This is a genomic window from Streptomyces sp. NPDC001222 (assembly GCF_042896945.1).
Taxonomy (GTDB): Bacteria; Actinomycetota; Actinomycetes; order Streptomycetales; family Streptomycetaceae; genus Streptomyces; species Streptomyces gibsoniae.
This window is the reverse complement of record NZ_JBIAXT010000033.1, coordinates 1-102,976: the sequence shown is the minus strand read 5'-3', so window position 1 is coordinate 102,976 and position 102,976 is coordinate 1. Positions and strand designations below refer to the sequence as shown.

Below are 102,976 nucleotides of genomic sequence, written 5' to 3'. Positions count from 1 at the left end.
GTCGAACCGGTGCCGGCGTCCCGCGCCCTCCCCGAGCCGGACGGCCCGGACCATGACCGGGTGAACGGCTACGACGACGTGACGTGAGCCGGCGAGCGCAGTCCGTGACACCGTGACGACGGCTGTGGGCCCCACCGATTCCTCGGTGGGGCCCACAGCCGTCGTCACGAGTGCCCGGGCCGTGCGGGCCGCCGCCTCCGCCGATCCGTGCCGGCGCGCGCCGCCGCTCACCACGGGGCGGCCAAGAGTGACCGTCCCCGCACCCATCGTTCCGATCCGGATAATGATCGTCGTGTTGTCAGTGGTGCCCGGTACGCTCGAAAGCACGATGACAGAGGACCTCTCACCGGCCGAGCGGTATGCGGCAGCACGCAGGCGCGCTGCCGAGCAGGCCACCGCGCTCGCCTCCTTCCGCGAGATGTACGACTTCGGCCTCGATCCCTTCCAGATAGAGGCCTGCCAGGCGCTCGAAGCGGGCAAGGGCGTACTGGTGGCGGCCCCCACCGGCTCCGGCAAGACGATCGTCGGCGAGTTCGCCGTCCACCTGGCCCTGAGCCAGGGCAAGAAGTGCTTCTACACGACACCCATCAAGGCCCTGTCGAACCAGAAGTACTCCGACCTGTGCCGCCGTTACGGCACGGAGAAGGTCGGCCTCCTGACGGGCGACAACAGCGTCAACTCCGACGCCCCGGTGGTCGTGATGACGACCGAGGTCCTGCGGAACATGCTGTACGCGGGCTCCCAGACCCTCCTCGGGCTCGGTTATGTGGTCATGGACGAGGTGCACTACCTCTCCGACCGCTTCCGCGGCGCCGTCTGGGAGGAAGTGATCATCCACCTGCCCGAGTCGGTGACCCTGGTGTCGCTGTCGGCGACCGTCTCCAACGCCGAGGAGTTCGGCGACTGGCTCGACACGGTCCGCGGCGACACCGAAGTGATCGTCTCCGAGCACCGGCCTGTGCCCCTGTTCCAGCATGTGCTGGCCGGCCGCCGGATGTACGACCTGTTCGAGGAGGGCGAGGGCCACAAGAAGGCCGTCAACCCCGACCTCATGCGGCTGGCCAGGATGGAGGCCACCCGCCCGTCGTACCAGGACCGCAGACGCGGCCGGTCCATGCGCGAGGCCGATCGAGAGCGGGAGCGCAGACAGCGCTCCCGGGTGTGGACACCGGGTCGCCCCGAGGTGATCGAGCGGCTCGACGCCGAGGGCCTGCTGCCCGCGATCACCTTCATCTTCAGCCGGGCCGCCTGCCAGGCCGCCGTCGAGCAGTGCCTGTACGCGGGCCTCCGGCTCAACGACGAGGAGGCCCGGGAGCAGGTGCGGGCGCTCGTCGAGGAGCGCACGGCCTCCATCCCCTCCGAGGACCTCCATGTGCTCGGGTACTACGAGTGGCTGGAGGGCCTGGAGCGCGGTATCGCCGCCCACCACGCGGGCATGCTGCCGACGTTCAAGGAAGTCGTCGAGGAACTGTTCGTCCGCGGCCTGGTGAAGGCCGTGTTCGCCACCGAGACCCTCGCGCTCGGCATCAACATGCCCGCCCGCTCGGTGGTGCTGGAGAAGCTCGTCAAGTGGAACGGCGAGCAGCACGCCGACATCACCCCCGGGGAGTACACCCAGCTCACCGGCCGCGCCGGCCGCCGCGGCATCGACATCGAGGGCCACGCCGTCGTGCTGTGGCAGCGTGGGTTGAGCCCCGAGCACCTCGCGGGCCTGGCGGGCACCCGGACCTATCCGCTGCGCTCCAGCTTCAAGCCGTCGTACAACATGGCCGTGAACCTGGTGGAGCAGTTCGGCCGGCACCGCTCCCGTGAGCTGCTGGAGACGTCCTTCGCGCAGTTCCAGGCCGACAAGTCGGTCGTCGGTATCTCCCGCCAGGTGCAGCGCAACGAGGAGGGGCTGGCCGGTTACCAGGAGGCCATGACCTGCCACCTCGGCGACTTCGACGAGTACGCGCGGCTGCGCCGCGAACTCAAGGACCGCGAGACGGAGCTGGCCCGCCACGGCGCGGCCCAGCGGCGCGCCGAGGCCGCCGTGGCCCTGGAGAAGCTCAAGCCCGGTGACGTGATCCATGTGCCGACCGGGAAGTACGCGGGCCTGGCCCTGGTGCTGGACCCCGGACTGCCAGCCGGCCGCGCGGGCGGACACCGCGGTCTGGAGTACCACGACGGCCCCCGCCCCCTGGTCCTCACCGTCGAACGGCAGGTCAAGCGGCTGGCGTCGATGGACTTCCCGGTGCCCGTGGAGGCGCTGGAGCGGATGCGCATCCCGAAGTCGTTCAACCCCCGCTCGCCGCAGTCCCGTCGCGACCTGGCCTCCGCCCTGCGCACCAAGGCCGGGCACATCCCGCCGGAGCGGCAGCGCAAGAAGCGCTCCGTGGCCGCCGACGACCGCGAGATCGCCCGGCTGCGCACCGCCCTGCGCGCCCACCCGTGCCATGGGTGCAACGACCGGGAGGACCACGCCCGTTGGGCGGAGCGCTACCACCGTCTGATGCGTGACACCTCCCAGCTGGAGCGCCGTATCGAGGGCCGGACGAACACCATCGCCCGCACCTTCGACCGCATCGTCGCCCTGCTCACGGAGCTGGACTACCTGCGCGGTGACGAGGTGACCGAACACGGCAAGCGCCTCGCGCGGCTGTACGGCGAGCTGGACCTGCTGGCCAGCGAGTGCCTGCGCGAGGGCGTCTGGGAGGGGCTCGCCCCGGCCGAACTTGCCGCATGTGTCTCGGCGTTGGTGTACGAGGCCCGGGTGGCGGACGACGCGATGGCGCCGAAGCTGCCGTCGGGCAAGGCCAAGGCCGCGCTCGGTGAGATGGTGCGCATCTGGGGCCGGCTGGACGGTCTGGAGGAGGAGTTCCGCATCAACCAGACCGAGGGCGTGGGCCAGCGCGAGCCGGACCTGGGCTTCGCCTGGGCCGCCTATATGTGGGCGAGCGGCAAGGGGCTGGACGAGGTCCTGCGCGAGGCCGAGATGCCGGCCGGTGACTTCGTGCGCTGGTGCAAGCAGGTCATCGACGTCCTTGGCCAGATCGCGGCGGCGGCTCCCGTCGAGGGCTCCACGGTGGTGCGGAACGCGCGCAAGGCGGTCGACGCCCTGCTGCGCGGTGTCGTCGCCTACTCGTCGGTGGGCTGACCCGCCGTACCCGGCCGTCAGTGGATTCCGGACCGTCTCCGCGAGTCGGTCCGGATGGCCACGGGTCCTCCCTCGCGTCAAGTACGACGGAGGAATTTCACCCACCTGGGCTAACCGTTCCCGACACCCGTTCGCCGTCACACATCGTGTGCGAGCGGAGGCTCAGCGTGCAAAAGGAGTCGAGCGTACTCCTGCCCTCAGAGGCATTTCAGGTGCTTCTTGAATATGACATCGCGATGATCCGGTCGGACTAAGCTCGCCCGCAGCGCACCGAGTTGAGGCGTATTCGTGCGCTTGTTCCCCAACATGCCGAAGATCCGTCGATGCCGGATTCCGTTCCGGTGTGGACCCCTTCTGCCCGGCGAGCGCGTGTGCCGAGCAGCCTCCCGATCCAGCCGATTCGTCTCAGAGGGCATACATGGTGAGTGTTCCATCGCCTCCCGGTGGCCGCGAACTTCCCTACACACCCGTGCTGTTGGTGCCCGCCATACTGATGGCCGCGGCCACCGGGACCGCCGTCGCACTGGTGACGGCTCCGGCCAGGTCCGCCGTCGGCTGGCTCGGTGCCGCGGCCACGGTTCTGGTGAGCGCCGTCGCGGTCCTGGCGGCACGCCGGGACCGCGCCCTGCGTTCGCTGCGCGCCGACTTCGTCCAGCGGACCGCGTATCTCGAACAACGCATCGCCTCCCAGGACGACGACCTCGAGTTCTTCCGTACCGAGATCGTGCCCAGGGCGCTCGAGACGGTCCGGGGCGGCATCTCGCCCGCGGAGGTGATCCGTACCGTCGTCGACGAGAACCCTCACTTCCGCGGACTGCCGGAGCCACAACGGCAGTTGCTGCGTACCGTGCTCCAGATCGTCGACCGTGAGATCGCTCGGCGCGACTCAGCGTTGCGCGCTTTCGTCAACATCGCCCGCCGTGTCCAGGCCCTCGTCCACCAGCAGGCCAAGGAACTCAGGGAGATGGAGGAGGACCACGGCCGCAACCCCGAGGTCTTCGACGACCTGCTGCGCATCGACCACGGCACCGCACTGATCGGCCGCCTCGCCGACTCCATCGCCGTCATCGGCGGCGGCCGGCCCGGCCGTCAGTGGCCCCAGCCCGTGCCGCTCTACAGCGTGCTGCGCGGCGCGATGTCCCGCATCCTCGAGTACACCCGCATCGAGCTGCACTCCATCGCCAAGGTCAACATCAAGGGCACCTCGGTCGAGCCGATCATCCACGCCGCGGCCGAACTCCTCGACAACGCCACCCGCTACTCCCCGCCCCAGACCAAGGTGCACGTCACCGCCACCGAGGTGCAGACGGGGATCGCCGTCGAGATCGAGGACGGAGGGATCAGTCTCAGCGAGGAGAACCGTGCGAAGGTCGAGCGGATGCTCGCCGAGGCCCAGGCCGGCGTGGACGTCCAGGAGATCGGCGAGGCGCCGCGCCTCGGCATCGCGGTCGTCGGGCGTCTGTCGACGATGTTCAACATGCATGTCTCGCTGCGGCAGTCGGCCTACGGCGGCGTCCGCGCCATCCTCGTCATCCCGAACGACATGCTCACCACCGACCCCGCCCCCGGGTTCGCCCACGGTATCGGCGCCACCTCCGTGCCGACCCTGGACAACGACGGGGTCAAGGGGCCCGAGCGCACGAACAAGAAACGCCGTCCGACCACCGGGCCGCGCATCCCCGAGCAGTTCACCATGGAGGACGACCTCCCCGTGGTGACCGAGTGGACCCCGAACGGTCTGCCGCAGCGCCGTAGCCGGGTGAAGACCCCGCTCAGTCAGCGCATGGCCGAGGCGGCCGCGGCGGAGGTCGCTGCCCAGGCCGTCGAGGCCGCGACGCACGCGCCGTGGAGCCCCGAGCCCGAACCGGAGAAGGAGGAGCCCGCGCCCGGACTGTGGGTGGAGGCGTTCATGAACGGGCTCAAGAAGGCCCCGGACCCGAACGCCTTCTCCGCCGGGCCCCCGGCCGACGATCCGCACGCATTCATCAGCCACGACGAGCCGACACCTGCCCGGGCCGACGACGAGGGGGACCACAAGTGATCCAGCAGCGAGGCAATTTCGACTGGTTGCTGAAGGAACTCGCCGACGGCGTACCGGGCATCCACCAGGTCGTGGTGCTCTCCGCCGACGGTCTGCGCATCGCCCGCTACGGCGGCGACCCGGACGCGGCCGACCGCGTCGCCGCGGCCTGCGCCGGACTGCAGAGCCTGGCCGGAGCGGTCGCGGCCGAGATCCCGGACAGCGACGGCCGGATGCGCATGGTCATCATCGAGATCGACGGCGGCTACTTCTACATGATGGCGGCCGGACCCAACGCCTATCTCGCGGTCCTCGCCGACACGGTCGCGGAGGCCGGCCTGATGAGCAACCGCATGCGCGATCTCGTCCTCCGTATCGGCTCCCATCTGACCAGTCCGCCACGGCGCAACGGGCAGACCGTATGACTCCTCCGCGACGCCGCCGGCGTCAGCCCAGGCAACAGCCCCCGCCGGAGCCCGTCGCGGCAGGCGGCCCGAAGGGGGGCGAACAGTACGAGGGCGAGCCCGGGGAGGGCGAGCGCAAGGGGGGTGAGCAGAAGCACCCCGAGCGGTTGTACATCCTCACCGGAGCGGCCGCCGGGGGCGAGCGGGCCCCGATCGACCTCGTCTCTCTCATCGTGACCAGCGCCGACCCGCCGCCCACCGCCACGCCCGAGCAGTCGGCGCTGCTGCGGCTGTGCCGGGCCCCTCTGTCCGTGGCCGAGATCTCGGCCTATCTCAGCCTGCCGTTCAGTGTGGTGACGGTCCTGCTGACCGATCTGCTGGCGGCCGAACTGGTCCAGGCACGCGCTCCGATCGTCCGCCAGGCGGTGCCCGACCGATCCCTCCTCGAAGCGGTGATGCATGGACTTCAAAAGCTCTGACAGCGTCCCCGGCCCACGGGCCGAGGACCACCTGCCGCACACCACACAGGCCGCGGTGAAGATCGTGATCGTGGGCGGCTTCGGGGTCGGCAAGACCACCATGGTCGGTTCCGTCAGCGAGATCAGGCCGCTGACGACCGAGGAGACCATGACGCAGGCAGGTATCGGGGTCGACGACAACTACGGCTCCGACACCAAGACGGCCACCACCGTGGCCATGGACTTCGGCCGGATCGGCATCACCGAGCAGCTGGTGCTGTATCTGTTCGGCACCCCGGGCCAGGAGCGGTTCTGGTTTCTGTGGAACGGCCTGTTCGAGGGAGCGCTCGGTGCGGTCGTCCTGCTCGACACCCGCCGGCTCGAGGTCAGCTTCGACGTCATCGGCCGTCTGGAGGAGCGGGGCGTGCCGTTCGTGGTCGCCGTCAACTCCTTTCCGGACGCGCCCCGTTACCCCGTCGAGGAACTGCGCGGGGCGCTCGACCTGCCCAAAGAGATCCCGATCATGGAGTGCGACGTACGGCGCCGGGCCTCCAGCCGTGAGGTCCTGATGACGCTGATGCGCTTCCTGCACTCCCTGGCGCTGACCCACGCGCCCGCCTGACCGGGGCGCGTCTTCGCCGTACCCGTCCCTGCTTCGTGCACGGCGTCGGACGCCCGGCTCCCACCCCGACGTCCGTTCCCCGTCCCGCATTTTCGACGTGCGTTCCCTTTTCCACGCCTCGTGACCCCCGACGTTTCGGAGCGATCATCGTGACGCCAGAATTCCACTCCCTCACCGACCGGGACCCCGCCGCCGACGCCCCCGTGCCGCCGCCCGGCTGTCCGGCCCACCCCCTCGGACCCGGCGGAGTGCGCCGGCTGTACGGGCCCGAGGCGGAGGACCTGGGAGCCCTGTACGAGAAACTCCGTGCCGAGCACGGCGCCGTGGCCCCGGTGCTGATCCACGACGACGTGCCGATGTGGGTGGTGCTCGGCCACAGCGAGAACCTGCACATGGTGCGCTCGCCCTCGCAGTTCACCCGGGACAGCCGTACCTGGGAGCTGCTGAGGTCCGGCCGGGTCAAGCCTGACCACCCGCTCACCCCGCACTTCGCCTGGCAGCCCATCTGCTCCTACGCCGAGGGCGACGAGCATCTGCGGCTGCGCGGCGCGGTCACCGGCGCGATGTCGACCATCGACTACCGCGGCTTGCGCCGGTACATCAACCGGGCGACGCAGAGCCTTGTGAACCGCTTCTGCGAGGAGGGCCGGGCCGATCTGGTCGGCCAGTTCGCCGACCATCTGCCGATGGCGGTGATGTGCGAGGTCCTCGGCATGGCCGACGAGTACGGCGACCGGATCGTGCACGCCGCGCGCGACATGCTCAAGGGCACCGAGACCGCGATCGCCAGCAACCAGTACATCGTGGACGCCCTGACCCGGCTCACCACCCGGCGCCGTACCCAGCCCGAGGAGGACTTCACCACCCACCTCGTCAACCACCCGGCACGGCTGACCGACGACGAGATCCGCGAGCATCTGCGGCTGGTCCTGATCGCCGCCTACGAGGCGACGGCCAACCTCATCGCCAACGTGCTGCGTGTGATCCTCACCGACCCGCGCTTCAGGGCCCAGCTCAACGGCGGGCAGATGACGGTCCCGGAGGCGGTCGAGCAGTCCCTGTGGGACGAACCGCCGTTCAGCGGCATCCTCGGCTACTTCGCCAAGCAGGACACCGAGTTGGGTGGCCAGCGCATCCGCAAGGGCGACGGCCTGCTCTTCGGTATCGCGCCGGGCAACCTCGACCCGCGCGTACGGCCCGACCTGTCCGCAAGTATGCAGGGCAACCGCTCCCATCTCGCCTTCGGCGGCGGCCCGCACGAGTGCCCGGGCCAGGACATCGGCCGCGCCATCGCCGACACCGGGATCGACGCGCTGCTGATGCGGCTGCCGGACATCCGGCTGGACTGCGCGGAGGAGGAGCTGCGCTGGACGGCGTCCATCGCGTCCCGGCACCTGGCGGAGCTGCCGGTGAGGTTCGAGCCGAGGCCGCCGCAGGACGTGACACAACGGCCGGCCCTGCGCCCGCTGCCCGCCCAGCGCCCCGGCTGGCTGATCACGACCGACGGGCCGAAGGCCACGGAACCGGCGGCGGGCTGGCCGCTCCCGCCGGAATCGGCCGCGCGCACGGCTCCGACGGCGCAGGCCGGGCCCCCGCAGCCGGGCACGGAGCCGCGCCGCCGTCCCGGTCTGTGGCAGCGGGTGCTGCGCTGGTGGCGGGGGGACTGAGTCGCTACCGGGCCCAGTCCTCGTACGCCGACCAGGCCTCGAGCACCCGCCCGCTGACGAAACGGTGGGCCTGCCCCGTGACCGGATCGGTGAACTCGAGGACCCGCGCCAGCAGTTGGAGCGGGCGCCGGAAGTCACCGGCCCGCCGGGGGCCGGTCACCACCGGGTACAGCGGATCGCCGAGGATCGGCAGCCCCGACGCGGCCATGTGCACCCGGAGCTGATGGGTCTGCCCGGTGGCGGGGAGCAGCCGGTAGCGTCCGCGGCCCGCCCGGTGGTCCAGCAGCTCGATCCGGCTGACGGCGTTGGGCTCGCCGGGCACCTCGCGGGCCGCGAGGACCCCGCGCTCCTTCACGATGCGGCTGTGCACCGTGCGCGGCAGGGGCACCGCGGGGTCGTACGGGGCGACGGCCTCGTACTCCTTCGTGACCTGTCGGTCGCGGAACAGCGACTGGTAGGCACCGCGCTCCTCGGGGCGCACGGTGAACAGCACCAGGCCCGCGGTGAGCAGGTCCAGCCGGTGCGCGGCGCTCAGCGTCGGAATGCCGAGGTCGCGCCGGAGCCGGGCGAGGGCGGTCTCGGTGACATGACTGCCGCGCGGGGTGGTGGCGAGGAAGTGCGGCTTGTCGGCGACGACGATGTGCTCGTCGCGGTGGACCACCTCGACCGGGAACGGCACACGTACCTCGGCCGGCAGATCACGGTGGAACCACACATACATGCCGGGCACATAGGCCGCGTCGCGTGCGACGGCCCGGCCGTCCGCGCCGACGATCAGCCCCGCCTCGATCATCCCGTCGACGACCCCGTCCCCGGCCGCGAGCCGTGCGACGAGATGGTCCCGCACGGTGGCCCACTCCTGCCCGAACGGCAGGCGCACCCGCACCGGATCGACCCCGTCGCGCTGGGGGAGGGGAGGGGGCGGGATCCGGGTCTTGCGTCGCATCACGGCCAAGCGTACGAGGTGCCGAGGCAGCCCCGGGCACGAGACGGAGCAGGCGCTGGGCCGCGGGCGCGGTGCCGGGAGGGGCGAAATCCACTGGGCCCCGCCCCGGCCCGCTGACAGGATGACGCGCATGCCCTATCTCGTCGGAGACGTCCTGCCTCCCGGAACCCTTGCCCACGTCCCCCAGCCGACCCTCACCGGTGACGGCCTGGTGCTGCGGCCCTGGTCGGCCGCGGACGCGCCGTCGGCGTACCAGGCGTTCCAGGACCCGGCCATGCGCCGGTGGCATCTGTACGCCGCCGACTCCGAGGACGAGGTCCGCGGCTGGATCGACGAGTGGGTGCGGTCCTGGAAGGGTGAGCGCAACGCCCAGTGGGCGGTGGCGGATGCCGGCAGCGATCGACTGCTCGGCCGTATGGCACTGCGCAACATGGAGCTCGCCGACGGGGTGGCCGAGGTGGCGTACTGGACGGTCCCGGCCGCTCGCGGCCGGGGTGTGACCTCGCGCGCGTTGACCGCGCTCACCCGCTGGGCCTTCGACGTCATCGGCTTCCACCGCCTCGAGCTGACCCACGCTCTCGGCAACGAGGCGTCCTGCCGGGTGGCGACGAGGACGGGCTTCGCCCTGGAGGGCACCAAGCGCAGTGCCCTGCTCCATCCGGACGGCTGGCACGACATGCATCTGCACGCCCGGGTACGGGATGACGCGGCCCAGGAGGGCCGGCAGGCCTAGGTGCCCGCGTTCGTGAGGGCCGCCGCCCGGCAGGGGAGCCGGGCGGCGGCCCGCTTTCGGTATGCGGGATGTGCGGCGCCGTGTCGGCAGACGGGCCCAAGCCCACTTGCGTGGACTCCCTCATTCGCGATATGTCGTGTGTATTGCGCCAGGCGGTGAGTCGCGATATGTTCGGCCACGGATATTCGAAAGCGAGGTGGCAATCCCATGGCGACAAAGCGCCGGAAGCTCGGCAATCCGCTCGCACTCGCGGTCATGGTGCTGCTCACCGAGCGGCCGATGCACCCGTACGAGATCGCCCAGACGCTGCGCCGCCGTGGCAAGGACAGCAGTCTGAAGATCAACTACGGCTCGCTGTACACCGTCGTCCAGAATCTGCAGAAGCACGGTTTCGTCGAGGTCGCCGAGGTGCAGCGGCAGGGCAACCGTCCCGAGCGCACGCTCTACGGCATCACCGACGCCGGCCGGGTGGAGGCCACCGAGTGGCTGTCGGACCTGCTGGCCGTCCCGGTGGCGGAGTTCCCCATCTTCGAGGCGGCGCTGTCGCTGATGGGCGTGCTCCACCCCGACGAGGTGGCCCGTCTGCTCGCGGAGCGGCTGGGCGGCCTGGATGTGCGGGCGGCGGGCCTGCGGGGCGTGCTGGACAAGCTCCAGGAGACGCTGCCCCGGCTCTTTCTGATCGAGAGCGAGTACGAGCTCCACATGGTCGAGGCGGAGGCGGCGTGGGTGCGCGGCTTCCTCGCGGAGCTCCAGGCCGGCACGTTTCCCGGCGTACGGGAGTGGCGGACCTTTCACGACACGGGAGAGATCCCGGAGGCGTACCGGAAGGCGGAGGGCGGCGACGTGAACGGACCGTAGCCGCCGTGGCGGCAAAGACCCCGGCCGGGCTGTTGCAGCAGCCCCGCCGGGGTCTCGAACCCCGAGCTGAATCCGCCGTGAGGCACATCCAGGCGATCGAGGTGCGGCACACCCAGGATAGCCCGGCGCTCCTCACGCGGATCAGTCGTTCTTCCGCGCACAGCGGATCCCGATCACCCCGCTCATGCAGCTCATGAGGAGAGCAGCCGTCATGAACACCCGTGCGCCCGCAGTGCAGGCGCGTCAGCTCGTCAAGACCTATCCCGGTGACGTCACCGCGTTGAACGGCCTGGACGTCACCGTCGAACGCGGCACCGTGTTCGGGCTTCTGGGCCCGAACGGCGCCGGCAAGTCGACCACCGTCAAGATCCTCACCACCCTGGCCCGCCCCGACTCGGGTTCGGCCACCGTCGCCGGGCACGATGTGCTGCGCCACCCGGACCGGGTCCGCAGGGCGATCGGGGTGGTGGCGCAGAACTCGGGGGCCGACCCCGTCGCCACCGGCCGCGAGAACCTCGAACTCCAGGGCCGCCTCTACGGGGTGAGGGGCCGTCGGCTCACCGCGCGGGTGGACGAACTCCTGGACCGCTTCACCCTCACCGAGGCCTCCCGGCGTCAGGTCAAGGGGTACTCCGGCGGTATGCGACGCCGCCTCGACGTCGCTCTCGGGCTCGTGCACCGCCCGGACGTGCTCTTCCTCGACGAACCCACCACCGGTCTCGACCCGGAGGCACGCACCGCGATGTGGGACGAGATCGCCCGTCTCGCCGGTGACGAGGGCCTGACCATCCTGCTCACCACGCACTATCTGGAGGAGGCCGACCGGCTCGCCGACCGCATCGCGATCGTCGACCGCGGCCGGGTCGTGGTCGAGGGCACTCCTGACGCCCTCAAGGGCGAACTGCGCGGCGACGCCGTCCATGTGGAGCTGCGCGAGCCCCTCGACGACGGTGCCCGGGCAGCGCTGCGGGGCGCCCTCGGGGCGGTCCCGGGCGTGCACGAGGTCCTGTTCGCCGGGCGCCGCGTCAGCGTCCGCGCCGATGACGGAGCGGCCGCCGTGCCCGCGCTGCTCGGCGCGTTGGAGCGGGCCGGGTCGGGTGTGGCCTCCGTGACCGTCGCCCGTCCCTCGCTCGACGACGTCTATCTCCGCTACGCGGGCCGCCGTTACTCCGAGGCGGAGGACCCCGGCGCCGACGCCCTCGTCCTCGCGGGAGGTGCCCGATGAGTGCCGTGCTCTCCGAGACCTGGTACATGACCAGGCGTCAGCTGATGGTCTTCGCCCGCCAGCCCGCGTACGCGGTCATCACCCTGATCCAGCCGGTGATCTGGCTGTTCCTCTTCGGCAGCCTGTTCAAGAAGGTCGTCGAACTCGGCGGCTTCGGCACCACCTCGTATCTGGACTACCTCGTCCCGGGCGTGGTGGTGATGAGCGCCCTCAGCTCCAACATGTGGGCGGGCATGGGCACTCTGGAGGAGATCCAGCGGGGCACGCTCAACCGCTTTCTGACCACGCCGGTCAGCCGGGCCGCGCTGATGAACGGGAACGTCGTCAACAACGGCCTGATCACGGCCCTGCAGTCGGTCGTCATCGTGCTGCTCGGCCTGCTCGGCGGGGCGGACTACCCGGGCGGCATCGCCGGTGTCGCCGTGCTCGTCGTCGCCTCGGTGCTGCTCGGCACCGTCTTCGGGGCGCTGTCCAACGCGCTCGGCATGCTGGTGCGGGAGCGGGAGTCGATCATCGGGATCAACACCTTCCTGCTGCTCCCGCTGACCTTCCTGTCCTCCGCCTTCATGGCGCCGTCGCAGATGCCCTCGTGGATCCGGCACATCGCCGAGTTCAACCCGCTCGACTGGGCGATGGTCGCGGGCCGTTCGGCGATGTCCGCGCACCCCGACTGGGGCGATGTGCTCGGCCGCGGCGGGGCGCTGCTGGGGCTCGCGATCGCGGCGGTGTGGCTGTCGATCAGGACGTTCCGGTCCTACCAGCGGTCGGTCTGATCCCCCGGCCGGTCTGATCGCCGTACGCGAAGGGGCGGCACCGCGCCGGTGCCGCCCCTGTCCGTCTTCCGCGTTCTTCAGCGTTCTTCCGCGGTCCTCACGCGGCGGAGGCGTTCTCCTGCTCCGCCTCGATGCGGGCGTTCCACTCCCGCTTGGACGCCTGCCAGCCGTCCTCGTTGTGGCCGAGGCGCCAGTAGCCGGAGATGGAGAGGTCCTCGCGCGGGATCTGGTGCTCGACGCGCAGCAGCCGGCGGAGCTCCTTCACCCAGCCGGCCTCGCCGTGGACGAACGCGTGCAGCCGGCCCTCGGGGAACCGGAGCGCCCGTACGGCCTCGACCAGGGCCGCGCCGACCGGGCGGTCGCCGCGGTGCAGCCAGACGACCCGCACATCGGAGTCGATCTTCTGCTCCTCCTCGGGGCCCGCGACCTCCACGAAGGCGTATGCCTCGGCGCCCTCGGGCAGTGCCTCCAGGGCGGCCGCGATCGCCGGCAGCGCGCTCTCGTCCCCGGCGAGCAGATGCCAGTCGGCGCTCGCGTCCGGGGCGTAGGCGCCGCCGGGACCCATGAACCGCACGGTCTCGCCCGGTCGCGCGCGCAGCGCCCAGGGGCCGGCCAGGCCCTCGTCGCCGTGGATGACGAAGTCCAGGGTCAGTTCGCGGTGCTCGGGGTCCCAGCCGCGCACCGTGTACGTCCGTGTCACCGGCCACTGCTCGCGCGGGAACTCCTCGCGGATGCGCTGCATGTCGAAGGGCTCGGGATAGGTGACGCCCTCGGCCGGGAAGAGCAGCTTCACATAGTGGTCCGTGCAACTGTCCGCGGCGAACTCGGCGAGCCCCTCGCCGCCCAGCACCACTCGCTGCATATGCGGAGTCAGCCGCTCCGTGCGGGTGACCTGCGCCGCGTGGACCTTGCGTGCTCTCCCTGCCGGGCGCTCTGCCATGACGGCCTCCCCATTCAGTGCTTAGGCTTACCTAAGTTAGCACCTCATCGCGGTCAACACCTCTTCCATGGAAGGGCGGCGTGCGCGTTTCGGGGAAGTGGCGGGGAAGGGGGACGGGCGCGCCGTTTCGGAGCCGGTGCTCAGGTGCCGAGCGTGGTGAGCAGTCGCTGCAGTGAGCTGCCCAGACCCCAGCGGGCCGCCAGTCCGTCCAGGGCCGCGGGGTGGCGCGGCGCGTGCGGCAGGGCCGTGTCGACCTCCGGCAGGGGGACGTCGCCGGCGACCCGTACGACCTGCGGGGCGACCGCCACGTACGGCCGTGCCTCGTCCAGGCGCTTGCGCTGGGCCGGGGTGAGTCCGGACTTCGGGTCGTCCACGGCGGCCATGATCGCCGCCAGGTCCCCGAACTGCGCGAGCAGTTTGGCGGCGGTCTTCTCGCCGATGCCCGGCACCCCCGGCAGCCCGTCGCTCGGGTCGCCGCGCAACAGCGCCAGATCCGCGTAACCGGGGCCGTCGACGCCGTACTTCTCGCGCAGGACCGCCTCGTCGGTGAGCTGGAGCGTGCCGACGCCCTTGAGCGGATACAGCACGCGCACCCCACGTGCGTCGTCGACCAGCTGGTACAGATCGCGGTCGCCGGTCACGATGTCGACGGGGCCCTCGGCGCGGGCCGTGAACGTGCCGATCACGTCGTCCGCCTCGTACGCCGCGACGCCCACGCGCGCGATGCCCAGCGCGTCCAGCACCTCCTCGATGACCGGCACCTGCGGGGAGAGCGTGTCCGGCACCTCCTCCTCGTCCGGGCCCACCGTGTGCTCCTCGGCCACCCGGTGCGCCTTGTAGGACGGGATCAGCTCGACCCGCCAATGCGGGCGCCAGTCCGCGTCCATACAGGCGACCAGGTCGTCCGGGCGGTGGTCCCTGACCAGGCGGTCGATGAAGTCGAGCAGCCCGCGCACGGCGTTCACGGGTGTGCCGTCCGGGGCCTTCACGGACTCCGGGACGCCGAAGTAGGCGCGGAAGTAGAGCGAGGCGGTGTCGAGGAGCATCAGGCGTCGGGTCACCTTCCGCATCATGCCGTACGGCACCGACAGCGGTCCGAAGGCTCCCGAGGGGCCCGTCCGGGGGCCCGTCCGGGGTCGGTCTTCGGTGGTGGACCCGGCTTCCGTAGGTGGACCCGGCTTCCGTACAGGTGTACGGTCCGATCCGTACGGACGTACGAGCGGGATCCGGACAACCCGATCGGCTCCAGGGAGCCGCCGCACCGTCTCCCGGCCGCCCCGCGGGTGCCGTCCGCCGCACCGGTACCGCCGGTCCCGCCCGCGCTGCTCGGGCCCCGCGGACGGCTCGGGGACCCCCGACCGGCGGGATGGCCCGTCCCGGCCTCCGGAACCCGGCCGACCGCCCTGTACCTCACCTGTGTGGAGCACTCACGGAGGCTCCCGCAGCGCCTCTGATCAGCACTTTCGTCTGATTCAGGGGTGGCGTGCGCGGGGCGGCGGAATGGCTCGCCCGGTGGCGCGAACCGGGACCCTCACCACTCTTGTATGTGACACCGATGTGACGGGCGCATGAAACGGTTTGCCGAACATGCGTAGGGTGCAGACAACTCAACAGAAGCAGTGCACCGATGAATCATCGGGCCCGGCGGCGCGTCTGCCCCGCAGGGCGGACGGACCGACGAGCGAGGGAGGGAGCCGGAGCGATGGGCGACCACAAAGAACAGCCCCTTCGGGTGGGCGCTGCCGTCCGACGGCGGCGCCGGGCGCTGGAGCTCACCCTCGCCGTCGTGGCCCGGCGCAGTGGCCTGTCCGTCCCCTTCCTGAGCCAGGTGGAGAACGAGCGGGCACGCCCCAGCCGCCCCTCCCTGGAGCGGATCGCCGACGCGCTCGGCACCACCGCCGTCGAACTGCTCGCCGCCGCCGACCCGGCGTGCAGCGTGGACGTCCTGCGCGCCGTCGACGAGACCGTCGAGCCCGGCCGGGCGCTGGTGCGCCCGCTGGTGCGCGGCCACCATCAGCTGCATGCGATGGAGTTCATCGGGGACCACGACGAGGGCCGTGAATTCCAGCACCGCAACGACGAGTTGATGTACGTCGTCGAGGGCGCCGTCGAGGTGGAGGCGGAGGGCCGGGCGCACCGCCTCGGGCGCGGCGACACCCTGTATCTGAGCGGGGGAGTGCGCCACCGCTGGCGGGCGACAGTGCCGGACACCCGGGTGATCGTCGTCGCGGTCTCCGACCATGTCGAGGCGGTAGAGGACCCCGCCCGCCGACGCCGCTGACCCCGCCGGGTCCGAGGAGGCCTCGATGCGTGTTGTCTCGCTCGTCCCGTCGCTGACCGAGGCCGTGACCGCCTCCGTGCCCGGCGTGCTGGTCGGGGCGACCGACTGGTGCAGCCACCCCCGGGACCTCGATGTCGTCCGGATCGGCGGCACCAAGAACCCGAAGGTCGAGCGGATCGTCCGACTCGCCCCCGACCTGGTGCTCGCCAACGAGGAGGAGAACCGCGAACCGGATCTCGCCGTCCTGCGCGAGGCGGGACTGACGGTCCTCGTCACCGAGGTGCGGGACGTGCCGGGGGCCTTCCGCGAGCTGGAGCGGGTCGTTGCCGCGTGTGGGGCGCCCGCCCGGCCGCGCTGGCTGGAGGAGGCCCGCGCCGCCTGGGCGCGGCTGCCGGTGCCGCAGGGCCGCACGACCGCCGTGGTGCCCGTGTGGCGGCGGCCCTGGATGGTGCTGGGCCGGGACACCTTCGCCGGGGACGTGCTGGCCCGGCTCGGCGTGGACAACGTGTACGCGGCGCACCCGGAGCGCTATCCGCGGATCCCCCTGGAGGAACTGCACACGGCGGCCCCCTCGCTCGTGGTCCTGCCCGACGAGCCGTACCGCTTCACGGCCGAGGACGGCCCGGAGGCCTTCCCGGGGACGCCGTGCGCACTGGTCGACGGACGCCACCTCACCTGGTACGGCCCCTCCCTGGCCGAGGCACCGCGCGTCGTCAGCGAGGCGCTGCGAGCAGCTCTCCGCTGACGACTCCCCGGCCCGTGCGGCAGGCGGCGACGGCCCAGGCGGCGACGAGCAGCACATACAGCCCGGTCGCGAGCGCGTCGAGGGCGGTGAGCCCGGTGCGCCGGGCCAGCGCCTCCGCGCCGGTGACACAGGTGCCGACCGGGAACGTGAACGCCCACCACGTCATCGTGAACCCCATGCCCCGCCGCCGTGCGCGCACCGTCAGGGCGCCGGCGAGCGCCAGCCACAGCAGGGCGAAGCCCAGCACCGGAACGCCGTAGAGCAGGGCGAGGACGTCGAATCCGCGGGCGTACGGCGCCGGTACGACCCCCGCCGCGGCGCCTGCGAACGCGCCGGTGGCGGTGACGGACTGGCCGAGCGGACCGAGGACCAGGAACAGGGCCGGCGTCTGTGCGAGCGGCAGCGGGCCCCTGACGATCAGCCGGGCGAGGATGAGCGGCAGCAGCACGAGGGTGGCCAGGAGGCTCAGTCCGAACATCGCCAGACAGCCCAGCAGCAGTGTCTCCCGCCCCTGACCGGCGGGCAGATGCGGGATCAGCAGCGGTCCCTGGGCCGCGGAGACCATGGGGGCGACCAGACACAGCAGCCACACCGGGCCGGCCTGGTCCGGTTCGATGCGGTGCCGGGCGACCATCAGATACGGCACGGCCACGGCGACCACCAGCCCCGCGGCGCTGCCGGCGATGAAGAGCACGGTGTCCAGGGCGACGGCCGGGCCCGGCCCGATCCAGTCCCGGCCCACCACCATGGCACCGCCGCCGACGGCGAGCAGGGCCATGGCGAGACAGCCGTAGAACGGGGCCGTCGCGGGGTCTAGGAGATGGGCGCGAGCCTGGTCGCGGTGGTGGATCCAGTGCAGGGCGCGGGCGCCGAGGAGGAGCACGAGCAGGACCGGCGCGAGCGCCCAGACGGCCGCGCAGGCGGTCCGCAGCCCCGGTGTCTGCACGGCATCGGGGAGTCCCGCGCCGGCCGTCGCCACGATCGCCGTGCCCATGACGGACGCGTACCAGTTCGGGCCGAGGTGGCGGACGGCTGCGGCGCGCCTTCGGGGGGCGCCGGGGAGGACCAGGGGCGGGGCGGCGGTGACCATGACCGCACCATCTCCCGGGACCACCCCGCCGACCAGGGGCGATGTCTCTATGAGGGCATAAGCTGTCCTTATGAGCATGACGGACGACGAGGGGATCCCGGTGGCCGGTCTGGCCCGCCGGGTGCCGGACCTGGGGGCCTTGGAGCTGCTGCTCGCCGTCGCCCGGCTGGGAAGCCTGGGGCGTGCGGCGCGGGAGCTGGGGATCACCCAGCCCGCGGCCAGCAGCCGGGTCCGGTCGATGGAACGGCAACTGGGCGTGGCCCTCGTGGACCGCTCGCCGCGCGGCTCACGGCTCACGGACGCGGGGGCTCTGGTCACCGACTGGGCCCGGCGGATCGTGGAGGCGGCGGAGGCGTTCGACGCGGGGGCGCAGGCACTGCGGGGCCGCCGGGACTCCCGGCTGCGGGTGGCCGCGAGCATGACGATCGCGGAGTATCTGCTGCCCGGCTGGCTGATCGCGCTGCGGGCGCAACGCCCGGACACGGCGGTGTCGCTGCTGGCCGGGAACTCGGCGGCGGTCGCCGAGCGCCTGCTCGCGGACGAGGCGGACCTGGGTTTCGTGGAGGGCCTCACCGTGCCGACGGGCCTGGACGCCGCCGTCGTCGCCCACGACCGCCTCATCGTGGTGACGGCACCGGGTCACCCCTGGGCGCGCCGTCGTGCGCCCCTGTCCGCGGGGGAACTGGCCTCGACCCAGCTGATCCTCCGGGAGGAGGGCTCGGGCACCCGTCAGGTCCTCCAGGCGGCCCTGGGCGGCCTGGCCCGCCCCCTGCTCGAACTGTCCTCGACGACGGCGGTCAAGGCGTCCGCGGTCAGCGGGGCGGGCCCGGCGGTGCTGAGCGAACTCGCCGTCGGGGAGGAACTCTCGGCCCGCCGCCTGGTGAGCGTCCCGGTGGAGGGCGTACGACTGGACCGGGCGCTGCGGGCCGTCTGGCGCACGGGCCACCGGCCGACCGGCCCGGGGCGGGACCTGCTGGGGCTGACGCGCGGGTAGGGGTCCGTCAGGGGGTCGACGCGGCCCGTACCAGCGCCTTCATCACCCGTACGTCCTCGCCCATCTCCGGATGCCACTGGACGCCCAGCACCCAGTCGCCCCCCGGCCGTTCCACCGCCTCGACCGTGCCGTCCTCGGCGTGGGCCGAGGCCAGCAGCCCCGCCCCGAGCCGGTCCACCGCCTGATGGTGGTACGTCGGCACGGACACCGGCTCCGGCGCCACCTCCGCGTACCGGGTGCCCGGCACCGGCTTGACCGTGTGCTGTCCGAACACTCCCACCTCCGCGGCGTCATGCCCGTCGATGTGCTGCACGAGCGTGCCGCCCAGGACGACGTTCAGCAGCTGCATCCCGCGGCAGATGCCGAGCAGGGGAGTGCCGGCGGCCAACGCCGCCTCGATCAGGGCGAGTTCCCATGCGTCCCGCTCGGGCGCCGGCCTGCCGGTCCGGGGGGAGCGCTCGGCGCCGTAGCGGGACGGGTCGACGTCCGGGCCGCCCGCGATCACCACACCGTCCAGCCGGGCCACCGTCGCCGCCGCGTGCGCCGGATCGTCCGGCGGCAGCATCGCGGCCAGTCCGCCGGCCCGCTGGACCAGCAGCGGATAGCCCGCGGGCAGCAGCGCCGCGTCCAGCTCCCACCGGCCCCAGCGGGTGCGGGCCTCCAGATAGGTGCTGACGCCGATCAGCGGTCGTCCGGTCACATCGGCCTCCCCTGACTCCAATGGAGTGAACTCATACCTTTACCCGGCACCGGGATGTGTGTCCCGTACGAGGTCCGCTCACGCCAGGAACCCACGCAGCAGCGCCGCCGTCCCGGCGCAGTGCTCCCGCATCATCTCCCGCGCGCCGTCCGCGTCCCCGTCGAGCACCGCGTCCACCAGTGCCTCGTGCTGGCGCTGCGAGTGCTCCAGGTTCCGCACCAGCAGCGGGATGCAGTCCAGCAGGTCGTTGACCGTCGCCCGGACGGCCGCGTACTGCGCCGTCAGCGACGGTGAGCCGCACAGTTCGGCCAGGGTCAGATGCAGCAGCGTGTCCCGCCGCCGGTACTCCGCGAGCGGGGCGTCCTGGGTGCGCGCCAGCGCCTCCCGCAGCCGCGCGCCCTGCTCCGGGGTGAGACCGTGGGCCGCGCACAGGCCCGCCGCCCCCACCTCCAGCACCTCGCGGAACCGCAGCACGTCCTCGATGTCGGTGCCCACGACCCGCCGGCGCAGTTCGTCCTCGCCGCCCGCGTCGGCGCGGGCCCGCACGAACGTGCCGCCGTAGCGCCCGCGCCGCGACTCCACCAGGCCCTGGTCCTGGAGCACCTTCAGCACCTCGCGCAGCGTCACCCGGCTGATCCCCAGGCGCTCCGCCAACTCCCGCTCGGCGGGCAGCCGTTCGCCTCCGGGGACCAGTCCGAGGCGGACGATCTGGAGGATCTGCTCCAGCGCCTCCTCGAAGCCGTTGCCCGCCCGCACGGGCCGCAGCACCGGGGTCAGCCGGTCCCGCGGCCCGGCGCCGGACTCCGTCCGCGACATCGTGCCGCGCCCCCTTCCCAAGAAATGGTTCTCGGAAATACCTTATGACTCTCGGCGGACCGAAGGAGACCTTGCGTGGCACACCGCACACCCCCGCTCGGCGTCGAGGAACTCCACGCCCTCGTCGCGGGCGGCGAGATCGACACCGTCGTCCTCGCCTTCCCCGACATGCAAGGGCGTCTCCAGGGCAAGCGGTTCGCCGCCCGCTTCTTCCTCGACGAGGTACTGGAGCACGGCACCGAGGGCTGCAACTACCTCCTCGCCGTCGACACCGAGATGAACACGGTCGACGGCTACGAGATGTCGTCCTGGGACCGCGGCTACGGCGACTTCGCCCTCCACCCGGACCTCGGCACCCTGCGCTGGGTGCCCTGGCACGAGGGCACGGCCCTGATCGTCGCCGACCTCGCCTGGAGCGACGGATCCCCCGTGGCCGCGGCGCCCCGCCGGATCCTGCGCCACCAGCTGGAGCGCCTCGCCGCCCTGGGACTCACCGCCCAGGTGGGCACCGAGCTGGAGTTCATCGTCTTCAAGGACACCTACGAGCAGGCCTGGGACGCGAACTACCGCGCGCTGACCCCGGCCAACCAGTACAACATCGACTACTCCGTGCTGGGCACGGGCCGTATCGAGCCCCTGCTGCGCCGTATCCGCAACGAGATGGCGGCCGCCGGCCTCGTCGTCGAGTCCGCCAAGGGCGAGTGCAACCCCGGCCAGCACGAGATCGCGTTCCGCTACGACGAGGCCCTGGTCACCTGCGACCAGCACGCGATCTACAAGACCGGCGCCAAGGAGATCGCGGCCCAGGAGGGCGTCTCGCTCACCTTCATCGCGAAATACAACGAGCGGGAGGGCAACTCCTGCCACATCCACCTCTCGCTCACGGACGAGGACGGGCGCACCGTCATGCCCGGCGGCCCGGACGACCCCGGCGGGATGTCGCAGGTGATGCGGCACTTCCTCGCGGGACAGCTCGCCGCCCTGCGCGAGTTCTCGCTCCTGTACGCGCCGGGCATCAACTCCTACAAACGGTTCCAGCCCGGATCCTTCGCTCCGACCGCGGTCGCCTGGGGGCACGACAACCGCACCTGCGCCCTCCGGGTGGTCGGGCACGGCCGTTCGCTGCGCTTCGAGAACCGGGTGCCCGGAGGCGACGTCAACCCGCACCTCGCCGTCGCCGGGATGGTCGCGGCCGGGCTGTACGGCATCGAGCAGCAACTGGAGCTCCCCGATCCCTGCCCCGGCAACGCCTACAGCGCCGAGTACGAGCACATCCCCACCACGCTGCGCGAGGCCGCCGAGCTCTGGGAGAACAGCGCAATCGCCAAGGCCGCCTTCGGCGACGAGGTGGTCGCGCACTACCACAACATGGCCCGCGTCGAGCTGGCCGCCTTCGACGCCGCGGTGACCGACTGGGAGCTGCGCCGCTCCTTCGAACGCATGTGAGAGGTCCTTTCGTGCCGAACGAGCATGAGCTGCAGGTACTCAACCCGGCCACCGAGGAGGTCGTCGCCACCGTCCTCGCCGCCACCGCGGCCGACGTGGACGCCGCCGTCGTACGCGCCGCGCGGGCGCAGTCCCGTTGGGCGGCGCTGCCGCCCGGCGACCGGGCCCGGCTGCTGCGCCGGTTCGCCGTGACCGTCGACGAGCACCTCGAAGAACTCGCGTGGCTGGAGGTCCGCGAGGCGGGACACACGATCGGCAACGCCCGCTGGGAGGCGGGCAACGTCCGTGATCTGCTCGACTACGCGGCCGGGGGCGTGGAGCGGCTCACCGGACGGCAGATCCCGGTCCCGGGCGGGCTGGACGTCACGATCCTCGAACCGCTCGGCGTGGTGGGCGTCATCGCGCCCTGGAACTTCCCCCTGCCGATCGCGGCCTGGGGCACCGCCCCGGCGCTCGCGGCCGGCAACGCGGTGCTGCTCAAACCCGCCGAGACGACACCGCTCACGGCCCTGCGCCTGGCCGAACTGGCCCTTGCGGCAGGCCTGCCGGACGGACTGTTCCAGGTGCTGCCCGGCCACGGTCCCGTCGCGGGGGCCGCACTCGTCGAGCACCCGGGCGTTGCGAAGATCGTCTTCACCGGGTCGACGACCGTGGGCAGACAGGTGCTCGCCAAGGGCTCCGCCCTCCTCAAGCGCGTCACCCTCGAACTCGGCGGCAAGAGCCCCAACATCGTCTTCGCCGACGCCGACCTCGACACCGCCGCGAACGCCGCCCCCATGTCGTTCCTCGACAACTCCGGCCAGGACTGCTGCGCCCGCACCCGCATCCTCGTCCAGCGCTCCGCCTACGACCGCTTCCTCGACCTGCTCGCCCCCGCGATCGAAGCGGTCGTGGTCGGCGACCCGGCCGAGGAGAGCACCCAGATGGGCCCGCTGATCTCCCGGACCCAGCTGGAACGGGTCCGCGGCTATGTCGACGCCGACGCCCCCGGCATCCGCGGCAAGGCTCCCGAAGGCCCCGGATTCTGGTTCCCGCCCACCGTCCTCACCGGTGTCGAACCGCACGCGCGCGTGGCCGTCGAGGAGGTCTTCGGGCCGGTCGCCGTCGTGCTCCCCTTCGAGGACGAGGCCGACGCGATCCGCCTCGCCAACGACACCCCGTACGGACTCTCCGGCTCCATCTGGACCCGGGACGTCGGCCGCGCGCTGCGGGTCTCCGGGGCCGTCCGCGCGGGCAACCTGTCCGTCAACTCCCACTCCAGCGTCCGCTACTGGACCCCCTTCGGCGGCTTCAAGCAGTCGGGGATCGGCCGTGAACTCGGTCCGGACGCCCTGACCGCCTTCACCGAGACCAAGAACGTCTTCATCAGCACGGAGGGCTCCGCACAGTGACCTCGCAGACATCCGACATCATCTGCCGCCGCCTGGCCGGCCGGACCGCCGTCGTCACCGGGGCCGGCAGCGGCATCGGCCTCGCCACCGCGCGCCGGCTCGCCGCCGAGGGCGCCCACGTCGTCTGCGGCGACATCGACGAGACCCGCGGCAAGGCCGCCGCCGACGAGGTCGACGGGCTGTTCGTGAAGGTCGACGTCACCGACGCCGACCAGGTCGAAGCGCTCTTCAAGGCCGCCCACGACACCTACGGCAGCGTCGACATCGCCTTCAACAACGCCGGCATCTCACCGCCCGACGACGACTCCATCCTGGAGACCGGCCTGGAGGCCTGGAAGCGGGTCCAGGAGGTCAACCTGACCTCCGTCTATCTGTGCTGCAAGGCCGCGATCCCCCACATGCGCCGCCAGGGCAAGGGGTCCATCATCAACACGGCGTCGTTCGTCGCGCGCATGGGCGCGGCCACCTCGCAGATCTCATACACCGCCTCCAAGGGCGGCGTGCTCGCCATGTCCCGGGAGCTGGGCGTGCAGTTCGCCCGCGAGGGCATCCGGGTCAACGCGCTGTGCCCCGGGCCGGTCAACACCCCGCTGCTGCAGGAGCTGTTCGCCAAGGATCCCGAGCGCGCGGCGCGCCGCCTGGTGCACATCCCTGTCGGGCGGTTCGCCGAGGCCGAGGAGATCGCCGCGGCCGTCGCGTTCCTCGCCAGCGACGACTCCTCCTTCGTCAACGCCACCGACTTCCTGGTGGACGGCGGCATCTCGGGCGCGTACGTCACGCCGCTGTGAGGAGGGGGCGGGTCGGCTCGCGGCCGTCGTCCTGGCGGCCGCGGACCCTCACGGCCGGGCGGTCCTCACAGGAAGGTGTGTCCCTCGCCCCGGTAGGTCGGCGCGGTCGCGGTGACCTCCTCGCCCTCCACCAGATGCAGCACGTCGAAGCGCTCGCACAGCTCGCCCGCCTTGGCGTGCCGGAACCACACCTTGTCGCCGATCAGCAGGTCGTCGGCGGGCGCGCCCAGCAGCGGCGTCTGCACCTCGCCCGGACCCTCCTGGGGGTCGTAGACGAGTCCCTCGGGCAGATACGGGACGGGCAGCCGGTCGGGTCCCGCCGCTCCCGAGGCCGGGTAGCCGCCGCCCAGCACGGTCACCACGCCCACCCCCGGCCGGCGTACGACCGGCTGGGCGAACAGCGCGGCCGGCCGGCCGTGGAAGGAGGTGTAGTTGTCGAACAGCCGCGGCACATACAGCCCCGAGCCCGCCGCTATCTCGGTCACCGCGTCCTCGGCGGCCGTGTACTGCACACTGCCTGTTCCGCCGCCGTTGACGAACTCCAGGTCCGGCGCCACGGCCCGGACGGCACGCACCACCTCGGCACGCCGACCGGCCAGCTCCCTGCGCGCCGTGGCCTGCATCAGCCGGACGGCCCGGGAGCGCACCGGCCGCCCCGCCACCGCGTCACCGACGCCGGCGACATGGCCCTCGTAGGCCATGAGGCCCACCAGCCGGAAGCCGGGGGTGCGCGTGACCACCCGGGCCATCTCGGCGACCTGGGCGGCCGAGTGCAGCGGCGAGCGCCGCGCACCGACCCGCACCCGCCCGCCGAGCAGCTTCAGTGAGGTGTCCAACTCCAGGCAGACACGCACCACTTCGGTGCCGCCCTCGCGGGCGTCGTCGATGAGTCGCAGCTGGGCCGGGTCGTCGATCATCACCGTGACGGAGGCGGCGAGCTTGGGGTCGCTCGTCAGCTCGGCGAAGCTCCTGCGGTCGGCCGACGGATAGGCGAGCAGTACGTCGTCGAAGCCGGACCGGGCCAGCCACAGGGACTCGGCGAGCGTGAAGGACATGATGCCCGCGAAGCCCTCCCGAGCCAGGACCCGTTCGAGCAGGGCACGGCAGCGCACGGACTTGCTGGCGACCCGGATCGGCTTGCCGCCGGCCCTGCGGCGAAGATCGTCGGCGTTCGCGTCGAACGCCTCCAGGTCCACGATCGCGACAGGCGCGTCGAGATGGGCGGTGGCCCGGTCGTAGCGGGCCCGGTCTGCGGCGCGGGCAGTCATGAACGAAGCCTGCCAGACGCGAATTCCGCAGGGTAGGGGGACGATCCGGGCAGATGCCCCGGTGCGGGCGTCTGGTTCCCGTTCGAAGGGCATCAGCCCGTAGAGTGACGCGCACGCGATGAGCGACGGGCGTTGCCCAGCCGTATGTGTCGGGGGATGGGTGTCCGGCCACGCGGGTATGCCTGCCCAGGGACGGGCGGCGCGTCCGCATCGCGCGTACGGACCGCTCCCGACGGGCGGTCGAACTCCCTGGGAGACCGGGGCGGCCCGGCCACAACGAAACGGGGGGGTGCATGAGCACGGAAGCGCGTCGCGCCTCCATCCCTCCGCGCCCCCCGCATCCGCCCCGCCCGGCGAGCCCGCCGGGCACGGCGTCCACGCCGCCCGCTCAGCAGGGACCGCCCGTGCCGGGGCCGCGCGACCGCGCCGAGGTCCCGCCGCGCCCGGAGCAGCCGCCCGTGCCGGGCACCGCACCAGCCTCCGCCCGCCCGGCCACGCCGCCCCGGCCGAGCGGACCGCCGCAGAGGATCCCGGCACCCCAGGAGCGGCCCGCCACGCGCACGACTCCGCCCCGCCCCGCCGGTCACCCATCGGCCTCCGCGCCGTCGGCCCCGGCGAACGGGGCGTCGCCGTGGACGGACGCGCCCGCCTCCTTCGAACGGGCCGGTGCGAACGGTGCGCCGGGCGGGTCCGCCCCCGTCGACACGCCCACCCGCCCCGGCGCTGCCACGCGGCCCTTCCGGATCGGCGCGACCGGCTCGCGGCCCTCGGCCCCGGCTTCCGGCGGTACGGCGCCCCGGTCGTCGGCCCCGGCTTCCGGCGGTACGGCGCCCCGGTCGTCGGCCCCGGCTTCCGGCGGTACGGCGCCCCGATCGTCCGGCGTTACGGCAGTCCCGGCTTCCGGCGGTACGGCGCCCCGGTCGTCCGGTGCTACGGCAGCCCCGGCTTCCGGCGGTACGGCGCCCCGGTCGTCCGGTGCTACGGCAGCCCCGGCTTCCGGCGGTACGGCGCCCCGGCCCTCGGCCCCGGCGCCCGGCGGTACGACGGCCCCGGCGTCCGGCGCCCCCGGCGGAGCGCCGGACGCGTACGCGCGCGGTGCCGCCGCCCACCCCCGGTCCGCGCGGCTCGACCGGCAGGCCCGGCCCGGCACCCCGCCCCCGCCGGTGCCTTCCTCGCGCTTCCCGGACGCGCCGCCCACCGTGGGCGTGTCCCTGCCGGGCGCCGGGACGGCCCCCGCGTCGCCGCTGCCCGCCGAGGGCATCGTCGAGACCACCGCGCGCCTGGGGTCCGGCCCCGACACGGCCCGCCGCGTCGTCCCGACGCGCCCCGTCGTCACCTTCGCCGAACCCGACATCCGCGACGCCGACACCGCGCGCCCGCGGCTGCTCGGCATCCTGGTGGGCCCCCGCACCGCCGGGGCCGCCGTCTGCCTGGTCCTCGGTCTCGGACTCATCGGCGGTGCCGTGACCGGCAGTTGGCTCGTCGGCGACGGTTCCGGAGAGGGCGCGCAAGGGGCGTACGCCGTCGCCGGAAGTCTCTGGCACGACGCGCCCGTCGACCAGCTCTTCCCGCCCACCGTGCACGGCCCGGGCGCCGGCCCCGGCGGCGCCGACCGCACCTGGACACGCGTCGCCGTCGCCCCCGACGGCGGCTGCGCGGACGCCTTCGACCCGCTGCTGCGCAAGGCCCTCGCCCCCGCCGGCTGTCTTCGGCTGCTGCGCGCCACCTACACGGACGCGACCCGCAGCGAGGTCACCACCGTCGGCCTGCTGTTCACCCGGGCCGACTCCGCCGCCATGACCGCCCTCGCCCGCCGCTTCAAGAACGAGGGCCTCGACCGGCGCACCGACCTCATGCCCCGCCCCTACGCCGCCGAGGGCACCGTCGCGGCGGGCTTCGGCGACGACCAGCGCGCCTCCTGGACGATCTCGATCCGCACGGACCTGCCCGTCGTCGTCTACGGCGTCTCCGGCTTCGCCGACGGCCGTACCGTCACCGAACCGCAGCCCGCCGTGGACGCCATGAAGGCCGGCGCGACCACGGCCCCGGCCCAGGCGGGTCTCGGCTATGAGGCGACGGGCCTCGCCGACCGCATCGCCGCCGCCCTCCACAAGAGCGTCACCGCGGCCACGGAGAAGCCGTCATGAACCCCGCCACGAGCCCCCGTACCACCGCCGAAGGCGTCGTCACGACCCGCCGCAGGACCGGTGCCCGCCTTCTGACCGTCCTGCTCGCCGGCTCCGTGGCCCTGCTGCCGTCGACCGTCGCGTACGCCGACAGCATCCGAGCCCAGGAGTGGGCCCTGGACTCCCTGCACGCCCAGGAGGTCTGGCAGACGACCAAGGGCAGGGGCATCACCGTCGCCGTCCTCGACACCGGTGTGGACGCGACCCATCCCGACCTCGCGGGCAACGTGCTCCCCGGCAAGGACATGGTGGGTTTCGGCGCCCAGCGCGGCGACCGGCCCTGGGCGCGGCACGGTACCGCCATGGCGGGCCTCATCGCCGGGCACGGCCATGGCATCGGCGACTCCGACGGCGTCATGGGCATCGCCCCCGAGGCGAAGATCCTTCCGGTCCGCGTCATCCTCGAGGACGGCGATCCGGCCCGTACGAAGGCCCGCAACACCCGGGGCAACGCCCTCGCCGAGGGCATCCGCTGGGCCGCCGACCACGGCGCCGACGTCATCAACCTCTCCCTCGGCGACGACTCCGACTCCGCGCACCCCGAAGCGGCCGAGGACGAGGCGGTGCAGTACGCCCTGAAGAAGGGCGTCGTCGTCGTGGCCTCGGCCGGCAACGGCGGCGACAAGGGCGACCACATCTCGTATCCCGCGGCCTACCCGGGCGTCATCGCCGCGACCGCCGTCGACCGCAACGACACCCGTGCCTCCTTCTCCACCCGCCGCTGGTACGCCACGGTCAGCGCCCCCGGTGTCGACGTCGTCATAGCCGACCCCGACCGCAAGTACTACGAGGGCTGGGGCACGAGCGCGGCCTCCGCCTTCGTCTCGGGCGTCGTCGCGCTGATCAAGGCGGGCCGGCCGGCCCTGACCCCGGCCCAGATCAAGCGGCTCCTGGAGCAGACGGCCCGCGACGCCCCCACCGGCGGCCGGGACGACGCCCGCGGCTTCGGCCTCGTGGATCCCGCGGCGGCCGTCAGGGCGGCGGCAAGGCTCAAGCCCGGGGACCCCGGGGCGCCCGGGTACGCCACCAGGTACTTCGGCCCCGGTCCCGACTCGGCCGGCGGCGGCACGGACTCCCCGGACTGGGCGGTCCCACTGGCGGGCGGACTGGGCGTGGCACTGCTGGCGGCGGCGGTGGTGCTGTGGCGTGGCCGTTCCCGAACACGCCCCCAGGGACTCTGACAGCGGGCCGCCCCGGCGTTCAGGCCGGGTCGTCCGCGAACGCGGAGACCGCTGCCTGCGCGGCCGCCTCCACCAGCGAGATGCCCTTTTCCTTGGTGGAGTTGCCGTTCGACAGCGCCGCCACCAGATAGTCGTGCCCGTCGGCCGTGACCCGCCCGATGCTGTTGATGATCCACAGCCCGGTCGTGCTGCGCGGCAGCCAGCCGTTCTTCAGCGCCCACCGTGTGCCGTCCGCGGCGGCCGACACACCCCACTGCTGGTCCGCGGCGATATGGCCCATGAGCCCCTGGAGATACGTCCGCGACGCCGCACTCAGCTTCGAGTCGTCCCCGAACACCTGCTGGAGCAGGGTGAGCTGATCGGCCGCCGTGGTCCGGGTCAGCCCCCACAGCGCACCGTCACCGCCCGCGGTGTCCGTCAGCCCGAAACGCTTGTTCGCGGTGTCGAGCCCGTCCGCCTGCCCGATCGCCGTCCACAGCGCCGACGCGGAGTCGTTGTCGCTGTCCTCGATCATGGCGGTGGCGTACGTCCGCTCCTGCCCGGTCAGCCGCCGGTCCGCGTCCTGCGCCTGGAGCAGCAACGTCGCCAGGATGTCGACCTTCACGATGCTGGCCGTCTCGAAGGCGGTGTCGCCGCCGTACGCGGCGCTCTCACCGGACTCCGTCTCCAGCACCGTCACGGCGACGTCCGCGGCGCCCTCGACGGGCAGGGCGTTCATGGCCTTCGCCAACAGCGCGTCGCGGTCCGCCGAGGGCTTCGCCGCAGGTTCCACCGATGCCTCCTGGGTCGCCGAGGCCGACGCCCGGGGCGTCGCCGACGACTGCGACGATACGGCGCCCGCGGCGGCGTGCGCCTGCGCCCTCACATACGCGGTCGCGCCGACCGTACCGGCGGCCAGCACGACCGACGCCAGCGCCGTCCAGATGAGCGGGCGGCGTCGCGAGGGGCGGGCACGGCGGCGACGGGGGGCTCTGTGGGACTCCATGGCCGCGATGCTCGGGGCCGGTGCTGTGCGGGCCGTTGGACGGAGGTGAGATCCGTGTCAGCGGGCCCTGAGAAACCCGTGAGACGCGTGGAACCGGTGTCCGCGGTACGCCAGGGGCGGCACCGGACCGGCCGGGACCCCCCGATAGGGTCGGTGACCGTGGCGAACAAGAACATTCCCGACTCCGGCTTCTCCGACGACGACGGTGCGGCCGACCCCCGGCTCAGCGCGGCGCTGGCCGCGTGGGCGGAGGACCGCGCGGCCGTGGGGCCGGTCCTGGAGGCGCTGAAGGGGGCACGGCTCCTCGTCCCCGTCGTCGCGGTGCTCGGGGAGGTGGAGGAGGACGAGAACGGCCTGCGCCGCGAGAAGACCAGCGACATGGCCGTACCGACGCTCCGGGCCGGTGGCCGTACGGCGCTGCCCGCGTTCACGTCCACGGACGCGCTGGCGCGCTGGGACCCCGCCGCCCGGCCCGTCGCCGTACCGCTGCACCGGGCCCTGCAGGCGGCGGCGCACGAGCAGGCCGACACGATCGTGCTGGACATGTCCGGGCCGGTGGCATTCGAGCTGACGGGCCCCGCGCTGCTGGCGCTCGCCGAGGGACGCACCAGTGTCGACCCGCTCGCGGACCCCGCGGTGCGCGAGGCGGTGCGTGCCGCCGTCGCCGCGGAGCCGTCGGTGGTACGCGCCCATCTCGGTCCCGGCGAGGCCGACGGGACCGTGGCGCTCGTCCTCGACGCGTCGGTGCCTCCGGCCGAGGCCGCGCGCGCCGTGGCGGGCCGGCTGGCGGCCGACGAGACACTGAGGGCCCGCCTGGTGCGTGGTCTCGACCTGGCACTGCTGCCGGCCGGGGTGACGCCTCCGGGCGAGCCCTTGTACGTACGAGGATGAATCAGCCGCGACGGCGGGTCCGGATCAGCCGTGACGACGGCGTCGGGGCCGGCCGTGACGGCGGGTCCCGGATCAGCCGTGACGACGGCGTCGGGGCCGGCCGTGACGGCGGGTCCGGATCAGCCGTGACGACGGCGTCCGGGCCGGCCGTGACCGACGGCCCGGACCCGCCGCAGACCGCGCCAGATCCGCTGTAGACCGCTCCGGATCAGCCGTAGACCGGCCCGGTGTACTTCTCGCCCGGACCCTGGCCCGGCTCGTCCGGGACGATCGATGCCTCGCGGAACGCCAGCTGGAGCGACTTCAGGCCGTCGCGCAGCGGAGCCGCGTGGAAGGAGCTGATCTCCGTCGCGCTCGCGTCGAGCAGACCGGCGAGGGCGGTGACCAGCTTGCGGGCCTCGTCCAGGTCCTTGTACTTGTCGCCCTCCTCGGTCAGTCCGAGCTTCACGGCGGCGGCGCTCATCAGGTTGACGGCGACGGTCACGATCACCTCGACGGCGGGGACCTCCGCGATGTCGCGGGCCATGGCGTCGAAGTCGGGACTGTCGGCGGCAGCCGGAGAACCTGCGGAGGCCTGGGGCTCCTCGGGAGAGGTGTCACTCATGCCTCACACGATAGGCCCCGGCGCGCGGCCTCCCGCGCGCGGGAGGCCCGGTGGCCGGGGCCGCGGATGCCCGGTGCACGCCGGTTCGCACCTCTCCCGGGGAGCTGCTAGCCTTGTGTGACGACCGGCCGAGCACGGCTGTGCCCGGCCCACAAGTGGAGGCTCCGATCTCCCACCTGACCGCCCCTCGGGGCGGCGGGTCACCGGTCAGGCGGCCACCACCGTTCCGTACGGACGGTGGAGTCGCCCGATAGTGCGCCCCGCGGTCACCGCGGCGGTGCTCCGGAATGTTCGGAGTCCCGCCTGTGTTCCGTCCGGGGCATTTTTCATGTGCCGCGACGGTTGGTCCTTATGTCAACCGGACATACGCGGCTGTCCGCCAGGCGGCCGTATGGTGCTACCGAGGAGGATCCATCAGCACCGAGCCCCGCATCAACGACCGGATTCGCGTTCCCGAGGTGCGACTTGTCGGTCCCAGTGGCGAGCAGGTCGGTATTGTGCCGCTTGCCAAGGCCCTGGAGCTTGCGCAGGAGTACGACCTGGACCTGGTCGAGGTCGCGGCGAACGCCCGTCCGCCTGTGTGCAAGCTCATGGACTACGGGAAGTTCAAGTACGAGTCGGCCATGAAGGCCCGTGAGGCGCGCAAGAACCAGGCGCACACGGTCATCAAGGAGATGAAGCTCCGGCCGAAGATCGACCCGCACGACTATGACACCAAGAAGGGTCATGTCGTCCGGTTCCTCAAGCAGGGCGACAAGGTCAAGATCACGATTATGTTCCGTGGTCGCGAGCAGTCCCGGCCTGAGTTGGGCTACCGGCTGCTGCAGCGCCTCGCGGAGGACGTCCAGGACCTCGGTTTCGTCGAGTCGAACCCGAAGCAGGACGGCCGCAACATGATCATGGTTCTCGGTCCGCACAAGAAGAAGACCGAGGCGATGGCCGAGGCTCGTCAGGCGCAGGAGGCCCGCAAGGCGGAGGCGAAGGCCAATCCCGGCCGCTCGCAGAACGCCGCTGATGCCGAGACCACTGAGGCCCCGGCCGAGGCTTCCGCCGAGGCGTGATCCCAGGGCTGAGGCCCCGGGGGAGCACCGGACGTACGGACGTACGGACCACCGCGAGGTGGACGTACGGACCCCGGAAAGCCCGGGACGGCAGTCCCAGGATGTAACCGATACAAGAGACGCTCCATCGTGCCCGGTTCTGCAGCCGGGCACCGGAGCGCCACCGACGAGGAGAGAACGGCGCTATGCCGAAGAACAAGTCGCACAGCGGTGCCAGCAAGCGCTTCAAGGTCACCGGCTCCGGCAAGGTGCTCCGTGAGCGCGCCGGCAAGCGCCACCTGCTCGAGCACAAGTCGTCCCGCCTGACGCGTCGCCTCACCGGCAACGCCGAGATGGCCCCGGCCGACGCCAAGAAGATCAAGAAGCTTCTCGGCAAGTGACGCGGCGGCGCTCCTGAGCGCCGAACGTCAACACCGGGACCCAATCGATTCCGGGCCGTGTGAGTTCCACCGCGGCCCCGCTACAAGGAGTTAACAAGTGGCACGCGTCAAGCGGGCAGTCAACGCCCACAAGAAGCGCCGGGCGATCCTCGAGCAGGCCTCCGGCTACCGCGGTCAGCGTTCGCGCCTGTACCGCAAGGCCAAGGAGCAGGTCACCCACTCGCTGGTCTACAACTACAACGACCGCAAGAAGCGCAAGGGCGACTTCCGTCAGCTGTGGATCCAGCGCATCAACGCCGCTGCCCGCGCCAACGGCATCACCTACAACCGCTTCATCCAGGGTCTGAAGGCGGCCAACGTCGAGGTCGACCGCAAGATCCTCGCGGAGCTGGCCGTCAACGACGCCAGCGCGTTCGCCACGCTCGTCGAGGTCGCCCAGAAGGCGCTGCCGGCGGACGTGAACGCCCCCAAGGCGGCCTGAACGCCGCGTCGGCCCAGCCGACGTGACTGAACGGACCCGCAGGCTGCACAAGCCTGCGGGTCCGACTGTGTTCGCCGACCGGCACCGCGCACACCGCGCGGCCGTCGGCGAACAGAGATTTCTGAACTCCCGAAGGTGACACACATGCCCTCCGCCGCCCCCGAGCCGATCTCTTCCCGCTCGCCCCGCGTCAGCGCGGCGCGACGGCTTGCCAAGCGGAACTTCCGGGGCAAGGATCGGCTGTTCCTCGCCGAGGGGCCGCAGGCGGTGCGCGAGGCCGCCGGGCACAGCACCGCCGCCGGGGCCACGCTCGTGGAGCTGTTCGCCACCCCGGACGCGGCCGACCGGTACGCCGACATCGTGGGGCAGGCCCGGGCCGTCGGCGCCCGAGTGCACCTGGCGGACGAGGACGTGATCGCGGACATCTCCACCACCGTCACCCCGCAGGGGCTGGTCGGCGTCTGCCGGTTCCTCGACACCCCCTTCGACGAGATCCTCGCCGGGCGTCCCCGGCTGGTCGCGGTCCTCGCCCATGTCCGCGACCCCGGCAACGCCGGGACCGTGCTGCGGTGCGCGGACGCCGCCGGGGCCGAAGCCGTCGTCCTCACCGACGCCTCCGTCGACCTCTACAACCCCAAGGCCGTCCGCGCCTCCGTCGGGTCGCTCTTCCACCTCCCGGTCGCCGTCGGCGTCCCCGTCGAACGCGCCGTGGCGGGCCTGAAGCAGGCCGGTGTGCGGATCCTGGCCGCCGACGGCGCCGGAGACCGCGACCTGGACGACGAACTGGACCAGGGCACCATGGGCACCCCCACCGCCTGGGTGTTCGGCAACGAGGCCTGGGGGCTGCCCGAGGAGACGCGCGCGCTCGCGGACGCGGTCGTACGGGTGCCGATCCACGGAAAGGCCGAGAGCCTGAACCTCGCGACCGCCGCCGCCGTATGTCTCTATGCCTCCGCCCGGGCACAGCGCGCCTACGGAGGGTGCCGTTCCGTCACCACCGGCTAGTAGGGTGGCGAGTTCGGGGGCCCTCCCCCCAGCTCTCGGCTCGAGCGAGGAGGCAGGTTTCCCCACGCCGGACGAGAGGTGAGGTACGGGGATGGGTGTCGGCACGAGCAGAGCTCCGGGAGCACGGGACGCGCACCGCGCGCCCGCGTCCCGGTGCGGTGATCTCGCCGAACTCGGCATCGACCCGGACGAACTCCCCGACGGACTCGTGGTCGCGGACGAACACGGCCACGTGATCTGCTTCAACGCCGCGGCCGCCCGCATCACCGCCGTCCCCGCCGCCGCGGCCCTCGGCAGACCTCTCGACCACGCGCTGCCCCTGGAGGATCTGGAGGGCCGCCGCTGGTGGCAGCTGACCGACCCCTACGGCGGGCTCGCGATCCGGGTCCGGCAGCCCGAGCGCAATCTGCTGCTGCCCGGCGGACGCGAGGTCCTCGTCGCGGCCCGGTATGTGCGCGCGTACCCCACCGGGCCGATCCGCCGGGTCGTCGTCTCCCTGCGCGACACCGAGGCGCGGCGCCGCACCGAGCGCAGCCACGCCGAGCTGATCGCGACCGTGGCTCATGAGCTGCGCTCGCCCCTCACCTCCGTCAAAGGCTTCACGGCCACCCTGCTCGCCAAGTGGGAACGCTTCACCGACGACCAGAAACGGCTGATGCTGGAGACCGTCGACGCCGACGCGAACCGGGTCACCCGGCTCATCGCCGAACTGCTCGACATCTCCCGTATCGACTCCGGACGGCTGGAGGTGCGCCGGCAGCCGGTCGACATGGGCGCGGCCGTCGGCCGGCACATCCAGGCCTATGTCGCCGCGGGCCAGCCCGCGGACCGTTTCCTGCTCCGTATCGAGCAGCCCCTGCCCGAGCTGTGGGCGGACCCCGACAAGATCGACCAGGTGCTCAGCAACCTCATCGAAAATGCCGTGCGCCACGGCGAGGGAACCGTCACCATCGACGTCACACCCGCGGTGTCACGCCGCGAAGAGGAAGACGAACAGAACACCGCCACGTCGGTCACCGTGAGCGACGAGGGTCCCGGCATCCCGGAGGAATCCATGAACCGCGTCTTCACCCGCTTCTGGCGGGGCAGCAAGCGCGGTGGCACGGGGCTCGGGCTCTATATCGTCAAGGGCATCGTCGAGGCCCACGGCGGCACCATCACGGTCGGCCGCGCCCGCGGCGGCGGCGCGGAGTTCCGATTTACCCTGCCCGTGGGGACCCCGGCGCACCTGCTGTAGGCGCCGCCCGAGCCCCCACGGGCGCATTCGCTTTCCCTGGCACCGTTAGACTCGACCTTTGGCACCTTTGCGTCCCGAAGACGGAGACGACTCATCCTTGAGGACGACTCATCATCCTTGAGTCGGTGACGGGGACCCTCAGCCAGCCAATCGGAAGCACGGGAAGAGATGTCGGCACCCAATAAGTCGTACGACCCTGTCGAGGTCGAGGCCTTGAAACCGGAAGAGATCGAGCGCATGCGGGACGAGGCGCTCGCCGCCTTCACCGCCGCGGACTCCCTCGCCGCGCTCCACGAGGCCAAGGTCGCCCACACCGGCCCCGCCTCGCCGTTGTCCCTGGCCAACCGCGAGATCGGCGCCCTGCCCCCGCACGCCAAGGCGGACGCCGGCAAGCGCGTCGGCATGGCGCGCGGCGCCGTGAACAAGGCGCTCGCGGCCCGCCAGACCGAGCTGGAGGCCGAGCGGGACGCCCGGGTCCTGGTCGAGGAGTCGGTGGACGTCACCCTGCCCTACGACCGTGTCCCGGCCGGTGCCCGCCACCCGCTGACCACACTCTCCGAGCGCATCGAGGACATCTTCGTGGCCATGGGCTACGAGGTCGCCGAGGGCCCGCAGGTCGAGGCGGAGTGGTTCAACTTCGACGCCCTCAACATCGGCCCGGACCACCCGGCCCGCGGCGAGCAGGACACGTTCTTCGTGCAGGGCCCCGACGGCGGCAGCGACTCCGGCGTCGTGCTGCGCACGCACACCTCGCCGGTCCAGATCCGCTCCATGCTGGAGCGCGAGCTGCCGGTCTACGTGATCTGCCCCGGCCGCGTCTACCGCACCGACGAGCTGGACGCCACGCACACGCCCGTCTTCCACCAGGTCGAGCTGCTCGCCGTGGACGAGGGCCTGACCATGGCCGACCTCAAGGGCACCCTGGACCACATGGTCCAGTCGCTGTTCGGCGAGGGCATGAAGACCCGGCTGCGGCCGAACTTCTTCCCGTTCACCGAGCCGAGCGCCGAGATGGACATGCTCTGCTACGTCTGCAAGGGCGAGTCCGTCGGCAACCCCGACCGGCCCTGCCGTACCTGCTCCTCCGAGGGATGGATCGAGCTGGGCGGCTGCGGCATGGTCAACCCGCGGGTGCTCACCGCCTGCGGGATCGACCCGGAGAAGTACAGCGGCTTCGCCTTCGGGTTCGGCATCGAGCGAATGCTGATGTTCCGCCACAACGTCGAAGACATGCGAGACATGGTCGAGGGTGACGTCCGGTTCACCCGGCCGTTCGGGATGGAGATCTGATGCGGATCCCGCTTTCTTGGCTGCGGGAGTACGTCGACCTGCCGGCGACGGAGACCGGTCGAGACGTCCAGGCCAAGCTCATTTCGGCAGGCCTCGAGGTCGAGACCGTCGAGCAGCTCGGCGCCGACCTCAAGGGGCCGCTCGTCGTCGGCCAGGTGCTGACCATCGAGGAGCTGGAGGGCTTCAAGAAGCCGATCCGCTTCTGCACCGTCGACGTCGGCGAGGCCAACGGCACCGGCCAGCCCCAGGAGATCGTCTGCGGCGCCCGCAACTTCTCCGTCGGTGACAAGGTCGTCGTCGTCCTGCCGGGCGCCGAGCTCCCCGGCGGCTTCGCGATCGCCGCGCGCAAGACGTACGGCAGGACCTCGCACGGCATGATCTGCTCCAGCGACGAGCTGGGCATGGGCGACGACGGCACCAAGGGCATCATCGTGCTGCCGCCGGAGACCGAGGTCGGCAAGGACGCCATCGAGCTGCTGGAGCTGGTGGACGAGGTCCTCGACATCGCCGTCACCGCCAACCGCGGCGACTGCCTGTCCATCCGCGGTGTCGCCCGCGAGGCCGCCATCGCCTACGGCGTGCCGCTGCGCGACCCGGCGCTGCTCGACGTCCCGGCCCCCAACGCGTTCGGCCCCTCGGTGAAGATCTCCGAGCCGCACGGCTGCGACCGCTTCATCGCCCGCACGGTGACCGGTCTCGACCCCCACGCGCGCTCCCCGATCTGGCTCCAGCGCCGGCTGCAGAAGGTCGGCATGCGCCCGATCTCGCTCGCCGTCGACCTCACCAACTACGTGATGATGGAGATCGGGCAGCCGCTGCACGCCTACGACCGCAAGCTGGTCCAGGGCACGATCGGCGTGCGCCGGGCCGAGGAGGGCGAGAAGTTCACGACCCTCGACGGTCAGACGCGCAAGTTGCACTCCGAGGACCTCGTGATCACCGACGACCGCGGGCCCATCGGCCTCGCGGGCGTCATGGGCGGCGCCAACACCGAGATCGCGGATCACTCGGCGGACCCGGAGAACGCGACCACCGAGATCGTCATCGAGGCCGCGCACTTCGACCAGATCTCCATCGCGCGCACCGCCCGCCGGCACAAGCTGTCCACCGAGGCGTCCCGCCGCTTCGAGCGCGGTGTCGACCCGCAGGCGGCCTCCGCGGCCGCCCAGCGCACGGCCGACCTGCTGGTGCTGCTCGCGGGCGGCACGGCCGACGCCGGTGTCACCGAGGTCATCGCGCCCTCCGCGCCGCACACCATCGCCATGCCCGCCGACCACCCGGACCGGGTCGCGGGTGTCGAGTACGGCCGTGAGATCGTCGTCCGCCGCCTCCAGGAGGTCGGCTGCGACGTGTACGGGCAGGACGAGCTGATCGTCACCGTCCCGTCCTGGCGACCCGACCTCACGGACCCCAACGACCTGGCCGAAGAGGTCATCCGTCTGGAGGGCTACGAGAACCTGCCCTCCACGCTGCCCAAGCTTCCCTCGGGCCGCGGGCTGACCCAGCGGCAGCGACTGCACCGCAGGGTGGGCCGGGTCCTCGCCGGTGAGGGCTACGTCGAGGCGCCGAACTACCCGTTCGTCAGCGAGCAGGTCTTCGACCAGTTCGGCCTGGAGGCCGACGACCCGGCCCGCCGGGTGGTCAAGCTGGTCAACCCGCTCAACGACGAGGAGCCCGCGCTCCGTACGACGCTGCTGCCGGGCCTGCTCGGCGCGCTGCGCCGCAACGACGGCCGCGGCAACCACGACCTGGCGCTGTTCGAGACCGGCCTCGTCTTCCTTCCCCGCGCCCAGGACCCCGCGGTGGAGCGGCCCGCCGCCGGACATCTGTCCGTCGACCGGCGTCCGACCGACGAGGAGATCGCCGGGCTGAACGCCGCGCTGCCCGAGCAGCCGCGCCACGTCGCGGTCGTCCTGGCGGGCGCCCGGGAACAGGCCGGCTGGTGGGGCAAGGGCCGCCCGGCCGACTGGGCCGACGCGGTCGAGGCGGCACGGACCGTCGCCCGCGAGGCCGGGGCCGAGCTGATCGTCCGCAAGGGCCAGTACGGTCCGTGGCACCCGGGCCGCTGCGCCGAGCTGGTGGTCGCCGTGGACGGCGCCGAGCGGGTCGTCGGCCACGCGGGTGAGCTGCACCCGCGCGTGGTGAAGACGCTGGGCCTGCCGGAGCGCACCTGTGCCATGGAGCTGGACCTGGACGTGCTGGAGCAGGTGGGCACCGGCACCCCGCAGGCGCCGCACATCGCCGGCTTCCCGGTCGCCACCCAGGACGTCGCCCTGGTCGTCAACAAGACGGTCGCGCACGCGCACGTCGAGGCCGCGCTGCGCGAGGGCGCCGGTGAACTGCTGGAGTCCATCCGGCTGTTCGACATCTACGAGAGCGAGCAGCTCGGCGAGGACAAGAAGTCGCTGGCGTACGCGCTGCGCTTCCGCGCCCCCGACCGCACCCTGACCGTCGACGAGGCCTCCGCGGCCCGTGACGCGGCGGTCGCGCTGGCGGCGGAGCGCACCGGGGCGGCGTTGCGGAGTTAGGGCGTGTTGCGAAAGTAGCGTCGTCCGCCCGAAGGGCGGGGCCCGCGGCGTCCGGTGCGGCGCAGCGCAAGGCGGAGGATCGTCCGCGTACTGGGTACGCGGACGATCCCGACAACGCGGCGAGGTGTCGTACCTGGGGGCACCTCCCAGCCGCCGGGCTGGGGGAGTCGCGGGCCAGACGGGACTTTCGAAACACGCCCCAGTACTCCCCGCAACGGGGCCGAGGGGAGCTGCGCGGCCGCGCAGCTCCCCTCTTCTGCTGACGGGGGCGTGCCCTCGTACCCCTTGGAGCCACCTCACTCATTAGGGTGGCAAGTCTCGATGATCCCGACCGGCCGTCGGTCCCGTCGACAGAATCGGACCGGCCCAGGGGCGTGAGGTGGGACTCCGCGGGCCGATTCTGCGCACTCGGGCTCTCATGGGGGGCCGGCATGATCCGTATCAAGGCTGGGCCCCCTCGCGGGCCGCGGCCGGGGGTAGCGTCCGGGGGCCGGTTGGGCACGGCCGTCGCCCGGGGAGTCGGGCACCGCGTCCGCAGGGGCCCACGCCGTCTGGGGCGGGCGTTCTCGGTGGGGCTGCCCACCGTGTGGGGCGCGACGGTGGTCACGTACAAACTCGCCTGTCCGCTCGCCCAGCAGCAGGCCCTCGGAGCGCGGATCGCGGGCAGTGCCGTGTTCCTGGGGGCCGGCGCGGGGCTGCTGCTGCACGTCCGGCACCTGTATCTGCGGGAGCTCAGACAGGCCCGCAAGGTCGCGGGCGCCGCCCAGAGCGTGCTGTTGCGCCCGCTGCCGCCATGGATCGACGGGCTCCGGGTGGCCGCCGCGCAGGTGTCCGCGGACCGCGGAGCCACCGTGGGCGGCGATCTGTACGAGGTGATCGCCACCGAGCACGGGGTGCGCATCGTGATGGGCGATGTGCGCGGACACGGACTCGCGGCCCTCGCCACCGCCGCCGCCGTCCTCGGCAGCTTCCGCGAGGCCGTGCACGACGAGTCCGAACTCGCCCCGGTGCTGCGCCGGCTGGACCGGGCGCTGGCCCGGCATCTGCGCGAGTGGGCCCGCGCGGAACACCCCTCGTCCGGCCGGGAGCCGCAGGGCCCGGTCGCGGAGGAGTTCGTGACCCTGCTGCTCCTGGAGATCGGCCGCGAGGGAGAGCTGCGCGTCCTCAACTGCGGCCATCCATGGCCGTATCTGCTCGACCGGGCCGGAGCCGTGCCCCTCAGCAGCGCCGAACCCCTGCCTCCGCTCGGGCCGTTCCCCCTGCCGGAGGATCTGTCCGCCATCGACTGCGGACGACTGGAGCCCGGACAGGCGCTGTTCCTCCACACCGACGGCGCCGAGGACGCCCGGGACCCCCAGGGGCGCTTCTTCCCCCTGGCCACCGCCCTGACGGAGGCCGTACGCGACGGCGTCGTACCCCAGCGAGTGCTGCGCAGCGTGTTCGCCGGGCTGCTCCGCCACACCGGCGCACGCCTCACCGACGACGTGGCCCTCCTCGTCGTGCGCAACGACCGCCGCGGGGACGCCCCGTCGGGGGCGCGGGGCACTGCGGGACACGCGACGACGGATCCGCACCCGACGAACCACGGTTAGCCGCCCGCCCGTTCCCGTGGGAGCGCCGACGCGCCGTCCGCCCCGCCACGGAGTGTCGGGCAAGCGGCGGGGCGGACGGCGCGGACTCGGGCCGCCGCACTGTACGAGGGGGAGCCGGCGGCCCGCCGGCCCCTTACGAGGGATTTCAGTCAACCGGCCGGAAACTCTCCGCAACAGCGTACGTACCGCCCGGATGCGCGTACTCCGTTCACACCCCGTGTGAACCCGGACGCACTACGCTGTCCGCACCGAGCCACCGGAGGGCACCTCATGCAGCCCAACACCCTGCTCGACGCGATCCTCGACGAGGCCGGGATCTCCCACGCGGGACTCGCCGCGCATGTCAACCAGGCGGGCCGGGCCCGCGGACTGGCACTCCGGTACGAACACACCGCCGTGGCACGGTGGTTGAAGGGCCAGCGGCCGCGCGGCCAGGTGCCCGATCTGATCTGCGAGGTGCTCGCCGCCCGGCTGCGCCGTCCCGTCACCCTCGACGACATCGGACTCGGCGTACCCGGCGAACCGGCCGCCCCGCACGGCTCGGGCCTCTCGGGCTTCGTCGAACGGGCCACCGCCCTGTGGCGCTCCGACGAGCAGCAGCGCCCGCACATACTCGACGCCCCCGCGGTCACCGGCACGCCCGCCGTGATGCCGGTGTGGGAGTGGGAGAACCCGCCCGAGGACGTGGACGTCTCGCGCGGCGGCCGGCACCGGGTCACCCCCGCCGACATCGAGATGCTGCGCGCCGCCCGGAGCCACTACGAGCAGATGTACCGCAAGGCGGGCGGTATAGCGACCCGCAGCCGGATCGTCGGCTTCCTCAACTCCGAGACCGCGCCGCTGCTGCGCGGCAGCTACACCGACGCGATGGGCCGTCAACTGCACCGCGCCACCGGCGGTCTGGTGGCGATCGCCGGTATCTGCGCCTATGACTCCGACGCGCTCGGCCTCGCCCAGCGCTACTTCCACCAGGCCCTGCGACTGGCGAAGGCCAGCGGGGACCGGGGGCTCGGCGCGTATGTGATAGCGCTGCTGGTCAACCAGTCCCTGTTCATGAAGGAGTACCGGCAGGCCGTCGCCTTCGCCGAGGCGGCGCTGCGCACCGCGGGCCGCCACATCACCCCGGCGCTCGCCTCCGACCTGTACGCGATGCAGGCGAAGGCATACGCACATCTCGGCGACGCGACGAGCGCCCTGGACTGCATCCGGCAGGCCGAGTCGGCCGCCGAACGCATCCGGCGCGGCCACGAACCGGACGAGACCGGCTATGTGCAGCCCGGTCTCGTCCATGTGCAGGTCGCGGAGGCACTGCTCAGCCTCGGTGATCTGACCGCGGCGGGGGAGCACGCCGCGGCCGCCGTCGACACGCCCGCGCACGACCGCGGCCGGGTGCACCGGCTCGCCATGCTCAGCCAGATCGAACTGCGGCAGGGCAACGCCGACAGAGCGGCGGCCACCGCGGTCGAGATGGCCGAGCGGGCCCGGGGGATGGAGTCCATGCGGCTGCGCGACAGACTGCGCGCGGTACGCGAGCACCTGGTGCGCAACGGCTCCGCGGGAACGGCCGAGGCAGCCGAACTCATCGACGGCGCACTCCGCGTACCGCTGTAGCCACCCCGTCGGCCTCTGCCGGAGCGCCGCGTGGGCCCCGTGGGGCTCCCGCCGGCGCGGACCCGTGTCCGCCGCTGCGCCGGGTATGCGCCGCTGTGAGCCTGCTGAGAAACCGCTCCTGCTGCGATATTGCCACTTACTCAGCGGAAGGTGGCAGAACCGTGCAGTGGACGAAACTGAACGAACAAACTGTGTATGCAAACCGCTGGTTCAGCGTCAATCTCGCCGATGTCGAGCTGCCGGACGGCCGGCACCTCGACCACTTCCTGATCCGGCTGCGGCCCGTCGCCGTGGCCACCGTCGTGAACGAGGCCAACGAGGTGCTGCTGTTGTGGCGGCACCGCTTCATCACCGACAGCTGGGGGTGGGAGCTCCCGGCCGGAGTCGTGGAGGACGGTGAGGACATCGCCGCCGCGGCGGCCCGCGAACTCGAGGAGGAGACCGGCTGGCGGCCGGGACCTCTGCGTCATCTCATGAGCGTCGAGCCCTCCAACGGACTCACCGACGCCCGGCACCACGTCTACTGGGCCGACGAGGGCGAGTACGTCGGACACCCCGTGGACGACTTCGAGTCGGACCGCCGGGAATGGGTCCCCTTGAAGCTCGTCCCCGACCTGGTCGCCCGGGGAGAGGTCCCGGCCGCCAACATGGCGGCCGCGTTACTGCTGCTGCACCACCTCAGGCTCGGACAGGACACACTGCCCTGAGCGGCATGAGGCCGGTCACAGCACTAGCGTCCCAGTGCCTGCCAGATCGCCACGACGAGGGCGCCCACCGCGGTGAGGGCGGCCACCGCGGGCAGCGGCCAGCGCGTGTGCTCCAGCGCGACCACCCTCAGGCTCAACTCGTCCAGATCCTTGGCGGTCTCCTCGGCACGATGACTGAGCAGCGTCAGCCCTCCCTCGACCCGCGCGTGCGCCACATCGAGGCGACGGCGTAACTCTGCGACTTCTCCATGGACCACGGGATGCTCGGGGTCGGCGGTCACGTGTCCGCTCCTTTCCGTAGTCGTCACATCCCTTGCATGCGCATGGAGAGTCAACTCGCCTGGTGGACGCGTGGGGAGAGTGTGCGAAAGGCATATGCGTGTCCCCGGCACACACGGTGTGTGAATAACACGGGCCCGGCACCGAAATCGGCACCGGGCCCGTCCGGCCCGGCCCGGACTCACGGTGTGTGACCAGGCGGGCGAAAAACCCTGGATCAGCTGTAGGTGTAGAAGCCGGAGCCCGTCTTGCGGCCCAGCCGGCCCGCCTCCACCATGCGCTGGAGCAGCGGGGGAGCGGCGTACAGGGGCTCCTTGTACTCCTCATACATCGAGTTGGCGATGGAGACGATGGTGTCCAGGCCGATGAGGTCGGAGAGCTTCAGCGGGCCCATCGGGTGGGCGCAGCCCATCTCCATGCCGTTGTCGATGTCCTCACGGCCCGCGATGCCCGACTCGAACATCCGGATGGCGGAGAGCAGATAGGGCACGAGCAGCGCGTTGACCACGAAACCGGAGCGGTCCTGGGCGCGGATCGCGTGCTTGCCGAGGGCCTTCTCCGCGAACAGCTGGGCCCGGCTGAGCGTGCCCTCCGAGGTGGTCAGCGCCGGGATCAGCTCGACGAGCTGCTGGACCGGTGCGGGGTTGAAGAAGTGTATGCCGACCACATGGTCCGGCCGCGAGGTGGCGACCGCGAGCTTGACCAGCGGGATCGAGGAGGTGTTGGAGGCGAGGATCGCGTCCGGGCGGGTCACCACCTGGTCGAGCACCTGGAAGATCTCCGTCTTCACCTGCTCGTTCTCGACGACGGCCTCGATCACGAGGTCGCGGTCGGCGAACTCTCCGAGATCGGTGGTGAAGGTGAGGCGGGCCTGCGTCGCGTCCCGCTCCTCCTCGGAGATCTTGCCGCGCTCGGCCGCCTTGGACAGGGAGTTGAGCAGGCGGGTCCGGCCGATCTCCAGGGCTTCGCCGGTGGTCTCGGCGACCTTCACGTCCAGTCCGGCGCGGGCGCACACCTCGGCGATGCCCGCTCCCATCTGGCCGCAGCCCACCACTCCGACGCGTTCGATGTCGGTCACATCGTCCCTTTCGCTGATCATCGGGCCTGAGGAGGGGGCCTGCGCACCACGCCGGCTCGCGCGATCACAGGACGCCCCCGGGCAGGCCCCCCGTGGTTCGGTGCCTGCTCTCGACTCTGCACGTTACCCCCGGCGTGCCGATGATCGATCGTCCGGGTCGGGGCCGCCTCCGGGGGATACGATCCAGGGCGGACGGAATCGGTACGTATGGGGACGAGTGCATGCGACGAGTGTCACGCAGGGCGTTCATGGTGGCCGCCTTGTCGACCCTGGTGACGGCGAGTGACGCCCACGCTCAGCCTGCCCGCGCGGCGGCCGTCACAGAGATGCGGGGGATGTGGCTGGCGACCGTGTTCGGCCGCGACTGGCCCTCCCGGGCGGGACTGCCGGCCACCGTGCAGCGCGCCGAGCTGCGCGCCTACCTCGACGCCGCGGTACGGCGCCGGCTGAACACCGTCTTCTTCCAGGTACGCCCCTCGGCCGACGCCCTGTGGCCGTCGCCCTACGAGCCGTGGTCCGAGTTCCTGACCGGCACCCAGGGGAAGAACCCGGGCTGGGACCCGCTCGGCACGGCGGTCGAGGAGGCGCACGCCCGGGGCCTCGAGCTGCACGCCTGGTTCAACCCGTACCGGGTGGCCTCCCACACCGATCTGACCCGGCTCGCCCCCGGGCACCCCGCCCGCCGGAACCCGGACTGGGTGGTGTCCTACGGCGGCAAGCTGTACTACAACCCCGGACTGCCGCAGGTGCGCAGATTCGTCGAGGACGCGATCCTCGACGCCGTACGCCGCTATCCGGTGGACGGCGTCCACTTCGACGACTACTTCTACCCGTACCCCGTCCGGGGCGCGGTCTTCGACGACGACGCGGCGTACGCGGCCCACGGCGCCGGGTTCGCCGGCCGGGCCGCCTGGCGGCGCCACAACATCGACCTCCTGGTGCAGGAGACCGCGGCGCGCGTCCACGCGCTGCGGCCCGCCGCCCGCTTCGGCATCAGCCCCTTCGGGGTGTGGCGCAACGCCGACACCGACCCCCGCGGCTCGGCCACCCGGGCGGGGGTGCAGACGTACGACGACCTGTACGCGGACACCCGCACATGGGTGAGGTCCGGCTGGCTGGACTACATCTGCCCGCAGATCTACTGGAACATCGGCTTCCACGCCGCCGACTACGCGACGCTCGTGCCCTGGTGGGCGGACGTGACCCGGGGCACGCGCGTGCAGCTGTACGTGGGTGAGGCGCTCTACAAGGCAGCGGACCCGACGCAACCGGAAGCCTGGCAGGACCCGGCGGAACTCTCGCGCCACCTCAGACTCGCCAAGTGGTACCCGCAGGTGCGCGGTCATGTGTTCTTCGCCGCCAAAGAGGTGAGGACGGACCCGGCCGGGGCGATGGCGCAGGTCGTCGCCGACCACTACGGGCAACCCGCGAAGCCCCCGCGCTGAGTCCGTGCCGGGGTCGCCGTGCCCGGACGGCCGTGCGCGGCACGAGGGCGGGACCCACTCCGATCCGGGCCCCGCCGTCCGGTCTCGCCCTAGTGTCCGATCTGCTGACCCATCTCCTTGTGGCGTATCTCGGTGTCGGGTCCGGGAGAGCACACGCCCTCGTGCCCGTCCTGGAAGCGGACGCGATACGGCGGGTTGCCGTCCGAGCCCATCACTTCCACGATCTCGCCGACCTTGTCGTGCTGCCCGACGATCCTGCCGTGCTGCACCAGCTTGTCGCCCACAGTCGCGCGCATCTGGGGGGCCTCCTCGTCACATGCGGGAGTATCGGTCCGTGGCCGTCTCGTACGGCCGGTGGCGCCGGTCGACCCGGTCCGCGCGCCCCAACCCGGTCAGGCCCGCGTCCGCTGGGTGACCGCGATACACACCAGCACCGCGGCGGCCGTCAGTGGAGCGGCCGGGGTGAGATGCTCGCCGAGGAGCAGTACCGACCACACCAGTGTGAGCAGCGGCTGTGCCAGCTGCAACTGGCTGGCACGGGGGATTCCGATGGCCGCCATGCCCCGGTACCAGACGACCAGGCCCAGGAACTGGGAGCCGGCCGCCACCCACAGCACCCCCGTCACAGCGTGCGCGGTGAGGTGGACGGGCTCGTGGGAGAGGGCCAGGAGAGCGCCCGGCACGCTGAGCGGGAGACACATCACCAGCGCCCAGCCGATCACCTGCCAGCCGGGCATGACCCGGGCCAGCCGGCCGCCCTCGGTGTAGCCCGCGGCGCAGATCAGCAGAGCCCCGAAGAGATAGGCGTCCGCGCCGGTCAGCGCGCCGCCGCTCTGCTGCACGGTGAACGCGATGACGGCTGCGGCGCCGGCCAGGGCGGCGAGCCAGAAGGTACGGGAGGGCCGGGCGCCGACGCGCAGCGCGGAGAAGACGGCGGTCGTGAGCGGGAGCAGCCCGACGACCACCGCGGCGTGCGCGGTCGTCGAGGTGCGCAGGGCGAGGGTGGTCAGCAGCGGGAAGCCGAGCACGACCCCGGCCGCGACCACGACGAGCCCCGCCCGGTGCGGCCGCGCGGGCAGCGGGACCCGCAACGCGAGCAGACAGCTGCCGGCGATCACGGCGGCCAGCGCGCTGCGCACCGCCACCAGCGACCAGGGCCCGAACCCCTCCAGCCCCCAGGCGGTGGCGGGGAACGTCAGGGAGAAGGCGACGACCCCGAGGGCGGCCTGCAGGGTGCCGCCGTAGTGCGGGGCCGGGCGGGTGGTGGTGCCGCCGTCGGGCTGCGCGGCCGCTATCGTCACGGTCTCGGTAGCGCTATCCTGTGCTCTCATGCAAGAGAGTAGCAGTGTTGAGGAACTGGCGGGCAGGCTGCGGTCCGAGGTGAAGCGCTACTCTCCAGGAGAGAAGCTGCCGTCCAGCCGGGCACTCGTCGAGCGGTTCCGGGTCAGCCCGGTGACCGTGTCCCGTGCGTTCGCGCAGCTGGCCGGCGAGGGGCTTGTGGTGACGCGGCCCGGGGCCGGCGCCTTTCGGGCCGAGCCGCGTGCGACGGCCCCGGAGGTGGGGGACACCGCCTGGCAGGAGGTCGCCCTCAGTGCGGAGGCCGCCGCCGAGCTCGTGCCACGGAGCGTCGACGCCTCCGGCGTGCTGGACTCCCTCGCCGCCCCGCCCGCCGGTGTCGTCGAGTTCAACGGCGGCTATCTGCACCCCACCCTGCAACCGGAGCGTGCCATGGGCGCGGCCCTGTCCCGGGCCGGGCGCCGCCCGGGGGTGTGGGCCCGGCCGCCGGTGGAGGGCGTGGCGGAGCTGCGCGAGTGGTTCGCGCGCGGGATCGGCGGCGCGATCAGCCCGGCCGACGTACTGATCACGGCAGGCGGTCAGTCCGCGCTGACCACCGCACTGAGGGCCTTGGCATCGCCCGGCGCCCCCGTGCTGGTCGAGTCGCCCACCTACCCCGGCATGCTGGCGATCGCCCGCGCGGCGGGTCTGCGGCCCGTGCCGGTGCCGGTCGACCCCGACGGGCTGAAACCGGCCCTGCTCGCGGACGCCTTCCGGGCGAGCGGCGCCCGCGTCGTCGTCTGTCAGCCGCTGTTCCAGAACCCGACCGGCGCCGTGCTCGCGCCGGAGCGCCGGCGCGAGGTGCTGCGCATCGCGCGCGAGGCCGGCGCGTTCGTCGTCGAGGACGACTTCGTACGACGACTGGCGCACGAGGACGCCGGTCCGCTGCCGCCCCCGCTGATCGCGGAGGATCCCGACGGGGTCGTCGTGCATGTCTCCTCGCTCACCAAGGCCACCTCGCCCAGCTTCAGGGTCAGCGCGCTGGCCGCACGCGGCCCGGTCCTGGAGCGGTTGCGCGCGATCCAGGTCGTGGACACCTTCTTCGTGCCACGCCCGCTGCAGGAGGCCGCGCTCGAACTCGTCGGCTCGCCCGCGTGGCCCCGCCATCTGCGCGCCGTCGCCGCCGAGTTGAAGCAGCGCCGGGACACGCTGACCGCCGCCCTCGGCCTGCATCTGCCGGAACTCGCCCTGCCGCACATCCCCTCCGGTGGATACCACCTGTGGACCCGTCTGCCCGACGGCACCGACGAGTCGGCCCTCGTCGCGGGCGCCCTGCGAGCGGGGGTCGCGGTCGCCCGGGGCCGCCCCTACTTCAGCGCCGAACCCCCCGCCGCCCACCTCCGGCTGAGCTTTGCGGCCGTCGCCGGGACCGGAGAGATCACGGAGGGCGTACGGCGCCTGCGCACCGCCTGCGACGAGGTGCTCGGGCCCCGGTAGCGACAGGCGCCGGCCCGGGCAGATCCATGGACGCGGGCCGGCGGACGAAACGGGACACCGGCCCGCAGACGCACCGCGCGGGGCCCGATCACGCGGACGATGCCCTTGGTATCTGCTGAGTAACGGGTCTTGACCTGCGCACTTGCGCGTCACACCATCGCCGTGTGCATGTTCGGGTCACGTTCGTCGCCGCCGCGCGCAGCTCCGCGCTGCTCGCGGAACGATTCGAGGACGACCGCCCGCTGGACCAGGCGGGCTGGGACGAGGTGCAACGGGCCGCCCGGGATCTGGTGCCGCTGGCGGCGGCCGAGCTGCGCTACTGCTCGCCCACGCCACGGAGCCGGGCGACCGGGGACGCGCTCGGGTACGCGCCGCTGGTGCAGCTCGCGCTGCGGGACTGCGACATGGGCCGCTGGCGCGGGTTCACGCTGGGGGAGGCGATGGCCCGGGAGCCCTCGGCGGTGGACGCGTGGCTCGCGGACCCCCGCTCCACACCGCACGGCGGCGAGTCGCTGCACGCGTTCATCTCCCGGGTGGGCGGCTGGCTGGAGACCCGTCCGGTGAACGACGGCAGCCGTGTCGTGGCCGTGGCGGAGCCGTCGGTGGTGCGGGCCGCCCTGGTCTATGCGCTGCGGGCGCAGCCGTCGGCGTACTGGAACATCGACGTCCGTCCGCTGTCGACGGTCACGCTCGCCGGACACGACGGGCGCTGGAACCTCCGACTGGAGCCGGAGGCCCGGTAGACCGGGCAGTTGTGCCCAGGGCTCAGCGCTCGCGCACGTAGTCGGTGGTCAGCACCAGGTCCTTCGCGGGACCGCCCACGCGCCACACCGTGCGCCAGTGGTCGGCGTCCCGGACGGTGAACTCGCCCCGGTACAGGTCCGCCGCGCACGGATGGTCGGCGACATGGCGGCCGGTGGTGAGATCGAGCTCGTGGAACGGGCGGCCGTCCACGAACCGCACCTGCGCCGTACCGGCGGAGTCCCCGGGCAGGAACCACAGCGTCCGCTCGGCGGGCCGCGGAGTGCCCCGCCAGACGAAAGTGCCCGACTCCTGGTGCAGCAGCCCGTCGCCGCCGTCCTCCAGCGGCGAGAACACCGTCGTCCCGCTGAAGCGGCCCTCCTCGCCGCTCGCGAGGTCGCGCACGACACGCTCGACGCTCCACCGCCCGGCGAGATGGGCGAGCACGTCCGGCACGGGCCAGAAGCTGGAATCCATGCCGTCGACCCTATGCCCGCGCCCGGGCGGGCCCGGAACCGCCCGCGCGTTCGGTGCATGACGACAGCCCAATGCTCCCGCACGCATTCGGAATCAATCACCTCACTTTCCGATGCGGATGCAACCGTTTCGAAGCACTGCCGGTCTAAGTCGGCGAATCGATGACGTACGGGGAGCGACATCCCCGGATGGGACGTCTTGCGTCCCCCATTCCCTGGGAGCCTGCCGAGAATGGTTTGCCCGACCCTGCCCATCGCCGGTTTTCCCTATGTGTCCCCGGTGCTTCCGGCAGCCGCCGAATCTCTCTCGGTCCGCTTCTTCCGGGAAAGCGCGGCCGGTTCCCGCCGTGGCAGAGACGTTTCTCAAGGAAACCCGCGCCGCCGTGTGAACAGGGAGAGGACGTGAATCCGACCACCCCTCCCGAGCCGGAGACCGAGGCGCCCGACGGGGCCGGCCGGCCACCCGTCCCCGCCCCGCGCCGGCCTGTCGAGCCGTCACCGGGCCGGCCGGACGACCGCCGTCGCCGCCTGCGGCTGCCCCGGCCGACCCGACCGGGGCCGGCCGCGGCCCTGCTCGCGGCGGTCATCACCGTCACGGTGTCCTGCGCCGCCGGCGTCGTCGCCCGGACCTTCCCCTTCGGTCCCCGCACCCGCAGCATCAACGACCTGGGCAACCAGTACGTGCCCTTCCACGCGCACCTGTGGGACCTGCTGCACGGAAGGGCCGACGGCGGACTGCTGGTCAACTGGCAGTCCGGCTTCGGCGCCAGCTTCCTGCCCGACCTCGGTACGTATCTCAGCAGCCCGTTCGCCCTGCTCGTGGCGGTGTTCCCACGGGACGAGATCGACCTCGCGGTCTATGTGATCACCGTGCTGAAGACGGCCGCGGCGGCCGCCGCCATGGCCGTGCTGCTGCTCGTCCTGCGCCCCGGCCGCTGGTGGGCGGCGGGACTGCTGGGCGCGTCCTACGCCCTGTGCGGGTGGAGCGTCACCGACGCCGCGTACAACCCCATGTGGCTCGACGGCCTCGTCGCCCTGCCGCTGCTGTGCCTGGTCGGCGAATGGGCGCTGAGCGGACGGCGCCGGGTGCTCGGGTGCCTGGTCGTGGCGCTCTCCTGGACCGCCAACTTCTACACCGCGTACATGGCGACCCTCGCCGCGGCCCTGGTACTGCTGCTCCGCCTCTGGCTCGCCCGGCCGCCGGGCCGGCAGGCGCTCGCGGCGGTGGCCCGGGCCTGTGCCACCGTCGCCCTCGGCATCGGTCTCGCGGCACCGCTGGTGACGGTCGTGTATTTTCGCCACCGGGCACGCCTATCCGGGCAGGACCAGCCAGTTCGTCCCGGTGGCGAGCCAGGACCTGCTGGCCCGCCTGCTGCCGACGACGTACAGCTTCAGCACACCGGCCGTGTACGTGGGCATCACCGCGCTGCTGCTCGCCCTCGCCCTGCCCTTCCACCGCGGGGTGCCCCGGCGGGTGCGCACGGGGTGGACGCTGCTGGTGGTCGCGGTGGCGCTGTCCCTGCAGTGGGGGCCGACCAGTCTGGTCTGGCACGCCTTCACCACCCCGCAGGGCAGCTCCTACCGGCAGGCCTTCGTCCTGTGCGCGCTGCTGGTGATCGCCGCGTGGCACACGCTCGCGTACGGCGTGCCCGCCCCGCGCGCGCTGGCCGCGGCGGTTGCGCTCCTGGCGCTGATCACCGCCGTCGCAGGCCGCAGCGCTCTGGTGCGTCCCTTCGCCTGGCCGGTGCTGCTGCTCGCCGCCGTGGGCGCCGTGGGCGGGCTGGCCCTGCTCGGCCTGACCGACCGCGGGCGTCTCGCCCGGGACGGGCGCCGCACCGCCCTGGCCGGGCTCGCCGTGGCGTTGCTCCTCGGCGGGCAGTTCGGCGAGACCACCGCCACCGCCGCCGTGGCCGCCCGGCTGCGGCTCGCGCACATGGACGACTACGCGCCCTGGGGCGCGCGGCAGCAACAGCAGGCGGACGCGATCGCGGAGGCCCACGGCTGGCCCCGGTACCGCACCGATCCGGGCCGGGAGCAGACCGTCGGCAACGATCCGCTGCTGGTGGGCGGTCAGGGCGCCCAGTACTACAGCAGCCTCACCTCCGACGTCCTCAGCCGTACGCTGACCGCCCTGGGAGACGGCTGGACCTCGCGGGGCCGGAATCTGCAGAGCCTGGACAACGCGGTCACGGACGCGATCTTCTCCGTGGGCGCGCGGGTGCACTCCCCGCCGGACCCCCACCAGAACTGGTTCCCGCAGGACGGCAGCGGGGTGAGCGTGTCGCGGCAGGACGTGCCGCCCCTGGTCACCGTACGGCCGTCCGCCGGGCGCCTGACGGCCTTCGGTCCGTCGCCGTACCGCAACCAGGAACTGCTGCTGGGCGCCCGGGTCTACGCCGTGCCCCGCCTGACGGTGCGCACCAGCGCCGGAAGGCCGCCGAGCCGCAGCGAGGACGCGCGGCCGGGCCTGCGCATCGGTGCCGTTCCCGATGCCGTGCGCAAGCCGGCCATCACCGCCGCCTGCCCGGCGGGCAGCGAGGTGTACCTGTGGGCGCCGCACTTCTCGGGCACCGCGCGGCTCGCGAGCGACTCCGTCACCGGCCCGACCGGGCGGTTCCGGTCCGACTACCCCGTCACCAAGATCGCCCCCATGCAGCGGCTGGGCAGGGTCCCGGCGTCCGGACGGCTGCGGATCGAGCTCTCCCCCGACCGGACGGGCGTCATCCCGGACGGGGCGGTCGGCTGCCTGGACACCGGCCGGCTGCACACCGCCGTCGGGCATCTGAAGGCCACCGGCGCCACCGACGTGACCGTCTCCGACGGCACCGTCCGGGCCCAGCTGCCCGTCGGCAGCACCGGCACCGCCGTCGTCGCGGCCCCCCGTATCGCGGGCTGGCGCTGCGCCACGGGCGATGTCTCCGCTGTGCCCGCGGGGCAGTACCTCGGGCTGATCGCCGTGCCGCTGGACGGCTCCTCGACCAGCCTGACCTGCACCTTCCATCCGCCCGGCCTGCGGCTGGGAGGGGCGGTCGGGGCCGCCTCGCTGCTGTCCCTGGTGCTGCTGTGCGTGATCACCGCCGTCCGCCGCCGGCGTGCCGCGGGCCGCCCGGCTCCACCCATGACCACTCGTCCGAGCGCATGACCGACGCTCATCGACCGTGCGTACACGCCGACCGCGTCCTCAAGGGGAGAACCATGCTCATCTCGATCGTCGCACCCTGCTACAACGAAGAAGAAGTCATCGGGCGATTCCACGACGAGGTCCAGAAGGTCGCGGACGAACTTCTTCCGCTCGGCCACGACATGGAGTTCGTGTACGTCGACGACGGCAGCCGTGACGGGACCCTCACGGCCCTGAAGCAGCTGGCCGCCCTCGACGCGCGGGTGCGGTACGTCTCCTTCAGCCGCAACTTCGGCAAGGAGGCGGCGCTGCTCGCCGGGCTGCGCCACGCCTCGGGGGACTCCGTGATCGTGATGGACGCGGATCTGCAGCACCCGCCGGAACTGATACCGCGCATGGTGGACCTGTGCGGACAGGGCTACGACCAGGTGATAGCCCGGCGCAGCAGGACCGGTGACCGGATCACCCGTACCGTCACGGCCCGCCTCTACTACCGGCTGGTCAACCGTCTCGTCGACGTGGAACTCATGGACGGCGTCGGCGACTTCCGGCTGCTGTCCCGGCGCACGGTGGACGCGGTCCTGTCCCTCAGCGAGTACAACCGCTTCTCCAAGGGCCTGTTCGCATGGGTCGGGTTCCCCGGCACCACCTTCGAGTACGACAACGCGGTGCGCGAGCACGGCCGCAGCTCTTGGTCCTTCCGGAGCCTGCTCAACTACGGGCTGGACGGCGTGCTGTCGTTCAACAACAGGCCGCTGCGCGCCGCGCTGTACCTGGGGCTCGGCCTGCTGCTGTTGGCGGGGGTGTACACGGCGTGGATCGTGGTCGCCGCGCTGGTCCACGGGGTGCAGACGCCCGGCTATGTCACGATCATCACCGCAGTCACCGCGCTCGCGGGCGTACAGATGATCATGCTCGGGGTCATCGGGGAGTACACCGGCCGGATCTACTACGAGGTCAAGAGGCGTCCGCACTTCCTGGTGCAGGCGACCAACGTGGAGCGCGCTGAGCGCTGCACGGCCCGCGACACGGCAAAGGACCTCATTCCCTGATGCGCCTCGCACCTACGCGTCCCGTGGCGAGACAGATTCTCACTTTTGCCGTGGTCGGCGTTGTCAACACCGCCACGTATTACGGGCTTTACCTTCTGTTCCTCCTCCGTTTGCCTTATCTTGCGGCGCACATTCTCGCGTTCGCCCTCAGCATGGTCGGTTCTTTTTTTCTCAATGCGCGCTTCACCTATCGGACGCGGCCCACCTGGCGGAAATTCCTACTGTTCCCTCTGACGAACGCGACCAATTTCCTGGTCACGACGGTGGGTGTGTATGTGATCGTCGACGTCCTCCGGGCCGGGAACACATTCGCCCCGCTGCTCGCCTCCGCCGCGGCGATTCCCGTCACCTTCGTCGTCTCCCGGACGATCATGCTCCCCCGGGACGGAGGTGCCCCGGTGCGGCCTCCGGTGCGGTGACGCGTCGCGGAGGTCACCATCGAGGGAGAGGTGCGATCTCCAGGATTGCATAAACGTGCAGCGATCCGTATAGTCATGCCATCCAGGAGGAGGTTCCATGACGGTACGTGCGGCGGTCGCCGGAGCGAGCGGATACGCGGGTGGGGAGCTGCTGCGTCTGCTCCTGGCACATCCCGAGGTCGAGATCGGCGCCCTGACCGGGAACTCCAACGTCGGACAGCGCCTGGGCGCGCTGCAACCGCATCTGCTGCCCCTGGCCGACCGTGTGCTCCAGGAGACCGCCCCCGAGGTGCTCGCCGGGCACGACGTGGTCTTCCTCGCCCTGCCCCACGGCCAGTCCGCCGCGGTCGCCGAGCAGCTCGGGGCGGAGGTGCTGGTGATCGACATGGGCGCGGACTTCCGGCTGGAGAACGCGGCCGACTGGGGGAGGTTCTACGGCACCCCGCACGCCGGCACCTGGCCCTACGGCCTTCCCGAACTTCCCGGTGACCGCGCCCGGCTCGCCGGGACCCGGCGCATCGCGGTGCCCGGCTGCTACCCGACCGCCGTCTCCCTCGCGCTCTTCCCCGCGTACGCCGCTGGCCTCGCCGAGAACGAGGCCGTGATCGTGGCCGCCTCGGGCACCTCCGGCGCCGGCAAGGCGCTCAAGCCGAACCTGCTGGGCAGCGAGGTCATGGGGTCGATGTCCCCGTACGGCGTCGGCGGCGTCCACCGGCACACCCCCGAGATGATCCAGAACCTCAGCGCGGCCGCCGGGGAGGCCGTCTCGGTCTCCTTCACCCCCACCCTCGCGCCCATGTCCCGCGGCATCCTGGCCACCTGCAACGCGAAGGCCCGGCCCGGTGTCACCGCCGAGTCCGTCCGCGCCGCCTACGAGAAGGCCTTCGCCGACGAGCCCTTCGTCCACCTGCTTCCCGAGGGACAGTGGCCCGCCACCGCGTCCGTCTGCGGTTCCAACGCCGTTCAGGTGCAGGTCGCGTACGACGCCGCTGCGCATCGCATCATCGCGATCAGCGCCATCGACAATCTGACCAAGGGCACCGCGGGCGGTGCCGTCCAGAGCATGAACATCGCCCTCGGGCTCGACGAGACCACGGGGCTTTCCACGATCGGAGTCGCACCGTGAGCGACGTACGTGCAGCCACCTGGCCGCAGACCGGGGGCGCCTCCCATGCCCTTGAGGCGCGGGGGGAGAAGGCCGCACCGCTGCACCGCACGGGCGGAGAAGCGAAAAAGGAGTCGCAGTGAGTGTCACGGCAGCAAAAGGGTTCACGGCGGCCGGGGTCGCCGCCGGGATCAAGGGGAACGGCAACCCGGACCTGGCCCTCGTGGTCAACAACGGGCCCCGCCACGCCGCCGCGGGCGTCTTCACCTCCAACCGTGTGAAGGCCGCGCCCGTGCTGTGGTCCGAGCAGGTCCTCAAGTCGGGCGAGGTCTCCGCGGTCGTCCTCAACTCCGGCGGTGCCAACGCCTGCACCGGTCCCAAGGGCTTCCAGGACACCCACGCGACCGCCGAGAAGGTCGCCGACGTCCTCGGCCGGGGCGCCATCGAGGTCGCCGTCTGCTCCACCGGGCTCATCGGTGTCCTGCTCCCCATGGACAAGCTGCTCCCGGGCATCGACACGGCCGCCGCCCAGCTGTCCGAGCACGGCGGCGAGAAGGCCGCCATCGCCATCAAGACCACCGACACGGTCCACAAGACCTCCGTGGCGAGCCGCGGGGGCTGGACCGTGGGCGGTATGGCCAAGGGCGCCGGCATGCTCGCGCCGGGCCTCGCCACCATGCTGGTCGTCCTCACCACGGACGCCGAAGCCGACCAGGAGACTCTGGACCGGGCCCTGCGCGCCGCCACCAAGGTCACCTTCGACCGGGTCGACTCCGACGGCTGCATGTCCACCAACGACACCGTCCTGCTGCTCTCCTCCGGGGCGTCCGGCATCACCCCGGAGTACGAGGAGTTCGCCGAGGCCGTCCGGGAGGTCTGCGCCGACCTGGGCCGTCAGCTCATCGGCGACGCCGAGGGCGCCAGCAAGGACATCAAGGTCGAGGTCGTGGGCGCCGCCACCGAGGAGGACGCCGTGGAGGTGGGCCGCTCCATCGCCCGCAACAACCTCCTCAAGTGCGCGATCCACGGCGAGGACCCCAACTGGGGCCGTGTCCTCTCGGCGATCGGCACCACCCGGGCCGCCTTCGAGCCCGACCAGCTCAACGTCGCCATCAACGGCGTCTGGGTCTGCAAGAACGGTTCCGTGGGCGAGGACCGCGAACTGGTCGACATGCGCTATCGCGAGGTGCACATCGTCGCCGACCTCGCCGCCGGCAGCGAGACCGCCACCATCTGGACCAACGACCTCACCGCCGACTACGTCCACGAGAACAGCGCCTACTCCTCATGAGCACCGGAAAGACGCGTAAGCACACCGCCCTGCCCAAGGCCAAGATCCTCATCGAGGCGCTGCCCTGGCTGACCCGTCACCACGGCAAGACCGTCGTCATCAAGTTCGGCGGGAACGCCATGGTGAACGACGAGCTCAAGGCCGCCTTCGCCCAGGACGTCGTCTTCCTGCGGCACGCCGGTCTCAAGCCCGTCGTCGTCCACGGCGGCGGCCCCCAGATCAGCGCGGCCCTCGACCGCCAGGGCATCCCCACCGAGTTCAAGGCGGGCCTGCGGGTCACCACCGAGGACGCCATGGACGTGGTGCGCATGGTGCTCGCCGGACAGGTACAGCGCGAGCTGGTCGGGCTGCTCAACCAGCACGGCCCGTTCGCCGTCGGCCTCACCGGCGAGGACGCGCACACCATCACCGCCACCAAACACCGGCCCGAGATCGACGGCCAGTTGATCGACATCGGGCGGGTCGGCCAGATCACCGCGATCGACACGGGCGCGATCGAGGCGCTGCTCGCCGACGGCCGAATCCCGGTTGTCTCGTCGATCGCCCGCAGTCAGGACGACGGACATGTCTACAACGTCAATGCTGATACGGCGGCTGCGGCACTCGCTGCGGCACTGGGCGCCGAAACCCTCATGGTCCTCACGGACGTCGAGGGACTCTACGAGGACTGGCCCCACTCCGACGAGGTGATCAGCCGCCTCACCGCCTCCCAGCTGGAGAAGCTGCTGCCGGAGCTGTCCTCCGGCATGGCCCCGAAGATGGAGGGCTGTCTGTTCGCCGTGCGCAACGGCGTCACCACCGCCCGCGTCCTCGACGGCCGGGTCCAGCACTCCATCCTGCTGGAGATCTTCACCGACGAGGGCATCGGCACGATGGTCGTGCCCGACGATTTCGCCCAGGGGAGCGCCGTATGACCGGTACGACCGATGCCACCGCCGACGTGGCGCACTCCGCCAACGAGGAGCTGACCCGGCGCTGGCGGGGCGCGCTCATGAACAACTACGGCACTCCCAGGCTGCCCCTGGTCCGCGGCGCGGGCACCCGGCTGTGGGACGCCGACGGCAAGGAGTACCTCGACTTCGTCGGCGGCATCGCGGTCAACGCGCTCGGCCACGCCCACCCCGCGGTCGTCGAGGCGGTCGGCCGGCAGATCGCCTCCCTCGGCCATGTCTCCAACCTGTTCATCGCCGAACCGCCCGTCGCCCTCGCCGAACGGCTGCTCCAGCTCTTCGGCCGGGACGGCAAGGTGTTCTTCTGCAACTCCGGCGCCGAGGCCAACGAGGGCGCCTTCAAGATCGGCCGGCTCACCGGGCGCACCCATATGGTCGCCACCCACGGCGGCTTCCACGGCCGCACCATGGGTGCCCTCGCGCTCACCGGCCAGCCCGGCAAGCAGGAGCCGTTCCGGCCGCTGCCCGGCGAGGTCACGCACGTCCCCTACGGCGACGCACAGGCGCTGGCCGCCGCGGTCACCGAGGACACCGCTCTCGTGATCATCGAGCCCGTCCAGGGTGAGAACGGGGTCGTCGTCCCGCCCGCCGGCTATCTCAAGGCGGCCCGGGCGATCACCGCGGCCACCGGGGCGCTGCTCGTGCTCGACGAGGTGCAGACCGGTATCGGCCGCACCGGCCACTGGTTCGAGTACCAGGCCCACGACGGCGTCCTGCCGGATGTGGTCACGCTCGCCAAGGGCCTCGGCGGCGGACTGCCGCTCGGCGCCACCGTCGCCTTCGGCCGCGCAGCCGAACTGCTTCAGCCGGGCCAGCACGGCACGACCTTCGGCGGCAACCCCGTCGCCTGCGCCGCCGGCCTCGCCGTTCTCGACACCATCGCGGCCGACGGTCTGCTGGAGAACGTCAAGCGGCAGAGCGAGCGACTGCGGAAGGGAATCGAGTCGCCGGGGCACCCGCTGATCGACCATGTCCGGGGTGCGGGCCTGCTCCTGGGTATCGTGCTCAGCGAGCCGCTCGCGCAGCAGGTGCAGCAGGCGGCTCAGGACGCCGGTCTCCTGGTGAACGCGCCCGCCCCGAACGTCGTACGGCTGATGCCGCCGCTGAACCTCGGCGACGACGAAGTGGCGGCGTTCCTCCGGGCGCTTCCCGGTGTCCTCGACGCAGTGAACGGGGACGGACGATCCGGAGAATGAGACGACGATGACCCAGGCGCAGGACCATGAGCACACGGGACCAGCCGTGCCGCAGACCCGCACCGCGCGCCACCGCCGGATCGTGGACATTCTCAACCGGCAGCCGGTGCGCTCCCAGAGCCAGTTGGCGAAACTTCTCGCCGACGACGGGCTGAACGTCACGCAGGCGACGCTCTCCCGGGACCTGGACGAGCTGAACGCGGTGAAGATCCGCAACACGGACGGCGATCTGATCTACGCGGTCCCGAGCGAGGGCGGCTTCCGTACCCCGCGCGCACCGCTGGGCGGTTCGGCCAAGGAGGAGCGGATGCGGCGCCTGTCCCAGGAGCTGCTGATCTCCGCGGAGGCGTCCGCGAATCTCGTGGTCCTGCGCACCCCGCCCGGTGCGGCACAGTTCCTGGCCTCGGCCATCGACCAGGCGGAACTGCACGACATCCTCGGCACCATCGCGGGTGACGACACCGTGCTGCTGATCAGCCGGGACCCGACCGGGGGCCAGGCGCTCGCGGACCACCTGCTGCGGCTGGCGCAAGCGGGGCACTGAGACATACGTCCCGCACACATGGGGAGGGCGCACCGACCGGTGCGCCCTCCCCATGTGCGGTCAGCCCAGCCGGGACGCCAGGCCGCCCGTGCACCGGACCTCGTCGCCCGCCGTGATCAGCAGTGCTTCCACGTCCGGCAGCGACTCCAGCCAGGCCAGCCCCTCCCGCGAGCCCATCGCGAACGCGGCCGTCGCCCAGCAGTCGGCCCAGGTCAGCCGGGGAGCCACCACGGTCACGGCGACCAGGTCGGTGACCGCCGAGCGGCCGGTGCGCGGGTCCACGATGTGCGCGCCGCGCTCCGCGGTCCCGGACGTGGCCACGGCCAGCTCGTCGGCATGGGCCGCGGAGACCACCGCGGCGAGCCCGCCGGGGCGCAGCGGATCCGACACCCCGACCCGCCAGGGGCGGTGCGGCCCGGGAACCCCGTGCAACTGGACGTCCCCGCCGCCGTTGACGCTCACTCCGCTCGCCCCGGTCGCGGACAGCAGCCGGGCCGCCCGTTCGACCGCCCAGCCCTTGACGATCCCGGTCGGGTCGGTCCGTCCCTCGTAGCGGGTGCTGAACCAGCCGTCGCTGAGCCGCTCCGCCTCGGCACCGAGCGCGAGCACCTCGGCGACCTCCGGGTCGCACTCCTCGACGGTCGTCTCACCACGGGCGAGCCGCGAGATCTGGCTGTTCTCCCGATAGGTGCTGAACACCTCGTCCACCCGGTGGAGTCCGGCGATCGCCTCCTCCAACGCGGTGCGCACGGCCTCGGGTTCGCCGCCGCGCACATCGAAGGAGACGACGGTGCCCATCACCTCCTCCGCGTGGCGCAGCGCGGGCGGAGCCCCGGCGGGACCGGTCACCTCTTCGGACACTCAGCCACCGGCCTTGTCCAGGGCCGACTGCAGAGACTGCTTGTACCCGGTGCTGGTGTACGTCGCGCCGGAGACCGCGTCGATGTTCGCACTCTGTGCGCTCACCGCCTCCTGGTTGAGCTTGGGGACGGACATCGCGGTCTTCTGGTCGCTGAGTCCGCCCTTGGGCGCCTGGACGGCCTCGGCCTTGGTGATCTTCCCGCCGCTGAGAGTGAGGCGCACCTGGACGTTGCCGTACTGGGTCTGGGCCACGTTACCCAGGACCGTACGCGCCTGGGCCGACGACCCCGCCGACCCGGAGCCGCCCGGCGAAACTTTGCCGCCCGCGGAGCCGGAGGAGGAGCCGCCCGATGCGGCCTTCGCCTTGTCGATCGCCGACTGCAGCGACTGCTTGTAGCCGCCGCTGGTGTAGGTGGCGCCGGAGACCGCGTCGATCTGCGCGCTCTGCGCGGCGACTGCCTCCTGGTTGAGCTTGGGGACGGACATGGCCGTCTTCTGGTCGCTGAGTCCGCCCTTGGGCGCCTGGACGGCCTCGGCCTTGGTGATCTTCCCGCCGCTCAGCGTCAGCCGCACCTGGACATCGCCGTACTGCGTCTTGGCCACGTCACCCGTGACGGACTGCGCGCCGGTCTGCTGTCCGCTGCCGCCCTGCGGCGCCTCCTGGGCCGCGGCCGTCCGCTGCGGCGCGACCCCGCCCGCCGCCTGGGCGGACGCCGGATCCGACGCCGGCTTCAGCGACAGCAGCAGGACGATCCCTGACACGGTGGCGGCGCCGGCGAGCACCGCACGCCGTATGGGGTGGCTCTTCCTCATCGCTCCCAAAGCTCCTGAGTCCCGTCGCTCACATCTCGAACGACTCGTGATGGATGCGGCGGGCGGGAACTCCCGCGCCGCGTACTGCTTCGTACACCTGCTGTGCGAATCCGGGCGGTCCGCACATGAAGACGTCGTGGCGGTCGATGTCCGGCAGCTTCCGGCGCAGGGTGTCCGCCGAGATGTCCGGACGCTCCCCCTCCGGGCTGTTGACCGCGTACATCAGCCGGGCGCCGCGCTCCTCGGCGATCTGGGCCAACTCGTCCCACAGAGCCAGGTCCTGAGTGGTGTTCGCCCGGTAGAGCAGGGTCAGATCGCCGGGCGCGCCGGGCAAGGTCTCGAACAGCGCCCGCATCGGCGTGATGCCGACACCGCCGGCCACCAGCAGCACCTTGCCGCGGCTGCGCCGGTCCGCCGTCAGCGCCCCGTAGGGGCCCTCCGCCCACACCCGGGTGCCGGGCGTGAGGTCGCGCAGCGCGGAGCTGTGGTCGCCGATGGCCTTCACCGTGATGCGCAGCATGTTGGGGCGGGGCGCCGCGGACAGCGAGTACGGGTGCGAGCTGAAGCGCATACCGGGCGCGAGGAAGCGCCAGCGGAAGAACTGCCCCGCCGTCGCGCCGATCCGGTGCAGCTTCCGGCCCGTCATCAGCACCGAGACGATGCCGGGCGTCTCCTCGATGACCGCCTCGACCCGCAGCCGGTGGCGCAGGTTCAGCCGCAGCGGGGTGAGGATGCGGTACCAGATCACCAGCGCGGTCACCGAGCCGTAGAGGGCGTACCAGGCGGTCCTGGCCTCGGGCTGGACGGCGAACTCGTTGCCGGTCGACAGCTGGTGCCAGAAGGACAGATACGTGGCCGCGTAGGTGAGCAGATGGACGTGGTACCAGAGGTCGTACGACATCCTGCGGCGGATCGGGCCCATCGAGATGAGCCCGATGAGGATCAACAGGCCCGTGCCGATGGTGGCCTTGCCCACGTCCGGCAGCTGGTTGATCGAGTCGATGGTCTGCTGCACGATCCCGCCCAGCCCCTTGCCGCTCTGCAGGGCGTAGCCCCACATGGTCAGGAAGAGGTGGGCGAGCACCAGACAGATGGTGTACCGGCCGGTCATGGCGTGCCAGCGGGCGACCCGGTCGGAGCCGACCCGCCGCTCCAGCGCGGGAACCCGCGCCATCTGGAGCACGACCAGGGCCATCAGATAGCCGGCGAGCAGGCCGGTGATCCGCCCCGCGTTGAGGATCCTGCTGTTGTTGTCGGCGATGGACGGGGTGTTCATCCACCACAGCCAGATGACGCCCGCCGCGCCCGCCCAGACCGCGACCAGCAGCGGGACGGCAGGGGAGCGGCGTGGGCGGATGGCGCGCATCGTCTGGCGCCGCGCGGCGCGGCCACCGGCGATCGTGGACACGGTGTCCTCCGTGATCCTCCGTGGGACGGGTGAGGCCAGTGGCCCCCTGGGCCCAGAGGTACGTGCGAGACCTGCCTGGCGTTCAAAGCCCTGCGGAGTCGAGGGCCGACTGCAGTGACTGGCGGTAACCCTCGCTGGTGTAACTGGCGCCGGAGACGGCGTCGATGTTCGCGCTCTGGGCGGCGAGGACCTCTCTCCGCAGCTGTGGCAGCGCATAGCTGTTGATCTCCTGGTCCCTGGGGTTGTCCTGGGGGTAGTCGACCGCCGTGACATCGGTGATCCGGCCGCCCGCCACCGTGACGCGGACCTGGACGGGTCCCCAGCGGGTCTGCACGGACTCCCCGGTGACGGTCTTGCTGCCGGTGGACCCGCCGGATCCACCGGAGCCACTCGCTCCACCGGAACCGGTCGTTCCGTCCGTTCCGCTCGACCCGCCCGATCCACCCGACGCGCTCGCCGCGCCCGACCCCGAGGGTGCGGGCGCGCCCACCTCCAGGGACGGTGCCGTGTGCGGTTTCAGCGACAGCAGCATGACCGCGCCGGTCACCGTGGCGGCGGTCGCCAGGACGATGCGCCGCAGCGGGCTGTTCCTCTTCAGCGGATGCATGACGCCCTCACAACTCGAACGACTCGTGATGGATACGGCGGTCCGGGACCCCCGCCGCGTGCAGCGCCTCGTACATGTCCTCGGCGAAGGCGGGCGGACCGCACAGGAAGACGTCGTGGTCGTCGAGTTCGGGCACCGAGGCGTGCAGCGTGCCGGGTGTCAGCCGCGGACGCGAGCCGTCCTCACCGTTGAGGGCGTACAGCACCCTGCCGCCCCGCCGGCGGGCGATGGCCTCCAGCTCGCCGCCCAGCGCCAGGTCCTCGGCCGAGCGCGCCCGGTACAGCAGCGTCACCTCGCCCGGCAACGTCTCGAACAGGGCACGCAGCGGGGTGATCCCGACGCCGCCCGCGATCAGCAGGGTCCTGCCGCTGGTCTGCCGGTCCGCGGTCAGCGATCCGTACGGGCCCTCCGCCCACACCCGGGTGCCGGGCCGCAGCAACGCGACCGAAGCGCTGTGGTCGCCGAGCGCCTTGACCGTGATCCGCAGCCGGGTGGTGCGGGGCGGCGCGGACAGGGAGTACGGCGTAGAGGTCCAGCGCAGACCGTCCGCGAGGAACCGCCAGCGGAAGAACTGCCCCGGCGCCGCGCCCAGCTCGTCCAGGCGCCGGCCCCCCACGACCACGGACCACACGCCCCGCGCCTCCTGGTGCACCTCCTCCACCCGCAGCCGGTGGCGCAGGTTCAGCCGCACGGGGGCGAGGACCCGGAACCACAGCACCAGGGCCGCGACCCCGAGGTACAGCGCGTACCAGACGCCCCGCGCGAGGGCGTTCCCGGCGAACTCCGCGCCCAGCGCCAGCTGGTGGCCGAAGGCGAGGAAGACGGCGGCGTAGGTCAGGAGGTGGACGTAGTACCAGAACTCGTGGCCGGTCCGGCGGCGGACCGCGCGCATCGACGTGATGCCGACGGCGAGGAGGACGACCGTCCCGAGGGTGGCCTTGATCATCTCCGGATAGTCGAGGACCACCGTGAGCGTCTCGTGCACGAGCGAGACCCGGTCCTGGGCGGCGTACCCGGCGATGATCAGGACGAGATGCGCGACCAGCAGACAGACCGTGTACCGCCCGGCCCGCGCATGCCAGCGGGCCACCCGGTCCGAGCCGATCCGCCGCTCCAGGAGCGGTACCCGGGCCATCAGCCCGACCAGGACCGCGCAGGCGTACCCGCACAGCAGCCCGGCGATCCGCCCGGCCCCGGTGAGCCAGCCGGCCGTGCCCACCACCGAGTCGGTGTGCTGCCACCACAGGGCGATCACACCGGCCGCCCCGGCCCACAGTGCGGCCAGCAGCCAGGGTGCCGGGGAGCGCCGGACGATCGGCGGCAGGGGCGGCGCCTGCAGCTGGTGCACCGTGGCCATGGCGGTTCCTTTCGGACGTCGAGGACGCAACTGTGCGGGCGGAACCTCTGAGGGCGCTCTGAGGAACATGAGGCGGGCCTGAAGGAGGAGCGGACGGCGGGGGCGGGCGCCCAGGTCGCGCGCGGCGGGGGTGTCGGTACTCACAGCGAACTCAGAGGTCCCGGCGGCGTCGGTCACGGCGGGGAGGAGGGATGCTGGTGAGTGCGATGAACACACCCCGATCCGGCCGCCCCGCCCTCTCCCGTCCCGACGGCACACCCGTGCGGGTGCTCGTCGTCGACGACGACCCGGACCTCGCCGAGGTGCTGTCCGGGGCCCTGCGCTACGAGGGCTGGGACGTGCGCACGGCCGGCGACGGGGCCACGGCCGTCGCCGAGGCCCGCGACCACATGCCCGACGCCGTCGTCCTGGACGTGATGCTGCCGGACACCGACGGCTTCGCGGTGCTGCGCTCCCTGCACGGCGTGCAGCCGGACGTCTGTGTGCTGTTCCTCACCGCGCGGGACGCCGTCGAGGACCGCATCGCCGGCATCACCGCCGGCGGTGACGACTATGTGACCAAGCCGTTCAGCCTGGAGGAGGTCGTCGCCCGGCTGCGCGGACTGCTGCGCCGGGCGGGCATGGCCCGGCAGCTGGAGGAGGGCCCCCGGCTGGTCGTCGGCGACCTGGTCATGGACGAGGAGGCCCGTGAGGTGACCCGGGCCGGTGAGCTGATCGAGCTGTCCCCGACGGAGTTCGAACTGCTGCGCTTCCTGATGCGCAATCCGCGGCGCGTGCTCAGCAAGGCGCAGATCCTGGACCGGGTGTGGTCGTACGACTTCGGCGGCCAGGCCCATGTCGTCGAGCTGTACATCTCCTATCTGCGCAAGAAGTTGGACGCGGGCCGCGAGCCCATGATCCACACCGTCCGTGGGGCCGGGTACGTACTCAAGCCGGTGGTCCGGTGAGGGCCTTGCGGGCGGCGGCGGTACGGCGGATGCGGCGCCTGCCCCGGCTGCGGACCCTGCGGGCCCGGCTCACCGCCGGGCTCGTCGTGCTGCTCGCGCTCAGCTGCGCCGCCGTCGGGGTGGCCGCCGTGGTGGAGCTGAACGGCTTTCTCACGGGGCGGCTGGACCAGCAGCTGCGCGATGTCGGCCCGCGGTTCCCGGCGAGCCTGGAACACGGCGTCAAACCGTCGGACCACGACGGCGACGAACACGGGGACACCCGCAAGCAGTCCGCCGGCACCTTCGGCGCCCGGCTGGTCGGCGTCACGGTCACCAACGCGGCGGTGGTGCGCCCCGGTGACCAGAGCACCGACCTGCGCGCCCCGCTGAGTGCCCGGGACGAGCACAGGCTCGCGGCGGTCCCCACGGACGGCCGGGGCCACAGCGTCCGGCTGTCGTCCCTCGGCAGCTACCGGGTGCTGGCGACGGCCGGCCGGGACGGCGACGTCCTGCTCACCGGGCTGCCGCTGGAACCGGTCGAGGCGGCGGTGCACCGGCTGGAGAGCGTCGCCGCGGTCGTCTTCGGCGTGGCCCTCGCGGTCACCGGTGTCGCGGGCGCCGTCTGGGTGCGCTGGTCCCTGCGGCCGCTCAGCCGGGTCGCCGACACCGCCGTGCGGGTCAGCGAGCTGCCGCTCGCCAGCGGCGAGGTCGCCCTGCCGCCGCGCGCCCCCGAGAGCCATCCGCGCAGCGAGGTGGGCCGGGTCGCCACCGCCTTCAACCGCATGCTCGGCCATGTCGAGGACGCGCTGACCAAGCGGCACGCGAGCGAGGAACGGCTGCGCAGTTTCGCCGCCGACGCCAGCCATGAGCTGCGTACGCCGGTCGCCTCGGTGCGCGGGCACGCCGAGCTGGCGCTGCTGCACCCGGGCCCGGTCCCGCCCGAGGTGCACCGTGCCCTGGAGCGGATCGCCGCCGAGTCGGCGCGCATGGGCGAGATGGTCGACGATCTGCTGCTGCTGGCCCGGCTGGACGCGGGCCGCCCGCTGGAGCGCCGTCCGGTGGACCTCACCCGCCTAGTCCTCGACGCGGTCACGGACGCACGGGCCGCGGGACCGGGCCACCGCTGGACGATGGAGCTGCCCGAGGAGCCGGTCACGGTGACCGGCGACACCCATCGGCTCCAGCAGGTGCTGGCCAATCTGCTGGCCAACGCGCGTCTGCACACCCCGGCCGGCACCGGGGTCCGCGTCTCGCTGGAGACCGAGGGCCGGGCGGCCGTCCTCGCGGTCCACGACGACGGCCCCGGCGTGCCCGACGAGATCCGCTCGGGCGTCTTCGAACGCTTCACCCGGGCCGATCACCGCCGTCGCCCCGACCACCGCGGCGGCGGCGCGGGGCTGGGCCTGTCGATCGTGGCGGCGGTGACGGAGGCGCACGGCGGCACGGTGGAGCTGGACAGCCGCCCCGGCGCGACGACGTTCACCGTGCGGCTGCCGGGCGGCGGCGTGGCCGAGGACGGTCGGGCCGGGGTCAGTAGCGGGTGAGCGCGGTGGCCCCGCCCGTCGTGCCGATCGCGATGTGCGGCGCCCGCGCGGGCGCCGCCCAGGCCAGGATCGTCCGCATCGCCGCCCCGGGTACCGACACACAGCCCTCCGTCGCCGCCTTGCCGTTGACGTGCAGGAAGATGCCGGCGCCGCGGTCGCGCACCGGGGCGTGGTAGTTGAAGCCGATGACCAGGGCGTGGGAGTACTGCGGGTCGTAGGCGATCAGATGCTCCGACTCCGAGGCCCGGCAGTCGGCCGGCAGGGGCTCCGTCCAGCGGTTGTAGGAGCGTGAGCCGCTGTCCTGGCACCACCAGGAGTCCTGGTGCACCCGGCGGTACGAGGTCTTCGTCCCCGGGGGTGCGGCCGCGATGCCGAACGCGTACGGCAGGTCGTACAGCCCCGTCGGAGTCGTGCTGGTGCCCTGTCTGCGCGAGTCGCCCGCCACCAGACCGCGCGCACCGAACCGCGCGGGTGCCGCGCCGGCCTTCACCCACTGCCCGCCCCGCCGGTCCCACCAGGTCACCGTGCCCGAGGTGGCGGCGGTCGTGGCCGCCTCCGCGGTGATCAGCTGGGTGCCGCCGCCGGTGTCCGCCATCCGCTGGGGCAGCGGGACCTCCCAGGCAGGGTGCGGTGCGGCACCGAGCAGGGAGAGGAGGGAGGCGGAGACAAGGGCGACGACACCGGAGCGCATGGCTCAGAACGTAGACGGCGGCAGCGGCAACGGCAGTCCCGGCAGGCCGTCGAGGCTGGTTTCGACGTGCTCTTTCCTTCGGAAGTACGTATCGAGGGAGGCGTCGTCCTCGCGCGCGAAACGCCTGGCGTGCAGATCGCGGTCCTCCTGGTAGGTCATGAAGGGGACGGCATAGCCACAGGTGTCCCGGACGAGCCCCGCCGTCACGACGATGATCGCGCGCAGACCGTGCGAGGTCGGGTCGATGTCGGGGAAGTGCGCGAGGAGGTCCCCGAAGCGCGGGTCGTCGCGGAAGACGGGTTCCCCGCGGCCGTGCACCCGCACGATGCCGGGCGGGCCCTGGAAGGCGCACCACATCAGGGTGATCCGGCCGTTCTCCCGCAGATGCGCGACGGTCTCGGCGTTGGACCCGGCGAAGTCGAGGTAGGCCACGGTGTGGTCGTCGAGGACGGCGAAGGACCCCTTGAGTCCCTTGGGGGAGAGGTTGACCGTGCCGTCGGCGCCCAGGGGAGCGGTGGCGGTGAAGAACAGGGGCTGTGCCTCGATGAACGACCGGAGTCTGCTGTCAATGCGTTCATAGGTCTTTCCCATGCCGCCGATTATCGGGAAAAACCTTTCGGCTGTCTAAGAAGTTGGTGCCTCCGGAGGACTCCTCGGAGGAGCCCGTGGCCGCCCCGGCCGGCGCGCGGGGCGGCCACGGTGCCTGTCACGTCACTTGGTGAGCGTGCAGGCGGCCAGGGAGTCCAGGCCCTGCGGCTTGGCAGCGGTCCGGCCGATGGCGGTGGCGATGCGGTTGACGGTCGAGGTGCGCTTGTCCTTGAGGGGGCCGAGGATCGCGTTCTGGACGAAGTTGGGGCCGCCCTGGCCGACGGTGTCGGCGAGTCGCTTGTCGGCCTCGGCGATCTGGGTGTTGAGGAGGTCGAGGTTGCGGTCGACCTCGGCCTGTGCGGACGCGGGGACGGCCGGGAGCTTGGACTTCACGTCCGGGCACGTGATCGTCCCGGCGGCGCTGCCGCCGCTCGCCGCGTTCCCGGCCGCGCTGTTCCCGCCGGATTTGGTCCCGCCGGCCTGCTGAGTGGCGGTCCCGCTCGCCTGCTGGGAGGCGGCGCCGGCCGCGGCGCCGTTGTTCGCCACGCCGCCGTTGCCGAGCGTGCAGGCGGCCAGGGAGTCCAGGCCCTGCGGCTTGGTGCCCTTCCGGCCGATGGCGATGGCGATGCGGTCGATCGTCGAGGTGCGCTTGTCCTTGAGGGGGCCGAGGATCGCGTTCTGGACGAAGTTGGGGCCGCCCTGGCCGACGGTGTCGGCGAGTCGCTTGTCGGCCTCGGCGATCTGGGTGTTGAGGAGGTCGAGGTTGCGGTCGACCTCGGCCTGTGCGGACGCGGGGACGGCCGGGAGCTTGGACTTCACGTCCGGGCACGTGATCGTCCCGGTGGCCGCCAGGGGCTTGGCGCTGTTGCTCTGGGACGTCTCCCCCGCGAGGGCGGAACCGGCGATCACCGCGCCGGACAACGCCACTGCGGCGGCGCCGCCGATGATCGCCACACGACGCTTGTTGTACTTCGGAAGAGCCCTGGACATGAAGATGCCTCACTCGGGGTCGGGACGACTGCCGTGACGGACACGGCGGTCGGGGGGTGGTCTGCTGTGACGAACGCGGCGCCTGCGTTCGGCGAGTGATACGGGAAAGCGGTTTCACGTGTTCAAGGAGTTTCGAAATCCCTTTTCGAATCCTCGCCACGACCCCGATGAGATTGACGAACCATGCAGAGGGCTGCATACTCATGCATATCAGCGAATGCACTGTGAGGGAGAAACCCGTGACCGAGCGCGTCGTACTCGCCTACTCCGGCGGTCTGGACACCTCCGTCGCCATCGGCTGGATCGCCGAGGAGACCGGCGCCGAGGTCATCGCCGTCGCCGTGGACGTCGGCCAGGGCGGGGAGGACCTGGACGTCATCCGCAAGCGCGCCCTCGCCTGCGGTGCCGTGGAGGCCGAGGTCGCCGACGCCAAGGACGAGTTCGCGGACGAGTACTGCCTCCCGGCGATCAAGGCCAACGCCCTCTACATGGACCGCTACCCGCTGGTCTCCGCCCTGTCCCGGCCGACGATCGTCAAGCACCTCGTCGCCGCCGCCAAGAAGCACGGCGCCACCACGGTCGCCCACGGTTGCACCGGCAAGGGCAACGACCAGGTCCGCTTCGAGGCCGGCATCGTCGCCCTCGCCCCCGACCTCAAGTGCATCGCGCCGGTCCGTGACTACGCGATGACCCGCGACAAGGCCATCGCCTTCTGCGAGGCCAAGGGCCTGCCGATCGCGACCACCAAGAAGTCCCCGTACTCCATCGACCAGAACGTCTTCGGCCGGGCCATCGAGACCGGCTTCCTGGAGGACATCTGGAACGCCCCGATCGAGGACATCTACGAGTACACCTCCAACCCGGCCGAGCCCCGCGACGCCGACGAGGTGATCATCACCTTCAAGGAGGGCGTCCCGGTCGCCGTCGACGGCAAGCCCGTCACCGTCCTGCAGGCGATCCAGCAGCTCAACGAGCGGGCCGGCGCCCAGGGCATCGGCCGGATCGACATGGTCGAGGACCGCCTCGTCGGCATCAAGTCCCGCGAGGTGTACGAGGCTCCGGGCGCGATCGCCCTGATCACCGCCCACCAGGAGCTGGAGAACGTCACCGTCGAGCGCGAACTCGCCCGCTACAAGCGGCAGGTCGAGCAGCGCTGGGGCGAACTGGTCTACGACGGCCAGTGGTTCTCGCCGCTCAAGCGCGCCCTGGACGGCTTCGTCGACGAGGCCAACCAGCATGTCTCCGGCGACGTCCGCATGACCCTGCACGGCGGCCGCGCGGTCGTCACCGGCCGGCGCTCCCAGGAGTCGCTGTACGACTTCGACCTCGCCACCTACGACACCGGCGACAGCTTCGACCAGTCCGCGGCCAAGGGCTTCATCGACATCTACAGCCTGTCGTCGAAGATCGCCGCCAAGCGGGACCTGGTGTAGGACGCAGGACCCCTCGCACGCCCGACAGACACGCATGAGCTGACAGTCGCCTCCTCACTCCCGGGTGGGGAGGCGGCGGCACATCCCCACCTTCCCGAGGAGTACAGCAGTGAGCAGCAACAGCGGTGACGTACGGCTCTGGGGCGGCCGCTTCGCCGACGGTCCCGCCGAGGCCCTGGCCAAGCTGTCCGCGTCCGTCCACTTCGACTGGCGGCTCGCGCCGTACGACATCGCCGGTTCCCGCGCCCACGCGCGCGTGCTGCACCGGGCGGGACTCCTCACCGACGACGAGCTCACCCGGATGCTCGCCGGACTGGACCGGCTGGAGGCCGACGTGGCGTCCGGCGACTTCACCGGCACCATCGCCGACGAGGACGTCCACACCGCCCTCGAACGCGGCCTCCTCGAACGCCTCGGCCCCGACCTCGGCGGCAAGCTGCGCGCGGGCCGGTCCCGCAACGACCAGGTCGCCACCCTCTTCCGGATGTACCTGCGCGACCACGCCCGCATCCTCGGCGGGCTGATCGCCGAGCTCCAGGACGCCCTGGTCGGCCTCGCGGAGGCGCACCCGGACGTGGCGATGCCCGGCCGCACCCATCTGCAGCACGCCCAGCCGGTGCTCTTCGCCCACCATGTGCTCGCGCATGTCCAGGCGCTCTCCCGGGACGCCGAGCGGCTGCGCCAGTGGGACGAGCGCACGGCCGTCTCCCCGTACGGCTCGGGCGCGCTCGCGGGCAGCAGCCTCGGCCTCGACCCGGTGGCGGTCGCCCGGGACCTCGGCTTCGAGCACGGCAGCTCGGCCAACTCCATCGACGGCACGGCCTCCCGGGACTTCGTCGCCGAGTTCGCCTTCATCACCGCGATGATCGGTGTGAATCTCTCCCGGATCGCCGAGGAGGTCATCATCTGGAACACGAAGGAGTTCTCCTTCGTCACCCTCCACGACGCCTTCTCCACCGGCTCCTCGATCATGCCGCAGAAGAAGAACCCGGACATCGCGGAGCTGGCGCGCGGCAAGAGCGGTCGGCTGATCGGCAATCTGACGGGCCTGCTCGCCACCCTCAAGGCGCTGCCGCTCGCGTACAACCGCGACCTCCAGGAGGACAAGGAGCCGGTCTTCGACTCCATCGACCAGCTGGAGGTCCTGCTCCCCGCCTTCACCGGCATGATGGCCACGCTGACCGTGCACCGCGAGCGCATGGAGGAGCTGGCGCCGGCCGGCTTCTCGCTCGCCACCGACATCGCCGAGTGGCTGGTCAAGCGGGGTGTGCCGTTCCGGGTGGCGCACGAGGTCGCCGGCGAGTGCGTGAAGGCCGCGGAGGCCGAGGGCAAGGAGCTGGACGAGCTGACGGACGAGCAGTTCGCCAAGATCAGCGCCCATCTCACCCCCGAGGTCCGCACGGTCCTCGACGTCCCTGGCGCCCTCGCCTCCCGCAACGGACGCGGCGGCACGGCGCCCGAGGCGGTCGCCGTCCAGCTCGCCGAGGTGAGGGCGGATCTGGCGGCCCAGCACGCCTGGGCCGTCGCGAAGCTCAAGAAGTAGGCAGGTCGCGGGGGAAGGGGCGCCGCGGGATACGTTGGTCCGAGCCGCAAGGAGCCGACCGAACGGGAGCCCGCGATGTCCCTCGCCCTTTTCTCAGCTCTCGGCTCCGCTCGAGCAGGGGAGACCCCTATGGCCTCAGCCACCACCCCGACCTGCCACCTCGGCCTGGGTCTGGCCGCCGTCGGACGTCCGGGTTACATCAACCTGGGCCGTGAGCAGGACCTCCCGTCCGACCGCAGCGTCGACGCCCTGCGCGCCCGTACCCATGCCCTGCTGGACGCGGCCTACGCCCAGGGTGTCCGCTATGTCGACGCGGCCCGCTCCTACGGCCGTTCCGAGGAGTTCCTCGCCGACTGGCTGACCGCGCACCCCGAGATCGACGACGTCGTCATCGGCAGCAAATGGGGCTACACCTACACCGCCGACTGGACCACCGACGCCGAGCGGCACGAGGTCAAGGACCACAGCGCCGCCACCTACGAGAGGCAGCGCGCCGAGACCGCCGCCCTGCTCGGCGACCGGCTCGACCTGTACCAGATCCACTCGGTGACCCCCGACAGCCCGGCGCTCACGGACCGGGAACTCCACGCGAAGCTCGCGCAGGCCGCGGCGCAGGGACTGACGATCGGGTTCTCCACCAGCGGCCCGGCGCAGGCCGACGCGATCCGCGCCGCGCTCGCCGTGACCGTCGACGGCGAACCCCTCTTCCGTACCGTCCAGTCCACGTACAACCTTCTGGAGACCTCGGCCGCCCCCGCGCTCGCCGAGGCCCACGACGCCGGGCTCACGGTGCTCGTCAAGGAGGCCATGGCCAACGGCCGGCTGGCGGACCCGTACGCGCCCGAGGCGCTGAGGGCGGTGGCCGCGCAGACGTCGTACGGCTCCGACGCGGTCGCCCTCGCCGCGGTCCTGCGTCGGCCCTGGGTCGATCTCGTCCTGTCGGGTGCCGCCACCACGGCCCAACTCGCCTCCAATCTGCACGCCGCGGCCGTCGATCTCGACGGGGACCAGCTCGACCGGATGGAGGCCCTGGCCGAGGACCCGCGCGCCTACTGGGAGCGGCGCGGACAGCTGCCCTGGCACTGATCCTCCGGCGAAGCCGCCAAACGTGAGACCTGCGTGCCGCGTGTGAGACATTGATGTCTCACATGTGCTATTCTTGTCTCATGGCTGTCGACCGTGACCATGTGCTGCGCAGCGCAGCCGCCCTGCTCACCCGGAAATCCACCGCCACCATGGACGAGGTCGCCAAGGCGGCCGGGATCAGCCGGGCCACGCTGCACCGCCAGTTCGCCGGGCGCGACGCGCTCGTGCGGGCCCTGGAGACGCTCGGCATCGAGGAGTGCGAGGCGGCCCTGGACGACGCACGGCTCGACGAGGATCCGGCCCAGGAGGCGCTGCGCCGGTTCGTGACGCGGATCGAGCCCGCCGCGGCCCTCCTCGCCTTCCTGTACAGCGAGAACCAGCTCTACGAGGGCGAGGAGCAGAACGCGGGCTGGGCCCGGATCGACGCCCGGATGGCCGCGCTGTTCCGGCGCGGTCAGGCAGGCGGCGAGTTCCGTATCGACCTGACCCCGGCCTGGCTCACCGACGCGCTCTACGGCCTGCTGGCCTCGGGCGCCTGGGCCGTGGCGGAGGGCCGCCTCGCCCCCAAGGACTTCACCTACATGATCGCCGAGATGTTCCTCGGCGGCGCGCTTCGGAAAGAGGAACCATGACCAGCACCCTGCGGCATGAGGGTGCCCCCCGCTCCAGCGAAACCGAGAGCCCGGGGGAGATCGCACCGCGGGCCGAGCGGCGACCGGGCCGGTGGCTCGCGCTCTCGGTGCTCGTGCTCGCCGTGCTGCTGGTGGCCGTGGACGCGACCGTCCTCGGCCTCGCGACCCCCTACATCAGCGAGGACCTGAAACCGTCCGGCACCCAGCTGCTGTGGATCGGGGACGTCTACTCGTTCGTCATCGCCGGTCTGCTCGTGTCCATGGGCAGCCTCGGCGACCGCATCGGCCGCAAGCGGATCCTGCTCGGCGGCGCCACGGCCTTCGGCCTGATATCCGTCCTCAACGCGTACGCCGCGACGGCGGGGACGATGATCCTCGCCCGGGCGCTGCTCGGGGTCGCCGGCGCGACCCTGATGCCCGCCACGCTCGCGCTGATCCGCAACATCTTCCACGACCCGCGCGAGCGCAGCCTCGCGGTCGGGATCTGGGGCGCCACCGCCTCGGCCGGCACGGCGATCGGCCCGATCGCCGGCGGTTTCCTGCTCGAACACTTCTGGTGGGGCTCGGTCTTCCTCATCAACGTGCCCGTGATGGTGGTGCTCGTCCTCGTCGGCATCGGCACGCTGCCCGAGTCCCGCAACCCGAACCCCGGCCCCTGGGACCTGATCAGCGTGATGCTGTCGCTGGTCGGCATGGTCGGCCTCGTGTACGCGGTCAAGGAGGCGGCGGCGCACGGGATCACCTGGCCGGGCGCGGCCACCGGTGCCCTCGGCGCCGCCGCGCTCACCGGCTTCGTACGCCGGCAGTTGACGCTTCCGGTGCCGCTGCTGGACATGCGGCTGTTCCGCCGCCGCGGCTTCAGCGGCGCGGTCCTCGCCGACCTGCTGACCGTCCTCGGCATGTCCGGACTGGTCTTCTTCCTCTCGCAGTATCTGCAACTGGTGCAGGGCAGGCGGCCCTTCGAGGCGGGTCTCGCCGAACTGCCCGCCGCCGTCGGCGCGGTGGCGGCGGGTCTCGTCGCGGGCACGGCGGCGCGGCGCCTCTCGGTGCGCGCGGTGGTCTCCGGCGGGCTCGCCGCGGTGGGGCTGGCGCTGGCCGCGCTCACTCTCCTCGACCGGACCACCGGCTACACGTTCATCGGAGCCGCGCTGCTGGTCGTGGGCGTGGGCGCGGGACTGTCGTTCACCGTGACCGCGGACGTGATCCTCTCCAGCGTGCCCCGGGAGCAGGCGGGGGCCGCGTCGGCGGTCTCCGAGACGGCGTACGAACTCGGCGCGGCCCTCGGGATCGCGCTGCTCGGCTCGATCGTGACCGGTGTCTACCGCGACTTCACCGCCCCCGCGGGCACCCCGGCCATGGCCCACGAGTCACTGGGCGGCGCGGTCGAGGCGGCGAGGCGGCTGCCCGCGGGCACCGGCGAGGCGCTGCTGTCGTCGGCCCGTGAGACCTTCCTCGACGGTCTGCGGCTGGCGACGGGCGCGGGCGCGGCGGTTCTGCTGGCCACGGCGGTGGCGGCGTGGTTCCTGCTCCGAGGCCGGCGGCTGGACGGCTCGGCATGACATGAGGGCCGCGCCCCGGTCGGGGTGCGGCCCTCGTCGACAGTCGCCTCAGGTGCTAGGCGGCCTTCGCCTTCGTGGCGTACATGTCCACGTACTCCTGACCCGACAACCGCATGACCTCGGTCATCACCGAATCGGTGACCGCCCGCAGCACATATCGGTCGCGGTCCATCCCCTCGTAGCGGGAGAACTCCATCGGCGCACCGAAGCGCACGGTGACCCGGCCCGGACGCGGCATACCGCTGCCGCCCGGCTGCAGCTTGTCCGTGCCGATCATCGCGAACGGGACCACCGGGGCGCCGGTCATCAGGGTGAGGCGGGCGATGCCGGTGCGGCCGCGGTACAGACGGCCGTCGGGGGAGCGGGTGCCCTCCGGGTAGATGCCGAAGACCTTGCCCTCCTCCAGCACCCGGCGGCCGGTCATCAGCGCGGCCACACCGCCGTTCGCGCCGTCCCGGTCCACCGGGATCATGCCGACACCCGTGAAGAACCAGGCCATCAGCCGGCCCTTGAAGCCCTTGCCCGTGACGTACTCGTCCTTGCCGATGAAGAGCACCTGCCGCGTGGTCACGATCGGCAGCACGATCGAGTCGATGAACGTCAGGTGGTTGCCGGCGAGGATGACCGGTCCGTCTCCCGGGATGTGTTCCGCGCCCTCCACCCGTGGGCGGAACATCAGGCGCATGATCGGTCCGAGCACTGCCTTGATGAGCGCGAAGCGGGACAACGGGCCCTCCGGTGTCAAGGGATGCGGTATGAGTCTGTGCAGGTGAGGACGATACTCGTGGCGCGTGCTCCGGCGCACATCGGGTTCACCGGGTCGTGACGAGTCATGGACGAGTGTTTACCTGCGTCGTCGTCGTGTTGCACGTTCGTCATCCGCCGTACGGGTGTGACGGACATCGCGCCCGCGGGGTGACGGACCGTCACGCGTCCTCCGTATGACGGGTGTCCCGCGCGGGCGCGTCCATGCAGCCGCAAGGACGATCCGCGTCCGGCAGTCGTTCCTGAATACGTCTCCCGGCCGTCACTCGCCCGCATCTACGATCGATCGCGCTTTCGACACGTGTGGTGGGAGGAACCCATGGGGACGCAGGAGTCGTACGAGCAGGGTCGAGGGACGGGCCGGCGGGCGCTGCTCGGGGCCGCGGTGCTCGGGGCGGGCGGTGCGGTCCTCGGACTGCCGGGCGCCGCGAGTGCGGACGCGCGCCACGGCGGCGGACTGAAGAGCCTGCCGGTGCCGACCGTCATCGGGCACCGGGGCGCCAGCGGCTACCGCCCTGAGCACACCTTCGGCTCCTACCAGCTGGCCCTCGACCTGGGTGCCGACATCGTGGAGGCCGGCGACCTGGTGCCGACCAAGGACGGCCACCTCGTGTGCCGGCACGAGCCGGAGATCGGCGGCACGACGAACGTCGCCGACCACCCCGAGTTCGCCGGCCGCAAGACCACCAAGGTCCTGGACGGCGTCTCCACCACCGGCTGGTTCACCGAGGACTTCACCCTCGCCGAGCTGAAGAGGCTGCGCGCGATCGAGCGCATCCCGGCCACCCGGCAGCGCAACACGCTCTACGACGGCCGCTGGGAGATCCCCACCTTCGAAGAGGTGCTCCGGTGGCAGGACGAGCAGACCCGCAGGCGTGGCAAGCAGGTGTGGATCTACCCCGAGACCAAGCACCCGACGTACTTCCGCAAGCTGGGCCTCGGCCTGGAGGAGCGGCTCGCGAAGATCCTGCGGGCGCACGGCAAGGACGGCAGGAACGCGCCCGTGATCATCCAGTCCTTCGAGCCGACCAGCATCCAGCGCCTGAACAAGCTGGTCGGCAACCCGCTCGTCGTGCTGCTGTCCGCCGCGAACACCCGCCCGTGGGACTTCGTCGAGACGGGCGACCCGCGCACGGTCGCCGACCTCGTCACCCCCAAGGGCCTCAAGGAGATCGCCTCGTACGCCCAGGGCATCGGCCCGACCCTCGACCTGGTCCTCCCCAAGGACGCGAACGGCAATCTCACCAAGCCGTCCACGCTCGTCGCCGACGCGCACGCCGCGGGCCTGATCCTGCACCCCTACACGATGCGCAACGAGAACACCTTCCTGCCCACGGACTTCCACAAGGGCACCGACCCGGCGGCGTACGGGGACGCCTTCGGCGCCTTCAAGGCCTACTTCGCGACCGGCATCGACGGGGTCTTCACGGACAACGCCGACACCGGACTGCTCGCTCGCGAGGACTTCCTGCGCGGGCGGGGCGTCAACGGCTGACGCGCGCACCCCGATCGGGGTGAATCCCGGCCGCCCCGGAAACCCGTCCCCGGGGCGGCCGCGTCCCGCCGCATATGACCCACGAGATGCTGACGGCCCTGCGTCCGCTGCTCACCGCCGAGGCGTCGGCGGAGGCACACGCGTCGGGGATGGAACCGGGCGATCTGGAACAGGCGGTGTGGCTGCGGCTCCTGGAACGGCTGGACGGGGACCGGCCGCCCGCCGATCCGCAGGGGTGGCTGCGCCGGGCGGTCCGTGCCGAGGCGCGGCGCGGGCGCCGTACCGCCCGCCTCGAACTGCCCTACCGGGCCGAGCCCGTGGACGACACGGGACGCGATCCCGAGCAGCAGGCCCTGACGGCGGCCCGCCGACGGGCCCTGTACGCGGCCGTGCGCCGGCTCCCCGGCCGCTGCCCCCGTCTCATGGCGGCCCTGCTCTCCCCTCGTGACCTGACCTATCGGGAGATCGCGGGGGAGTTGGGTATCTCACAGGGCAGCCTTGGCCCGGAACGCTCCAAATGCCTTGGATGTCTACGGCGATTGCTGGCGGCGGAGGTTGCGGCGCGCGAACCGCGGGGATAGGAGTGGGGGGACTACCGGCGATCAGGTGAGCGGGAGGCGTGCGCACATGGGCATGAGCGTGACCATCTCTGTGGCGACCGAGCAGGACGCCGAGCAGATCTTCAGGCTGCAGTACCTGTGCTTCCAGAGCGAGGCCGCGCTGTACGGCAACTACCGCATCGACCCGCTCGTCCAGAGCCTGGAGTCGGTCCGCGAGGAGGTCGCCTCGGACTGTGTCTTCGTGGCGCGCCTCGGCGAGGAGGTGGTCGGCTCCGTGCGCGGCAGCGTCACCGGGGACGGCGCGGCCGCCATCGGCAAGCTGTGCGTGCACCCCCGGCTTCAGGGGCACGGTATCGGCGCCCGTCTGCTGCGGGCCGCGGAGGCGGCGCTCGCGGAGGAGCGCGGCGCGACCAGGTTCCGCCTCAGCGCGGGCCACCGCAGCGAGGGCAATCTGCGGCTGTACCGCCGCCTCGGCTACGAGACCGCGGGCACGTCCCAGGGAGCCGACGGCGTACCGATGATCGTCCTGGAGAAGCAGGCCCCCGCGGCGACGTACGCGACGACGGCCTGAGACCGGCACAGCGCCCCGCAAGGGGCGCGCCCCCGGCGGCGCGGCTCAGCCGTGCTGGTGCCGCGTGTGCGCCTTCCGCAGCCAGTACATGGCCGACAGCGGCAGCAGTACGGGGATGAAGAGGTACCCCATCCCGTAGTCCGACCACACGGTCGCGTCCGGGAACGCGGACGGCTCCACCAGCGTCCAGGTGCCGACGGTGAGGACACCCAGCAGCTCCGCCGCGCAGCACACCAGCGCCGCCCGCCGGGCCGTCTCGCCGCCGCGCACCAGGGAGTAGGTGATGAAGCCGTAGACCACCCCGGCCACCGCGGACAGCGAGTACGCCAGCGGGGCCTTGTCGAACTGCGTCGAGATCTGTACGACCGAGCGCGACACCGCGCCGACCACCATCACGCCGTACAGCCAGACGAGCAGCATGCCGGGCCCGCTGATCAGCCGAGCCTTCGCAGGCTTCTCCTCCGTGGCCGTCATCTCAGCCTCCCCAGATGTCATAGAGCCGCACCTCCAGCACGGCGAGGACCACACCGCCGGCCGCGACCGTCACCGAGCCCCATCGCGTGCGCTCCGCCAGCGACATGAAGCCCGCCGCCGGGATGCAGGCGAAGGCGCCGAGCAGATACGCCACGAAGATCGTCGTGCCCTGCTGCGGCTTCTCGCCGCGCGCCAGCTGGACGAAGCCGACGATCAGCTGGACCAGGGCCAGCAGCGTCACCACGGCCATGCCGATGAAGTGCCAGTCCTTGGTGGGCTGGTCACGGTAGGCCGCCCAGCCGCACCAGGCGGCGAGCAGCAGCGCGGCGACACCGGTCGCCGACGTCAGGGCATCAAGCATGCCGTGACCCTATTACGGGCCAAAAGGCCCGCAGCGCCCGCCCCCGGCGGACACCGCCCGCCGGGGCGAGCGGTTCCGGCCACCGTGGCCTTGGCCACAGTCCACCCCGTCCACGCACCGGACGGGTTCCCGCGCGCAGGGCCCCTCGGCCCCGGCCGGACTGGTCAACAAGCCTGTCGGAGCGTCCACCGGAGCGGACCGCGCACTGTCCACGGCTGTCCGAATAGCGGACAGCCGGGACGGCCCCGGCGGATGTGTCTGCTTTACTGGGGCACATGACCACGACGAGCTGCCGCACCCTTGCGACCGAGGCGACCTTGACGCCCGGTGCTCGTTGTATGTGTCGAATGTGCGCCTGCTAGAGGGCCCCTGCACCATCCAGAGCCTCGCGCCCCGAAGCGAGTCCCGTGCCCTGTCCGTACGCCCGTTGCGTATGTGACTGAGCCTCCCCCCACCGCCATGGCGGCGAGGGGACCCCCCGCGCACATGTTCTCCCCCGGTTCGCTCGCGATCGCGAGAACCGTGCCGCGTTCCCACGCACGCATCCGTGTTCGGCGCACACCCACGCCCTGCACTCGACAGTGACGGAAACCCCAGTGATCACCACATCGGGCCTTAGCAAGGTCTACCGCTCACGCGGCCGCGAGGTGACCGCCCTCGACGGCGTCGACCTGCATGTACGCGAGGGCGAGGTGTACGGCGTCATCGGCCAGTCCGGCGCCGGGAAGTCCTCGCTCATCCGCTGCATCAACCTCCTGGAGCGCCCCACCTCCGGCACGGTCACCGTGGCCGGCCAGGACCTCACCGCGCTCGCCGGCCGCGGTCCGCGCGCCGGCCGGGAGCTCCGCCAGGCGCGCAGCCGCATCGGCATGGTCTTCCAGCACTTCAACCTGCTGTCCTCGCGGACGGTCCAGGACAACATCGAGCTGCCGCTGGAGATTCTCGGCAAGTCCGGGAAGGAACGTTCCCGCAAGGCCCTCGAACTGCTCGACCTCGTCGGTCTCGCCGACAAGGCAAAGGCCTACCCGGCCCAGCTCTCGGGCGGTCAGAAGCAGCGCGTCGGCATCGCCCGCGCCCTCGCCGGCGACCCCAAGGTGCTGCTCTCCGACGAGGCGACCAGCGCCCTCGACCCGGAGACCACCCGCTCCATCCTTGAGCTGCTGCGGGACCTGAACCGGCAGCTGGGTCTCACCGTGCTGCTCATCACCCACGAGATGGACGTCGTCAAGACCATCTGCGACTCGGCCGCGCTCATGGAGAAGGGCCGCATCGTCGAGTCCGGCACCGTCAGCGAACTGCTCGCCACCCCGGGCTCCGAACTGGCCGCCGCCCTCTTCCCGCTCAGCGGTGTCGCGTCCGACGACGCCCGCACCGTCGTCGACGTCACCTTCCACGGCGACGCGGCCACCCAGCCCGTCATCTCGCAGCTCTCGCGCACCTACAACATCGACATCTCGATCCTCGGTGCCGCGATGGACACCGTCGGCGGCAAGCAGGTCGGCCGGATGCGCATCGAACTGCCCGGCCGCTACGAGGAGAACGTGGTGCCGGTCGGCTTCCTGCGCGAGCAGGGCCTGCAGATCGACGTCGTGGGCCGGACCGAGGAGTCCGCGCTCGTCAAGGAAGGTGCCAAGTGAGCTGGTCCGAGATGCAGCCGCTGTTGTCGCAGGCGTCCTGGGACACCCTGTACATGGTCGGCTGGTCCACGCTGATCGCCGTCGTCGGCGGGCTGCCGCTCGGCGTCCTGCTGGTGCTCACGGACCGGGGCGGACTGCTGCAGAGCGTCGTCGCCAACAAGGTCATCGGGCAGATCGTGAACGTCGCCCGCTCGATGCCCTTCATCATCCTGATGGTCGCCCTGATGACCTTCACCCGCTGGGTCACCGGGACGACCATCGGCCGTGAGGCGGCCATCGTCCCGCTCGCCATCGGCGCCATCCCCTTCTTCGCGCGTCTGGTCGAGACGGCCGTCCGCGAAGTGGACGGCGGACTCGTCGAGGCCGTGCAGGCGATGGGCGGCAACACCTGGACCGTCGTCCGCAAGGTCCTCGTGCCCGAGTCCCTGCCGTCGCTGATCTCCTCCGCCACCACCACGGTCGTCGCCCTCATCGGCTACTCCGCGATGGCGGGCACGGTCGGCGCCGGCGGCCTCGGCGACATCGCCATCCGCTACGGCTACCAGCGCTTCGAGACCCAGCTGATGTGGATCACCGTGGCGATCCTCGCCGTCGTCATCTCGCTCATCCAGTTCGCCGGCGACTACGCGGCCCGCTCCCTGCACCGCCGCGGCGGCGGCTCCGGCCCGGCACCGAGGCTGCGGCTGCTCAAGGCCGGGAAGCCCGCGGCGGCCGACGTGAGCAAGGCCGCCTGAGCCCCCGTCCGGGCCGCCCGAACCCCCACCGACTCCCCGCCCACCCAAGACGGGGTCGCACCACCCATAAGGAAAGGCACTTTTCGTGCGTAACACCGCCAAGATCACCACCGCTGTCCTCGCCGCCGGAGCCCTCACCTTCGGGCTCAGCGCCTGCGGCTCCGGCAAGAGCTCGTCCTCCTCCGCCGACACGAGCGGCCCGCTGGTCGTCGCCGCGAGCCCGACCCCGCACGCCGAGATCCTCAACTTCGTGAAGGACAACCTCGCGAAGAAGGCGGGCCTGGACCTCCAGGTCAAGGAGTTCACCGACTACATCACGCCGAACACGGCGACCGAGGACGGCTCCGTGGGAGCCAACTACTTCCAGAACCAGCCGTACCTGGACGACTTCAACAAGAAGCGGGGCACCCGCATCGTGCCCGTCGTCACGGTGCACCTGGAGCCGCTCGGTCTCTACTCCCACAAGGTGAAGAGCGTCGACGCGCTGAAGAGCGGTGCGACCGTCGCAGTCCCCAACGACTCCGTCAACGAGGCGCGGGCCCTGAAGCTGCTCGCCTCCAAGGGGCTCATCACCCTCAAGGACGGCGCCGGCAACGAGGCGACCCCGCAGGACATCACCAAGAACCCCAAGGACCTGAAGTTCAAGGAGGTCGAGGCGGCCCAGACCCCGCGCTCCCTGGACGACGTGGACGCCGCGGTGATCAACGGCAACTACGCCATCTCCGCCGGCCTCAAGCCCGCCAAGGACGCCCTCGTCCTGGAGTCCGCGAAGAACAACCCGTACGGGAACTTCCTCGCGGTCAAGAAGGGCAACGAGACCGACCCGCGGGTCAAGAAGCTCGCGAAGCTCCTCACCTCCCCCGAGGTGAAGAAGTTCATCGAGGACAAGTACCAGGGTTCCGTCGTCCCCTCCTTCTGATCCCGCCTCGACCCGAGCCCGCACGCCGCGTACACCGCGCGCGTACTCCGCGTATCGCCACGCATGGGGTCCACGCCCTCACCGGGTGTGGACCCCGTGGTGCGGTTCGGTGCTTTCATGCTGCATGCTGGGCAGTTCAGCAGCCCTGGCGGTTTCCGAAGGTTACGGAGCGGCGCAATGACGAGCACCTACCCCAACGTCTCCATCAGCACGGAGCGGTTGGTACTGCGCCCTCTCGACGAGGACGACGTCCCCGCACTGGCCGAGATGATGAACGACGAGCTGGTCGGCGCCTGGACGGATGTGCCGCAGCCCTTCACCGAGGAGGCCGCCCGCACCTGGATCACCGAGTACGCGCCCGCACAGCGGGAGACGGGCAGCGGCCTCGACCTGGCGGTCACCGAGTTCCTCACCCAGCGGCTCGTGGGCGTCATCCAGCTCGGCCGGACCAACTGGCATGTGCGGTCCACCGAGCTGTCGTACATCATCGCCCCCTGGGCGCGTGGCGAGGGCTATGCCTCCGAGGCGGCGCTCGCCATCGCCCAGTGGCTCTTCGGCGACCAGAAGTTCGAGCGGATCGAAGTGCGCACGGCGGCCGACAACACCGCCTCCCAGCAGGTCGCCCAGAAGATCGGCTGTATCAGCGAGGGCGTCCTGCGCAACGCCTGCATAGCCCACCTCCGTACGGAGGACGGCACCTGGACCGACGTACGGACCGACTTCATCGTCTGGAGCCTGCTGCCGGAGGATCTGGACGGGGTCAGCGAGGAACTGGCCGACAGCGGCGGTTTCACGTCGTTCTCCAATTGGCGCTGACCCCGGCGATCCTCTCCCGCCGACCGGGCCCCCGGGCGGTCGGAGCGGGCTCGACCGGGTAGTCTCACGAAGCCTGCCGTGCGGGCTGCCCCCTGACGACCTGCGAAGACCTGCTGGGAGACTGACGACGATGGCCGACCGGGTCACGGTGATCGGCTGGGACGGCTCGCCGCTGACCGCAGCGGCGCGCTCCGCACTGGGGGCCGCCACGCTGGTCGCCGGCGCGGCACACCATCTCGCGCTCCCCGAGGTGCCGCAGACGGCCGAACGCATCCGCCTCGGCAGCCTCGCTCTCGCCGCCCGCCGCATCGCCGCCCACCGGGGCACCGCCGTGGTCCTCGCCGACGGCGACCCGGGCTTCTTCGGCGTCGTACGCACGCTGCGCGCCCCCGAATTCGGCCTGGAGGTCGAGGTCGTCCCGGCCGTCTCCTCGGTCGCCGCCGCCTTCGCGCGCGCCGGGATGCCCTGGGACGACGCAGAGGTGGTCGTCGCACACCGCCGCACCCTGCGCCGCGCGGTGAACGTATGCCGGGCGCACGCCAAGGTCGCGGTCCTCACCTCACCGGGCGCCGGGCCCGCCGAACTCGGACTGCTCCTCGAAGGGGTCCATCGCACCTTCGTCATCTGCGAGGAACTCGGCACCACGCGGGAACAGGTCACCGTCGTCACCTCCGACAAGGCCGCCGACCACACCTGGCGCGACCCCAACGTCGTCATCGTCATCGGGGGACCGGTGACCGCGGCCGACGACGGCGGATGGATCGCCGGCCGCGACCCGTCCGCGGGACCGCGCGGCTGGGCGCTGCCCGCCGAGGCGTACGGCGGCGGACTCGGCGAAGGGGAAACGGATCTGCTGCGTTCCGTCCAACTCGCCCGTCTCGGACCACGGGTGGGCGACCTCGTGTGGGACATCGGCAGCGGCAGCGGGGCGTTCGCCGTGGAGGCCGCCCGCCGCGGGGCGGCCGTCCTCGCCGTCGACCGGGACCCCGACGCGTGCGGCCGCACGACGGCCGCCGCCCGCCGATTCGGCGTCCAGTTCCAGGTGGTGCACGGCGTCGCCCCGCACATCCTGGAGAACCTCCCCGAGCCGGACGTCGTACGCGTCGGCGGCGGGGGAGTCGCGGTGGTCTCCGCGGTCGCCGACCGTCGCCCGCAGCGCATCGTCGCGCACGCGGCCACCCGCGACGCGGCCGAACTCGTCGGCCGGGACCTGTCGGAGCACGGCTACGACGTCGAGTGCGCTCTGCTGCAGTCCGTCGAGCTCGACACGCGGGCCTGGACGGAGAAGGAACGGAGTGTCGCGTTCCTGCTCAGCGGGCGACTACCCGAACGCGCCCAGTGATCCGGTTGTCGTACCGGCGCGGTAGGCTGGCCGACCGTTGTACCGCACTTGGGTGATCCGGCACTCGTCAGCCAATGTCCGGAAAGCATGCCTCTTTTGCGGGCAGTGTGGTACGGCAGGACCGGAGGGCGCGCAACGTGGCGCAGTCCACAGCGGGGCGTCGCGGATCAGGCTGCCACGACGGTGGGACGGCCGCGACAATGACGTCGAATGGCTTTGTCGTCATTGTTGGCGGGTCGTTCGTGCCGCTGGGCACGCACGCTCGTTCTTCACTGCGGGCGGTCGGCGCGCCGTTCCGGGCGAGCTGGTCGTAGAAGCACTAAACCGATGGGCGAGGGGTACGCATGACCGACACCGGCCAGGTCCCGGGTGAGGGACTGCCGGAGAGCGCAGGCATGGTGGATCAGCCCGGCGTCCTCGCGCCGGGTGTGTACACCTACCTCGACCCCTCCGACACACCCGCCGAGGACGACGACCTGCTCCTGATGCCCGGCCAGCAGGGCGCATGGGGCAACGAGATGCCGCAGGCCGCCCCGGCGCCGTACCCCCACGAGCCGGGTCCGCATGAGACGGCAGGCCGGGACAGCGGCTCGATCGACGTCGGCGCGTTCCGGACGCCGCTCCAGGCGCCCGCCCCGCAGCCGGCACCTTCGCGCCGTCCGCTGCACCTCGGCCCGCCCACGCCCGACGCCACCCTGAGCCCGGTGCGTTCGCTCTCCGACCGAGGTCCGGCGCATGCGCCGATGCGCCCGGCGGGGCCGCCGACGACCGGCCCCGAGTACCTCGACGTGCCGCAGATCCCGGACAACTCCCCGCAGGGCGCGGTGCCGTGGGGTGCCCCGCCGCAGGCACCGGTCCCGGGCCCGGTGGGTCATGAGGGGAGCGCCGCAGAAACGGGCGCTCCGGCCATGGCGCCCGAGCCGCTGCCGGCCGTGGAGCCCGAGGCGTTCGCCCCGGAGGCCGCTCCGTTCACCCCGCAGGCCGCTCCGTTCGCCCCCGGCGCCGCGCCCCAGGTCCCCGGAGGTTCGGGGCAGTTCGAGGTGCCGGCGGCCCCGGCCGGTCCCGACGCCCTGCACGCCTCCGGCACCCCGGCCTTCGCAGCGCCGGCCGGCTCCGAGTCGCAGCACGTCCCGGGCCTGCCGCAGGACGGCCAGACTCTCCCGCGGCATGTCCAGGGCACGGCGGAACACCTCCAGCAGTTGCCGCAGGACGCGCATGACCCGTCCGCGGCCCAGCCCGCGGCTGCCCCCGTGCCGCCCGCCGCCGAGGTCGTCGCCCCCGAGTACCCGGTCGCCCCGGAGGGCGCCCCGCATCCGGCCGCCAAGCCGGCCCCCGAGGGCATGCCGGTCCCGGAGGCGTCGCCTGTCGTACCGGCCCCCGACGCCGTACCGGCACCGGACGCCGCACCTGCCGGACCCCTTCCTCCGGACACTCCGGACGCACAGCCGGCCGCGGTCGCCTCCCAGACCCCCGACGCGACGTCGGACGTACAGCCGCCGCACGTCGCCGCGTTCGCCGTCGGGCCGCACGCACCGCAGCCCGGGGACGACGCGTTCCAGGGCGTGCTCCCGCAGGCCCCGGACGCCGCCCTCGCCGAGCAGCCCGCCCCGGCCGCCGAGCCCGGCGTGCCCGCACCGGCCCAGCGCCCGCAGGACCTCGTCCAGGCCGCGGCTCCCGCATCGGACCAGCAGCCGGCCGAGGCGGAGCATGTGCAGGCGGTCGACGGCCCGGTTCAGGACCAGGCGGTTCCGGTCGTGGACCCCGCCGAGCAGGAGCCGCAGTCCGCGGTCACCGAGGCCGCGGTGCCCATGCCCGCCGCCGAACAGACTCCCGGTGAGCAGCCGGCGCACGATGAGCAGACCGCCGTCCCGGCGGACCCCGGCGCGGACCAGTCGCTCGGCCGTTTCGTGCCGGTCGAGGGCACCGTGCCCGCCGGTCCCCATCTGGCCCCCACCCCGCCGCACGCTCTGATCGTGCCGCCGGAGTTCACCGAGGACCCGCAGGCCCCCGAGGAATCCGCTCCGGCCGACGCCGAGCAGGAGCAGGCGGCGGTACCGGCGACGGAGGAGCCCGTCGCTCTCGTCCCCGCACCCCGCGAGGGCGAGGCATCCGCCCGGGAGCCGCGACCCGCGGCCCCGGAGCCAGTAGTCGCACAACAGGCGGAGGACCTGGACACCCGGGCCGCCGACCAGGAAGAGAGCACGGCCGCAGTGACAGACGTAACCGAGTCCAGCGGCCCGGCGGCGCCCGGATACGACGACGCCGAGCGGGAGACGGTGCTGCGCGTGATGCGCGAGCGCCGCGACATCCGCAACGGCTTCCGCAGTGACCCGATCCCCCACGACGTGCTGCTGCGCGTCCTGGAGGCCGCGCACACGGCGCCCTCCGTGGGTCACTCCCAGCCGTGGGACTTCGTCGTGATCCGGTCCGCCGAGACCCGTCGCACCATGCACGAACTGGCCCAGCGTCAGCGCGAGGCGTACGCCAAGTCGCTGCCCAAGGGCCGGGCGAAGCAGTTCAAGGAACTGAAGATCGAGGCCATCCTCGACACCCCGGTCAACATCGTCGTCACCGCCGACCCGACCCGGGGCGGCCGCCACACCCTCGGCCGGCACACCCAGCCGCAGATGGCCCCCTACTCCTCCGCGCTCGCCGTCGAGAACCTGTGGCTCGCGGCCCGCGCCGAGGGCCTCGGGGTCGGCTGGGTCAGCTTCTTCGACGAGCGTGAGATGGTCCGCGCCCTCGGCCTGCCCGAGCACCTGGAGGTCGTGGCCTACCTCTGCGTCGGCTACGTCGACGAGTTCCCGGAGGAGCCCGAGCTGATGCAGGCGGGCTGGTCCAAGCGGCGCCCGCTGTCCTGGGTCGTGCACGAGGAGACGTACGGCCGACGCGCCCTGCCCGGCGAGGACCCGCACGATCTGCTCGCCGAGACCGTGGCCGGCATCCGTCCGCTGGACGCCAAGGCCCTCGGCGAAGCCTGGGAGCGGCAGAAGCGCATGACCAAGCCCGCAGGCGCGCTCGGCATGCTGGAGATCATCTCCGCGCAGCTGTCCGGCCTGTCCCGGCAGTGCCCGCCCCCGATCCCGGAGCCCGCGGCCGTCGCGATCTTCGCCGGCGACCACGGGGTGCACGCCCAGGGCGTCACCCCCTGGCCCCAGGAGGTGACGGCCCAGATGGTCGCCAACTTCCTCGGCGGCGGCGCGGTCTGCAACGCGTTCGCCAACCAGGTGGGCGCCGAGGTCTGCATCGTCGACGTGGGCGTGGCCGCCGATCTGCCGGCGACCCCGGGCCTGCTGCCGCGCAAGGTCCGCGCGGGCACGGCGGACATGACGACCGGCCCGGCGCTCACCCGCGACGAGGTCAAGCAGGCGATCGAGGTCGGCATCGAGACGGCCCGCGACCTGGTGGCGGCCGGCAACAAGGCGCTGCTCACCGGAGAGATGGGCATCGCGAACACCACGGCCTCCGCCGCCCTGATCGCGGTCTTCACCGACACCGACCCGGCCGAGGTGACCGGCCGGGGCACCGGCATCAACGACGAGACGCTGGCGCGCAAGACGGAGGTCGTGCGCCGCGCGATCGAGCTGCACCAGCCGGACCCGGCCGACCCGATCGGTGTCCTCGCGGCGTTCGGCGGTCTCGAACACGCGGCGATGGTGGGCCTGTTGCTCGGCGGTGCCTCCCTGCGCACCCCGGTGATCCTGGACGGCGTCAGCGCGGGCGCGGCCGCCCTGGTGGCCCGCGCGATCGCCCCCGAGGTCCTCGCCGCCTGTATCGCCGGTCACCGCAGCGCGGAGCCCGGTCATGTCGCCGCCCTCAACAAGCTCGGCCTGCGACCGCTGGTCGACCTGGACCTGCGTCTCGGTGAGGGCACCGGCGCGCTCCTCGCGCTGCCGCTGGTGCAGAGCGCGGCGCGGGCGATGCACGAGGTGGCGACGTTCGACTCGGCCGGAGTCACGGAGAAGTAGAGCAGTGGAGAAGGAGAGGGGTGCCCGGGGCCGCGGCCCCGGGCATCTCGTCACCGGACCGCGGGCGGGTTGCCGTCGCTCGCGCCGGTGAGCGCGGCGCGGAGCCGATCTGTACGCGGCGACGGTGCCCCGGGCGCGGGCCCACCTGCCCCGCCCCCTCGTCCGCACCGTAAAATCCGCATGTCAGGGCCGCTGCAGAGCCGCAGAGGCATCGTCGCGCACTGTCCGCACGAGGAGCCGTACCTCCATGGCCGAACACCCCCCGTACCCCGTAGGGCTTCGCCTCCTTGGCCGTCGCGTGGTCGTCCTCGGCGGCGGCCAGGTCGCCCAGCGCCGTCTCCCGGCGCTGATTGCGGCCGGCGCGGACATCCGTCTCGTGTCCCCCGAGGCGACCCCCTCGGTCGAGGCCATGGCGGACGCGGGCGAGATCACCTGGCTCAGGCGCCCGTACCAGGACGGGGACCTGGCCGACGCCTGGTACGCCCTCATCGCGAGCAGCGACCCCGAGGCCAACGCGGCCGCCTCCGCCGAGGCGGAGCGCCACCGCGTGTGGTGCGTCCGCTCCGACGACGCCGATGCGGCCACCGCCTGGACCCCGGCGACGGGCCACAGCGAGGGCGTCACCGTCGCGGTGCTCACGACCGAGGCCAAGGGGCGCGACCCCCGGCACACCGCCGCCATCCGTGACGCGGTCGTCGAAGGGCTGCGCGACGGCACACTCGTCGCCCCGCACCACCGCACCCGCACCCCCGGTGTCGCACTGGTCGGTGGCGGTCCCGGAGATCCCGACCTCATCACGGTGCGCGGCCGGCGACTGCTCGCCGAGGCGGACGTGGTCATCGCGGACCGGCTCGGCCCCCGCGACCTGCTCGCCGAACTGCCGCCGCACGTCGAGGTGATCGACGCGGCGAAGATCCCCTACGGCCGTTACATGGCGCAGGAAGCCATCAACAACGCGCTGATCGAGCATGCCCGGCAGGGCAAGTCGGTCGTCCGGCTCAAGGGTGGTGACCCCTTCGTCTTCGGCCGGGGCATGGAAGAGGTCCAGGCACTGGCCGAGGCGGGCATCGCGTGCACCGTGGTCCCGGGCATCTCCAGCTCGATCTCGGTGCCGGGTGCGGCCGGCATCCCCGTCACCCATCGCGGTGTCGCACATGAGTTCACCGTGGTCAGCGGCCATGTCGCCCCTGACGACGAGCGCTCGCTGGTCGACTGGCCGTCGCTGGCCAGGCTGACCGGCACCCTCGTGATCCTCATGGGGGTCGACAAGATAGGGAAGATCGCCGAGACGCTCGTGGCCCACGGCAAGGCGCCCGACACACCCGTCGCCCTGGTCCAGGAGGGCACCACCGCCGCTCAGCGCCGGGTCGACGCCACCCTCGCGACGGTCGCCGAGACCGTACGCGCCGAGGACGTGCGGCCGCCGGCCGTGATCGTCATCGGCGCGGTCGTGAAGGAGGGGCCGCGTCCCGACGCGTGACGCGGGTCCCCACCGACCTGTTCCAGCCGTTCGTAACCCGCGGTAACCCGGCCCGTTCCAGCCGTTGGCACCGCTCCCAGGACAAGGCAGTATCACCCTGTGGCCGATCTCATCACCGTCGAGGACCCCACCGACCCGCGGCTTCGTGACTACACGGGCCTGACCGACGTGGAACTGCGCCGCAAGCGCGAACCCGCGGAGGGCCTGTTCATCGCCGAGGGCGAGAAGGTCATCAGACGGGCCAAGGCGGCGGGCTACGAGATGCGCTCCATGCTGCTGTCCGCGAAGTGGGTCGACGTCATGCGGGACGTCATCGACGAACTCCCGGCCCCGGTGTACGCGGTCAGCCCCGAGCTGGCCGAGCAGGTCACCGGGTATCACGTGCACCGCGGCGCCCTCGCCTCCATGCAGCGCAAACCGCTGCCGACGGCGGACGAGTTGCTGGCCACCGCCCGCCGGGTGGTGGTCATGGAGTCGGTCAACGACCACACCAACATCGGTGCGATCTTCCGCTCGGCCGCCGCTCTCGGCATGGACGCGGTCCTGCTGTCGCCCGACTGCGCCGACCCGCTCTACCGCCGTAGCGTCAAGGTCTCCATGGGCGCGGTCTTCTCCGTGCCGTACGCCCGCCTCGAGAGCTGGCCGAGGGACCTGGACGCGGTGCGCGGTGCGGGCTTCAACCTGCTCGCGCTGACCCCCGACGAGAAGGCGAAGACGCTCGACGAGGTGGCACCGCACAGGATGGACCGGGTCGCACTGATGCTCGGCGCGGAGGGCGACGGCCTGTCCACCCAGGCGCTGGTGGCCGCCGACGAATGGGTTCGCATCCCCATGGCCCACGGAGTGGACTCCCTCAACGTGGGCGCGGCGGCCGCGGTGGCCTTCTACGCGGTGGCCACCGGCCGACCTCGGCTCTAGGGCCTGCCGTCGAACTCCCGCCTGCCCCGCGAGCCATGCACGCTCCCCCACGCTCGGCTTCGCTCGCGCGGGCGGTGCCTGACCGCCGCACCGGGCGAAACCCTACGTACATCCAGTACGAGGGCGCTTCCGTCCGGCACTCCCCAAGCTCTTCGAGCAGAGCACGCACCTGACGCCGCAGGGCCGCCCTTCGGGCGACGACACGAGTTTGACGACAGACCCCAGTGCTGCGACCAGGAAGGTTCGCCGGCTCGCGGCTCCCGGCCACGGCAACAGCCGGCAGCCGCTCAGCCGTCCCGGTTCAGCTCGCTCCTGTGCTGTTCGGCCGTCAACGGCCCGGGCAGGGGAGCGTACGACCGCTCGGTGCGGACGTCCTCGCGTACGCTCCTGTCGCCCAGCCCGCGCGCCGGGCCCTGGCAGCCCTGGGCGGCCGCGATGCCCAGCGCCACCAGCAGCGTCACCACCACGAACACGAACAGCCGCTGGCGCAGCAGCCGGGGGTTGGCCGGGCGGCGGCCGGTCCCGGTGGTGCGCGGCGCCGGCCGTCCGGTCCCGCTGCGCGGTGCGGGCCGGCTGCCGGAGCGGTTCGTGTTGCGCTGCGCGGGCGTCGGGCGCGCCCCGGGGCGGGAGCCGTTGCTGCGGGGCGGGGGAGTGCCGGGGCCCTGCGGGCGCCGTACGGTGCGCTGCTCGGCGTACTGCTCCGCCAGCCGCCCGGTCGGCCGGTCGGGCTCGCCGCGCTGGGCGGCCGGCCTCACGTCCGTCAGACCCTGTGCCTCCCGGGCCGCGATCTCCTTGAGCCGCAGGGAGAGTTGAAGCGTGCTGGGCCGCTCCTCGGGGTCCTTCGCCAGACAGGCGCGGACGAGCGGGGCGAGCGCGTCCGGCACCCCGTGCAGCTGGGGCTCCTCGTGCACCACGCGGTAGAGCATCACCTCGGAACTGCCGTGTCCGAAGGGGGAGTCGCCCGTCGCCGCGTACGCCAGCGTGGCACCCAGCGCGAACACGTCCGTGGCCGGGGTCACCGCGGCCCCGCGCACCTGCTCGGGAGCGAGGAAGCCGGGCGACCCGACGGCCGTGCCGACATGGGTGAGCGTCGAGGCGCCCGTCGCCCACGCGATGCCGAAGTCGATGATCCGCGGGCCTTTGGGGGACAGCAGGATGTTGGACGGCTTGAGATCGCGGTGGACGACCCCGGCCTCGTGCACCGCCACCAGGCCCTCGGACAGGGCGGCGCCCACGGCGGCCGCGTCGGCGGCCGTCAGCGGCCCCTCCTCGGCGACCTTGTCGTGCAGGGACGGGCCGGGCACGTACTGCGTGGCGAACCACGGACGGTCCGCCTCCAGGTCCGCGGCCACCAGGCGCGCCGTACACCCACCACGAATCCGCCGCGCCGCGGAGACCTCACGCGCGAACCGCGACCGGAACTCCTGATCCTCCGCCAGATCCGGCCGGATCACCTTCAGCGCGACCCGCTGGCCCCGCTTGTCGGAGCCCAGATAGACGACGCCCATCCCGCCCGCGCCGAGCCGCCGGTGAAGTCTGTACGAGCCGACGACACGCGGGTCCTCACGCCTCAGGCGCATCATCGCCATGTCCATCCCCGCTGCCCGGTCCGTCTGACGAGCCACAGCTTACGTTTCCACGGCCATGTCCGCGCAGAGGCCGCGCCCTCTCGCGCCGATCGATTGTCCGTGCGGGACACGAAAATTGAAGGTCGGTCAGGAAGAATGTGAACGGAGCGGCCCTGCACCGCTCATGATCCCAACCGGCTGTCCCCGTACGGGGATTGGACCCGTGAGGGGTGACCGTGCCGGGTCGGCCGTGGGCGCCGTGGGACCGACACGCAGCTACGCGCCGGTGACAAGCGGTGTGAATCACCGGGAGCCGGTCACGGTGCGCGGGGGAGGCGCGGAAGTGAGCGAAGTCACCCGGTGAGCGCCGCGAGGGCGTGCGCGGCGGAGGGGCGCGCCGGGCCTCCCCTCCGGGATGACCCTGAGACCTGGGACCGTGTCTCCACCCAGGGGAGTACGCCGCAGTTCATCGCTCATCCTCCGGGAGGCCCGGCAATCGATACGAGGGCATGACGTCCGCGGCGCGCCCGGAGCCTAGATTTGAGGTCAAGCGGCGGGTGGCGCACTCGTCCCCCGAGGTCAGACATCCGCCGCTGCCAACGACAACAGAACCACGGTCAGGGAGAGGGACCATGGCCCAGACGGCACCGCGGACGCTGGTCCGCACGCGGGGACGCAGGACATACGCAGCGTTCACCACCGGCCGCCCGGGCCGCCGCCACCCGCTGGTGGCGACCGCGATGGTCCTCCCCCTGGCGGCCCTGCTCGTGTACGCCTTCGGCGGCTGGGAGGCAGTGGTCACACAAGCGTCGTCCGTGGGCGTGATGCTGGGGCGCTGAGCGGCGCCCCAGGCCCGGAAGAGCGGTCCGGGCGGGGACATCAACCCATGAAACCCCGTGGGGACGGGGGTGCGGCGGACGGCACAGACGCCCGCGCAGCTGGGGAGCTGCGCGGGCGTTGCTTTTTGCGGGCCCCCGCGCTCCTGGGGGGAGGTCCGGTGACCGTGGCGGGAGCACGGCGTTCACCGCAGTGCCGGGCCCCCTTCGCCCCCGCCGCCCCCGGCCCGTACGCTCCCCGGACAGCCCTCCGCACACCCCTGGGGACCCGTGAACGTACTCCTGCCCGCGCTGACGGCGACGGTGCACGCCGCGGCGCATCCCGCCGGCGGGACCTGCCGCTGTGCGATCGCGGGCGCGGTCCTGGCCGAGCGCGACGACGACGCGGCCGTCGTCCGCCACGGCGACACCGTCGCCAAGGCCCACACCCCGGGCACCGAGCCCGGCGCGCTCGCCCTGCGGCTCGCCACCGCCGCCCGGCTCCCCGGTGTCCTCCTGACGCCCCTGCGTCCGGAACCGGTCACCCTCCACGGGCGTCTCGTCACCTTCTGGCCGTACGGCACCCCGGTGGATCCCGGCGCTCCCGAGGCCGCTCCCTGGGAGGCCGCCGCCGCGCTCCTCGCCCGGCTGCACCGGGCCCCCGCGCCCGCCGGACTGCCGCCCATGCGCGGCCCCGCCAAGGCCGCCCGCGCCATCGAGCGTCTGCGCGTGGCCGGCCCCCACCCCGCCGCCGAGCCCGTACTGCGGGCCTGGGCCGCGCTGCCGGCCTGGGCCCGGGCGGAGGCTCCCGCGCCGTCCGCGCGGACCCTGTGCCATGGCGATCTCCACCTCGGCCAGTTGCTCCGCCACCCCGCGGACACCGGCGGGTGGCTGCTCATCGACGTCGACGACCTCGGCGTGGGCGACCCGGCCTGGGACCTGGCCCGCCCGGCCGCCTGGTACGCCTGCGGTCTGCTCCCGCCCGACGAGTGGTCCCGTTTCCTCTCCGCGTACCGGGAGGAGGGCGGCCCGGCCGTCCCCTCCGCCGGCGATCCCTGGCCGGTGCTCGACGTCCCCGCACGTGCTCTCACCGTGCAGACCGCGGCCCTGGCCGTCGCCAAGTCCGTCGCGGCGGAGCGGCCCTTGGACGAGGTGGAGCAGGCGGTCGTGGACGCCTGCGTCCGAATGGGGGCGATTCCGCCAGAATTTGCGCACGAAGGTGCCCAGTAGGCTGCAACCGACCGGCTTCGATCGGAGTCCCTACCTGGCGAAGCAGTACCGAAGTACGAGGAGTTGAGCAGAGCATGCAGTGTCCGAAGTGTCATGCGCCGATGCACACCTACAACCGCAACGGCGTCCAGATCGAGCAGTGCAGCGGCTGCCGGGGCATCTTCCTCGACTACGGTGAGCTGGAGGCGCTGACCCGTCTGGAGTCCCAGTGGACGCAGCCGGCTCCGCCGCCGCCCGCCCCGGGCGGCTACCCCGCGGCGCCCGCTCCGGGCGGCTACCCGGCGGCTCCCGCCTGGGGTGCCCCGCACGGCGGCCACGGGGGCCATGGCGGCCACGGTCACTACGGCCACCACCGCCACAAGAGCTTCGGCCACATGCTGTTCTCCAGCTGATCCCACGAAGAAGCCCCCGGCCGCAGGGCCGGGGGCTTCGGTGTGTGGACGATACTGGGATTGAACCAGTGACCTCTTCCGTGTCAGGGAAGCGCTCTCCCGCTGAGCTAATCGTCCGGGACCACGACCGCTCCGGGGAGGCGGTCGGGGGTGCTGCGTGCGCGATACTGGGATTGAACCAGTGACCTCTTCCGTGTCAGGGAAGCGCTCTCCCGCTGAGCTAATCGCGCTGGTCGGACACCTGTTGCCAGGATCCAGTGGACGATACTGGGATTGAACCAGTGACCTCTTCCGTGTCAGGGAAGCGCTCTCCCGCTGAGCTAATCGTCCTTGGAGGTGGAGACGGGATTTGAACCCGTGTAGACGGCTTTGCAGGCCGTTGCCTCGCCTCTCGGCCACTCCACCAGGAGTACAGGGGTCGGGAAGATCCCCTGGTTCCTTCGAGCGGACGACGAGGCTCGAACTCGCGACCTCAACCTTGGCAAGGTTGCGCTCTACCAACTGAGCTACGTCCGCTTGTCTCTTCGGACCGCTTCCGCGGCCCGGCGACGTGTTGAACTCTAGCGGATTCCCGGGCCAGTACAAAAACGCGTTTGCGCAGCGTGCTGCGGTACACCTGGTCGCGGACACGGCCAGGGTCCCGCGAGGACATCCGCGAGCCACCTTCGGGACACCCGCCATAGACTCGGCTGTGTGTCCGACCTTGCTCCTCTCGCGCGTTTCGGTGACCGCGTCGCCACCGGTCTCAGCGATGTCACCAGCGATCCCGCGGCCCTGGACTCCACCGGATTCTGGGCCGTCTGCGCGGACTACGAGGGGCGACTGACCTGCGCCCGCTTCACGGACGTACGCTACGAGCCGGTACCCGCTCCCCGGCCGGGGAGATGGCGGGGCCCGGCGGTCGGTGACTGGACGTCCTCGCTCGACCGCGCCGCGTACACGGCCGGGGTGCGCCGGATCCGGGAGCACATCGCCACCGGGGAGGTGTACCAGGTGAATCTCTGCCGTGTGCTCTCCGCGCCGATCGCGCCCGACGCCGATGTGGACGCGCTCACCTCCGTGCTGTCCCGGGGCAACCCGGCACCGTATGCAGGAACGATTCGTCTGCCGCGTCACGGAGTGGAGACGGCTACGGCCTCGCCCGAACTGTTTCTGCGCCGCGAGGGCCGCGCCGTGTCCTCCGGCCCGATCAAGGGAACCGCGCGGACGGAGGCGGAACTCCTGGACAAGGACTACGCCGAGAACGTGATGATCGTGGACCTGGTGCGCAACGACCTCGGGCGTGTCTGCACCACGGGCAGCGTGACCGTCCCCGACCTGTGCGCCGTCGAGAAGCACCCCGGCCTGGTCCATCTCGTCTCCACCGTCCGCGGTGAGCTGCGCGCGGACGCGGGCTGGCCGGAGCTGCTCGCCGCCACGTTCCCGGCCGGTTCGATCACCGGCGCGCCCAAGTCCAGTGCCCTGCGGATCATCGACGCCCTGGAGACCGCCCCCCGCGGCCCCTACTGCGGCGGCATCGGCTGGGTCGACGCGGACCGGGGCGTGGGCGAGCTGGCCGTCGGCATCCGTACCTTCTGGATCGACCGGACCGCCGGGGACGCCCCCGTGCTGCGCTTCGGCGCGGGCGCGGGCATCACCTGGGGCTCCGACCCCGAGGGGGAATGGCACGAGACCGAACTGAAGGCCGCCAGGCTGCTCGCGGTAGCGTCGGGGCACTACGAGGACACGGGACCGGCATGAGCCACCTCCCGTGCCGTGCCCATCCGGGGGACGGCGCTTCCGTGCGCGGCGTGGTCGTGGGCCGGACACCCGGCCGCCCCCGAGCGTCACAGGACGCTTTCGTCACCATCTTGCGAGGTAAAGACCAGTGAAGCTCTGGCTCGACGGCGGGCTGCAGGACATCGACGCCGCCCGCGTCTCCGTCTTCGACCACGGACTGACCGTCGGCGACGGCATCTTCGAGACCGTCAAGGCCACCGACGGCCGGCCGTTCGCCCTGACCCGCCACCTCGACCGGCTCACCCGCTCGGCCCGCGGGCTCGGCCTTCCCGACCCCGACGTCGACGAGGTCCGCCGCGCCTGCGCCGCGGTCCTCGAGGCCAACCCGATGCAGCTCGGGCGTCTGCGCATCACCTACACCGGCGGTCACGGCCCGCTCGGCTCCGACCGCGGCGACCGTGGTCCCACCCTCGTGGTCGCCCTCGGCGAGACCACCCGGCGTCCCGACTCCACCGCCGTGATCACCGTGCCGTGGACCCGCAACGAACGCGGCGCGCTGGCCGGTCTCAAGACCACCTCGTACGCCGAGAACGTCGTCGCCCTCGCCCGGGCCTCCGAACAGGGCGCCTCCGAGGCGCTGTTCGCCAACACCGTCGGACAGCTCTGCGAGGGCACCGGGTCGAACGTCTTCGTCGTCCTCGACGGCGAGATCCACACCCCACCGCTCGCCTCGGGCTGCCTCGCGGGCATCACCCGCGCGCTCACCGTCGAGTGGGCCGGCGCCCGGGAGACCGAACTGCCGCTGGACGCGCTGGAGCGCGCGGACGAGATCTTCCTGACCTCCACCCTGCGGGACATCCAGGCCGTGCACCGGGTGGACGGCCGCGCACTGCCGGGCGCGCCCGGACCGGTGACCGCGAAGGCCATGCGGATCTTCACCGAGCGGTCCGGGGACGACCTGGATCCGTGAGTCCCGGAAGACCGGGCTGACAGGGGTCGCCGTCGCGGGTAGAACAGCCGTGATGACGACGACCCTGCGGCCGGTCGAGCCGCTTCAGCACCGTGCCGACGGGACGCGTTCGCGTCGCTACCAGGTGTGCGTGAACGGCCGCCCCGTCGGTGCGATACACCTCGGCACCTCCCCGTCCCTCGGCGACTGGCTGGCCCGCATCATCCATCTGCGGATCGAGGAGCCCGACCGTCGGCGGGGCCGGGGCACCGTGGCCGCGCTCGCCGCGGAGGAGGTGGCGCGCGCCTGGGGCTGCCGGCAGATCGAGGCCGTCGTCCCCGCCGGGGCCGAGGCGGCGCTGCGGCTGGCCGGAGTGCTCGGCTACGTCCCGCGCAACCGCGGCATGGAGAAGCGGCTCGGCGTCGCCCCGCCCCCGCTCCCGGCCGGCAGCCGCGCACGTCCCATGACCGGGGCGGAGTTCGCGGCCTGGCGCGCGCAGGAGTCGGAGCACTACGCCCGCACCTGGACCGAACGGGGCGTGCCCGAGGCCGAGGCGTACGCCAAGGCCCGGCGCGACCACGAGCAGCTGCTGCCACAGGGCATGGGCTCCGAGAACATGACGTTCAGCGTGCTGGAGCACGAGGGCACACGCGTGGGCGTCCTGTGGCTGGCGATGCGGGGGGACAAGGCGTTCGTCTACGACGTCGAGGCCGACGAGGCCCACCGCGGGCAGGGACACGGCCGGACGCTGATGCTCCTGGCGGAGGCTCAGGCGCTCAGGGCCGGCCGGCGGGTCCTCGGACTGAACGTGTTCGCGGGCAACACCCCGGCCGAACGCCTCTATGAGTCGCTCGGGTACGAGACGACGCAGTACGCGCTGTACAAGCCCCTGTTGTAGGGACTGTCCCGCCGGATCAGGCCCCCTGCTCGGCCAGCAGCCGGTCCACGATCTCCTCGATACGCCCGCGCAGGCCCTCCTGGCTCTTGCCGCCGTCCAGACGCTCGCCGCCGACGACGTAGGTCGGGGTGCCGGTCACGCCGATCGCCTTGCCCTCGGCCTGGTCGGCGTCGACGATCAGGATGTGCCGCCCGTCGATCAGCGCGGTGTCGAACTCCTCGGCGTCCAGCCCGAGTTCGCGGGCCACCTCGACGAGGAACTCCTCTCCCTTCCGGTCCAGCTCCTCGACCCGGCCGAGCACGGCCTCGACGTAGGGCCAGCCCTGCCCCTGCTCCAGCGCCTCCTCGGCGGCCTGCGCGGCGGCGAAGGCGTGCCGGTGCTTCTCCAGCGGGAAGTGCCGCAGCCGCAGCTCCAGCCGGTCGCCGTAGCGGGCACGCAGCGCGCGGAGGTCATCGAGGGCGCTGCGGCAGTCGGGGCACTGGAGTTCGCACCAGACGTCGAGGACGGGTGCGGCGGCGGATACGGGGGAGGAGTCGCTCATGGGCACCAGTCTCCCAGCCCCGGGGACCGGGCCCCAATCGGGACGGCCGGGCCCGGGCCCCGGGCCGGGGTGGAGACGGTGGTGGGGCGCGTGTGGTCAGGGTTGGAGACGCGGTCGCGCCCTGAGGAGGAGCCGACCCGGAGATCTCCCTGAGGTCCGCTGCGACCGTGGCCACGGGGGCACCGGGCGGTGCAGGATGGAAGGGACGAACCCCACCGAGCTGTGCCTGGAGGACCGGATGATCGCCGAGACAGTCTGTTCCGCCGTCTCTGCGGCCGGCCTGGGTGTCGCAGTCGTCACGGCCTACCGCAAGCGCTTCCTCTCCGCCGCCCGCATCGCCGCGTACTCACTGGTGCCGGTCGGACTGGTCATGACGGGACTGGTCGGCTGGCTGGCCCACACCGCGTTCAGCCCCGTGGCCTGGGCCGGTTTCGTTGTCCTCGGCGTCGCCTGGCTCCTGTTCCTGACGACCCGCGCCGTGGAGCGACGCGGCGGTGGGCACAAGGAGCGCGGGGCGGCCCGGGGCGCGCGGCGCGAGGCGGTCGCCCCCTCCTCCTCCGAGCCTGCCCTCGGCCCCGGGACCCGCCCGGCGGCCCGGCCCGCGAACAGCCCCCGGAGGGGCGACTCCGCCGACGACTTCAGCGACATCGAGGACATCCTCAAGAAGCACGGCATCTGAGGGATTGAAACGACACAGTGGTCGGACGGCGAGCGCTCGACGATCACGAGGGACCATGCGGAGATCAACTTCGGTCCCGTGTCGCAGAAATTGGCGAACTCCCTGACATTGCGAGCGTGTTGATCGCGAAGCGAGCCTGGGCTGCGTCATCATCGCCGCGAGATGCTGGACAGAACCCAGAGCGACACCGGTGTGCCTTCCGAGGAACGCCGGGGTTGTCTCTTCGCGCTTTCCCAGCCACCGCTGATGATCTTCCTAGCGGTGATCGGCTGTCTGCTGCTCATGGCATCGCTGCACGACCTGCTGCTGCTCTGAGCCGTATGCGGAGCCCCTGGCGCCACCCGCCGAGGGCTCCGTCAGCCCGCCACGGGGACGCGCCGAAGGGGTCCAGGTTCAGCCACGTCCGCGCTCACGGAACGTAGCGGAGAGGGCCGGACTTCGACTCAGCCCGCAGCCTCCTTGCGGCGCGCCCGGTAGGCCGCCACGTGGAGGCGGTTTCCGCAGGTGCGGCTGTCGCAGTAGCGGCGGGAGCGGTTGCGGGAGAGGTCGACGAAGGCGCGCCGGCAGTCGGGCGCCTCGCAGTGGCGCAGCCGCTCCTGCTCCCCGGCCACCACGAAGAACGCCAGCGCCATCCCGCAGTCCGCGGCGATGTGGTCGGCGACGGAGGCTCCGGGCGCGAAGTAGTGCACGTGCCAGTCGTAGTGGTCGTGATCGGTGAGCTGGGGCGTGGTGCCGGCGGACGCCACCAGGTCGTTGATCAGTCCGGCCGCGGTCCGGGCGTCGGGCGCGGAGAAGATCGTGGCGAGCCGCCCGCGGATCCTGCGCACCGCCGCGAGGTCGAAGTCCGACAGCACCCCGACATCGCTCAGATCGTGCTCGCGCGCGAAACGGTCGAGGGTGGCGACATCCGGAAGCCCGTCCGGCTCGTCGCCCTCGGGTGTGGTGTTCACCAGATCCACCACAAGGTCGAGCGCGCACCGGGTGTCGTGGGTGATCAGCACGAGTCGCTCCCTGGCCTGAAGGTCGGGCGGACGCCCGCCGCTGCTGGCCGAGCCTAGCGGCTCAGGGCCGCCGTGGGGCTGTCACGCACCAAGCCATGACGTCGGTCGAACACCTTGACGCTCCGCGGGGCGGGTGCGCCACGGTCCAGAGCCGGATGCTCACTCTGTGTGCACACGCCCGGGCGCCGCCTCCGCGAGGGCTCGCGGTGACGGCGCCCAGGTGTGCCGTATGCGGTTGTCCCGGCCCGAGCCGTCTCCCCGAGTGGACGGCGCCGGGCGACTACGGGTGGTGCGCTAGCTCTCCGCCAGGATGTGGGAGAGCTCGGTGTCGAGATCGAAGTGGCGGTGCTCCGTGCCCGGCGGCACGGCTGCGTCCGTCCGCTTCAGGAACGACTCCAGTGCCCGCGCCGGGGCCTCGAGCAGAGCCTCACCCTCCGGGGAGCTCAGGGCGATGCATACGACGCCCTGACCGTGGCTGCGGGACGGCCAGACGCGGACGTCGCCGGTCCCGGTGGGCCGGTGCAGGCCCTCAGCGAGGAGGTCGCGGGCGAACACCCACTCGACGGTCTCCTCGGCTCCGGTATGGAAGGTGGCGTGCACGGCATAGGGATCGGCCGTGTCATACCGCAGTCCTGCGGGAACAGGCAGTGAGGACTCGCTCGACACAACGAGGCGCAGGTGCAGCTCGCAGCTGACCGTGGTGTTCATAAGCGCCAGGGCCTTTCGCTCAGTGTGCGCTCGGGGATTCGCACGTCGGCGAAATCGACATGCCACCTACGGTGCCGTTGTAAACCCCTCTGAGTGTTTTGCTTGTCTTTACGTACCTCGTCCGGCCGAGACACTCTTCGGCCGTTACGTCCATTCCGGTGACCGGTTTCTGTCCGGTAGGGTTCGGTCGTATGAATACGGGGAGTGACGAGCCGGGCAAGAGCGTCCTGTCCGAGGAGCGACCGAAGCCCCAGCGGACCCTGGGATCCCGGGCGCCGGAATTCATCCGTGAGCGACGGGTTCTGCATCTGAGCTGGCAGGTGGGCGTTTTCGTGGCCGGCCTGGCGGTGGTCGGCGCGGGCGTGATCATGCTGCCGCTGCCCGGGCCGGGCTGGCTGGTGATCTTCGCGGGCCTGGCTCTCTGGGCGACGGAGTTCGTCTGGGCCCAGCTGGTGCTGCGCTGGACCAAGCGAAAGGTGACCGAGGCGGCCCGGCGGGCACTCGACCCCGAGGTGCGCCGACGGAACATCGCTCTGACGACGACGGGCGTGGTGATCGCCGCGGCCCTGGCCGGGGTCTACGTATGGAAGTTCGGCCTCGTGATGCCCTGGGGCATCCGGGAGGAGTGATCCGGTCCCTGGTCGGAGGCACCCCCTGACATGGGGTAATGTTCTCCCTGCGCCCGGGCGATTAGCTCAGCGGGAGAGCGCTTCGTTCACACCGAAGAGGTCACTGGTTCGATCCCAGTATCGCCCACAGCACCGAGGGTGGCGGGGGGGGGGGGGCCGCCCCCCCCCCCCCCCCCCCCCCCGCGGGGCCCCCCCCCCCCCCCCGGGTGGCCCGCCCTGACCCCCAAGTGAACAGACGGCGGGGGCCCGCCCCCCCACAC

General features: G+C 72.1%; 97 protein-coding genes, 6 tRNA genes and 1 pseudogene. 69 read left to right on the top strand and 35 right to left on the bottom strand.

The window, feature by feature from the left end; translation table 11 throughout:
• Positions 1-267 (bottom strand): hypothetical protein (locus tag ACFY2Z_RS33260; protein ID WP_390747768.1); only part of this gene is annotated, 267 nt, incomplete at its 3' end.
• Positions 268-283: 16 nt separating this feature from the next.
• Here ACFY2Z_RS33260 and ACFY2Z_RS33255 point away from each other — a divergent pair.
• From ACFY2Z_RS33255 to ACFY2Z_RS33230, 6 genes are all read left to right on the top strand, one after another.
• On the top strand, positions 284-3,136 hold the full coding sequence (locus ACFY2Z_RS33255) for a DEAD/DEAH box helicase (protein ID WP_390747767.1): 2,853 nt from the start codon (positions 284-286) through the stop codon (positions 3,134-3,136).
• Between the two features lie 418 nt (positions 3,137-3,554).
• Complete coding sequence (locus tag ACFY2Z_RS33250) at positions 3,555-5,177, top strand: ATP-binding protein (RefSeq protein ID WP_390747766.1); 1,623 nt, start codon at positions 3,555-3,557, stop codon at positions 5,175-5,177.
• Positions 5,174-5,581, top strand: coding sequence for a roadblock/LC7 domain-containing protein (locus tag ACFY2Z_RS33245; RefSeq protein ID WP_355909847.1), 408 nt, complete (start codon positions 5,174-5,176; stop codon positions 5,579-5,581). The genes ACFY2Z_RS33250 and ACFY2Z_RS33245 overlap by 4 nt, the downstream gene beginning before the upstream one ends.
• On the top strand, positions 5,578-6,039 hold the full coding sequence (locus ACFY2Z_RS33240; RefSeq protein WP_390747765.1) for a DUF742 domain-containing protein: 462 nt from the start codon (positions 5,578-5,580) through the stop codon (positions 6,037-6,039). The genes ACFY2Z_RS33245 and ACFY2Z_RS33240 overlap by 4 nt, the downstream gene beginning before the upstream one ends.
• A complete protein-coding gene (locus tag ACFY2Z_RS33235; RefSeq protein WP_390747764.1) occupies positions 6,020-6,640 on the top strand; it encodes an ATP/GTP-binding protein in 621 nt (206 codons plus the stop codon). Before ACFY2Z_RS33240 ends, ACFY2Z_RS33235 begins: the two co-directional genes overlap by 20 nt.
• Before the next feature lie 149 nt (positions 6,641-6,789).
• Positions 6,790-8,307, top strand: a complete 1,518-nt coding sequence (locus ACFY2Z_RS33230) for a cytochrome P450 (protein WP_390747763.1) — start codon at positions 6,790-6,792, stop codon at positions 8,305-8,307.
• A 4-nt stretch (positions 8,308-8,311) separates the two neighbouring features.
• Here ACFY2Z_RS33230 and ACFY2Z_RS33225 read toward each other — a convergent pair whose 3' ends face one another.
• Positions 8,312-9,253 carry an RluA family pseudouridine synthase gene (locus tag ACFY2Z_RS33225; protein WP_390747762.1) on the bottom strand — a complete coding sequence of 314 codons (942 nt, stop codon included), beginning with the start codon at positions 9,251-9,253 and terminating at the stop codon, positions 8,312-8,314.
• 130 nt (positions 9,254-9,383) lie between these two features.
• On the opposite strand from ACFY2Z_RS33225, the gene ACFY2Z_RS33220 reads away from it, so the two are divergent.
• From ACFY2Z_RS33220 to ACFY2Z_RS33205, 4 genes are all read left to right on the top strand, one after another.
• Positions 9,384-9,986 (top strand): GNAT family N-acetyltransferase, encoded by a 603-nt coding sequence (locus tag ACFY2Z_RS33220; RefSeq protein WP_390747761.1) that lies wholly within the window; start codon positions 9,384-9,386, stop codon positions 9,984-9,986.
• A gap of 207 nt (positions 9,987-10,193) precedes the next feature.
• A complete protein-coding gene (locus ACFY2Z_RS33215; protein WP_390747760.1) occupies positions 10,194-10,844 on the top strand; it encodes a PadR family transcriptional regulator in 651 nt (216 codons plus the stop codon).
• Between the two features lie 211 nt (positions 10,845-11,055).
• Positions 11,056-12,069, top strand: a complete 1,014-nt coding sequence (locus tag ACFY2Z_RS33210; RefSeq protein ID WP_390747759.1) for an ATP-binding cassette domain-containing protein — start codon at positions 11,056-11,058, stop codon at positions 12,067-12,069.
• A complete protein-coding gene (locus ACFY2Z_RS33205; protein ID WP_390747758.1) occupies positions 12,066-12,842 on the top strand; it encodes an ABC transporter permease in 777 nt (258 codons plus the stop codon). Before ACFY2Z_RS33210 ends, ACFY2Z_RS33205 begins: the two co-directional genes overlap by 4 nt.
• A gap of 97 nt (positions 12,843-12,939) precedes the next feature.
• Here the strand turns inward: ACFY2Z_RS33205 and ACFY2Z_RS33200 are convergent, their stop codons facing one another.
• Both ACFY2Z_RS33200 and ACFY2Z_RS33195 read right to left on the bottom strand, forming a co-directional pair.
• A complete protein-coding gene (locus ACFY2Z_RS33200) occupies positions 12,940-13,782 on the bottom strand; it encodes a siderophore-interacting protein (protein ID WP_390747757.1) in 843 nt (280 codons plus the stop codon).
• A 140-nt stretch (positions 13,783-13,922) separates the two neighbouring features.
• A complete protein-coding gene (locus ACFY2Z_RS33195; protein WP_390747773.1) occupies positions 13,923-14,852 on the bottom strand; it encodes a 5'-3' exonuclease H3TH domain-containing protein in 930 nt (309 codons plus the stop codon).
• Positions 14,853-15,484: 632 nt separating this feature from the next.
• Here ACFY2Z_RS33195 and ACFY2Z_RS33190 point away from each other — a divergent pair.
• Positions 15,485-16,063: an XRE family transcriptional regulator gene (locus tag ACFY2Z_RS33190; RefSeq protein WP_355909874.1), complete on the top strand. Its 579-nt coding sequence runs from the start codon at positions 15,485-15,487 to the stop codon at positions 16,061-16,063.
• A 25-nt stretch (positions 16,064-16,088) separates the two neighbouring features.
• Entirely contained in the window at positions 16,089-16,808 is a 720-nt protein-coding gene (locus ACFY2Z_RS33185; protein ID WP_390747756.1) for a helical backbone metal receptor, read from the top strand.
• Here ACFY2Z_RS33185 and ACFY2Z_RS33180 read toward each other — a convergent pair.
• On the bottom strand, positions 16,777-17,898 hold the full coding sequence (locus ACFY2Z_RS33180) for a TDT family transporter (protein ID WP_390747755.1): 1,122 nt from the start codon (positions 17,896-17,898) through the stop codon (positions 16,777-16,779). The two genes, ACFY2Z_RS33185 and ACFY2Z_RS33180, sit on opposite strands and share 32 nt — an antisense overlap.
• 70 nt (positions 17,899-17,968) lie before the next feature.
• Between ACFY2Z_RS33180 and ACFY2Z_RS33175 the strand changes: the two genes are divergently transcribed.
• A complete protein-coding gene (locus ACFY2Z_RS33175) occupies positions 17,969-18,892 on the top strand; it encodes a LysR family transcriptional regulator (protein ID WP_390747754.1) in 924 nt (307 codons plus the stop codon).
• Positions 18,893-18,899: 7 nt separating this feature from the next.
• Here ACFY2Z_RS33175 and ACFY2Z_RS33170 read toward each other — a convergent pair whose 3' ends face one another.
• Both ACFY2Z_RS33170 and ACFY2Z_RS33165 read right to left on the bottom strand, forming a co-directional pair.
• Positions 18,900-19,592, bottom strand: coding sequence for a gamma-glutamyl-gamma-aminobutyrate hydrolase family protein (locus ACFY2Z_RS33170; protein ID WP_390747753.1), 693 nt, complete (start codon positions 19,590-19,592; stop codon positions 18,900-18,902).
• Positions 19,593-19,670: 78 nt separating this feature from the next.
• Positions 19,671-20,408: a FadR/GntR family transcriptional regulator gene (locus ACFY2Z_RS33165; RefSeq protein WP_390747752.1), complete on the bottom strand. Its 738-nt coding sequence runs from the start codon at positions 20,406-20,408 to the stop codon at positions 19,671-19,673.
• Positions 20,409-20,483: 75 nt separating this feature from the next.
• Between ACFY2Z_RS33165 and ACFY2Z_RS33160 the strand changes: the two genes are divergently transcribed.
• The 3 genes from ACFY2Z_RS33160 to ACFY2Z_RS33150 are packed head-to-tail and all read left to right on the top strand — an operon-like array spanning position 20,484 to position 24,033.
• Positions 20,484-21,854 carry a glutamine synthetase family protein gene (locus ACFY2Z_RS33160; protein WP_390747751.1) on the top strand — a complete coding sequence of 457 codons (1,371 nt, stop codon included), beginning with the start codon at positions 20,484-20,486 and terminating at the stop codon, positions 21,852-21,854.
• A gap of 11 nt (positions 21,855-21,865) precedes the next feature.
• Entirely contained in the window at positions 21,866-23,245 is a 1,380-nt protein-coding gene (locus tag ACFY2Z_RS33155) for an aldehyde dehydrogenase family protein (RefSeq protein ID WP_390747750.1), read from the top strand.
• Positions 23,242-24,033, top strand: coding sequence for a 3-oxoacyl-ACP reductase (locus tag ACFY2Z_RS33150; RefSeq protein WP_390747749.1), 792 nt, complete (start codon positions 23,242-23,244; stop codon positions 24,031-24,033). Before ACFY2Z_RS33155 ends, ACFY2Z_RS33150 begins: the two co-directional genes overlap by 4 nt.
• Before the next feature lie 65 nt (positions 24,034-24,098).
• Here ACFY2Z_RS33150 and ACFY2Z_RS33145 read toward each other — a convergent pair whose 3' ends face one another.
• On the bottom strand, positions 24,099-25,301 hold the full coding sequence (locus ACFY2Z_RS33145) for an amino acid deaminase/aldolase (protein WP_390747748.1): 1,203 nt from the start codon (positions 25,299-25,301) through the stop codon (positions 24,099-24,101).
• 1,163 nt (positions 25,302-26,464) lie between these two features.
• Between ACFY2Z_RS33145 and ACFY2Z_RS33140 the strand changes: the two genes are divergently transcribed.
• Positions 26,465-27,448, top strand: coding sequence for a hypothetical protein (locus ACFY2Z_RS33140; protein WP_390747747.1), 984 nt, complete (start codon positions 26,465-26,467; stop codon positions 27,446-27,448).
• Entirely contained in the window at positions 27,445-28,668 is a 1,224-nt protein-coding gene (mycP, locus tag ACFY2Z_RS33135) for a type VII secretion-associated serine protease mycosin (RefSeq protein WP_390747746.1), read from the top strand. Before ACFY2Z_RS33140 ends, mycP begins: the two co-directional genes overlap by 4 nt.
• 19 nt (positions 28,669-28,687) lie before the next feature.
• On the opposite strand, the gene ACFY2Z_RS33130 is transcribed toward mycP, so the two are convergent.
• A complete protein-coding gene (locus ACFY2Z_RS33130) occupies positions 28,688-29,653 on the bottom strand; it encodes a serine hydrolase (RefSeq protein ID WP_390747745.1) in 966 nt (321 codons plus the stop codon).
• A gap of 159 nt (positions 29,654-29,812) precedes the next feature.
• On the opposite strand from ACFY2Z_RS33130, the gene ACFY2Z_RS33125 reads away from it, so the two are divergent.
• Positions 29,813-30,544, top strand: coding sequence for an SseB family protein (locus ACFY2Z_RS33125; protein ID WP_390747744.1), 732 nt, complete (start codon positions 29,813-29,815; stop codon positions 30,542-30,544).
• 208 nt (positions 30,545-30,752) lie between these two features.
• Here the strand turns inward: ACFY2Z_RS33125 and ACFY2Z_RS33120 are convergent, their stop codons facing one another.
• On the bottom strand, positions 30,753-31,148 hold the full coding sequence (locus tag ACFY2Z_RS33120) for a DUF1844 domain-containing protein (RefSeq protein WP_390747743.1): 396 nt from the start codon (positions 31,146-31,148) through the stop codon (positions 30,753-30,755).
• Between the two features lie 413 nt (positions 31,149-31,561).
• On the opposite strand from ACFY2Z_RS33120, the gene infC reads away from it, so the two are divergent.
• The 10 genes from infC to ACFY2Z_RS33070 all read left to right on the top strand — a co-directional run bounded on the left by infC (position 31,562) and on the right by ACFY2Z_RS33070 (position 43,040).
• Positions 31,562-32,209, top strand: a complete 648-nt coding sequence (infC, locus tag ACFY2Z_RS33115) for a translation initiation factor IF-3 (protein WP_311699183.1) — start codon at positions 31,562-31,564, stop codon at positions 32,207-32,209.
• Between the two features lie 185 nt (positions 32,210-32,394).
• On the top strand, positions 32,395-32,589 hold the full coding sequence (gene rpmI / locus ACFY2Z_RS33110) for a 50S ribosomal protein L35 (RefSeq protein WP_055470308.1): 195 nt from the start codon (positions 32,395-32,397) through the stop codon (positions 32,587-32,589).
• 97 nt (positions 32,590-32,686) lie between these two features.
• Positions 32,687-33,070 (top strand): 50S ribosomal protein L20, encoded by a 384-nt coding sequence (rplT, locus tag ACFY2Z_RS33105; RefSeq protein WP_311699166.1) that lies wholly within the window; start codon positions 32,687-32,689, stop codon positions 33,068-33,070.
• Between the two features lie 144 nt (positions 33,071-33,214).
• Positions 33,215-34,075 carry a TrmH family RNA methyltransferase gene (locus tag ACFY2Z_RS33100; RefSeq protein ID WP_390747742.1) on the top strand — a complete coding sequence of 287 codons (861 nt, stop codon included), beginning with the start codon at positions 33,215-33,217 and terminating at the stop codon, positions 34,073-34,075.
• 91 nt (positions 34,076-34,166) lie between these two features.
• Complete coding sequence (locus tag ACFY2Z_RS33095) at positions 34,167-35,312, top strand: ATP-binding protein (protein ID WP_390747741.1); 1,146 nt, start codon at positions 34,167-34,169, stop codon at positions 35,310-35,312.
• Positions 35,313-35,480: 168 nt separating this feature from the next.
• The gene (gene pheS / locus ACFY2Z_RS33090; RefSeq protein WP_390747740.1) at positions 35,481-36,602 is read left to right on the top strand and encodes a phenylalanine--tRNA ligase subunit alpha; all 1,122 of its coding nucleotides are present in this window, start codon (positions 35,481-35,483) and stop codon (positions 36,600-36,602) included.
• A complete protein-coding gene (gene pheT, locus ACFY2Z_RS33085; RefSeq protein WP_390747739.1) occupies positions 36,602-39,130 on the top strand; it encodes a phenylalanine--tRNA ligase subunit beta in 2,529 nt (842 codons plus the stop codon). The genes pheS and pheT overlap by 1 nt, the downstream gene beginning before the upstream one ends.
• A gap of 431 nt (positions 39,131-39,561) precedes the next feature.
• Positions 39,562-40,722, top strand: a complete 1,161-nt coding sequence (locus tag ACFY2Z_RS33080; protein ID WP_390747738.1) for a PP2C family protein-serine/threonine phosphatase — start codon at positions 39,562-39,564, stop codon at positions 40,720-40,722.
• A 270-nt stretch (positions 40,723-40,992) separates the two neighbouring features.
• Complete coding sequence (locus tag ACFY2Z_RS33075) at positions 40,993-42,333, top strand: transcriptional regulator (RefSeq protein ID WP_390747737.1); 1,341 nt, start codon at positions 40,993-40,995, stop codon at positions 42,331-42,333.
• Between the two features lie 161 nt (positions 42,334-42,494).
• On the top strand, positions 42,495-43,040 hold the full coding sequence (locus tag ACFY2Z_RS33070; protein ID WP_390747736.1) for an NUDIX domain-containing protein: 546 nt from the start codon (positions 42,495-42,497) through the stop codon (positions 43,038-43,040).
• Positions 43,041-43,063: 23 nt separating this feature from the next.
• Here ACFY2Z_RS33070 and ACFY2Z_RS33065 read toward each other — a convergent pair whose 3' ends face one another.
• Positions 43,064-43,321, bottom strand: coding sequence for a hypothetical protein (locus ACFY2Z_RS33065; protein ID WP_311699174.1), 258 nt, complete (start codon positions 43,319-43,321; stop codon positions 43,064-43,066).
• Between the two features lie 215 nt (positions 43,322-43,536).
• Positions 43,537-44,397: a 3-hydroxybutyryl-CoA dehydrogenase gene (locus ACFY2Z_RS33060; protein WP_390747772.1), complete on the bottom strand. Its 861-nt coding sequence runs from the start codon at positions 44,395-44,397 to the stop codon at positions 43,537-43,539.
• Positions 44,398-44,618: 221 nt separating this feature from the next.
• On the opposite strand from ACFY2Z_RS33060, the gene ACFY2Z_RS33055 reads away from it, so the two are divergent.
• On the top strand, positions 44,619-45,842 hold the full coding sequence (locus ACFY2Z_RS33055; protein ID WP_390747735.1) for a glycoside hydrolase family 10 protein: 1,224 nt from the start codon (positions 44,619-44,621) through the stop codon (positions 45,840-45,842).
• An 89-nt stretch (positions 45,843-45,931) separates the two neighbouring features.
• On the opposite strand, the gene ACFY2Z_RS33050 is transcribed toward ACFY2Z_RS33055, so the two are convergent.
• Positions 45,932-46,138: a DUF1918 domain-containing protein gene (locus ACFY2Z_RS33050; RefSeq protein ID WP_311699177.1), complete on the bottom strand. Its 207-nt coding sequence runs from the start codon at positions 46,136-46,138 to the stop codon at positions 45,932-45,934.
• A gap of 96 nt (positions 46,139-46,234) precedes the next feature.
• Positions 46,235-47,173, bottom strand: a complete 939-nt coding sequence (locus tag ACFY2Z_RS33045; protein WP_390747734.1) for a DMT family transporter — start codon at positions 47,171-47,173, stop codon at positions 46,235-46,237.
• Between ACFY2Z_RS33045 and ACFY2Z_RS33040 the strand changes: the two genes are divergently transcribed.
• On the top strand, positions 47,172-48,614 hold the full coding sequence (locus tag ACFY2Z_RS33040; protein ID WP_390747733.1) for a PLP-dependent aminotransferase family protein: 1,443 nt from the start codon (positions 47,172-47,174) through the stop codon (positions 48,612-48,614). The genes ACFY2Z_RS33045 and ACFY2Z_RS33040 overlap by 2 nt on opposite strands.
• A 164-nt stretch (positions 48,615-48,778) precedes the next feature.
• On the top strand, positions 48,779-49,357 hold the full coding sequence (locus ACFY2Z_RS33035) for a histidine phosphatase family protein (protein ID WP_390747732.1): 579 nt from the start codon (positions 48,779-48,781) through the stop codon (positions 49,355-49,357).
• A gap of 22 nt (positions 49,358-49,379) precedes the next feature.
• Here the strand turns inward: ACFY2Z_RS33035 and ACFY2Z_RS33030 are convergent, their stop codons facing one another.
• Complete coding sequence (locus ACFY2Z_RS33030) at positions 49,380-49,832, bottom strand: DUF6314 family protein (protein ID WP_390747731.1); 453 nt, start codon at positions 49,830-49,832, stop codon at positions 49,380-49,382.
• Positions 49,833-50,365: 533 nt separating this feature from the next.
• Between ACFY2Z_RS33030 and ACFY2Z_RS33025 the strand changes: the two are divergent.
• The 9 genes and pseudogenes from ACFY2Z_RS33025 to ACFY2Z_RS32985 all read left to right on the top strand — a co-directional run bounded on the left by ACFY2Z_RS33025 (position 50,366) and on the right by ACFY2Z_RS32985 (position 59,509).
• A pseudogene (locus ACFY2Z_RS33025) lies at positions 50,366-52,973 on the top strand (YfhO family protein).
• 53 nt (positions 52,974-53,026) lie between these two features.
• A complete protein-coding gene (locus tag ACFY2Z_RS33020; RefSeq protein ID WP_390747730.1) occupies positions 53,027-54,004 on the top strand; it encodes a glycosyltransferase family 2 protein in 978 nt (325 codons plus the stop codon).
• Positions 54,004-54,423, top strand: coding sequence for a GtrA family protein (locus ACFY2Z_RS33015; protein WP_390747729.1), 420 nt, complete (start codon positions 54,004-54,006; stop codon positions 54,421-54,423). The genes ACFY2Z_RS33020 and ACFY2Z_RS33015 overlap by 1 nt, the downstream gene beginning before the upstream one ends.
• A 97-nt stretch (positions 54,424-54,520) precedes the next feature.
• Positions 54,521-55,549: an N-acetyl-gamma-glutamyl-phosphate reductase gene (argC, locus tag ACFY2Z_RS33010; protein WP_390747728.1), complete on the top strand. Its 1,029-nt coding sequence runs from the start codon at positions 54,521-54,523 to the stop codon at positions 55,547-55,549.
• Positions 55,546-55,671 (top strand): hypothetical protein, encoded by a 126-nt coding sequence (locus tag ACFY2Z_RS33005; protein ID WP_390747727.1) that lies wholly within the window; start codon positions 55,546-55,548, stop codon positions 55,669-55,671. Before argC ends, ACFY2Z_RS33005 begins: the two co-directional genes overlap by 4 nt.
• Positions 55,668-56,819, top strand: coding sequence for a bifunctional glutamate N-acetyltransferase/amino-acid acetyltransferase ArgJ (argJ, locus tag ACFY2Z_RS33000; RefSeq protein WP_390747726.1), 1,152 nt, complete (start codon positions 55,668-55,670; stop codon positions 56,817-56,819). Before ACFY2Z_RS33005 ends, argJ begins: the two co-directional genes overlap by 4 nt.
• On the top strand, positions 56,816-57,733 hold the full coding sequence (gene argB / locus ACFY2Z_RS32995) for an acetylglutamate kinase (RefSeq protein WP_390747725.1): 918 nt from the start codon (positions 56,816-56,818) through the stop codon (positions 57,731-57,733). Before argJ ends, argB begins: the two co-directional genes overlap by 4 nt.
• Positions 57,730-58,965 carry an acetylornithine transaminase gene (locus tag ACFY2Z_RS32990; protein WP_390747724.1) on the top strand — a complete coding sequence of 412 codons (1,236 nt, stop codon included), beginning with the start codon at positions 57,730-57,732 and terminating at the stop codon, positions 58,963-58,965. Before argB ends, ACFY2Z_RS32990 begins: the two co-directional genes overlap by 4 nt.
• Before the next feature lie 7 nt (positions 58,966-58,972).
• Complete coding sequence (locus ACFY2Z_RS32985) at positions 58,973-59,509, top strand: arginine repressor (protein WP_355909970.1); 537 nt, start codon at positions 58,973-58,975, stop codon at positions 59,507-59,509.
• Between the two features lie 60 nt (positions 59,510-59,569).
• Here ACFY2Z_RS32985 and ACFY2Z_RS32980 read toward each other — a convergent pair whose 3' ends face one another.
• The 5 genes from ACFY2Z_RS32980 to ACFY2Z_RS32960 all read right to left on the bottom strand — a co-directional run bounded on the left by ACFY2Z_RS32980 (position 59,570) and on the right by ACFY2Z_RS32960 (position 64,555).
• The gene (locus ACFY2Z_RS32980) at positions 59,570-60,307 is read right to left on the bottom strand and encodes an FAD:protein FMN transferase (RefSeq protein ID WP_388971827.1); all 738 of its coding nucleotides are present in this window, start codon (positions 60,305-60,307) and stop codon (positions 59,570-59,572) included.
• Between the two features lie 63 nt (positions 60,308-60,370).
• On the bottom strand, positions 60,371-61,183 hold the full coding sequence (locus ACFY2Z_RS32975; RefSeq protein ID WP_390747723.1) for an FMN-binding protein: 813 nt from the start codon (positions 61,181-61,183) through the stop codon (positions 60,371-60,373).
• 28 nt (positions 61,184-61,211) lie between these two features.
• Positions 61,212-62,549: a ferric reductase-like transmembrane domain-containing protein gene (locus ACFY2Z_RS32970; RefSeq protein ID WP_390747771.1), complete on the bottom strand. Its 1,338-nt coding sequence runs from the start codon at positions 62,547-62,549 to the stop codon at positions 61,212-61,214.
• 124 nt (positions 62,550-62,673) lie between these two features.
• Entirely contained in the window at positions 62,674-63,198 is a 525-nt protein-coding gene (locus tag ACFY2Z_RS32965) for an FMN-binding protein (RefSeq protein WP_390747722.1), read from the bottom strand.
• Between the two features lie 7 nt (positions 63,199-63,205).
• Positions 63,206-64,555 carry a ferric reductase-like transmembrane domain-containing protein gene (locus ACFY2Z_RS32960; RefSeq protein WP_390747721.1) on the bottom strand — a complete coding sequence of 450 codons (1,350 nt, stop codon included), beginning with the start codon at positions 64,553-64,555 and terminating at the stop codon, positions 63,206-63,208.
• 206 nt (positions 64,556-64,761) lie between these two features.
• On the opposite strand from ACFY2Z_RS32960, the gene ACFY2Z_RS32955 reads away from it, so the two are divergent.
• Both ACFY2Z_RS32955 and ACFY2Z_RS32950 read left to right on the top strand, forming a co-directional pair.
• The gene (locus tag ACFY2Z_RS32955; RefSeq protein ID WP_390747720.1) at positions 64,762-65,502 is read left to right on the top strand and encodes a response regulator transcription factor; all 741 of its coding nucleotides are present in this window, start codon (positions 64,762-64,764) and stop codon (positions 65,500-65,502) included.
• 29 nt (positions 65,503-65,531) lie between these two features.
• The gene (locus tag ACFY2Z_RS32950) at positions 65,532-67,025 is read left to right on the top strand and encodes a sensor histidine kinase (RefSeq protein ID WP_390747770.1); all 1,494 of its coding nucleotides are present in this window, start codon (positions 65,532-65,534) and stop codon (positions 67,023-67,025) included.
• On the opposite strand, the gene ACFY2Z_RS32945 is transcribed toward ACFY2Z_RS32950, so the two are convergent.
• The 3 genes from ACFY2Z_RS32945 to ACFY2Z_RS32935 form a co-directional block, all read right to left on the bottom strand.
• On the bottom strand, positions 67,012-67,716 hold the full coding sequence (locus ACFY2Z_RS32945) for a L,D-transpeptidase (RefSeq protein WP_390747719.1): 705 nt from the start codon (positions 67,714-67,716) through the stop codon (positions 67,012-67,014). The genes ACFY2Z_RS32950 and ACFY2Z_RS32945 overlap by 14 nt on opposite strands.
• Before the next feature lie 3 nt (positions 67,717-67,719).
• The gene (locus ACFY2Z_RS32940) at positions 67,720-68,307 is read right to left on the bottom strand and encodes a pyridoxamine 5'-phosphate oxidase family protein (RefSeq protein ID WP_390747718.1); all 588 of its coding nucleotides are present in this window, start codon (positions 68,305-68,307) and stop codon (positions 67,720-67,722) included.
• A 120-nt stretch (positions 68,308-68,427) separates the two neighbouring features.
• On the bottom strand, positions 68,428-69,294 hold the full coding sequence (locus ACFY2Z_RS32935; protein WP_390747717.1) for a hypothetical protein: 867 nt from the start codon (positions 69,292-69,294) through the stop codon (positions 68,428-68,430).
• Positions 69,295-69,533: 239 nt separating this feature from the next.
• Between ACFY2Z_RS32935 and ACFY2Z_RS32930 the strand changes: the two genes are divergently transcribed.
• The 5 genes from ACFY2Z_RS32930 to ACFY2Z_RS32910 all read left to right on the top strand — a co-directional run bounded on the left by ACFY2Z_RS32930 (position 69,534) and on the right by ACFY2Z_RS32910 (position 75,547).
• A complete protein-coding gene (locus ACFY2Z_RS32930) occupies positions 69,534-70,727 on the top strand; it encodes an argininosuccinate synthase (protein ID WP_390747716.1) in 1,194 nt (397 codons plus the stop codon).
• Positions 70,728-70,836: 109 nt separating this feature from the next.
• Positions 70,837-72,270: an argininosuccinate lyase gene (gene argH, locus ACFY2Z_RS32925; protein ID WP_390747715.1), complete on the top strand. Its 1,434-nt coding sequence runs from the start codon at positions 70,837-70,839 to the stop codon at positions 72,268-72,270.
• A 129-nt stretch (positions 72,271-72,399) separates the two neighbouring features.
• Positions 72,400-73,356 (top strand): aldo/keto reductase, encoded by a 957-nt coding sequence (locus tag ACFY2Z_RS32920; RefSeq protein WP_390747714.1) that lies wholly within the window; start codon positions 72,400-72,402, stop codon positions 73,354-73,356.
• Between the two features lie 80 nt (positions 73,357-73,436).
• Entirely contained in the window at positions 73,437-73,988 is a 552-nt protein-coding gene (locus tag ACFY2Z_RS32915) for a TetR/AcrR family transcriptional regulator (RefSeq protein ID WP_390747713.1), read from the top strand.
• On the top strand, positions 73,985-75,547 hold the full coding sequence (locus tag ACFY2Z_RS32910; RefSeq protein WP_390747712.1) for an MFS transporter: 1,563 nt from the start codon (positions 73,985-73,987) through the stop codon (positions 75,545-75,547). Before ACFY2Z_RS32915 ends, ACFY2Z_RS32910 begins: the two co-directional genes overlap by 4 nt.
• Positions 75,548-75,602: 55 nt before the next feature.
• Here the strand turns inward: ACFY2Z_RS32910 and ACFY2Z_RS32905 are convergent, their stop codons facing one another.
• Positions 75,603-76,292: a lysophospholipid acyltransferase family protein gene (locus tag ACFY2Z_RS32905; protein WP_311699492.1), complete on the bottom strand. Its 690-nt coding sequence runs from the start codon at positions 76,290-76,292 to the stop codon at positions 75,603-75,605.
• 339 nt (positions 76,293-76,631) lie between these two features.
• Between ACFY2Z_RS32905 and ACFY2Z_RS32900 the strand changes: the two genes are divergently transcribed.
• The 3 genes from ACFY2Z_RS32900 (at position 76,632) to ACFY2Z_RS32890 (ending at position 78,938) form a co-directional block, all read left to right on the top strand.
• A complete protein-coding gene (locus tag ACFY2Z_RS32900) occupies positions 76,632-77,807 on the top strand; it encodes a glycerophosphodiester phosphodiesterase (RefSeq protein ID WP_390747711.1) in 1,176 nt (391 codons plus the stop codon).
• A 74-nt stretch (positions 77,808-77,881) separates the two neighbouring features.
• Positions 77,882-78,388 carry a sigma-70 family RNA polymerase sigma factor gene (locus ACFY2Z_RS32895; RefSeq protein WP_390747710.1) on the top strand — a complete coding sequence of 169 codons (507 nt, stop codon included), beginning with the start codon at positions 77,882-77,884 and terminating at the stop codon, positions 78,386-78,388.
• Between the two features lie 46 nt (positions 78,389-78,434).
• Positions 78,435-78,938 carry a GNAT family N-acetyltransferase gene (locus tag ACFY2Z_RS32890; RefSeq protein WP_390747709.1) on the top strand — a complete coding sequence of 168 codons (504 nt, stop codon included), beginning with the start codon at positions 78,435-78,437 and terminating at the stop codon, positions 78,936-78,938.
• A 45-nt stretch (positions 78,939-78,983) separates the two neighbouring features.
• Here the strand turns inward: ACFY2Z_RS32890 and ACFY2Z_RS32885 are convergent, their stop codons facing one another.
• Entirely contained in the window at positions 78,984-79,412 is a 429-nt protein-coding gene (locus ACFY2Z_RS32885) for a hypothetical protein (protein ID WP_390747708.1), read from the bottom strand.
• A 1-nt stretch (position 79,413) separates the two neighbouring features.
• Complete coding sequence (locus ACFY2Z_RS32880; RefSeq protein ID WP_390747707.1) at positions 79,414-79,773, bottom strand: hypothetical protein; 360 nt, start codon at positions 79,771-79,773, stop codon at positions 79,414-79,416.
• Between the two features lie 596 nt (positions 79,774-80,369).
• On the opposite strand from ACFY2Z_RS32880, the gene ACFY2Z_RS32875 reads away from it, so the two are divergent.
• The 8 genes from ACFY2Z_RS32875 (at position 80,370) to ACFY2Z_RS32840 (ending at position 91,587) form a co-directional block, all read left to right on the top strand.
• A complete protein-coding gene (locus ACFY2Z_RS32875; protein WP_390747706.1) occupies positions 80,370-81,410 on the top strand; it encodes a methionine ABC transporter ATP-binding protein in 1,041 nt (346 codons plus the stop codon).
• Positions 81,407-82,144, top strand: coding sequence for a methionine ABC transporter permease (locus ACFY2Z_RS32870; protein ID WP_390747705.1), 738 nt, complete (start codon positions 81,407-81,409; stop codon positions 82,142-82,144). The genes ACFY2Z_RS32875 and ACFY2Z_RS32870 overlap by 4 nt, the downstream gene beginning before the upstream one ends.
• A gap of 85 nt (positions 82,145-82,229) precedes the next feature.
• Positions 82,230-83,063 (top strand): MetQ/NlpA family ABC transporter substrate-binding protein, encoded by an 834-nt coding sequence (locus tag ACFY2Z_RS32865; protein WP_390747704.1) that lies wholly within the window; start codon positions 82,230-82,232, stop codon positions 83,061-83,063.
• Between the two features lie 177 nt (positions 83,064-83,240).
• The gene (locus ACFY2Z_RS32860) at positions 83,241-83,879 is read left to right on the top strand and encodes a GNAT family N-acetyltransferase (RefSeq protein WP_390747703.1); all 639 of its coding nucleotides are present in this window, start codon (positions 83,241-83,243) and stop codon (positions 83,877-83,879) included.
• Between the two features lie 130 nt (positions 83,880-84,009).
• Positions 84,010-85,221 carry a precorrin-6y C5,15-methyltransferase (decarboxylating) subunit CbiE gene (gene cbiE / locus ACFY2Z_RS32855; RefSeq protein WP_390747702.1) on the top strand — a complete coding sequence of 404 codons (1,212 nt, stop codon included), beginning with the start codon at positions 84,010-84,012 and terminating at the stop codon, positions 85,219-85,221.
• 344 nt (positions 85,222-85,565) lie between these two features.
• Positions 85,566-89,189: a nicotinate-nucleotide--dimethylbenzimidazole phosphoribosyltransferase gene (gene cobT, locus ACFY2Z_RS32850; protein WP_390747701.1), complete on the top strand. Its 3,624-nt coding sequence runs from the start codon at positions 85,566-85,568 to the stop codon at positions 89,187-89,189.
• Positions 89,190-89,436: 247 nt separating this feature from the next.
• A complete protein-coding gene (cobA, locus tag ACFY2Z_RS32845; protein WP_390747700.1) occupies positions 89,437-90,669 on the top strand; it encodes a uroporphyrinogen-III C-methyltransferase in 1,233 nt (410 codons plus the stop codon).
• 99 nt (positions 90,670-90,768) lie between these two features.
• Entirely contained in the window at positions 90,769-91,587 is an 819-nt protein-coding gene (locus ACFY2Z_RS32840) for a TrmH family RNA methyltransferase (protein ID WP_390747699.1), read from the top strand.
• A gap of 287 nt (positions 91,588-91,874) precedes the next feature.
• Here ACFY2Z_RS32840 and ACFY2Z_RS32835 read toward each other — a convergent pair whose 3' ends face one another.
• The gene (locus ACFY2Z_RS32835) at positions 91,875-93,182 is read right to left on the bottom strand and encodes a serine/threonine-protein kinase (RefSeq protein ID WP_390747769.1); all 1,308 of its coding nucleotides are present in this window, start codon (positions 93,180-93,182) and stop codon (positions 91,875-91,877) included.
• 605 nt (positions 93,183-93,787) lie between these two features.
• On the opposite strand from ACFY2Z_RS32835, the gene ACFY2Z_RS32830 reads away from it, so the two are divergent.
• The 3 genes from ACFY2Z_RS32830 (at position 93,788) to ACFY2Z_RS32820 (ending at position 95,592) form a co-directional block, all read left to right on the top strand.
• Positions 93,788-93,994 (top strand): hypothetical protein, encoded by a 207-nt coding sequence (locus ACFY2Z_RS32830; RefSeq protein WP_390747698.1) that lies wholly within the window; start codon positions 93,788-93,790, stop codon positions 93,992-93,994.
• Between the two features lie 267 nt (positions 93,995-94,261).
• A complete protein-coding gene (locus tag ACFY2Z_RS32825; protein WP_390747697.1) occupies positions 94,262-95,200 on the top strand; it encodes a phosphotransferase family protein in 939 nt (312 codons plus the stop codon).
• Positions 95,201-95,274: 74 nt separating this feature from the next.
• Positions 95,275-95,592 (top strand): zf-TFIIB domain-containing protein, encoded by a 318-nt coding sequence (locus tag ACFY2Z_RS32820; RefSeq protein ID WP_388971716.1) that lies wholly within the window; start codon positions 95,275-95,277, stop codon positions 95,590-95,592.
• A 45-nt stretch (positions 95,593-95,637) separates the two neighbouring features.
• Here ACFY2Z_RS32820 and ACFY2Z_RS32815 read toward each other — a convergent pair.
• From ACFY2Z_RS32815 to ACFY2Z_RS32795, 5 genes are all read right to left on the bottom strand, one after another.
• Positions 95,638-95,709, bottom strand: a tRNA-Val gene (locus tag ACFY2Z_RS32815).
• Positions 95,710-95,750: 41 nt separating this feature from the next.
• A tRNA-Val gene (locus ACFY2Z_RS32810) sits at positions 95,751-95,822 on the bottom strand.
• 28 nt (positions 95,823-95,850) lie between these two features.
• Positions 95,851-95,922: transfer RNA gene (locus ACFY2Z_RS32805), tRNA-Val, on the bottom strand.
• A gap of 1 nt (position 95,923) precedes the next feature.
• Positions 95,924-95,997: transfer RNA gene (locus tag ACFY2Z_RS32800), tRNA-Cys, on the bottom strand.
• A 38-nt stretch (positions 95,998-96,035) separates the two neighbouring features.
• Positions 96,036-96,108 (bottom strand) — tRNA-Gly (locus tag ACFY2Z_RS32795).
• Positions 96,109-96,285: 177 nt separating this feature from the next.
• On the opposite strand from ACFY2Z_RS32795, the gene ACFY2Z_RS32790 reads away from it, so the two are divergent.
• The 3 genes from ACFY2Z_RS32790 (at position 96,286) to ACFY2Z_RS32780 (ending at position 99,158) form a co-directional block, all read left to right on the top strand.
• Positions 96,286-97,332: a chorismate-binding protein gene (locus ACFY2Z_RS32790; RefSeq protein ID WP_390747696.1), complete on the top strand. Its 1,047-nt coding sequence runs from the start codon at positions 96,286-96,288 to the stop codon at positions 97,330-97,332.
• A gap of 127 nt (positions 97,333-97,459) precedes the next feature.
• Complete coding sequence (locus tag ACFY2Z_RS32785) at positions 97,460-98,281, top strand: aminotransferase class IV (RefSeq protein ID WP_390747695.1); 822 nt, start codon at positions 97,460-97,462, stop codon at positions 98,279-98,281.
• A 52-nt stretch (positions 98,282-98,333) separates the two neighbouring features.
• Positions 98,334-99,158 (top strand): GNAT family N-acetyltransferase, encoded by an 825-nt coding sequence (locus tag ACFY2Z_RS32780; protein ID WP_390747694.1) that lies wholly within the window; start codon positions 98,334-98,336, stop codon positions 99,156-99,158.
• 16 nt (positions 99,159-99,174) lie between these two features.
• Here ACFY2Z_RS32780 and ACFY2Z_RS32775 read toward each other — a convergent pair whose 3' ends face one another.
• Positions 99,175-99,699 carry a DsbA family protein gene (locus ACFY2Z_RS32775; RefSeq protein WP_390747693.1) on the bottom strand — a complete coding sequence of 175 codons (525 nt, stop codon included), beginning with the start codon at positions 99,697-99,699 and terminating at the stop codon, positions 99,175-99,177.
• A gap of 196 nt (positions 99,700-99,895) precedes the next feature.
• Here ACFY2Z_RS32775 and ACFY2Z_RS32770 point away from each other — a divergent pair, with 196 nt between their 5' ends.
• The gene (locus ACFY2Z_RS32770) at positions 99,896-100,378 is read left to right on the top strand and encodes a hypothetical protein (RefSeq protein WP_390747692.1); all 483 of its coding nucleotides are present in this window, start codon (positions 99,896-99,898) and stop codon (positions 100,376-100,378) included.
• Between the two features lie 162 nt (positions 100,379-100,540).
• Complete coding sequence (locus tag ACFY2Z_RS32765) at positions 100,541-100,693, top strand: hypothetical protein (RefSeq protein ID WP_311699471.1); 153 nt, start codon at positions 100,541-100,543, stop codon at positions 100,691-100,693.
• A gap of 128 nt (positions 100,694-100,821) precedes the next feature.
• On the opposite strand, the gene ACFY2Z_RS32760 is transcribed toward ACFY2Z_RS32765, so the two are convergent.
• Both ACFY2Z_RS32760 and ACFY2Z_RS32755 read right to left on the bottom strand, forming a co-directional pair.
• Entirely contained in the window at positions 100,822-101,379 is a 558-nt protein-coding gene (locus tag ACFY2Z_RS32760) for a CGNR zinc finger domain-containing protein (RefSeq protein WP_390747691.1), read from the bottom strand.
• 294 nt (positions 101,380-101,673) lie between these two features.
• Positions 101,674-102,087, bottom strand: coding sequence for an SsgA family sporulation/cell division regulator (locus ACFY2Z_RS32755; protein ID WP_003959770.1), 414 nt, complete (start codon positions 102,085-102,087; stop codon positions 101,674-101,676).
• 191 nt (positions 102,088-102,278) lie between these two features.
• Here ACFY2Z_RS32755 and ACFY2Z_RS32750 point away from each other — a divergent pair, with 191 nt between their 5' ends.
• The gene (locus tag ACFY2Z_RS32750) at positions 102,279-102,716 is read left to right on the top strand and encodes a TIGR02611 family protein (RefSeq protein WP_390747690.1); all 438 of its coding nucleotides are present in this window, start codon (positions 102,279-102,281) and stop codon (positions 102,714-102,716) included.
• A 55-nt stretch (positions 102,717-102,771) separates the two neighbouring features.
• Positions 102,772-102,843 (top strand) — tRNA-Val (locus ACFY2Z_RS32745).
• Positions 102,844-102,976 lie beyond the last annotated feature (133 nt).

Bases quoted from the DNA above. Each gene is read 5' to 3' on its own strand.
- ACFY2Z_RS33255 (WP_390747767.1), top strand. From the start codon at position 284: ATGATCGTCGTGTTGTCAGTGGTGCCCGGTACGCTCGAAAGCACGATG.
- ACFY2Z_RS33250 (WP_390747766.1), top strand. From the start codon at position 3,555: ATGGTGAGTGTTCCATCGCCTCCCGGTGGCCGCGAACTTCCCTACACA.
- ACFY2Z_RS33240 (WP_390747765.1), top strand. From the start codon at position 5,578: ATGACTCCTCCGCGACGCCGCCGGCGTCAGCCCAGGCAACAGCCCCCG.
- ACFY2Z_RS33235 (WP_390747764.1), top strand. From the start codon at position 6,020: ATGGACTTCAAAAGCTCTGACAGCGTCCCCGGCCCACGGGCCGAGGAC.
- ACFY2Z_RS33225 (WP_390747762.1), bottom strand. From the start codon at position 9,253: ATGCGACGCAAGACCCGGATCCCGCCCCCTCCCCTCCCCCAGCGCGAC.
- ACFY2Z_RS33220 (WP_390747761.1), top strand. From the start codon at position 9,384: ATGCCCTATCTCGTCGGAGACGTCCTGCCTCCCGGAACCCTTGCCCAC.
- ACFY2Z_RS33215 (WP_390747760.1), top strand. From the start codon at position 10,194: ATGGCGACAAAGCGCCGGAAGCTCGGCAATCCGCTCGCACTCGCGGTC.
- ACFY2Z_RS33210 (WP_390747759.1), top strand. From the start codon at position 11,056: ATGAACACCCGTGCGCCCGCAGTGCAGGCGCGTCAGCTCGTCAAGACC.
- ACFY2Z_RS33205 (WP_390747758.1), top strand. From the start codon at position 12,066: ATGAGTGCCGTGCTCTCCGAGACCTGGTACATGACCAGGCGTCAGCTG.
- ACFY2Z_RS33200 (WP_390747757.1), bottom strand. From the start codon at position 13,782: ATGGCAGAGCGCCCGGCAGGGAGAGCACGCAAGGTCCACGCGGCGCAG.
- ACFY2Z_RS33195 (WP_390747773.1), bottom strand. From the start codon at position 14,852: ATGCGGAAGGTGACCCGACGCCTGATGCTCCTCGACACCGCCTCGCTC.
- ACFY2Z_RS33190 (WP_355909874.1), top strand. From the start codon at position 15,485: ATGGGCGACCACAAAGAACAGCCCCTTCGGGTGGGCGCTGCCGTCCGA.
- ACFY2Z_RS33185 (WP_390747756.1), top strand. From the start codon at position 16,089: ATGCGTGTTGTCTCGCTCGTCCCGTCGCTGACCGAGGCCGTGACCGCC.
- ACFY2Z_RS33180 (WP_390747755.1), bottom strand. From the start codon at position 17,898: ATGGTCACCGCCGCCCCGCCCCTGGTCCTCCCCGGCGCCCCCCGAAGG.
- ACFY2Z_RS33175 (WP_390747754.1), top strand. From the start codon at position 17,969: ATGAGCATGACGGACGACGAGGGGATCCCGGTGGCCGGTCTGGCCCGC.
- ACFY2Z_RS33165 (WP_390747752.1), bottom strand. From the start codon at position 20,408: ATGTCGCGGACGGAGTCCGGCGCCGGGCCGCGGGACCGGCTGACCCCG.
- ACFY2Z_RS33145 (WP_390747748.1), bottom strand. From the start codon at position 25,301: ATGACTGCCCGCGCCGCAGACCGGGCCCGCTACGACCGGGCCACCGCC.
- mycP (WP_390747746.1), top strand. From the start codon at position 27,445: ATGAACCCCGCCACGAGCCCCCGTACCACCGCCGAAGGCGTCGTCACG.
- ACFY2Z_RS33130 (WP_390747745.1), bottom strand. From the start codon at position 29,653: ATGGAGTCCCACAGAGCCCCCCGTCGCCGCCGTGCCCGCCCCTCGCGA.
- ACFY2Z_RS33120 (WP_390747743.1), bottom strand. From the start codon at position 31,148: ATGAGTGACACCTCTCCCGAGGAGCCCCAGGCCTCCGCAGGTTCTCCG.
- rpmI (WP_055470308.1), top strand. From the start codon at position 32,395: ATGCCGAAGAACAAGTCGCACAGCGGTGCCAGCAAGCGCTTCAAGGTC.
- ACFY2Z_RS33100 (WP_390747742.1), top strand. From the start codon at position 33,215: ATGCCCTCCGCCGCCCCCGAGCCGATCTCTTCCCGCTCGCCCCGCGTC.
- ACFY2Z_RS33095 (WP_390747741.1), top strand. From the start codon at position 34,167: ATGGGTGTCGGCACGAGCAGAGCTCCGGGAGCACGGGACGCGCACCGC.
- pheS (WP_390747740.1), top strand. From the start codon at position 35,481: ATGTCGGCACCCAATAAGTCGTACGACCCTGTCGAGGTCGAGGCCTTG.
- pheT (WP_390747739.1), top strand. From the start codon at position 36,602: ATGCGGATCCCGCTTTCTTGGCTGCGGGAGTACGTCGACCTGCCGGCG.
- ACFY2Z_RS33080 (WP_390747738.1), top strand. From the start codon at position 39,562: ATGATCCGTATCAAGGCTGGGCCCCCTCGCGGGCCGCGGCCGGGGGTA.
- ACFY2Z_RS33075 (WP_390747737.1), top strand. From the start codon at position 40,993: ATGCAGCCCAACACCCTGCTCGACGCGATCCTCGACGAGGCCGGGATC.
- ACFY2Z_RS33055 (WP_390747735.1), top strand. From the start codon at position 44,619: ATGCGACGAGTGTCACGCAGGGCGTTCATGGTGGCCGCCTTGTCGACC.
- ACFY2Z_RS33050 (WP_311699177.1), bottom strand. From the start codon at position 46,138: ATGCGCGCGACTGTGGGCGACAAGCTGGTGCAGCACGGCAGGATCGTC.
- ACFY2Z_RS33040 (WP_390747733.1), top strand. From the start codon at position 47,172: ATGCAAGAGAGTAGCAGTGTTGAGGAACTGGCGGGCAGGCTGCGGTCC.
- ACFY2Z_RS33045 (WP_390747734.1), bottom strand. From the start codon at position 47,173: ATGAGAGCACAGGATAGCGCTACCGAGACCGTGACGATAGCGGCCGCG.
- ACFY2Z_RS33030 (WP_390747731.1), bottom strand. From the start codon at position 49,832: ATGGATTCCAGCTTCTGGCCCGTGCCGGACGTGCTCGCCCATCTCGCC.
- ACFY2Z_RS33020 (WP_390747730.1), top strand. From the start codon at position 53,027: ATGCTCATCTCGATCGTCGCACCCTGCTACAACGAAGAAGAAGTCATC.
- ACFY2Z_RS33015 (WP_390747729.1), top strand. From the start codon at position 54,004: ATGCGCCTCGCACCTACGCGTCCCGTGGCGAGACAGATTCTCACTTTT.
- argC (WP_390747728.1), top strand. From the start codon at position 54,521: ATGACGGTACGTGCGGCGGTCGCCGGAGCGAGCGGATACGCGGGTGGG.
- argB (WP_390747725.1), top strand. From the start codon at position 56,816: ATGAGCACCGGAAAGACGCGTAAGCACACCGCCCTGCCCAAGGCCAAG.
- ACFY2Z_RS32990 (WP_390747724.1), top strand. From the start codon at position 57,730: ATGACCGGTACGACCGATGCCACCGCCGACGTGGCGCACTCCGCCAAC.
- ACFY2Z_RS32985 (WP_355909970.1), top strand. From the start codon at position 58,973: ATGACCCAGGCGCAGGACCATGAGCACACGGGACCAGCCGTGCCGCAG.
- ACFY2Z_RS32980 (WP_388971827.1), bottom strand. From the start codon at position 60,307: ATGGGCACCGTCGTCTCCTTCGATGTGCGCGGCGGCGAACCCGAGGCC.
- ACFY2Z_RS32975 (WP_390747723.1), bottom strand. From the start codon at position 61,183: ATGAGGAAGAGCCACCCCATACGGCGTGCGGTGCTCGCCGGCGCCGCC.
- ACFY2Z_RS32970 (WP_390747771.1), bottom strand. From the start codon at position 62,549: ATGCGCGCCATCCGCCCACGCCGCTCCCCTGCCGTCCCGCTGCTGGTC.
- ACFY2Z_RS32965 (WP_390747722.1), bottom strand. From the start codon at position 63,198: ATGCATCCGCTGAAGAGGAACAGCCCGCTGCGGCGCATCGTCCTGGCG.
- ACFY2Z_RS32960 (WP_390747721.1), bottom strand. From the start codon at position 64,555: ATGGCCACGGTGCACCAGCTGCAGGCGCCGCCCCTGCCGCCGATCGTC.
- ACFY2Z_RS32955 (WP_390747720.1), top strand. From the start codon at position 64,762: ATGAACACACCCCGATCCGGCCGCCCCGCCCTCTCCCGTCCCGACGGC.
- ACFY2Z_RS32950 (WP_390747770.1), top strand. From the start codon at position 65,532: ATGCGGCGCCTGCCCCGGCTGCGGACCCTGCGGGCCCGGCTCACCGCC.
- ACFY2Z_RS32945 (WP_390747719.1), bottom strand. From the start codon at position 67,716: ATGCGCTCCGGTGTCGTCGCCCTTGTCTCCGCCTCCCTCCTCTCCCTG.
- ACFY2Z_RS32940 (WP_390747718.1), bottom strand. From the start codon at position 68,307: ATGGGAAAGACCTATGAACGCATTGACAGCAGACTCCGGTCGTTCATC.
- ACFY2Z_RS32935 (WP_390747717.1), bottom strand. From the start codon at position 69,294: ATGTCCAGGGCTCTTCCGAAGTACAACAAGCGTCGTGTGGCGATCATC.
- ACFY2Z_RS32920 (WP_390747714.1), top strand. From the start codon at position 72,400: ATGGCCTCAGCCACCACCCCGACCTGCCACCTCGGCCTGGGTCTGGCC.
- ACFY2Z_RS32915 (WP_390747713.1), top strand. From the start codon at position 73,437: ATGGCTGTCGACCGTGACCATGTGCTGCGCAGCGCAGCCGCCCTGCTC.
- ACFY2Z_RS32910 (WP_390747712.1), top strand. From the start codon at position 73,985: ATGACCAGCACCCTGCGGCATGAGGGTGCCCCCCGCTCCAGCGAAACC.
- ACFY2Z_RS32900 (WP_390747711.1), top strand. From the start codon at position 76,632: ATGGGGACGCAGGAGTCGTACGAGCAGGGTCGAGGGACGGGCCGGCGG.
- ACFY2Z_RS32895 (WP_390747710.1), top strand. From the start codon at position 77,882: ATGACCCACGAGATGCTGACGGCCCTGCGTCCGCTGCTCACCGCCGAG.
- ACFY2Z_RS32890 (WP_390747709.1), top strand. From the start codon at position 78,435: ATGGGCATGAGCGTGACCATCTCTGTGGCGACCGAGCAGGACGCCGAG.
- ACFY2Z_RS32885 (WP_390747708.1), bottom strand. From the start codon at position 79,412: ATGACGGCCACGGAGGAGAAGCCTGCGAAGGCTCGGCTGATCAGCGGG.
- ACFY2Z_RS32880 (WP_390747707.1), bottom strand. From the start codon at position 79,773: ATGCTTGATGCCCTGACGTCGGCGACCGGTGTCGCCGCGCTGCTGCTC.
- ACFY2Z_RS32860 (WP_390747703.1), top strand. From the start codon at position 83,241: ATGACGAGCACCTACCCCAACGTCTCCATCAGCACGGAGCGGTTGGTA.
- cbiE (WP_390747702.1), top strand. From the start codon at position 84,010: ATGGCCGACCGGGTCACGGTGATCGGCTGGGACGGCTCGCCGCTGACC.
- cobT (WP_390747701.1), top strand. From the start codon at position 85,566: ATGACCGACACCGGCCAGGTCCCGGGTGAGGGACTGCCGGAGAGCGCA.
- cobA (WP_390747700.1), top strand. From the start codon at position 89,437: ATGGCCGAACACCCCCCGTACCCCGTAGGGCTTCGCCTCCTTGGCCGT.
- ACFY2Z_RS32835 (WP_390747769.1), bottom strand. From the start codon at position 93,182: ATGGACATGGCGATGATGCGCCTGAGGCGTGAGGACCCGCGTGTCGTC.
- ACFY2Z_RS32830 (WP_390747698.1), top strand. From the start codon at position 93,788: ATGGCCCAGACGGCACCGCGGACGCTGGTCCGCACGCGGGGACGCAGG.
- ACFY2Z_RS32820 (WP_388971716.1), top strand. From the start codon at position 95,275: ATGCAGTGTCCGAAGTGTCATGCGCCGATGCACACCTACAACCGCAAC.
- ACFY2Z_RS32780 (WP_390747694.1), top strand. From the start codon at position 98,334: ATGACGACGACCCTGCGGCCGGTCGAGCCGCTTCAGCACCGTGCCGAC.
- ACFY2Z_RS32775 (WP_390747693.1), bottom strand. From the start codon at position 99,699: ATGAGCGACTCCTCCCCCGTATCCGCCGCCGCACCCGTCCTCGACGTC.
- ACFY2Z_RS32770 (WP_390747692.1), top strand. From the start codon at position 99,896: ATGGAAGGGACGAACCCCACCGAGCTGTGCCTGGAGGACCGGATGATC.
- ACFY2Z_RS32765 (WP_311699471.1), top strand. From the start codon at position 100,541: ATGCTGGACAGAACCCAGAGCGACACCGGTGTGCCTTCCGAGGAACGC.
- ACFY2Z_RS32755 (WP_003959770.1), bottom strand. From the start codon at position 102,087: ATGAACACCACGGTCAGCTGCGAGCTGCACCTGCGCCTCGTTGTGTCG.
- ACFY2Z_RS32750 (WP_390747690.1), top strand. From the start codon at position 102,279: ATGAATACGGGGAGTGACGAGCCGGGCAAGAGCGTCCTGTCCGAGGAG.